Here is a 109,101-nt window from a genome sequence, read left to right as displayed (position 1 = left end):
GATATCGCGGTGCGCACCACGATCGTGGCGCTCGCTGCTGCGCCGTCCGTTGCTCGCGTGGTGTTCTGCTGCTTCGCCGAACCTGGCGCCGAACTCCATGCCGAGGCGCTTGCGCGACACGGCGGCCCCGGCAAGATCGCCGGCGCCATTGCGTGATCGCGCCGAAGCAGGACATGTTCTTCGTCCTCCTGGAGCAGACCCCGACCGAGCGCCAGCGCGTGCAGCGAACATCGAAGCAGTTGGCTTATGAAGCCGTGGAGAAATGACATGCGTGGGCGCCGTGCGTTCATCGCGGGGCTCGTTCTTCTCGTCGGGGTCGTCGGTGCGAAGGCCGGCTCCGAGGGACGCGCTGCCCGCACGCTCTCCACGGAAGGGCTGGCGAAGGTTTCCGACTACATCCGGAACGAGGTCGCTACCGGCAAGATTCCCGGCGCCATCCTGCTGCTCCAGCAACACGGCAAGCCCGTCTACTACGAGAATTTCGGCGTTCGCGATGTCGGCACCCAGATATCGATGAGCGCGGATACGATCTTCCGCCTCTATTCGATGTCGAAGCCGATCACATCAGTCGTGGTGATGATGCTGGTCGAGGAAGGCAGGCTTTCGCTCGATGATCCCGTGTCCAAATACATTCCGGTCTTTGCCGGCATGAAGGTGGGCATTGAGAGGAAAGCAGCGGACAGCAAGGTTTCGCTGATGCTGGAGCCGCAGGAACGTCCGATCACGATCAAGGACCTCTTGCGCCACACAGCGGGGCTGCCTTACGGCTTTCGTGGCGGTGGACTGGTGCGAGAGCTCCATGCCGCGGCGGACCTCTTCAACAGCGATCTTTCCAATGCCGAGTTCGTCGCGAAGCTCGCCACGCTGCCGCTCGCCGAGCAGCCTGGCACGGTGTGGACCTACGGTTTTGCCACCGACGTGCTCGGCCGCGTCGTCGAGGTGGTCTCGGGCAAGACGCTGCTCCAGTTCGAGAAGGAGCGGCTGCTCGATCCGCTCGGCATGACCGACACTGCATTCTACGTTGCCGATCCCGCCAAGTTTGCACGTATCGCCGAGCCGATGCCGGAGGACCGCAGCATCAGCCCGACGACTGAGGTCCGCGACATCAGGCGGCCCGTGAGATGGGAATCGGGCGGCGCCGGCATGGTCGGCACGATCGGCGACTACGCCCGTTTCGCGCAGATGCTGCTGAATGGCGGCACTTATGCGGGCCGTCGCTATCTGAAGCCCGAGACCATTGCGCTGATGGCTTCGGACCACATCGGACCCGAGACGAAGATCGCACGCGACCGGATGTACTACCCAGGGGAAAGCTCAGGCTTCGGCCTCGGCTTCGCGGTGCGCACCTCGGTGCCGCTGGGCACCTCATGGCCGCTCGGCGAATATCGCTGGGACGGTGTTGCCGGCACGTTCTTCTTCATCGATCCCGAAGACGATCTGTTCGGGATCTTCATGGCGCAGACGCCGTCGCAGCGCGGCCGGATTCAACTCGAGCTGAAGACGCTGATCTATCAGGCGATGGGGCGGTGATCAGGCGCCGCGCACGATCTCGCGCACGTATCCGATCGTTTCCTCGATCTGGCTCGCATTGACGTCGAGATGGGTGCAGGCGCGGATGCGGCCGTCCATCATCGCAAGCGTCACCCCGCGCTGACGGAGCGCGGTGACCATCTTGTCGCCGGGAACGCCGGCGCCATCGGGCTTGAAGAACACCAGATTGGTCTCGGGCTCCTGCACCTCGATGCCTGAGATCTGCGACAGCCCGCGTGCGAGCGCCCGTGCATTGGCGTGGTCGTCGGCCAGGCGCTCGACGTGATGGTCGAGCGCGTAGATGCAGGCTGCCGCGCAGATCCCGGCCTGCCGCATCGAGCCGCCAAGGCGCTGCTTCCATTGCCAGACCGCGTCGATGAAGGCGCGCGAGCCCGCGAGCACGCCGCCGATCGGCGCACCGAGGCCCTTGGAGAAGTCGATCCAGGCCGAATCCCAGCCCGCGGTCATGTCGCGCGGGGAGATGCCGCTTGCCACGGTGGCGTTGAGCAGGCGTGCGCCGTCCATGTGGGTGACGAGGCCGTGTTGCCTGGCGATCGCGACGATCTCGTCGAGCGCGGTCTTCTTCCAGATCGTGCCGCCGCCGATATTGGCGGTCTGCTCGACGCTGACGACGGTCTGCGGCGGCTGGTAGCGCGTGCGCGGGTGCAGCGCCTTGCGAAGAGTTTCCGGCGTGAACTGGCCGCCCTCGCCCTTGAGCTGCGTGACCTGGAAACCGCCGATCGCCGCATGCGCGCCGCCCTCGCGCGCGATGATGTGCGCGGTCTCATGGGCGAGGATCTCGTCGCCGGGACGGCAATGCACCAGCGTCGCGGTGACGTTGCACATCGTGCCGGAGGGCATGTAGACCGCCGCTTCCTTGCCGAGCAGATCGGCCACGCGCGCGCACAGCGTATTGACGGTCGGATCGTCGCCGACCTGCTCGTCGCCGACCTCCGCCCGCGCCATCGCCTCGCGCATCGCGGCCGTCGGCCTGGTCTGCGTGTCCGAGAGCAGGTTGATTCGGACGGGTGGCGCCTTGGGATCGATCGGGGGAGGGGTGTAGAGCATGGCTGGTCTCGTCTAGTCGAACAGTTGCGGCCTGATGTCTTGCGCACCGTGGAGAATGGCGCGGATTTCGACATGGTCGGATTGCACCGTGTAGAAAATCAGATGTGATTGGAAGCGGAAACGCCGATAGCCAGCCGCGAGTTCATCCACCTGTTGGCCAATGAGAGGGAAATCGGCGAGAAGCCCGAAGGAGCGGATCAGACCTGCATAGTAAGCCGGCCTGATATTTGCCGAACCGGCTCTCGGTGAAGTCGTAGATGTCGATCAAATCGGCTCGGGTACGCTCCGATAACCGGTACTCAGCCATGGCGGCGTTGAGCAACGCGTTGGCGTGCGGCAGCCAGAATGTCGTCCGGCGTGTCCGAGGTGAACTCGTTGCAATCGGGCTGCGCGAACAGCGCCTGGTATCGGCGGACCTGTTCGTCGCGGGGCAGATTGGCCCATGCCTCAAGCTCCGCCTCGGAAGGCGCTGCCGATGGGGTCAGGTTGGCGAGCTGGTTGGTCGTTTGGGACATCGAGAGCACGATACCACAACAGAAAGGCCCCGGAAACCGGAGCATTAAGGGGGTGGACGCCGGGCGGCGTGACGAAACCGCATAATAACGATTTCCGTCTCGGTCACACGATAGTCGATCAGATAGGGATAAGGGTTGACCGGCAAGCGACGGACATATGCGCGCGTAGTCGTTCGTCCTGCGTAGGGGGAGGTCTCTAGCAATGCTATGAGAGCGACAATGCGGTCGCGCACGTGGCCTGCGCCTTGGGGCGAGCGCGCCTCGATGTAGGTCAGAACTTGGTCGATTTGGGCGAGCGCCCGCTTCGTATAACGGACGTTCACAGCCCGTGCTTGGCCCACATCGCGCGGACTTCGTCGGTGTTGGCCAACTCGCCGCGCGCAATTTCGGCTTCGGCCTCGGCAAGATCCGCCTCTTCCGCAGTTGTCAGCTGGATCGGTGGCTGATCGACCCCGGCAAGCTCAAGCAGGGTCCGCGCGAGTTCATCCTGCTCTGAATCGGGCAGGCCGGAAACCTTGCTGAAGGCCTCTTCCAGAAGACGAGTCATGCTCAACTCCGCGATGAGAGATCATAGCACAGATGGCCTGAGACATGGGAATGGCTGGCTCAAACAAAAAGGCCCCGGAAACCGGGGCCTTTGTACGTCGATCTGCCGAAACTATCAGCGCGAATAGAATTCGACGACCAGATGCGGCTCCATCTGCACCGGGAACGGCACGTCGGAGAGGTTGGGGATGCGGATGTACTTCGCCGTCATCTTGCCGTGATCGACTTCGAGATAGTCGGGCGTGTCGCGCTCGGGCAGCTGGCTGGCTTCGAGCACGTGGGCGAGCTGCTTCGAGGCTTCCTTGACCTCGACCACGTCGCCGACCTTGAGCTGATAGCTCGAGATGTTGACCTTGCGGCCGTTCACCTTGACGTGGCCGTGGTTGATGAACTGGCGGGCAGCGAAGATCGTGGAGACGAACTTGGCGCGGTACACGACCGCGTCGAGACGACGCTCGAGCAGGCCGATCAGGTTCTCGCCGGTGTCACCCTTGAGGCGGCTCGCCTCGACATAGATGCCGTGGAACTGACGCTCGGAGATGTTGGCGTAGTAGCCCTTCAGTTTCTGCTTGGCGCGCAGCTGCACGCCGAAGTCGGAGAGCTTGCCCTTGCGGCGCTGGCCGTGCTGGCCGGGGCCATATTCGCGGCGGTTCACGGGGCTCTTCGGGCGGCCCCAGATGTTCTGGCCCATACGGCGATCGATCTTGTACTTCGCCTCACTGCGCTTAGTCATCGCGTCCTCTTCGGTTGCATGGTTTGAGGAAACGCGCCCTCCTGTGTGACGGGCTTGGCCCGGCACCGACAGGTCCGATCCCCAAAGCTTAAGGGATTTGACCACGGGTCGCGAAACGCTTCGCGGGCCGAAATCGGCCCGCGAGCAGGCGGCTTTTAGGGGAGTTTAGGGCCGGCTGTCAATTCATTAGCCGTCATTCCGGGGCGCCCGCAGGTCGAGCCCGCAATCTCGAGATGCCGGGTTCGGTGCTGCGCACGCCCCCCGGGGATGACCGCCGCGCGTTCAGGTCCCGACCGCCCGGATCGGCTTGGGGCCGGCCGCCCGCAATTCGGCAGCGATTTCAGTGTTCAGGACCTGCTCCAGCCGGGTCAGGACCCGGGCGATCGGGGCGGCGTCGGTAACCCGGTGGTCCCAGCGGATCACGACATGGATGGTCTGGTCGGGCTCGACGCGCCCATAGCTGATGATATAGGGGCCCGGCGTGATGGGGTGGAGCTCGCCGCCGCCATAGGCGGCCACCGAACTCACCCCGAAGCTGCCGAACCAATTGCCCCGCTGGCGGCCGAAATTCAGCCCGATGGCCCACGACAGCCGGCGGAGCGGTAGCGGCAGGCGGGTCGCCCGCATGATTTTGCGGAACATGGGGACGTCAGCGATCGGTGCCGTCTTGCCGCGTCGGATCTCGGCATCGATTGCCGCCAGCGACAGGGCCTCTGGGGCTGCGATTCGCTGCGGCATCACGCATTCCTCGCCGGCATCGACCCGAGCGATCGCCACCAGCGCCACGCTCTTCGGCAGCTCATAGAGGGTCGGCCAAGGCCATTTGGCGTAGACGGTGCGCAGCACCGGTTCGTCTCGGGCAACCAGGGCAAAGGCCTTGACGAATGTCGCGGCCCAGCCGGCGGGCGCCGTTGTGCCTGCGCGGGCCTCCAGCAGGGGGCGGATATTGAGCGAACGGGAGAGCGAAACGAAGGGCACGCCCATCGAGGCGTGCATGAGATCGCAGATCAGGCGGCGCCGTAGCGAAATGGTCTTGGGCGTCCCGCGCATCGCTCTATGGTTCCTGCGGATAAGATTAAAATATGTGCAACGAGCGGATCGTCCGCTCGCCGCGTGCTCTTAGCATGAACCAACCGGCTTGGGACCGATCGGTTCGTCGTTTCAGGGCTCCGGCGCAGCCAGCGGCTTGGTTGGCGACGAAAATTCCTAATATTTTCAATTATTTGTCGCCGAAGGCAGGGCCTTTTGAGGCAAGGCGAGCAGAGGACAGCGCGAGCAAGGTCTCCTCGAGCATGTTCTCCCTCCTGAACCCCGGACCCTGGCAACGCCGCGGTTCCCGGCAAGGCCGGCCACAGGCGGTGCGGCGATTCAGCGTTTGATGCCCTCGAACGCTGCCATGATGCCGCGCTGGAACAGCGACCAGTCGAAGCCGAGCGCGATCGCGCGGTAGCCGCGGTCGATCAGCCGGTTGGCCTGGTCGGCGGTGCGCGCCACGCCCCCGATCGGCACGCCGCTTTTGAGGATGCCGGCCTCGGCGCGCGCGATCAATTCGAGCAACTCCGGATCGTCCATCTGGCCGCGCTTGTTGATGGAGGTGGCGAGATCGCCGGGGCCGATCACGGCGACGTCGATGCCCGGCGTCGCCATGATCTCGTCGATGCGATTGACCGCGTCGACATGCTCGATGGTGATCATGCAGATCATCTCGTCATCGGCGCTCGCCATGTAGTCCGGCATCGACTGGCCCCAGCGGAACGGGGCGTGGAACGGACCCCAGAGCCGGTCCCCGCGCGGCGGATAGCGCACGCTACGGACCGCCTTCTCGGCTTCCGCGGGCGTGGTGATCATCGGAAAGTTGATGCCGAAGGCGCCGATGTCCATCGGGGCCTTCGCGAGCCACGGTTCGTTTGCGGCGATCCGCACCAAGGGGGTGCAGGGCGTGCCGGTTGTGGCGGCGATCATCGCATGCGCTTCAGTCAAGCCGATCGGCCCGTGCTCGAGATCGACGATGATCCAGTCGAGTGAGCGCGCCATGATCTGCACGGTCTGCACGCTCGGGATCGTCGCAATGGCGCCGAAGGCGGGGCGGCCCTCGCGCCACAATTGGCGGAGGCGGTTGAGCGGCGTGGTCGGGATCGACATAGAGAGGCCTGCGGGCAGGTGACGACGGCGAAGCCTAGCAGCGCGCGCTTGTGGCGCAAAGTCAGGCCGGTGCGCGCCCGCCGAAGAACGGCGTCAGCATGGCTGAAAGGCCGTGAGCGCGATTCGAGGTGAAGATCATCTCGGCACCGGACTGTGCGATGCCGCTCGTGCGCGCACCCAGCAGATCCGAGACGCGACGGGCGATCGCCGGCGCCGGATCGATCCAGGCGACCGGCCAGGGTGCCAGCCGCTTCAGCCGATCGAGCAGCAGCGGATAATGGGTGCAGGCGAGCACCACGGTGTCGGTGCGCGCGCTGGCATCCGTGGCATCGCCGACGAAGCAGGGGGCGAGCTCGGCGAGGATGGCCTCGTCGCTGATCGGGCTGCCGCCAAGCGCGGCCTCGGCGAGCGATGCGAGCTCGGGCGAGCCGACCAGCGTCACCTCGCATCCTTGCGCGAAATCGCGGATCAGCGCCTTGGTGTATTCGCGTTTCACCGTGCCTTTGGTGCCCAGCACCGAGACGCGGCGGGTCTTGGACTGCGCGCAGGCCGGCTTGATCGCCGGCACCGTCCCGACGAAGGGCAGGGAATAGGCTGCGCGCAAGTGAGACATGACCAGGGTGGATGCCGTGTTGCAGGCGATGACGACGAGGTCGGGATCATGCGTGCCGATCAGCTCCCCCATCAGCGGCACGACGCGGGCGATGATCTCGTCCTCGCGGTGGTGGCCATAGGGAAAGAAGGCATCGTCGGCGACGTAGACGTAATGCGCCTCCGGGCGCGCGGCCACGACCTCGCGGAGCACCGTGAGCCCCCCAAGGCCGGAATCGAACAACAGGATCGTCGGAGAATTGGTCACGTCAATACCCTAGCCCGCCATGGTTACCATTCGGTTTTTAGGGCGATTTTGCGGCGGGGCCCCGCAAAGACCCGGAGGGTTGACGTCCCGTGTCCCGGACGCGCTGCGACGCCCCTGAGCGTTGCTGCGCAGAGCCGGGACCCATGCCGCACGGCTGCTCTTGGAGGCATGGGCGCCGGCCCTGCAGCGCAGCGCGAAAAGCGCTGCCCTGCGTCCGGGGCACGAGAGCAAGAGATATGGGCGCCTTCTTCACATCACGCCGTCACGTGGTCCGCGGCGGTCACGCGATCCTGTTCGTGCTGGCCGCGCGCTCCGTTGCCAGCTGCTTCTGCAGGCGATCGATGTTTTGCAGGAGGCGCTGGCTGGTCAGCACCAGGAAGTAATAGCCGAACTGCGGATCCTGGAAATAGATCTCGAGCAGGCGGTCGTAGGTGATCGTCAGCACCTGTCCGTCTTCGATGCATTCGACCGTTCCTGTGCGCCGGTTGTCCGGCGTGAGGAAGCCGAGCTCGCCCATGAGCGCTCCGGGCAGAATCTCGACGTTGATCTCCTTGACCAGGAACTTGCCGGTGACCGTGAGGAACATTTCCTTCGCGGGATCGCGCAGCTTGAAGAGGATGTCGCCGCGGCGGTACTTGCGTTCCGTCATGAACGGCTTGAGCCACTCGATCGACATGTCGCCTTCGGCCGCATGACGCGCTTTCTTCACCAGCCTGAGCATCTGCCTCAGGCGTAGCGCGTTGATCGGAAGCAGGAGAAGATAGAGGAGGAATGTCGCAACGTTGGCGGAGAGCGCACCGAAAACGGTGAAGAACGCGCAGCCGATCATATTGGCGACGCGCAGCGGCACCATCGTCCGCATCAAGAGGGTGGCGACGAAGAAGCCGGCGCCAACCGCGGCGAACAGATTGGCCAGCGTGATGTTCTGGACGAAGATCTCCAGCAGCCGATTGAAGATCGCGTCGTAAGTGACGTTGTTCGGGTCGAGGCCCATCTGGACCAGGATCTTGGCGATCCTGAGATTGTCGGTTGCCGCATCAAGAATGCGGTCGAGGATCGACGAAATGTCTGCGCTGCCGGACGGCATGATCTGGTCCCCGCGTAAGGCCTTCAATCCTGGTCGGCACCCGTATAGCCGAAATCGAATGACGACCGCTTGAATGATGCTTCCGGCCGTCATGCCGCAAGAGGCAAATTCTAGCGTGATCGGGCGTTTCGGCAATTGCCCCTTGGTTGTGCGTCTGGCCGCGGCGCGGCCGTGATTCGGGGCAGCCCTGCGGCCTTCGCCGTCGCGGGACGGGCCCGGATGCCGACGCGGCCTGGGGGTGGGCGACTTTCGCTTACGGCCTGGTGACGGGGTGCACGACCTGCTGCTCGACGAGGCCAAGGCGTCCCGGCAGCGAGCCGGCGCGCAGCAGCATCGCAACGCTGTTGGCCTCTTCCAGGGTGAAGTTGCCGGCGATCTGGCCCGAGCCGCCGGTGATGGGCTCGCGGATCACGGGTGCGGAGATCACCTTGTCGTCGAGCACGATGGCAAAGGGCCTGCCGACGTTCTCTGCGGTGACATGGGCGAAGCGCCGCGTGCCGCGGCCGTTGAAACGGAACGAGGCGATCGGCTCTTTCGTGTCGCTCGCAAATCCCGGGCCCGCATAGCTGATGTCGTCGCCCTCGAGCGCGCTATCCCTGGCGACGAGATAAGGAAGCTTGTCCTTGAAGCCGAGCAGGACTTCTGTGCCTGCCGGCGGCGTGCCCGTCTGTGCCCGCTCCGCCGGCATCGAAAGATCGATCAGTCGGAAGCCGACCCGCACCTTCCTGGCGAAGATCGCGGTGATGCGTTCGGGCTCCATCGCGCCCGGCAGGAAGATGCGGATGCGGTCCGCTCCCTCCGGCTGGACGCTGGCGAGCGCGATGCCGGCGTCCTTCAGGCGCTGCTCGATCATGGCAATGGAATCTTCCACGAGGTCGCGCAGCCGCGCGGCGGATGCGGCATCGGTCGGCGCGAGCCTGAGCAGACCATCTCCGCCATCGGTTACGGCGAGCGCATAGGCGGGCAGCCCCTCCGACGCCGACGCGAGTTTGCGCGTGAGCTGGTCGCGACCCTTCGCGTCCGCGATCTTCACGTCGACGCCGCCATCGCGGATCGCAAGGCCGGAGAAGGCGATCCGGCCCTCGCGCAGGATCTTGTAGACGTCGTCGCGCAGATCCGTGACGACCGCCTCCCGCAAGCCGTCGGTGTCTACCTTGTAGATGATGCGGGACCCGCCCAGCTTCTCCATCTTGTCGGCGACGAAGGCTGCGATTTTCGCGCGCATCTTGTCGAACTGGGTGTCCGCGCCGAGAGTGGCAGAGGGCAGAGCGATTGCGAATGCCGTCGCGAACGCGGCGATCAGCCGTGCAATGCGATTCCGCGGGGGCGTCGTCATGATGACCTCAAGTCTTGCGGCAGGACGCTGGCGGACGAATTCAGTGCCAGTTCTTGGTCCCCCGATCAGCCGCAGAGGTTCAAGCGTCACAGCCGGTAGGCAATGGACGAACGTCCAATCATCCATCATTCTGTCCGCGCTCGGCCGGCCATCGGCCGAGGCCTCGCCGAACCAAGATGTCAGAAGATACGCGGCGGGGACATGCATCTGAGGGAGGACGGAATTTCATGGCGGGCATCCACGCGCTCGATCGGTTCATCGGCAACGACTATCCGGATCTTTTGACGGACGAGGAGGTCCGGGCGTTCGAGCAGGTCCCTTACGCCGACCGCGTCGCGGCCGAGAGCACCTATGATGCGATCAGGTTAGGTGCGGCACGCAACCCCGACGGGGCCGCGATCCAGTTCCTGCAAAATGCCGATCCCGCCGACACGCCGCTGGTCGTCACCTATCGCGATTTCATCGCGCGTGTCACGCAGGCCGCCAACATGTTTCACGCCCTCGGCGCCGAGAAGGGCGACGTCATCAGCTTCATGTTACCGCTGGTGCCGGATGCCTTCGTCACGCTGTTCGGCGCGGAGGCCGCCGGCATCGCCAATCCGGTCAATCCGTTGCTCGAGCCGCACCAGATCGCCGAGATCCTGGAGGCCGCGAACACCAAGATCCTGGTGGCGCTCGGGCCGATGCCGGGCACCGACATCTGGCAGAAGGTCGAGCAGATCCGCCCGCAGCTCAAGCACCTGAAGGCAGTCGTGCAGGTATTCGGCGGCGGCGATCCGGCGAAAGGCATCTTTGCCTTCAGCGACCTGATCAAGCAGCAGCCGTCGGACCGGCTCGTCAGCGGACGCAAGATCTCGGGTGCTGATATCGCCGCTTATTTCCACACCGGCGGCACCACGGGTACGCCGAAGCTGGTGCGCCACACTCATACCAACCAAGTCTATCAGGCCTGGGCCCTCAATCTGTTGCTGAAGGCGAAACCAGGCGCCAATCTGCTGTTCGGCATGCCGCTGTTTCACGTCGGTGGATCGCTGACGCAGGTGCTGCTGACGCTGTCCAGCGGCGGCTCGCTGGTCGTGCTGTCGCCGAGCGGCTGGCGCAATCCGAATGCAGTGAAGAACATCTGGCAGCTGGTCGAGCGCTTCAAGCCCGATGCGCTGTCGAGCGTGCCGACGGTGCTCGCCGCGACCCTCGCGGTGCCGCCGGGCAACGCGGATATATCGAGCCTGAAATATGCAGCAGGTGGCGGCTCGGCGATTCCGGTCGCGGTCGGCTCGGCGATCCAGGACAAGCTCAAGCTGCCGGTGGTCGAGGTCTACGGCATGACCGAGACCTCGAGCGTGCACACGCTGGCCTATCCGTCGCGGCCGATCCGGCTCGGCTCGGTCGGCCTTCCCATGCCTTATGCGCGCGTGCGCATCGTGCAGCTCGATTCCGAGGGACGCCTGATCCGCGACTGCGCGACCGACGAGATCGGCGTCGTCATCATGGCCGGGCCGGGCGTGTTCGGCGGCTATCTCAATGACGAGCACAACAAGGGTTCTTTCGTCGACGAGGTCTGGGTCAACTCCGGCGATCTCGGCCGGCTCGATGCCGACGGCTATCTCTGGATCACCGGCCGCGCCAAGGATCTCGTGATCCGCGGCGGCCACAACATCGATCCGGCGCCGATCGAGGAGATCATGTTCCGTCACCCCGCGGTCGGCTTCGCCGCGGTGGTCGGCCAGCCCGACGCCTATGCCGGCGAGCTCCCGGTGGGATATGTGCAGTTGAAGCCGGGTGCAAAGGTCGAGCCGGGCGAGCTGGAAGCGTGGGTGCGCGAGCGTACGCCGGAGCGCGCCGCCGTCCCGGTGCAGGTCATTCCGATCGATCCGATGCCGGTGACAGGTGTCGGAAAAGTGTTCAAGCCGCAGCTGCGCTGGGACGCGGCGCAGCGCGTGTTTACCAAGGTGCTGACGCCGCTGGTCGAGCGCGGCATTGATTGCAAGGTGAAGGTCGGTCCGCACGGCAGCCACGGCTCGATCGCGACCGTGACGCTCGCCGGTGTTGCGGAGGATCAGCGCGAGGCCGTTGCGAACGAGGTGCACAAGCTGCTTGCACCGTTCGTGATGCGTCACGAGGTGGTGCAGGCGTAGCTGCTTGCGTTGAACTGTAGCCCGGATGAGCGAAGCGATATCCGGGAGGTGTGGCTTCCCGGGTGTCGCTTCGCTCATCCGGGCACGCGCAGCGATTGCGGTCTTAACCCGCCGGCATCCGCGTCTCGACCAGGCGCGCCCAGAACGACGCGCCATGGCCGAGGATGTTGTCGTTGAAGATGTAACCCGGGTGGTGGCACTCGTTGCCGTCGCCCATGCCGACAAGCACCATTGCGCCGGGGCGTGCTTCCAGCATGAACGAGAAGTCCTCGGCACCCATCATCGGGATGAACTTGTCGTTGACGCGATCGGCGCCGACGATGTCGCGAGCGACGTCGGCGGCAAGGCCGGCCTCGCGGGCATGGTTCATCGTCACCGGATACATCCGCGTGTACTTCGTCTCGGCCGAGCCGCCATAGGCGCGGGCGACGCTGTCGGCGACTTCGCCGATGCGGCGTTCGACGAGATCGCGCACCTCGGGGTCGAGCGTGCGCACGGTGCCGCCGAGCTCGGCGACCTCCGGGATGATGTTGAAGGCGGTGCCGGAATGGAATTGCGTGATCGAGATGACCGCCGACTTCAGCGGGTCGACGTTGCGCGCGACGATCGATTGCAGCGCGCCCACGATCTGCGAGCCGATCAGCACGCTGTCGACGGATTTGTGCGGGCCTGCGCCGGCATGTCCGCCCTTGCCGCGGACGGTGATCTGGATGTTGTCGGAGGACGCGAGCATCGCGCCGGGCGTGGTCGCGAAATGGCCTTCGGGCAGGCCCGGCATGTTGTGCATGCCGTAGACCTCCTGGATGTTCCAGCGCGTCATCAGCCCGTCCTCGACCATCGCCTTGCCGCCGCCGCCGCCTTCTTCGGCAGGCTGGAAGATCATGATCGCGGTTCCGTCGAAATTGCGCGTCTCGGCGAGATATTTGGCGGCGCCCAGCAGCATGGCGGTGTGGCCGTCATGCCCGCATGCGTGCATCTTGCCGGGGACCTTGGAGGCATAAGGCACGCCCGACGTCTCCATGATCGGCAGCGCGTCCATGTCGGCGCGCAGGCCAATGGCCTTGCCGGAGGCCGCCTTGCGGCCGCGGATCACGCCAACAACGCCGGTGCGGCCGATGCCCGTCACCACCTCGTCACAGCCGAACTCGCGAAGCTTGTCCGCGACGATGCCGGCGGTGCGGTGGACTTCGTAGAGCAGTTCGGGGTTCTCGTGGAAGTCATGGCGCCAGGCGGCCATTTCGTCGGAGAGGGCGGCAACGCGGTTGACGATGGGCATGAGGTGGGGATCCGTTTCTGATTGGTTGTAAACCGGATGAGCGAAGCGACATCCGGGATCTTTCGCGTGAGATTTTCCGGGTATCGCTGCGCTCACCCCGGGCTACGGACGCGCGCTCAGCTCTCCCCGAACACGCGCTTGAAGATCGTGTCGACGTGCTTGAGGTGATAGCCGAGGTCGAACTGCTCCTCGATCTCGGCGTCGGTGAGATACTTCTTCACCTCGGTGTCCTTCTTCAGGAGCTGGAGGAAATCGCCTTCGCCGCGCCAGACCGGCATGGCGTTGCGCTGCACGAGCTTGTAGGCGTCCTCGCGGCTCGCGCCCTTCTGCGTCAGCGCCAGCAGCACGCGCTGCGAATGCACGAGGCCGCCGAGGCGATCGAGGTTCTTCTGCATGTTGGCGGGGTACACCAGCAGCTTGTCGATCAGCCCGGCGAGGCGCACCAGCGCGAAGTCGAGCGTCACGGTGGCGTCGGGGCCCATCATGCGCTCGGCGGAGGAGTGCGAGATGTCGCGCTCGTGCCAGAGCACGACGTTTTCCAGCGCCGGCGTCACATAGGCGCGCACCATGCGGGAGAGGCCCGTGAGGTTTTCGGACAGCACCGGGTTGCGCTTGTGCGGCATCGCGGAGGAGCCCTTCTGCCCTTCGGAGAAGAACTCTTCGGCCTCCAGCACCTCGGTGCGCTGCATGTGGCGGATTTCCACGGCAATGCGCTCGATCGAGGAAGCGATCACGCCAAGGGTCGAGAAATACATGGCGTGACGGTCGCGCGGGATCACCTGCGTCGAGATCGGCTCCGGCACGAGGCCCATGGCTTTCGCGACATGCTCTTCGACGCGCGGATCGATCTGCGCGAAGGTGCCAACCGCGCCGGAGATGGCGCAGGTCGCAACCTCCTTGCGCGCCGCGATCAGACGTTCCTTGGCGCGGGTGAATTCGGCATAGGCATAAGCGAGCTTGAGGCCGAAGGTGACGGGCTCGGCGTGGATGCCGTGGCTGCGGCCGATGGTCGGCGTCATCTTGTGCTCGAACGCGCGCTTCTTGAGCGCTGCCAGCACCTTGTCGAGGTCGGCGAGCAGCAGGTCCGCGGCGCGGGTGAGCTGGACGTTGAGGCAGGTGTCGAGCACGTCGGAGGAGGTCATGCCCTGGTGCACGAAGCGCGCCTCGGGACCGACGATCTCGGCGAGGTGGGTGAGGAAGGCGATGACGTCGTGCTTGGTCTCGCGCTCGATCTCGTCGATGCGGGCGACGTCGAAGATGGCGTCCTTGGCCTTGGCCCAGACGGTCCTGGCGGCCTCCTTGGGGATGGTCCCGAGCTCCGCGAGCGCGTCCGCCGCATGCGCCTCGATCTCGAACCAGATCTTGAACCGGGTCTGCGGCTCCCAGATCGAGGCCATTTCCGGGCGGGTGTAGCGGGGGATCATCTGACGGCTCCAACAAGGTAGGCGGGCGGCCCGAGGGGGCTGTACCGGCCAAAATGTTTTTTACGCCGTGATTTAGCAGAGCGGGGAGGGCTAAACAAACGGCGGAGGCAAGGTAGCGGGGGATGATTGGACCGAGCAGGCCGCCAGCCGCCCAGGCTCGGCTGGCAGCGGTCTCCGAGAGGGGGACGTACCGGCCCCAGAAATCAGCGGTCAATCACGGATCATTGACTGACAGATATTGAAATCTGTCAGCGAGACGTGTATATCCGTTCCCGGACGCTCCGATTGGGTGTCCCGCGACAACCCCCGGGGAGCCCGCCATCCGAAACAAGCTCGGATCGGTGGGCGGATTGAAGAACGGGGATCGCGGACGAATGGAGACTTACGACAATGACGACCGAAATCCTCAATTTCACCGGCGTGATTGGGCACTGGCTCAATTTGCTGGTGGCGCGCCAGATCGCGGCGCAGGCTGCAAAACTGCCTCATTAAGGCATAGGCTTTCCGAACGACCGGCAAGGGCGCTTCGGAAGCAGCCCTACTGCCGGGTAACTGAGCCCCAAACGGGAACATGGTGCTGGCATGAATGAAGCCGTTGTCTTGACGCCGGAGCGGATCCTCGAAGTCACCGAGGACGTGCTCAGGCGCTACGGACTTGCCAAGGCCACTGTGGTCGACGTTGCCCGTGCGCTCGATGTGAGCCACGGCAGCGTCTATCGCCATTTTCCCAGCAAGGCCTCGCTGCGCGAGGCCGTTGCCAAACGCTGGCTGGACCGCATCGACGCGCCCTTGCTGGCGATCGCCAAGGAGCAGGGGCCGGCGCCCGACAGGCTGGACCGCTGGCTGCGCACGCTGTTCGCAGCCAAGCGTTCGCGTGTGCTCGACGATCCCGAGATGTTCGAGACTTACCTGACGCTGGCGCGCGAGGCCTGCGCGGCCGTCAAATGTCACAAGGACACCATGATCGACCAGATCGAGGCGATCCTGACCGATGGCGTGAAGCAGGGCGAATTCGCCGTGGGCGACGTCAAGGCAACCGCGCGCGCGATCTTCGATGCGACCGTCCGCTTCCACCATCCGGCCCATGCCGACGATTGGAAGGATGCCGATCTCTCCGCGCGCGTCGACGCGATGCTGGCGCTGCTGCTGCGTGGGTTGAAGGCGGCCTGAGGCAGCAGGACCCATTCATCCCGGGGGTGCTGCCGATCAACCTCTCGTCTTCTGGAGAGCGGCGCCATCGCGACGCGAGGGCGATGAAGCCGGATGTTTTCGCGTGTGCAAGGCAGGATCGGACGATGGCACGACCGGCGGACTATCCGGGTAGGCATTGACCGCGATTTCGACGGCGTCCTTTGACCGCTTTCGAAGGCGGTAGAACGTAAGCTCCTGGTCGAACATGGGGCAGCGAAAGTGGACGACGGCCGTGTCCGGCAGGCGGCAAAGTTCGTCAATGAGCTCGCCTACGGTGATAATCGGGGGATGGTCGACTGCTTTGTGGTGACCCTTACTCATGACCCTTTGCTCCTTCTCTGTTCGTACTAACAGGAGCCGGATCGGCTCCGTTCCAATTTCGTTCAGCAGATTGAGAAGCTTCAAGCGACAAGGCAGTGCGGCAGCTTTGCTGTTAGATCCTCGTCAGCCCACAGGTCGCGGCCAGCCGCACGAGCTGCGCATCCGTACGCGCGCCGGTCTTGGTCTTGATCAGATAGTGATAATTCTGCACCGTCTTGACGCTGAGATTGAGATGCGTCGCGATCTGCTCGGTGGTGGCGCCACCGGCGAATTGGCGCAGGATCTCGATCTCCCGCTCGCCCAGCTGGTCCAGCGCCGAACCCGTCGGCGACAGGCTGTCCTCGGCCAGAATATGCGCGATGTCGTCGCTCATCGCGCGCTCGCCGCGGGCGACGCTGCGAATCGCGGTCACGACGGCAGAGGGCTCGCTGCTCTTGGTGACGAACCCGCTGGCGCCCGCGCCAAAGGCGGCCTTCACCAGCACGGCTTCGTTGTGCATGGTGAAGACGAGGATCCGCGCCCGTGGGCTGCGCGCGCGGATGTTGCGGATCGCCTCCAGCCCGCTCGCGCCGGGCATCGAGATATCGAGCACGACGACGTCGGGGTCATGTGCCTTGAACGCGCCGTAGGCGTCCGCGGCGTTGTCGGCTTCCGCCACGACATGCAGATCGCCCTGGCTTTCCAGCACGCGCCGGTAGCCTTGCCGGACGATCGGGTGGTCGTCGACCAGCAGCACGGAGATGCCTGTTGCTGCAACCTCGCTCATCCCGGCCTCACGCAGCGAGCGGGATGGTGGCGGCAACGCTGAGGCCGCCGCGGGCAGGCAGGATCGACAGCGATCCGCCGGCTGCCGTGACGCGCTCGCGGATGCCGGTAAGGCCGAAACCGGCCGACTGCGCGACACGGGCCGCGTCGCCGCCGCCGTCGTCCTCGACGCGGATCAGCAGCGCATCGTGCTCGCCGGCACGGCGTTCGACGCGCAAGCTGATCTCGCGCGCCACGCCGTGACGCAGCGCGTTGGTCAGGCATTCCTGTGCCACGCGATAGGCCGTGGTGGCGGCCGGACCGCTGATGTCGGTGAGGTCACCCCTGAGATCGAGCTGGATCGTCGGCCGCGCCGCGCTCTGCGAGCGCCAGCTGTCGACGAGATTGACGAGGCTTACCTCGAGCCCGAGTTCCTCGGGCAGCGGATTGCGCAACCGCTTCAGCGCATCGCGGAGCGAGGCCATCAGATGATGGGTGGCCTGCGAGATCATGCGCGCATCCTGAGCGATTCCCGTGCTGTTGTCCTTGGTGCTCGCTGTTTCGATTGTGTTGGCGAAGGCGAGAATGGCGGAGAGATTCTGCCCGAACTCGTCGTGCAGCTCGCGGGCGAGGGCGCGGCGCTCGTCGTCGCGGATTTCGATCAGGCGCCGCGTCAGGGCGGCGCGCTGCTCGGTAGCTTCCTCCAGCCGGTCGCCGAGCTCGCCGACGGCGCTGCCGATCATCGCCAGCTCCATCGAGCGGAAGCGCGGCAGTTTCGTGCGATATTGACCGCGCGCCATGCGCTGCAGGGCGGTCACGATCGCGCGCGCCGGCGCCAGCGCATGTGCGATCGCGAGCGACGCCAGCAGCGCGATTGCCGCCGCCATGAGCAGCGCGACATCGATCACGTTGAGGATGTACTCCCAGGCCAGCGAGACGGCCGCCGCGCCGTCCGGCGTCGCGACCACCGTGCCGGCGGAAGCGGCGCGGGGGCTGACAGGCCGGATGACCTCGGCGTGGCTGCCGAGGAAGGTGGGCACGATGGCAGCGAACCAGCGCGGCGGCGCCTTGCCCAGCCCCTCGCTCTGGCCGCAGAGCGGCTTCTCGAACGCCACCGCCGGCTGGAACTCGACGCAGACCCCGGGCGAGATCAGCTTCACCGTCTCCAGCGTGCGCCAGTCTGGAACCGGCAGCAGATGCTCGCGCGCTCTGCTGCTGCGCAACAAAAGCTCGCGCCAATACAGCGCCTGTAGCGCCTGCGCGACCCGCTGCGCCGAGGCAGCAGTCGCGCGGTCGACGCTGCGATAGGCATCGAACGTGGCCCACAAGGTCGCGGCTCCGAGGCAGAGCAGGACGATGAGCAGCAGACGGGCGACAAGCTGGAGCACGAGGCGCATGCGATCACCCCCGACGTTTGGTAAGGTCAGCCTAACAACGCCGCCGCGCCTTGCCAATCGCGGTGGTTGAGGTGGATTGCAGCTTGGGCAAATTTCCCAAGCCGGATTGGGCATGCGTCTTTGGACCGGAAACGGCGGCTTTGATCTAATCGGTGGGGACACGTTGCAAGCCGGTGCTTGCGAGCCAGGAGCGGTGCAGCATGAGTTCGATCACGATTGGACCGATCGCGGGGACTGCGACCGACCCGTCCGAGCGCAGTGCGCTGCTGTTCTGGATGATCTTCACCGGGCTCTCGGTCTTCGCCGTCGTGCTGCTGTGGCGCTTCGGCCTGATCCACCTGATGCTGACCTCGGACCGGACCTACATTTCCAGCGTGATCGCGCTGCTTTATTTCCTCACCTGCGGCCATTGCTTCCTGCGCACGCGCGCGATTGCGCGTGAAGGCGCAGCGGCGCGGCGCTGCCGGGCGGTGCTGGCGGCGCCGGACGGCAGCAAGGTGCTGGACGCGAGCGCGGCGGTGCTGCCGCGCGGCCTCGTGCGCGACCACATCCAGAGCCTGGTGACGAAAGCCGCGGCGCAGGACTACCGGCCGGTCGACCAGACGTTGCTGTTGCGAAACCTCGCCGATCGCTTGCGCGGCTCCAACGGCTTCGGTGCTTTCGTCTCCGATACGCTGATGAAGCTCGGCCTGCTCGGCACCATCATCGGCTTCATCATCATGCTGGCGCCGATCGCGGGGCTGGATGCCGCCGACAAGGTCGCGATGCGCTCCTCGATGGGCTTGATGAGCGACGGCATGGCGGTCGCGATGTACACGACGCTCGCCGGCCTCGTCGGCTCGATCCTGGTCCGCATCCAGTACTACATGCTGGATACCGCGACCCAGCGGGTGTTCTCGGACGCGGTGGTGCTGACCGAGACCTATGTGACGCCGGTGCTGGAGCGCAAGGGTTCTGGTGCGCCGTCATGATGGATGATTTCGGTCTCTATCCACGCGAGGAGCCGTTCGATCCGCTGGGCGTGATGCTGTTCAAGGCGCTCCAGGTGATCGCGTTCCTGTTCTTCCTGGCGCTGCTCGCTGTCTCGCCGGACGCCAAGGAAGGCAAGATCGACTCCAAGGCGGAGTTCATCATCACGATGGACTGGCCGGACAATCACCCCGACGATCTCGACCTGTTCGTGCAGGATCCGGCCGGCAACATCGCCTGGTATCGCCACCGCGAGGCCGGCTTCCTCACGCTCGACCGCGACGATCGCGGCGGAGCCAATGATTTCATCATCGTCAACGGCAAGAAGATCGCTTCGCCGATCCGCGAGGAGATCGTCACCGTGCGCGGCATCGTCGCCGGCGAATACACCGTCAACATCTCGCATTTCCATGCAACGACCGGCGAACCCGTTACGGCGAGCGTGAAGGTGCAGAAGCTCAACCCGACCGCACAGGTGATCTTCGACAACAAGCTGGCGCTCGGCCATACCGGCGACGAGAAGACCGCGGTGCGTTTCCGGCTCGATGCCGAAGGCAAGGTCGTCAATGTCGACCAGCGGCCGAAATCCCTGCTGGAGACGTTCCGCAACGTGCGCGCCAACGGTGCCGACCTCGATCCGAAGACCGGTGTGAGGATGCGCCGTGAGTAATCTGCAAACGGTCATCCTGACGCTGTCGGTCGCCTACGCCGTCATCGGCGCTCTGCTGCTGGTCGTGCTGGTCTATGCGCGGTTGCACTGGTCATTGAAGGCGGTCGCCGTGGTCGTGACCAGCACCTTCTATGTCGTGAGCTTCACCGAGATGCGCGGGCTGCTCGGCTGGGCCAGCTCCGACCGGATGCCCACCGCCTTCAAGCTGCTCCAGGCCCGCATCGTCGAGCCGCATTCGCTGGAAGGCGATCCCGGCTCGATCTATCTGTGGATCGAGGCGCTGGATGAGGACAATCGCCCGAGCGGCATCCCCCGGGCCTTCCGGGTGCCGTACGACGACAGGCTGGCCGACAAGACCCATGCCGCGCAGAACGAGATCGCGGCCGGTCATCCCCAAGGCGGGCGTGCCGCGGATTTCGGCGGCGGCGACGGCAGCCTGATCGACATGGTCCGGGAATATGTGACGCCCAAGACCATTTTGGAGACCAGCGGCGGCGATTCCTCGACCGGCGAATTCAATGCGCCGCCGGCGGGCGCGCAAGGCGCCGTGTTCACGCCGCTGCCGCCGCCCCGGATGCCGCCCAAGGACGAGCAATAGACCCTTCATCATCACCGTAGGCCGGCGCTGGTAAACAGCGTGTCGCTGGCGCATGGTCTTGATCTCCCTCAATTTGGCCTTATCGGCTTTCAATATGAGTTCGAGGGGTGGAGGGTGCGTGCTCCTAGCTGTCTTCTCGGATATCCACGGCAACCGGCAGGCGTTCGAGGCCTGCCTGAAAATCGCCCGTGCGAAGGGCGCGGAGCAGTTCGTCCTGCTCGGCGATTTCGTTGGTTACGGCGCCGATCCGGAATGGGTGGTGGATAACGCAATGGAGCTCGTGGCCCAGGGTGCCGTTGCCGTGCGCGGCAACCACGACCAGGCGGTCAATTCCTCGGCGGAGACCATGAACGCCGAAGCGCAGATCGCGATCGAATGGACCCGCGGCCGGCTCGACATCGAGCAGCGGCGGTTCCTGGCCGAGTTGCCGATGCTGGTGGAGGACAGCGATCGCCTGTTCGTGCATTCGGAGGCCTCCAGCCCCCAGCGCTGGCACTATGTCCGCTCGACGGTGGACGCCGCCAAGAGCCTGATCGCGACGCCTGCCCATGTCACGTTCTGCGGCCACATCCACCGCCCCGCGCTCTATTCGATGTCGGTGACGGCGAAGATGACGAGCTTCGTGCCGAAGACCGACGTTCCCGTGCAGCTCCTGCGCGGGCGGCAATGGCTCGCCGTGCTCGGCTCGGTCGGCCAGCCCCGCGACGGCGATCCGTCCGCATCCTTCGCGCTGTTCGACACGGTCTCATGCCAGATCACCTATTGCCGCGCACCCTATGACATCGCAACCGCAGCAAGCAGGATCCGCGACAACGGACTGCCGCCCTGGCTGGCCGACAGGCTGTCGCAGGGGCGCTGACTGCGATGCCGAAACCCCTGGTCAAGTCAGGCGCGGAGATCGACGGCTACACCATCGGTGAATGCGTGCATGCCGGCGGCATGGCGACGCTATGGACCGTCACCCATCCCGGCATCGACGTGCCCTTGCTGATGAAGATCCCGCGAGTGTCGGAGGGCGAGGACCCCGCCGCGATCGTCTCCTTCGAGATGGAGATGATGATCCTGCCGCGGCTTGCAGGTCCGCACGTGCCGGCCTGCTTCGGCACCGGGGATTTCGCGCATCAGGCCTATGTCGTGATCGAGCGCATCCCCGGCGCCACGCTCTACAAGCGGCTCCCCGACCTGCCGCTGCCTTATGACGAGGCGCGGCAGCTCGTCGCAAAGATCGCGCTCGCGCTCGCCGATTTGCACCGGCAGAACGTGATCCATCACGACATCAAGCCGAGCAGCATCATGTTTCGTGATTCAGGCGAGGCGGTTCTGATCGACTACGGCCTGTCGCACCACAACCATCTGCCCGATCTGTTGCAGGAAGAGTTCCGCCTGCCTTACGGCACGGCGCCCTACATGGCGCCCGAGCGGCTCCTGGGCGTTCGCGACGATCCGCGCAGCGATCTGTTTTCGCTCGGCGTGCTGCTCTATTTCTTCACGACGGGCGAGCGGCCGTTCGGCGAGGGCGAGACGCTGCGCGCCATGCGGCGTCGGCTCTGGCGTGATCCGCATCCGCCGCGCTGCTTGCGCGCCGACTATCCGCCCTGGCTCCAGGAGGTGGTGTTGCGGTGCCTCGAGATCGAGCCGGTGTGGCGCTATCCGACGGCGTCCCAGCTTGCCTTCGATCTCGCCCATCCGGATCAGGTCAAGCTCACCGCGCGATCGGAGCGGGTGAAGCGCGATTCCCTCAGCGTCGCCTGGCGGCGCCGCTTCAACCTGGGTGTCATGGCGCCGCGCGCGAAATCGGACGTCGCCGCCCAGATCGCATCGAGCCCGATCCTCGCTGTCGCGCTGGACACGGTGGAAGGCGCATCGGAGCTGAACGAGGCGCTGCGCGTGACGACCGAACGCATCCTCGCCACCTTGCCGTCAGCGCGGCTTGCCTGCGTCAACGTGCTCAAGCTGAACCGGATCGCGATCGACCGGACACTGGACGAGCAGGGCTCCAACAAGCATATCGACCGCCTGGTCGCGCTCAGGCATTGGGCGACGCCGCTCAAGCTGGATGAGAGCCGGCTGTCGGCTCATGTGCTGGAGGCGGTCGATCCTGCCGCCGCGATCCTGGAATTCGCCGAGGCCAACCAGGTCGATCACGTCATCATCGGCGCACGGCAGAGCTCGTTCAGGCGCACGCTGCTCGGCAGCGTCTCGGCCAAGGTGGCCGCGGAAGCGACCTGCACCGTTACTGTGGTGCGGCCGCAGCGGCTGGCTGGCAATGGCGGCGGCTCAGATGCCGGCGACATGGCGGGATAGCCCGCCTGGCGTCTTGCGGGTTTGGATCAGGCCGCGCGGACGGAGTGGGCGGCGCGCTTGCGGCGGATGGGCCAGCAGAATTGCGGGCCGGGCTCGCCGTGATCCGCGCCGCCGCCAAAATACTGGATGATCTCGCGGCAAGGTTCGCAACTGAACAGGTTACGCGACGCGGACGCCCTGGTCATTTCCTTCAGGCAGGTCGGGCAATGCGGTTTCATTGGGTCGGGTCCGGAAAAGGAAATCTCAGTGTCGGCGCTGCGAGGAGAACGAATGGTCGAGGTCGGTGTCGGGCCCGGCATCGTCGTCCAGCATGCTGTCGGCGCGTTCGAAGCGGCCGAAGAAGTCCTCGAGGTTTGGATGCGGGCGACGCGGAATCCGGCATCTGCGCTTCGGCTGGCGCTTCACCAGGGCGATCTGCATGGCGCTCAGCCGCGGTGACGATGAAGGGGAATGATGCGGGCAGAAGTCGCGGCCTTCACCGGCCGTGCCGCGTAGAGGCTGCGAGCCGCCTCGATCGCCGCGTTGAGTCCGAACCACAACGCTACGCCAGTCCAGATCAGGGTCGTCGTCATGATGTGCTCCCGTCAAAAGCAGACAGGAGTCACTTGCGGTGATTTGCGCGAATCAGTGAAGTCCGGATGAGTACGGATCAGGATTGCAATCTAAGCGATGCGCTGCAGCACCCGGAGACGCCACGGGGACTTCCCCTCGTCAGCCTGCGCGGCTTGATCCAGCTCAAATCGCTTCGCCGCGGGCCCCCAGCGCCGCGTTGCGGATCGCGGCGATGTTGGTCTTGTAGGCGTCCTGCGTGCCGCCCCTGAACACGGAGGTGCCGGCGACGAAGGCGTTGGCGCCAGCCGCCGCGAGCGCGCCGGCAACGTCGGGGCCGACGCCGCCGTCGACCTCGATGTCGATCGGACGGCCCGCCGTCATCGCGCGGATGTCGCGGATCTTGCTGATCGCGGAGGGGATGAAAGCCTGGCCGCCGAAGCCGGGATTGACCGACATCACCAGCACGAGGTCGACGAGGTCGAGGACGTATTCGAGCGCGCTGATCGGCGTCGCCGGATTGAGCGAGACGCCCGCCTTCTTGCCGAGCGCGCGGATCGCCTGGAGCGAGCGGTGCAGGTGCGGGCCGGCCTCCGCATGAACGGTGATGTGGTCGCAGCCGGCTTTCGCGAAGGCCTCGAGATAGGGATCGCAGGGCGAGATCATCAGATGCGCGTCGAAGATCTTCTTCGTGTGCGGGCGCATCGCCTTGATGACATCAGGGCCGTAGGAGATGTTCGGAACGAAGTGCCCGTCCATCACGTCGAGATGGATCCAGTCGGCGCCGGCGGCATCCACCGCGCGCACCTCCTCGCCGAGCTTGGAGAAGTCCGAGGCCAGGATCGAGGGCGCGATGGCCAGGGGGCGAGGGGCGAAGGCTTGGGTCATTGGCGCGTTTTCCCGTGGCGGCCGTGAAAGATGGCCTCGCCTAACATGGGCCTCCGTGGCGGGCAATGCAGGGGAGCCGTGCTTCCTGTGGGCGGAAATTTCTGCCGCGACCGGCACGAATTGCCGGTGTTCCCCGGCGGCGCCAAGCGCGGCAGAGGCGGATTTCATTGAGCTTTTCGCGCTGGCACGACGCTTGCTGACGTCATTCCTGAACATTGGCCGCGGCATGCGGCATCGGTTGGAGTTGTGCAATGTTGTTTGCCCTTGGTGCGGTATCGAGTGCGCTCGGCGCGATCCAGTCGCTGACCAACTCGAAATCGTCCTCATCGACGCAGAAGACGGGATCGACGCAAGGCGCGACCAACCCGTTCGCGATCGACAGCGGCAGCAGCACGACCAGCGGCGCGGCCTCGTCGGTCAACTCGGGCAATCGCGCGCAGATCTCGCCGGAGACGATGAACGCGCTGATCGCCGCGCAGAGCCAGTCGGCGGACGGCGCGACGTCCTCGAGCGCGACCTCCTCGACGTCGGTGAGCCGGGAGGATGCGCTGAAGGACCTGTTCGCGCAGATCGATACGGACGGCGACGGCAAGATCACCAAATCCGAGTTTGAGGACACACTCGGCGCCGGCGGCACCAATCTCGCGCAGGCCGACGACGTGTTCTCGAAGATGGATGCGAATGCAGATGGCAGCATCAACCTCGGCGAAATGACGAAGGCGCTGAGGGGCGGCCATCAAGCGCAAGGTGCCGATGGCGCGGGCGAGGGATCGGATTCCTCGTCGCAATCCGGCGGTGGATCGACCTCGACCACGACGACGAATGCCGACGGCTCGACCACCACCACCGTCGCCTATGCCGACGGCTTCAAGATGTCGACCACGGTGCCGGGTGCCTCCAGCAGCTCGAATGGATCAGGCGCCAACAACTCGCCTTATGACTGGTTCGGACAGATGATGCAGCGTCAGGCGCAGGCCTCGGCGGCGTCCGCCGCTTCATCGCTGTCGATGAGCGTGTGAATGAGGTCCGAGGTCAGCCTGCATACTCGTGCGTGATGTCACGGTAGACATACCGGTCGCGGATTTCGTGGTTGAAGAAGGTGCCCTTTGAGCGCGCGTCCCTGAACGCGTCGGCGACCTCGGGCGGAACGTCCTCGTAGACATAGAGTCGTCCGCTGACGAAAGTCACCTTCAGCTCGCGCGTGTCGGGCGCATAGCGGAAGAAACGGATCACGGAAGACGGCATGACGGTGCACCTCTGCCCCCGTCTGGTAACGCCGTCTCCGCCGTTTCGTTTCTAACCGAACTTGTCTTTCCACGCCGGCTGCGCACCGGGGAACGGCAGCGCGGTCGCACCGTACACGCCGCTTGCGATCGCGCGCGCGACCACGTTGGCGGCGACCATGCCGAGCTCGGTGAGCTCCACCAGCGCCTCGATCGGCTTCTCGCAAGTGGCTGCGGCGAACAGCACGTCGCCGTCGAGCGGAGCGTGCACCGGATAAATCGCGCGGGCAAATCCGGTCTGCGCGATCATCGCGAGCCGCTTGGCCTGCGCCTTGCTCAGAATCGCGTCGGTGACGACGAGGCCGATCGTGGTGTTCTCGCGCTCGCTCGCGGCCGGCCCGCCCTTGATGCGCATCGCCAGCATGTCGGGCGTGAACGCAGGCGGCAGGCCGCGTCCGCCGAACTCGCCGTTTTCCTCGAACGGCGCGGCCCAGAACCAGGGTCCGTTGCCGACCGTGACGCTGCCGACCGCGTTCACCACCATGATCGCGGCGACCTTGACGCCATTCGACGTGACGGCCGATGCCGAGCCGATACCGCCCTTGAAGGTGGCGGTGGTCGCACCCAGGCCCGCACCGACGCTGCCGAGCGCGAAGTCGGTGCCGGCGGAGGCAGCGGCGGCATAGCCGAGATCGCGATAGGGCGAGAAGCGGCCCCAGGCCTTGTCGCCGCCGTTGAGCAGGTCGAACACGATCGCGCCCGGAACGAGGGGGACCACGGCCTCCCGGACCCTGAAGCCGCGGCCCTGTTCGGCGAGCCAGGCCTGCACGCCGCCGCCGGCATCGAGGCCGAACGCGGAGCCGCCCGAGAGCGCGATCGCGTCGACCCGCTCGACCGTGTTGGCGACCTCGAGCAGCGAGACCTCGCGCGTGCCGGGTCCGCCGCCGCGGACGTCGATCGCCGCGACGGCGGGCTGGTCGAAAATGATGGCGGTCGTGCCGGAGGCCACTTTCATATTCTCGGCATGGCCGACCCGGACGCCGGCGATATCGGTCAGAAGGTTTTTCAAGATGGCCTCGTTGTTGAGAGCACTTCGCGATCTGCGATAGCGCAGCGATGCCGCAGGCTCAACTGGCGAGCGCGGTCCTGAGCATCTTGGCGAGCTCGGACTTGCGGTAGGGCTTGGCCAGCAGCAGCACGCCGGAATCGAGCCGGCCGTGATGGACGATGGCATTTTCGGTGTAGCCCGAGGTGAACAACGTCTTCAGGTCGGGGCGGCGCCGGGCCGCTTCGTCAGCAAGCTGGCGGCCGTTCATGTTCCCGGGCATGATGATGTCGGTGAAGAGCAGGTCGATGGTCTCGTCGCTGTCGATGATATCGAGGGCCTCGGCGCCGTTGGCAGCCTCGAGCGCGGTATAGCCGAGGCTCTTGACCTGCGTCACGACATACTGCCGCACCAGCGCATCGTCCTCGACGATCAGGATCTTCTCGTTGCCGCCGGCGATGGGCGCGTTCTGGAGCGCCTCGAACTCGGTCTCCTGCACTCCTGTCGAGCGCGGCAGGTAGATCTTCACGCTCGTGCCGTGGCCTTCCTCGCTGTAGATCTTGATGTGGCCGCCCGACTGCTTGACGAAGCCGAACACCATGCTCAAGCCGAGGCCCGTGCCCTTGCCGACCTCCTTGGTGGTGAAGAAGGGATCGAACACCCGGTCGATCAGCTCGGCGGGAATTCCGCTGCCGGTGTCGCTGACCGCGATCATCACGTAATTGCCGGCAGCGACGTCGGGGTTCATGCTGGCATAGCCGTCGTCGAGGAAGACGTTGCGGGTCTCCAGCACCAGGGTGCCGCCGTCGGGCATGGCGTCGCGCGCGTTCAGCGCGAGATTGAGGATCGCGGTGGACAGCTGGCCCGGGTCGACCAGCGTCGGCCAGGCATCCTCGGTGAGCTGCGGCATGATGGTGATCTGCTCGCCGAGCGTCGGATGCAGCAGCTTGGCGGCTTCGAGCGCCAGCGCATTGACGTCGATCTCGCGCGGCTGGAGCGGCTGCTTGCGCGCGAAGGCGAGCAGATGCTTGGTCAGCTGCGCGCCGCGCTCGGCGGCGTCGTCGATCAGCCTGGTGATGGCGGCAAGCTCGGGCCGGTCGGCGACCGCATCGCTGAGAATGCCGATCGTGCCCGTGATGACGGTCAGCACGTTGTTGAAGTCGTGGGCGACGCCGCCGGTCAACTGGCCGATCGAGTCCATCTTCTGGATCTGCCGGAGCTGGGCTTCGGCGGCCTGCTTGTCGGTGAGGTCGCGGCCGATGAAGTAATGGCGCTTCACGGGCTCGGACCAGGTGCCCATCCAGTTCAGCGTGACCTCGTGACCGTCGTAATGGTAGTAGCGCGCCTCGAAGCCGCGCTTGACCGCGCCACGACGGGCTGCGCGCATCTCGTTTCGCGTCCTCTCGAGATCGTCGGGATGGATGAACTCGGTCGCGCTGTGCCCGACCATGTCCTCGGGGCTGTAGCCGAGAATGCTCTTCACGCTCGGGCTGACCTGGACGAAATTGCCATAGCCGTCGGTGACCAGGATCAGGTCCTGCGATGTCTCGAAGATGCGCTGGCGTTCTTCGGTCTCGCGGCGCAGCTTCTCTCTCGCCTGCTTCTCTTCGGTAATGTCGTGGGCGATCTTGGAGGCGCCGATGATCTCTCCCTCATCGGTCCGCAGCGGTGAAATGTTGAGGACGACGTCGAGCGGGCGGCCGTCTTTCCGGATCCGGATCGTCTCGTGCTGGGCGATCGACTCATTGCTGGCGATCCGGTTGAGGATGCTCCTGACCTCGCCCTTGAGATCAGGCGGCACGATGATGTCGATCGGCTTGCCGATGGCCTCGGCCGCAGAATAGCCGAAAAGATGTTCGGCGGCCTTGTTCCAGCCGGTGATGATGCCATCGAGCGATTTCGTGATGATGGCATCGTTGGACGACTCGACGACTGCGCCGTACAGCGCGAGGCGCTTGCCGTAATAGTCGCGTTCCGAGGCCGATTGCTGGCGCAGCCTTCCGACGAGGCCCACCGTATGCGCCTGGAGGCGGACATTCTCGATGAGTAGCACTGCGAGCACGAAGGTCGCCGCAGCGAGGCCGTAGAGCCGGCCGGCATAGAAGCCGAGATCGAAGCGCGCGACGTTGACGATCGCCGACAGCGCGATGTCGAACAGCCAGGCGCACATGACCACCATGAGCCAGACGTCGATCACCGTGTGCGGCTTGCGGAACCAGAGCGAGACCAGCGCGGCAAAGCTCAGCGACCACACGAAGGACACGACTCCGATCATGGTTGGCGTGTACCGACCGTCGCGCAACAGGACCGGCAGCAGATCGTGCTGCGCGGTCACGATCCAGGCGAAGACGCCCATTGCGGCGATGACGCCGAGCACGCTGGCATAAATCGCCCGGCTTGCCGTGCCGCGGATCCGGGGACCACCGTCATTTTCTTTCAGCCACGCATAACCCATCACGCACAGCGGAAAGCCGGCGTGCCAGATCATGTAGAGCCAGACCGTGGTCTGCCTGCCCGCGCCAAAGAGTCCGGCCGGTGCGAACAGTCCGGGGAAGGTGAGGGCATGAACCAGCGCCGCCGCGGCGGTGAAGAGATAGCCGGTCGCGAGCCACAGCAGCGCGCGGGTCCGCAAGATCGCAAATTGCGACAGCAGCAGCACGGCCGTGACGGTGTCGCTCACGGCGAGCGCAGATTGATAACTCGCGACGAAGGCCGGGACCGGCAGGAGCGGGGTACCCGCGAAGGGCACGGCCGCTGCAAACAGGAGGGAGGACACGCCGACGATCGTCAATGCTGCGGTGCGGTCTGCCGAAGTGGCGGGCAGGGTCGAAAGAAACGTGCTTCGGTCGACCGCCGCAGGCACATCCACCTCTCGCGGGTCGGTCTTGAGCTGGTCGGGTTTGAGCATCTCCGCTGGTCTCATTCGGCCGGCAGTCCGTTCATGGTAGCGGTTCTGGGCGCGGATCGTGAACAGGACCGGCCACGACTCAACCGAAGGTTACAGCTTTCTTAACCGCGGTGGGAACACGGAACAGGGATTGGGTAAGGTGCCCTTTACCGGGTGATGCCACAATGCACCTCCGCCGTGGCGGGTTCCAGGGTCGAACCTGGCGATTCTGATTCGGATATCGGGAGTTGTCCCCCCATGCCCCGCGTTCTCATCATCGACGACCAGAAGGACGTCCGTGCGATGGTCGCGATCGTGCTTCGGGTCAATCATTTCGAGGTCGTGGAGGCCGAAAGCGGCGCGGCTGGGCTGAAGGCCTTCGCGGAAAGCCCCTTTGACGCGGCGATCGTCGACATTTTTCTCGGCGACGCCAGCGGCGCCGACGTCATCGCGACCCTGCGCGAGCGCGCACCGGCGCTCCCCGTCATTGCGGTATCCGGCATGACGGCGCTCGACTTCGTGGATCAATCGCCCCACCTCGCCAACGTGGTCTGCCTGCAAAAGCCGTTTCGGCCGAACGATCTGCTGCAGGCCTTGCGGAAGGCCCAGGCCGCGGCCGGCGGCAAGCTGGCCGCAGCTGTCTGATCCTGCCGCAAGAAGAAACGCCCCGGGCTAAGCCGGGGCGCGGTGATGATTGGATGGCGGCTTAAAGGCCCGGCAAGCGCGCTTTAGGTGCCGTTGCCGCTGATCTCGGCGTAGCCGCCCTTGGCGTCCCATTTGTAGACGACGTAGTCGATCTGCTTGATGTCGCCCTTGGAGTCATATTCGACCGGGCCGATCACGGTGTCCCACTTGCCGGCCTTCATCGCCGCCATGACCTTCTTGGCGTCGGTCGTGCCCGCCTTCTTGGCCGCCTGCGACCAAACCTGCATCGCCGCATAGGTGTAGAGGGTGTAGCCCTCAGGGTCGATGTTCTTGGCCTTGAATGCCTCGACGATCTTCTTCGCGGTCGGCTTGTTGCGCGGGTCGGGGCCGAAGGTGAACAGCGTGCCTTCGCCGGCAGGGCCGGTGATGGAGGCGTACTCCTTGTCGGCGAGCGCGTCGCCGGCCATCAGCACGGTCTTGAGGCCCTGGTCCCGCATCTGGCGCAGGATCAGGCCACTCTCCTGATGATAGCCGCCGACATAGACGAGGTCGATGTTGTCGCGCTTCAGGCGGGAGACGATCGCGTTGAAGTCCTTGTCACCCTTGTTGTAGGACTCGTACATCTTCTCGGTGACGCCGGCCTTGTTGAGCGCCTTCTTGGTCTCGTCGGCAAGACCTTTGCCGTAGGTGGTCTTGTCGTTGAGAATCGCGATGTTCTTGCCCTTGAAGTTCTTGGCGATGTACTGCGCGGCGATCAGGCCCTGCTGATCGTCGCGGCCGCAGACGCGAGCCACGTTCCAGAGCTTGCGCTCGGTGAACAGCGGGTTGGTCGAGGCCGGCGTGATCTGGAGCACGTTGCCGTCGGCATAGGCTTCCGAAGCCGGGATCGACGATGACGAGCAATAGTGTCCGGCCACGAACGGGATTTTCGCGCCGGCGATCTTCTCGGCGATCGAGCGCGCCTGTTTCGGGTCGCAAGCGTCGTCTTCGACGGAGAGCGCGAGCTTCTTGCCGTTGACGCCGCCAGCGGCATTGATATCGGCCACGGCCATCTCGGCGCCGTTCTTCATCTGGCGGCCGAAGGCGGACTCGCCGCCGGTCATCGGGCCTGCGACTGCGACGGTGACATCCTGCGCGAATGCCGCGCTCGACAGCGCGATCGATGCGCCGAATGCCAGACCGATGAGCTTCAGTGATTTCATGAGATACCTCGCGGGTGGTCGCCTGTGGAAGTTGCCGGGATGCCCGGTTCAAACCGGCGCCATTCTTGAATGAATTCGAGGAGAAGTCACCGGCAAAATACGGGCATTTGCGGAGATATCTCGCCACATTCGGCCGCACTCGTCGGCCTCAGCGCTGGCTCAGCCGTGGCGGCCGCCTTCCAGATAGGCGGCACGAATCTCCGGGCGTTGCAACAATTCGGTGCCGGTGCCGGCCAAGGTGATCAGGCCATTGACCATGACGTAACCGCGATGGGCGAGCTTGAGCGCATGGTTGGCGTTCTGCTCGACGATCAGGACAGTCAGGCCGTCCTGCCGGTTCAGGGTGCGGATCGCACCGAAGATCTGGCGTGCGATCAGCGGTGCGAGGCCAAGCGAGGGCTCGTCGAGCAGAAGCAGGCGGGGACGGCTCATCAGCGCGCGGCCGATGGCCAGCATCTGCTGCTCGCCGCCGGACAGGGTTCCACCGCGCTGGGCATAGCGTTCCTTCAGCCGCGGAAACAGCGTGAATACGCGTTGCAGTGTCGCCTCGCGTTCGGCGTCGGTGCATGCGGTGGAGTCCGCCCCCATCTGAAGATTTTCCGCAACGCTCATGCGCGGGAAGATGCGGCGGCCTTCCGGCGATTGCGCGATGCGCAAATGCGCGATCTCGTGGGTGGGAACGTCGGTGATGTCGCGGCCTTCATAGAGGATCTGGCCGGCGCGGGCGCGCGGCTTGCCGAAGATCGTCATCATCAGTGTCGACTTGCCGGCGCCGTTGGCGCCGATCAGGGCGACGATCTCGCCGGCATTGATCTCGATGTCGACGCCCTTCAGCGCCTCGATCTTGCCGTAGGCGGCGCGAAGACCCCGGATCGCGAGCAGGGAAGTGGGCGCCGATGTCACGTCCCGCTCTCCATCACGGCCACGGCCTCGTCCTCGTCGGCGCCGAGATAGGCGGCGATCACCTTGGGATCGTCGCGGACCTCGCGCGGCGTGCCTTCGGCGATCTTCACGCCATGGTCCATCACCACGATGTGGTCGGATATCTCCATCACCACCGACATGTCGTGCTCGATCAGCAGGATCGAGGTGCCGAGCTCGTCCCGGATCGAGAGCAGGAGCTCGCTCAGGGCCGCGCTCTCGCGCGCATTGAGGCCGGCCGCGGGTTCGTCCAGGCACAACAGGGCCGGCTCGGTGCACATTGCGCGCGCGATCTCCAGCCGGCGCTGGTCGCCATAGGCGAAATTGCCGGCGGCGTCGTCGGCGCGGTCGAGCAAATTGACCCGCTTCAACCAGTCGGTGGCGAGATCGATCGCGCGCTTCTCGGCGTCGCGGTAGGCAGGAACACCAAGGAGACCGAGAAGGGTGAATCCGGAAGCGCGCATCAGCGCGTTGTGCTGCGCCACCATCAGGTTTTCCAGCGCGGTCATGCCGGGAAACAGGCGGATGTTCTGGAAGGTGCGCGCGACCTTGGCCTGCTTGGCGATGCGGAAATCGTTGAGCCGCTCCAGTGCGAACACCCCGCCGTCGTCGTGGGCAAGACGGATGCTGCCGCCGCTCGGCTTGTAGAAGCCGGTGATGCAGTTGAAGACCGTGGTCTTGCCGGCGCCGTTCGGCCCGATCAGCGCGGTGATCTTCTTGCGCTCCGCCGAAAATGACAGGTCCTGCACGGCGACGATGCCGCCGAAGCGCATGGCGAGCCGGTCGACGCTGAGAATCTGGTCGGCGCTCATCCGTGCCCTTCCTTGACGAGATCGGAGGAGATCGTCTTCGCCTTGGTCAGATATACGGTGGGTGCGCGATGGCCGATCAGGCCGCGCGGCCGCCAGATCATGATCAGCACCATCGACATGCCGAACACGAGCATTCGGTAGGACTCGAGGCCGCGGAACAGCTCGAAGCCGCCGATCATGGCGAGAGCTGCGAGCGCGACGCCGAGCTGCGAGCCCATGCCGCCGAGCACGACGATCGCGAGCACCAGCGCCGATTCCTGGAAGGTGAAGGATTCCGGGCTGATGAAGCCCTGGCGCGTTGCGAAGAACGCGCCGGCGAAGCCGCCGAACATGGCGCCCGTCGCGAACGCCGTGAGCTTGGTGGTCGTGGTGTTGATGCCGAGCGCGCGGCAGGCGACCTCGTCCTCGCGCAAGGCCTCCCAGGCCCGGCCGATCGGCAGGCGGCGCAGCCGGATCGTCACCCAGTTGGTGAGGAGCGCCAGCGCCAGGATCAGGTAGAACAGGAAGATGATGCGGTGGGTCGGCGAGTACTCGATGCCGAGCCTGGCGGCGAGCCCGTCATCGCTGTTGTCGAGCGGGATGCCGAAGAAGGAGGGGCGGGGAATACCCGAGACGCCGTTTGGACCGCCGGTCAGCTCCTGCCAGTTGATGATGACGAGGCGGATGATCTCGCCGAAGGCGAGCGTCACGATGGCGAGGTAGTCGCCGCGCAGGCGGAGCACGGGGAAGCCGAGCAGCACGCCCCAAAACGCGGCGAGGATGCCGGCGAGCGGCAGGCAGATCCAGAACGACCAGCCGAAATTGGTGGCGAGCAGTCCGTAGGAATAGGCGCCGACCGCATAAAAGGCGACGTAGCCGAGATCGAGCAGGCCGGCGAGCCCGACCACGACGTTCAAGCCCCAGCCCAGCATGACATAGGTGAGCACGAGAATCGCGAGGTCGAGGATGTAGCGCTGGTTATAGAAGATGACGGGTACCAGCACCGTGAAGATCAGAAGCGCCGGCGCGAGGTAGCGGCCGATGAAGGACATGCCGCTCTGCACGGCCGGCGGCACCAGCTTCTCGGTGCCGGTCGGGCCGATCCATTGCCGCAACAGCTCGATCACGATCGAGCCGCCGAACACCGCAGCGACGAGGGAGGCGAGGTCGCCGAAGCGCGTCCAATAAGTCAGCTGGCCGGAGGAGCCCGCCTCGGTGCGGATGCCGACCATCAGCGAGAACAGCACCAGCGCGATCAGCGCGTTGATAAAAGCCGTCTTGAGGAGGGAGGTGGCGCCCGTTGTACGTTTGGTCGTCATGGTCGGGGGAGCTGTCACGCGTGACCGTCAGACTTTTTCGACTTCGGGACGACCGAGCAGGCCGGTCGGCATGAAGATCAGCACGACGATCAGGATCGAGAACGCCGCGACGTCCTTGTATTCGACCGAGAAATAGGCCGACCAGAACGTCTCGATCAGGCCGATCGCAAGCCCTCCGAGCATGGCGCCGGGCAATGAGCCGATGCCTCCGAGCACGGCAGCGGTGAACGCCTTGATGCCGGCGACGAAGCCCATGAAGAAATCGACGAGGCCGTAATAGAGCAGGTACATCAGGCCGGCCACCGCAGCGAGCGCGGCGCCGATCACGAAGGTCATGGAGATGGTGCGGTCGACATCGACGCCGAGCAGCGCCGCCATGGTCTGGTCCTGCTCGCAGGCGCGCATGTCGCGCCCGAGCCGGGTGCGCGACACCAGCCAGGTGAAGATCGCCAGCAGCACGATGGTCGTGACGACCACCATGATCTGGATGTTGGAAAGCTGTATCACGAAGCCGTCCGCGCTCTCATGCAGTGTGTAGCCGCCGGTGATGAAGGGCGGGATCGGCTTGACGCGCGCGCCTTGCGCGACCTGGGAATAATTGGTCAGCACGAAGGACATGCCGATCGCCGACAGCATCGGGGCGAGGCGGAAGGAGTGGCGCAGCGGCCGGTAGGCGATGCGCTCGATGGTCCAGCCATACAGCGCGGTGATCGCCATCGAGACCAGCAGCACCACGAGCAGGATCACGGGGATGGCGGTCAGCCCGAGCGAGATCAGGATCACGAAGGTGATCAGGGCAATGAAGCCGCCGATCATGAAGACGTCGCCATGGGCGAAGTTGATCATGCCGACGATGCCGTAGACCATCGTGTAGCCGATCGCGATCAGGCCGTAGATCGAGCCCAGGACGAGACCGTTGATGAGCTGCTGGGCGAAATAATCCATGGGCTGCCGTTTACCAAACCTGACGCCGCTCAAAGGGAGCTATTCGAGAGAGAGGTCTTGAGTTTCTTCTCGGGCCCCGGCAGCCCTTGAGCAATCTTCCGGTTTTGTAACAGGAGGGAACTGGCGGCTGCAACTAGCGAAGGCGCGGCAGACGCGCTTGTACAATGGTCATTTCGTTACGACTGTCGTCTTTCCGGTTCCGCAACTGCGAGGAACCGGGTTCCCTCAGGCAACCAAAGTGGATGCCCGCCGTTGTCTCAGCTCTGACGTCCAACAAGGGAGTTTCCCGAAATGACGAAGCAGCAGAACCAGAATCCGGGCCAGCAGAGTCAAAACCCCGGCCAGCAGCGCCCAGGTCAACAGCCCGGGCAGCAGCAGGGCGGCGGCCAGAAACCCGGACAGCAGCAGCAGAACGACCCGATGCGCCAAGGCGATCGCCCAGGCCAGCAACAGGGCGGCCAGCGCGGTCAGGAATAGCGAGTTTGGGAGCCCAGGAGTGAGGAGGCCCTGCCGAGAGGCGGGGCCTTTCTTTTTGGCGCCCAGTCCTTGGGACAGTTCCCGGTCCCTGGGACAGTTAAGGTAAACAAAGAGTTTAAATTGCCGCCATAGTCTGATGCGAGTTAGCTCGGCGAAGCCGCGGCCTTTCGTCGAAGGCCGGCAAACCAGGCGGGAAGCGGCATGCTCAGGAATTGGCGGATCGGTTCGGTCAACGGCGCGCTGCTGGCGGCCTATTTCATTCCGGCCTGGGCCCTGGTCGCCTTCAACATCATTGTCGCGCCTGTGCACGGCCTCTACGAGCGGCCGAGCGTCGCCGTCGCGCTGTTCCTGAGCGACCATCTCCAGATGGCAGGGATGGACACGGTGCGCGCCGCCTGGCTGCTGGCGCTGGGCCGGCTGACCGTGGTGGCGTTCTTTGCGATCTACCTCGTGCTGCTCTGCATTCCCCGAATCCGCAAGAGCGGCGGCAGCGACGAGGCGCTCGGCATTGCGCTGGCGATCGGCAGCCTGATCTCGTTTGCCAGCATGGTGATGGCCTCGAAGGTCGGCGAGATGGCCGCGCTCCGGCTGCATGCCACCGAGCTCCTGCTCTTGCTCGGTGCCGCGATCGTGGTGGTGATCGAGAAGCCGGCGGCAGCACCGAAGACGTCGGAGATCGCCGCGCCGCTAGGTCTTGAGCAGGCCGAGCTCCTGCACAATAGCTGAGGCTTCCTTGACGGCGTGGTTCACCGCCGGCACGCCGCAATAGATCGCCTGCTGAAGCAGGATTTCCTTGATGTCGTCCGGCGTGAAGCCACCCTCGGCGAGCGCGGCTCGCACGTGCAGGCGAAACTCGTCCCATTGCCCGAGCGCCACCATGGTGCCGATCACCAGCACGCGCCGCGTGCGCTCGTCGAAATGCGGCCGCGTCCAGATCTCGCCCCAGGCGTAGCGCGTGATCATATCCTGGAAGTCGGTGTTGAACGCGTTGCGGTTCGCGATCGACTTGTCGACCCAGGCATTGCCCAGCACCTTGCGGCGCACGGTCATGCCGGCATCGCGGCGCTTCTGGTCGTCCATGTGTTTCCTCCGAATGAGTCATTCCGGGGCGCCTCGAAGAGGCGAACCCGGAATCTCGAGGTTGCGAATGCCGATCGAGATTCCGGGTTCGATGCTGCGCATCGCCCCGGAATGACGAAGGTCGTTGCTAACGCTGCGTCAAAAAGCCGACCACCGCATCGGTGAATGCGTGCGGCTGCTCGACGTTGGAAATGTGCGCGGCATCGATGATGGTCATGCTCGCGCCGGGAATGCTCGAGCGGATCAACTCGCCCGCCGAGATCGGCGTCGCCACGTCGTGGCGGCCGGCGATCACCAGCGTCGGGCTCTTGATTCTGGGCAGCAGCTCACGCTGGTCGAGCGTCGACAGCGCCTCGCAGCAGGCAAGATAACCCTCGACCGGCGAGGCGAGCAGCATCGATTTCATCTTCGCGGTGATCTCAGGCTCGCGCTCGCGGAAATCCTGGGTCAGCCAGCCCGCGATCACGGCATCGGCGACGGCGGCGATGCCGCCATCCTTCACCGCCTTGATGCGGTTATGCCAGTTTGTTGGATCGGGATAGTAGCAGGACGTATTGGCAAGGATGAGCTTGCCGAACCTCTCCGGCGCGTTGGCGCCGAGCCATTGCCCGACCATGCCGCCCATCGACAGGCCGCACCAATGCACCTTCTCGATGTTGAGATCGTCGAGGATCGCCAGCACGTCGCGGCCGAACCGCTCCATCGAGTAAGGACCCGGGGGAACGTTGGACTTGCCGTGGCCGCGGCGGTCGTAGCGGATGACGCGGAACACCTGTGTCAGTGCCTTCATCTGCGGCTCCCACATCTGAAGCGTGCAGCCCAGCGAGTTGGACAGCATCAAGGTGGGCCCGCCGTCGCGGCCCTCGACGGAGACGTTGAGCAGGCAACCGTCGGCATCGATCATGGGCATGCGGTGTCTCCGTCGTATTATCGGTTCTCATTCGCGGTCGAGGCTGTCGAGCAGGCGGTCGATCAAGGCCTGAGAAGCCCCTTGATAGGCCATCGGCTCGAACAATGCCGCAATTTTTTCCGGCGTAAGGTGCGCGGTCACCTGCGAATCGGCCGACAGCACCTCACGCAGATGCTTCCTCTCGGCGACCGCGCGCTTGCTCGCGGCCTCGATCAGATGATGCGCATTGCTCTTGCCGATCGTCTCGGCCAGCGCGAAGGTGACGGCCTCGGCCATGATCAGCCCCTGCGTCGCATCGAGATTGCTGCGCATGCGCACCGCATCGACCTCGAGACCCTCGGCGATGTCGACGATCGCCGCAAGCGCGCCGGAGGTGACCAGCATCAGTTGCGGCAGCGTCGGCCATTCCGCGTGCCAGGGGCCTGCGCTGCGCTCGTGGTCCTGCACCTGCGCGGCAAAAATCGTGGCGGCGAGCTGCGGCGCCATGGTGGCGGCGCCCAGCGCGCTCGCGGCGGCGACCGGGTTGCGCTTGTGCGGCATGGTCGAGGAGCCGCCGCGGCCTTCGCCGGCGGGCTCGAAGGCTTCGGCGACGTCGGTCTGCATCAGCAGCGAGACGTCGCGCGCGATCTTGCCGCAGCTACCGGCGAGAATGGCGAGGCAGGATGCAGCCTCGGCGATGCGGTCGCGATGGGTGTGCCAGGGCGCCTCGGGCAGCGGCAGACCGAGCTCCTGCGCCAGCCGTTCGGCAACCGCGAGCCCCTTGTCGCCGAGCGCGGCGAGCGTGCCGGCGGCACCGCCGAATTGCAGCGCGAGGCCCTCGCGAGAGAGCCGCCGCAGGCGGCAGCGGGCGCGGGCAAGGCTTGCGGCATATTCAGCCGCCTTCAGCCCGAACGGCATCGGCAGCGCATGCTGGAGCCAGGTCCGCGCCACCATCGCGGTGTTGCGATGGCTGCGCGCCAGTGCGGCAAAGCCCCTGATGGCGCGACTGAGGTCGACATCCAATGCATCGATGCCGGCGCGAAGCATCAGCATCGTCGCGGTGTCGATGACGTCCTGGCTGGTCGCGCCCCAATGCACGTAGCGCGCGGCCTCTGCGTCGGCCTTGCCGACATTGGCGGTCAGCGTCTTGACCAGGGGAATCGCGAGATTGCCCGATCGCGTCGCGGCCTCGGCCAGTGCGGCCATGTCGAAGGAATCTGCCTTGCACGCGGCCTCGATCGGGCCGACGGCGGATGCCGGAATCACGGCCGTGGCGGCCTCGGCGCGCGCCAAGGCTGCCTCGAAATCGAGCATGTTCTGCAGGGTAGACCGATCGTCGCAGACCGCGCGCATGGCGGCGCTCGACAGCATCGGCGCGAGCAGGGGGGAGAGGGAGGTGCTCATGTTGCGCGCGACCTAATCATCATGCCCCGGCCGTGCCAATCCCCAACCGGCCCCACACGTCTTTTTGCAGTTGCGAATATGCATTGCACGTGACCCGGCCCCGCCCTTTCCTTTGCCGCGCCGCTGCGTTACTTGAATCAGCACTATAGTTGCGCGATCCAGGAGGCATCTCATGGCCATGACGATGAACGGCGAAGTCCAGCTTGCGGCGCCGCGCGAGGCCGTGTGGGCCAAGCTCAACGATCCCGAGGTACTGAAGTCCTGCATCCCCGGCTGCGAGGAGCTGGAGAAGACCGACGACGGCGGCTTCCGCGCAACGGCTAAAATGAAGGTCGGCCCGGTGTCGGCGCGCTTCAAGGGCAAGGTCACGCTGTCCGATCTCGACCCGCCGAACGGCTACAAGATTTCAGGCGAAGGCGAGGGCGGGGTCGCCGGGTTCGCCAAGGGCGGCGCGGTGGTCAAGCTCGCGGAGAAGGACGGCGGCACGCTGCTCTCCTACGACGTCGAGGCGCAGATCGGCGGCAAGTTGGCGCAGCTCGGCCAGCGCCTGATCAACGGCGCCGCCAAGAAACTCGCCGACGAGTTTTTCTCGAACTTCGCCAAGGCGGTACAAGGCTGAAACCTATCGCCTTTCGGCATGGCGGCTTGCGTCCGGGGTGATGTTGCCCCAGGGGACAATGGCCCATATGATGGGTTGGAATAATTATAAGAACCGCTTCGACGGGACCCGTCGGGGCGCTGATAGAGAGTGCTTATGGCAAAAATCTCCCTCATCGTGAACGGCAATCCTGTGACGGCCAATGTCGATCCCCGCACGCTTCTGGTGCAGTTTCTGCGCGAGAATCTGCGGCTTACCGGCACCCATGTCGGCTGCGACACCTCGCAGTGCGGCGCCTGCGTCGTGCATCTCGACGGCAAGGCCGTGAAGTCCTGCACCACGCTTGCGGTGATGGCCGATGGCCACGAGGTCAGGACGATCGAGGGGTTGGCCGCCGACGGCGCGCCGCTGCATCCGATGCAGGAGGCCTTTCGCGAACACCACGGCCTGCAGTGCGGCTTTTGCACGCCGGGCATGATCATGACCGCGATCGACATCGTGCATCGCAAGGGCCACGAACTCGACGACCACACGATTCGCGAGGAGCTCGAAGGCAATCTCTGCCGCTGCACGGGCTATCAGAACATCGTCGCCTCGATTTCCGCCGGCGCGAAGGCGATGGCGAAATCCGACCTCGCGTAACGCGCATCCCGCGATCAGGACATTCAGATGTACGAATTCAAATATCATCGCCCCGGGACCGTTCGCCAGGCAGCCAACCTCCTGGTGAAGAACGAAGACGCCAAGGTGATCGCCGGCGGCCACACGCTGATTCCCGTCATGAAGCAGCGCCTCGCAAGCCCCCCGCATCTGGTCGACCTCTCCCATGTCGAGGGGCTCAACGCGATCGAGATGAAGGGCCGCTCGCTCGTGATCGGCGCCACCGCCAAGCACGCCGAGGTCGCGACCTCCGCCATCGTCGGTGAGGCGATCCCGGCGCTGGCGAACCTCGCGAGCCAGATCGGCGATCCGGCCGTGCGTCACAAGGGTACGATCGGTGGCTCGCTCGCCAACAACGATCCGACCGCCGACTATCCGGCCGCGGTGCTTGCGCTCGGCGCCACCATCGTCACCAACAAGCGCCGCCTCAAGGCGGAAGAGTTCTTCCAGGGCCTGTTCACGACGGCGCTCGAAGCCGACGAGATCATCACCAAGGTGATGTTTCCGTTGCCGAAAAAGGCAGCCTACATCAAGTTCCGCAACCAGGCCTCTCGCTATGCGCTGGTCGGCGTGTTCGTGGCGCGTCGTCCTTCGGACGTGCGCGTTGCCGTCACCGGTGCCGGCTCCGAAGGCGTGTTCCGCGTCGCCGCATTCGAGGAGGCTCTGAAGAAGCGCTTCGCCTCGAAGGCGCTGGAAGGCATCGCGGTGCCGGCGGAAGGTCTCAACAGCGATATCCATGGCAGCGCCGAATACCGCGCGCACCTCATCGGGGTGCTCACGCGGCGTGCCGTCGACGCCGCCAACGCCAAGGCGTGAGGTGACCTCACGCCCTGGCCAAACTTGTCCCGATGAGGGCGTAGTAAGACTGGCTTTCTCATGACTTCAACGCCCAACTCGTCCGGTGCTTTGCCGGCATCGGTCGATGCGATGCTCGACCTTCTGACGTCGCGGGGCTACCTCGCCGAACGGTCGCTTGCGACGGTGACCTACCTCTCCTTGCGCATGGGCCGGCCGCTGTTCCTCGAGGGCGAGGCCGGCGTCGGCAAGACCGAGATCGCCAAGGTGCTCTCGGCGGCGCTGGGGCGGAAGCTGATCCGCCTCCAGTGCTATGAAGGCCTCGATGTCTCCTCCGCGGTCTACGAGTGGAACAGCGCCGCGCAGATGATCGCGATCCGGATGGCGGAAGCCGCCGGCGATACCGATCGCGACCAGCTCTCGAGCGATATCTTCGCCGACCGCTACATGATCAAGCGGCCGCTGCTTCAGGCACTGGAGCCCGACGTCGCCGGTCCGCCGGTGCTGCTGATCGACGAACTCGACCGCGCCGACGAGGCGTTCGAGGCCTACCTGCTCGAAATCCTCAGTGACTTCCAGGTGACCATCCCCGAATTCGGCACCGTGAAGGCACCGCATCCGCCGATCGTCATCATCACCTCCAACCGTACCCGCGAGATCCACGACGCGCTGAAGCGGCGCTGCCTCTATCACTGGGTGGATTATCCTGCCGCCGAGCGTGAGCTTGCGATCGTCAAGACGCGCGTGCCCGGCATCTCCGCCAAGCTCTCGCAGCAGGTCGTGCGCTTCGTGCAGGCGCTGCGCAACCAGGACTTCTACAAGTCGCCGGGTGTCGCCGAGACCATCGACTGGGCGACCGCCCTGTCCGAGCTCGATGCTCGTTCGCTGACCCCGCAAGTGGTCGGCGACACGCTGGGTGCGTTGCTCAAATATCAGGACGACATCACCCGGATGCAGGGCGATGCCTTGCAGAAGGTGCTGAAGGAAGCGACGAGCGAGAATTGACGCGCGTCTCGTAACTACCCCGTCATTCCGGGGCGCGCGTAGCGCGAACCCGGAATCCATTGTGCAGCGACGACGGTGGTTGAATGGATTCCGGGCTCGCGCCAAGTGGCGCGCCCCGGAATGACGACCGAGAGTGTGGACCCATGGCCATCAACCACCTTGCCCCGGAGCAAACCGAGCAGTTCGCCGACAACATCGTCGGCTTCGCCCGCGCGCTGCGTGCTGCCGGCATTCCCGTCGGGCCGGGTGCGGTGATCGATGCCATGAATGCGCTTGAGGTGATTGACATCGGCAACCGCGCCGACGTCTTCACGACGCTGGAGGCGATCTTCGTCAAGCGCCGCGAGCATGCGCTGATCTTCAAGCAGGCCTTCAACCTGTTCTTCCGCGCCTCGGAAGAATGGAAGCACATGCTGGATTCGGTGCCGCTGCCGGAGCAGGCCAGGAAGAAGCCGCAGGCGGGCGCGCGCCGCGTGCAGGAGGCGATGTCGCAGCCGCGGATGACGGAGACGCCGCAGCACCAGGAGCAGGATCTGCGCTTGTCCGTCTCCGACAAGGAGATCCTTCAGAAAAAGGATTTTGCGCAGATGAGCGCGGCCGAAATCGCCGAGGCCTTGCGCGCCGTCGAGCGGATGCGGCTGCCGCAGGCGGAGCTTCTGACGCGCCGGCACCAGCCCAACGCCCGGGGCCTGCGGCTCGACCTGCGCCGCACGCTCCGCGCATCGCTCCGCACCGGCGGCGACATCATCGACATCCATCGCCTCGGGCGAATCCAGAAGCCGGCGCCGATCGTCGCGCTGCTCGATATCTCGGGCTCGATGAACGAGTATACCCGCCTGTTCCTGCACTTCCTCCACGCCATCACCGACGCGCGCAAGCGTGTCTCGGTGTTCCTGTTCGGTACCCGTTTGACCAACGTCAGCCGCGCGCTGCGCCAGCGCGACCCCGACGAGGCGCTGGCGAGCTGCTCGGCCTCGGTGGAGGACTGGGCCGGCGGCACCCGGATCTCGGCCTCGCTGCACAACTTCAACAAATTGTGGGCGCGGCGTGTGCTGAGCCAGGGCGCCATCGTGCTGCTGATCTCCGATGGGCTGGAACGGGAGGCCGATTCCAAGCTGGCCTTCGAGATGGACCGGCTGCACCGGTCCTGCCGGCGGCTGATCTGGCTCAACCCGCTCTTGCGGTTCGGCGGTTTCGAGGCCAAGGCGCAGGGCATCAAAATGATGCTTCCCCACGTTGACGAATTCCGCCCGGTGCATAATTTGAGTTCGATCCAGGAGCTGATCATGACGCTCTCCCAGCCGCTGCCGCCGCATCACCGCAGCCTGATCCGCTCCGCAGCTTGAGAGGCACCCCATGCTCGATCGCGACGAGGATATCCTGAAGGCGGCGGAGGACTGGCAGAAGGCCGGTCGTGGCGTCGCGCTCGCCACCGTTGTGGAGACCTGGGGGTCGGCGCCGCGCCCGGCGGGCTCGAGCCTCGTCATCAATGACGAGGGCACCTTCCTCGGCTCGGTCTCCGGCGGCTGCGTCGAGGGCGCCGTGGTGACCGAGGCCATGGATGTGATCCAGAGCGGCAAACCGAGGATGCTGGAGTTCGGCGTGGCCGACGAGACCGCCTGGAATGTCGGGCTGTCCTGCGGCGGCACCATCCGCGTCTTCGTCGAGAAGGTCGGTTAGCCGTGAAGCTCGCAATTCTTCACGAACTCAATGCCGAGCGCGCCGCGCGCCGGCCGGTGATCCTGGTGACCGACACCGAGAGCGGCGAGCAGCGGCTGGTGAAGGCGAAGGATTTCGCCAGGGATCCGCTGCGCACCGAACTGGAGAAGCAGCTCCGCATGGGCAAGAGCGCCAGTGTCGAGGTCGGCGGCAAGAAGCTGTTCCTCAACGTCTACGCACCGACGGCAAAGCTCGTCATCGTCGGCGCGGTCCATATCAGCCAGGCGCTGGCGCCGCTGGCGCGCTCGCTCGGCTACGACGTGACCGTGGTCGACCCGCGCACGGCTTTCGCAAGCCCCGAGCGCTTCCCGGACATTCCGCTGATCGCCGAATGGCCCGACACGGCGCTGCCGCCGCTCAACGTCGATGCCTACACCGCCTTCGTCGCGGTCACGCACGATCCCAAGATTGACGATCCCGCGCTGCTGCACGCCTTCGAGCGCAACTGCTTTTATATTGGCGCGCTCGGCTCGCGAAAGACCCATGCCAAGCGTGCCGACCGGTTGCGGGCGCAGGGCGCCAAGGAAAGCGACATCGCGCGCATCCACGCGCCCATTGGCCTTCCGATCGGCGCGGTCTCTCCATCCGAGATCGCGGTGGCGATCATGGCCGAGATCACGGCCGTGCTTCGACTGCCTCCAAAAGAAAAAGAAGAAGCGGCATGAAGTTCGGACCGGCGAGCCCTAGGGATGCGATCGGCGGGGTGACCGTCCACACCCTGCGTCAGGGACCGCTGGTGCTGAAGAAAGGCACGACGATCGGCGCCGCCGAGGTCGAGGCGCTGGAGCGCGCCGGTATCAAGGACATCGTCGTGGTGCGGATGGAGGCGGGTGACGTCTCCGAGGACGTCGCGGCCGCCAGCATCGCGCTCGCCATCGGCGGCGAGGGTATTCATGTCGAGCGCGCCTTCACCGGCCGTGCCAATCTGTTTGCCGCGCAGCCCGGCGTGCTGGTGATCGACCGCGCCGCGGTCGACCGTATCAACAATGTCGACGAGGCCATCACTTTCGCGACGCTCACCGCCTACAAGCCGGTGGTCGAGGGCGAGATGGTTGGCACCGTCAAGATCATCCCGTTCGGCGTCGAGGGCGTTTTGCGCGATGCCGCAGTCAAGGCCGCCGGCAAGGACGTCCTTAAGATCGCCCCTTACGTGATCAAGCGCGTCGGCGTCGTCTCGACGCTGCTGCCGGGCCTGTCCTCCAAGGTGATCGACAAGACCCTGCGCGTCACCGCCGAGCGGCTCGCGCCGGCCGGCGCCAGCGTCATTGCCGAGCGGCGTGTCCCGCATGAGGAGCAGGCGCTGTCGGCCGCGATCAAGGACTTGCTCGGCCTTGGTGCCGAGCTCGTCATTGTGTTCGGCGCCTCTGCGATTGCCGATCGCCGCGACGTGATTCCGGCGGCCGTTACCGGCATCGGCGGCGAGATCGAGCATTTCGGCATGCCGGTCGATCCCGGCAATCTGTTGCTGATCGCCCGTGCCGGCGGCGTGCCGGTGCTGGGTGCGCCTGGCTGTGCGCGCTCGCCGGTCGAAAACGGGTTCGACTGGGTGCTGATGCGGCTGCTCGCGGGCATCAAGGTGACGCGGTCCGAGCTGATGGGCATGGGCGTCGGCGGTCTCCTGATGGAAATCGTGACGCGGCCGCAGCCGCGCGCAAAGCCGGAGACGGAGGGCAACAGCCAGGTCGCGGCCATCGTGCTCGCGGCGGGCCGTTCGACCCGCATGGGCGGCCCGAACAAGCTGCTCGCCGAGCTCGACGGCAAAAAGCTGGTGCGCCTTGCGACCGAGCAGGCGCTGGCCTCGAAAGCATCGGAGGTGATCGTCGTGACCGGCCATCAGGCCGAGCTCGTCGAGCAGGCGCTGCAAGGCCTGAAAGTCAGGTTCGTCCGCAATCCGGACTTCGCCGGCGGCATCGCCAGCTCGGTCAAGGCGGGCGTCGCGGCCGTGCCGGAGACCTGCGGCGGCGCCGTGGTGTGCCTCGGCGACATGCCGCTGATCGACGCCGGCCTGATCGACCGCCTCATCGACAGCTTTGCACCCGACCGCGGCAATCTCATCGTCGTGCCCGTCAGCGAAGGCCGCCGCGGCAATCCCGTGCTGTGGTCGCGCCGCTTCTTCGGGGAGTTGATGACGCTCGACGGCGACGTCGGCGCGCGCCACCTGATCGCCAGGCATGCCGAGGCGGTGGCCGAAGTGCCCGTCGACGGCGAGAGCGCCTTCCTCGACATCGACACGCCGCAGGCGCTGGAAGCGGCGCGGCGGGGATGAGGGCGCCGTAGGGTGGCGAAGCGAAGCGTGGCCCACCAATTTTCGATAGCCGGTGGATGAATGGCCACGGCGCTTCGCGCCTTTGCCCACCCCAAGGCATCTCCCCAAGCCTCCGATTTCAACCACCCGTTCACCATCTGGAAACGACCGCCGCTTAGAGTACCTCCACCTGCCTTGGGGGGAGGGGTTTTCCATGGCTTCGAACATCGTCGCGCGCCGTTGCGCGATGTTTTTCTTTGCGCTGTCCGTCTGTGTCGCCGGTGCCCGTTACATCACCGAAGCCCATGCCGCCGGCGCCTTTGCGGTCGGCAAGTGTGGCGCCTATGGCCAGGCGTATGATTACGGCGCCGAACACGAGGCGCGCGCTGCCGCCCAGAAGCAGTGCAAGGGCGATTGCACGACCGTGACGATGAAGCGCGCCTGCGCTGCGATGTCGGTCGATCTCACCAATCCCTGCGGTGCCTACGGCTATGCCGTCAAGCCGAAGATATCGGCCTCGCTCAATGCCGCCACGCGCGAATGCTACAAGTATGGTGGCAAGGAATGCGTGATCCGCGCCTGGGCCTGCGACGCCAAGGGTTGATTCCATCCATCTCTCTTGCTGTCATTCCGGGGCGATGCGTAGCATCGAACCCGGAATCCATTCGTCCACTTGCTCGGTAGCGCGATGGATTCTCAGGTGCGCAATTGAGCACCGTAGCTCGCGCCAAAATGGCGCGCCCCGGAATGACACTGAGGAGCCCCATGCACTTCGACACCAAGATCGCGGTCGTGATCCGCGCCGATCTTCAGACCTGGCAGAAGCTCAACGTCGCCTCCTTCCTCACCGGCGGCATCGCCGCCGCTTTTCCCGAATGCATCGGCGAAGCCTACGAAGACGCCTCAGGCACGAAATATCATGCGCTGATCGGCCAGCCGATCCTGATCTATGGCGCCGACGGTCCGGCGTTGTCGCGCGCGCTGGACCGCGCGCTCGCTCGGAACGTTACGCCAGCCGTCTATACCGAGGACATGTTCAAGACCACGCATGATGCGGCCAACCGCGAGGCGGTGAGGGCGGTCGCGCGCACCGAGCTCAATCTCGTCGGCATCGCCATGCGCGCCGAGCGCAAGGTAATCGACAAGATCGTCGACGGCCTGAAGTTCCATAGCTGACATTCACCTGCGGAAGTCCTGTCATCGCGCTGTCATGACGGCAGCACGCTGCGCAACGCTTGGGCGGTTTGACTCGGATCAAGTGCCAGTCGCGCCCGGCCGCTACTCTGCCATTCGCAATGCGAGGGAGCAGAGATATGCCCACCATGAAAGCCGCAATCGTCAGACAGTTCGGCAAGCCGCTGGTGATCGAGGACGTGCCGGTGCCGCAGCCCGGTCCCGGCGAGGTCCTGGTCAAGGTCAAGGCCTGCGGCGTCTGCCATACCGATCTGCACGCAGCCTCCGGCGACTGGCCGGTAAAGCCGGTGCCGCCCTTCATCCCCGGCCATGAGGTCGCCGGCATCGTCGCCGCGCTGGGGCCCGGCGTCAAGAATCTGAAGGTCGGCGATGCCGTCGGCGTTGCCTGGCTGCATGATGCCTGCATGGCTTGTGAATATTGCGAGACCGGCTGGGAAACGTTGTGCGAGCACCAGCACAACACCGGCTACAGCGTGAACGGCGGCTTCGCCGAATATGTCATCGCCTCGGCCGCCTTCGCCGCGAAGCTGCCGGCGACGGTCGATTTCGCCGCGATCGCGCCGATCCTGTGCGCCGGCGTCACCACCTACAAGGGGTTGAAGGAGACGGAAGCAAGGCCCGGCGAGTGGGTGGTGATCTCAGGCGTTGGCGGGCTCGGCCATGTCGCGATCCAGTACGCCAAGGCGATGGGGCTCAAGGTCGTCGCGGTTGACATTGCCGAGGACAAGCTCGCGCTTGCACGTGAGGCTGGCGCCGATCTCGCGGTCGATGCGCTCGCAGCCGGCGCTGTGGACAAGGTGCTGGCGGCGACCGGGGGCGGAGCCCACGGCGTGCTGGTGACGGCTGTCTCGACGGCCGCGTTCGCGCTGGCGCTGAAGATGGTGCGCCGCAAGGGCACCGTCAGCCTCGTCGGCCTGCCGCCGGGTGAATTCCCGACGCCGATCTTCGACGTCGTGCTCAAGCGCATCACGGTGCGCGGCTCCATCGTCGGCACGAGGCGCGACCTCGACGAAGCCATCGCGTTTGCCGCCGACGGAAAGGTGAAGGCCGAGGTGACCAAGGCGCCGCTCGCGGAGATCAACCACATCTTCGATCGGATGAAGGCCGGCAAGATCGAGGGCCGCATGGTGCTCGACTTCAGCTAGTCTCTGCAAGGAGCAGGGCATGGTCCGGCCAACGAAGATCGTCTTTCTCGGTGCCAGCAGCGCATCCTTTGGGATGAGCATGTTCCGGGACCTGTTCTCGACCCGCGATCTGGCCGGTTCAACACTGGTCCTGGTCGGACGAAACGTCGACCGGCTCGGCCGGTCGAGGCGGCTCGCGAGACTGCTCAACGAGAGATCCGGCGCCGGCTATGCCATCGAGGCCACGACGGATTGGCGCGCGGCGCTCGACGGGGCAGAGTTCGTCGTGCATTCCACCGCCATCGATCGCAATCGGCTGTGGCGGCTCGATTTCGAGATTCCGCGCAAGTTTGGCATCCATCATACGCTGGGTGAGAACGGTGGGCCCGGCGGCTTGTTCTTCACGCTGCGCACCTTGCCGGTGGTCTTCGACTTCGTGCGCGAGATGGAGCTCCGCTGCCCGCGCGCGACCTTCATCAACTTCTCCAATCCGGAAAGCCGCATCATCCTGGCGCTCGGGCGGTATAGCAGGATTCGCAGCGTCGGCCTCTGCCACGGAATATTCCTTGCGCGCGGCGATGTCGCCCGAATCCTGGGGATGCCGGAAAGCCGAGTGGATGTGTGGGGTGCAGGCCTCAATCACTTCCAATGCCTGACCGAGATCCGGGATCGCGAGACGGGCGAGGACCTCTATCCGCTGTTGCGTGAGAAGGAGCGGGATTTCGATCCCACCTTCTCACCCCTGACGCGCAAGCTGTTGCATGCCTTCGGCTACTGGCTCGGCTGCGGCGACGGTCACGTCGGCGAGTATCTCTCGTTCGGCTGGGAGGCCGGCGAGGGTGGCTACAACTTTGACTGGGACGAGAGCGAACGCGCGAAACTGACGCGGATAATTGATGACGTGCTCGCCGGTCGTGCCGATGTGCCGGACTGGTGGTCGGTGCCGTCGGGGGAACGCGCGATCGGCATCATCGCCGCCATCGTTCATAACCGCAAGCAACTCATCGAATCCGCCGTCGTCCACAATCGACAGGTGATCCCGAACCTGCCGGCCGATGCCGCGGTCGAGGTGCCGGTGGTGGTAGATGCCGCGGGCATCCATCCTGTCTCGCTCGGGCCGCTGCCCGATGGCGTGGCCAAGCTGATGACGACCCAGGTTCAGGTTCAGCAGATGGCGGTGGAGGCGGCGATGCATGCCTCGAAGGAAATGGCGCTGCAAGCGCTGCTGCTCGACCCCGTCATCCATTCCGAGCAGGCCGCGCGCGGCCTGCTCGAGGAGTTGTGGGAGATCAACCGACCTTACATCCGGCCATGCATCTGAGCGACCGACCACCACCCCCAGCGCGCCGTACCTTACACCGGCGGCATGCCTGCAAATTTCGTCAGGTCGGGGTCAAGACGGTCCCAGCCGTGACCGCGCGCGGCGAAGGTGACCGCCTGCGGCCTGTAGCGGGCGGGCTCGTCGAGGCTTGTCGCCCGGATCGTGAAGACGTCGGGCTGTGCTGCGAAGGTCATGTAAACAGGCACGCCGCATCGTGTGCAGAAGCCGCGCGTCTTCACGTTGCCGCTGTCGGCGACCATGTTCCAATGCTTCGCTTCGCCGGTCAGCGTGACGCCGGCGCGCGCGAAGGTCGCGTACGAGCCGTGGCCGCTGCCGCTTTCCCGCTGGCAGTCCCGGCACTGGCAGTGATTGCTGAACAGGGGCTCGCCGGAAATCGAATAGCGGATCGCGCCGCAGGCGCAGCCGCCGGTATAGGGCTTGTCCATCGCGATATCTCCCACTCACTCTTCGCCGCTGATCTCGTCGAGCTTGCGGACGACCTTCTTCCAGCCGCCGCTCATGACCGTGTAGGCCGACTCGTTCTTCGGCAGGACGAAGCCCGCATGGATCAGGCGGATCCGCGTGCCGGCTTCGACCGGGGTGAGGGACCACGTCACGACGGTGTCGAGCGGTGCGCCATAGCCGGTGTTGCGCTCATCGCCGCCCTTCCAGGCGTAGACGAGGCGGCGGTTCGGGACGACCTCCAGAACCCGGCAGTGAATCACGCCGTCCCAGTTGCCGCCCGGGGTGGTCTGGAACGTGAATCTCTTGCCTTCGACGGCCTCGAAGCCGGTCGGTTGCATCAGCCAGCGCGCGATCAATTGGGCGCTGGTCAGCGCCTTCCAGATGGTCTCGGGCGTGTGAGGGAAGACCTCGTCGATGACGATGTCCCTCGTTTCGGCTTTCAACGCGGCAGCGCTCACGGATCGATCTCCTTCAAGAGGTCACGCAGGTTCTGGAAACGCTCGCGCCAGAAGACGCCGTAATGATCCATCCAGGTCACCAGCGGCTCGAGTCCTTGCGGTGCGGCGCGGTAATAGACGTTGCGGCCCTCTGCGCGCTCGGCGACGAGGCCGGCCTGCTTGAGGGACTTCAGGTGTTGCGAGATCGCGCCCTGAGTGACCCCGCTGCCGCGCGTCAGCTCGGCGACGCTGATCTCCTTGCTCTCGAACACGCGCTCGAACACGGCGCGCCGTGTCGGGTCGGCGAGGGCACGCATCACGGTGGTGACGGGGTTTTGGGCGGCTTCGATCATGCAGATCGATTAGCGTCCGCTAATGCATTAGTCAATACTAATCTAATCCCAGGGGTGCGGTTGCTCGCCCAGCTTGACAATGACTGACCAGTCAGTCATATATTCCGAATGACCATGAAGCCGACCAAAGCCGCCTTGCCGCCAGCAACTCGCGCCAGTGCCAAGGGCCCTCTGCCTGCTCGCAGCGAAGAGGCGCCTGCCTCGAACCGTGCGACGCGCGCGGCGGAGCGGCGTGCGGCGATCGTGGAAGCGGCGATGGAGGAATTCATCGCGCGCGGGTTTGCGGCGACGCGACTCGACGACATCGCCAAGCGCGCCGGCGTGGCAAAGGGGACGATCTACCTGCACTTCAAGGACAAGGAATCGATGTTCGAGGAGCTGGTGCGTATCGTCATCGTTCCTGTGGTCGCACAGCTGACTACGCTGCCGCCGCCGGCGGGCTCGGTGCGCGACCTGATCGAGGCTTTCGCAAGCAACTTCCTGAACGAGGTGATCGGCACGAGGCGTGGCGATCTGGTGCGCCTGATCGTGGCGGAGGGCCCGCGCTTTCCGTCCGTGGCCGACTTCTACTACCGGGAGGTCGTCTCACGCGGGATCGCCGCCATGCGCGCGCTGATCGAGCTCGGCATCGCCCGCGGCGAGATCCGGCAGAAGGACCTCGCGCGCTTTCCGCAGATCCTGGTCGCGCCCGCGATGATCGCCGTGATCTGGCAGGGCCTGTTTGCGCGGCATGCGCCGCTGGATGCGCAGGAGATGCTGCGCGTCCATCTCGATCTGATTTTTGGCGAACGGAGGACGACATGATGTCGTCGCACACCATCTCTCACCTCATCCTGAGGAGCGCGGAACGCGCGTCTCGAAGGATGCAGGCCCGGCTGTGGCTCCTCGCCCTTCGAGACGCTGCTTCGCAGCTCCTCAGGGTGAGGGATCGACAGCACAATCTGCCGCGCCTCGGTACGATCGTGGCGCTGGTCCTCGCAATCTCGCTTGCCGGGTGCACGGAGAAGCGCGATCCCGGCTTCCAGGGCTGGGTCGAGGCCGACATGATCTTCGTCAGCCCGGATGAAGCGGGGCGGGTCACCAAGCTCGACGTCCGCGAAGGCGAAGAAGTCAAGGTCGGTGATGCCCTCTATTCCGTCGACGACGATCTCCAGCGCGCCGATCTCAATCAGAACAAGGCGACATTGGCGAACGCGCAGCAGACCTATGATCGGGCGGCCTCGCTGAGCAAGACCGGCTCGGGCACGCAGGCCAATCTCGATGCCGCCGTGTCGGCCCTGCGCGTCGCGGAAGCGCGGGTGGCGACGTCGGAGACGCGGATGGCGCGGCGCAAGGGCTTTGCGCCCGTCGCCGGCACCATCCAGCAGATCTATTTTCGCGAGGGCGAGATGGTGGCGGCGCAGCGCCCGGTGCTGTCGATCATGCCGCCCGGCAACATGAAGCTGCGTTTCTTCGTGCCGGAGACCGAATTGCCCAAGCTCGCGATCGGCGACACGGTGCGCGTCACGTGCGACAATTGCGCGGCCGATCTCACCGCAAAGATCTACTTCATCGCGACGTCGGCCGAATACACCCCACCCGTCATCTACAGCCTCGATGAGCGCAACAAGCTCGTCTATCTGATCCAGGCGCGGCCCTCTCGTCCCGATGCCTTGCGTGTGGGACAGCCGATCGACGTCTATCTCAACCCGAAGACACCCGTGGCGGACAAGCGATGAACAGCGGCAACGACATCGCGATCGACGTCAAGGGCCTGACCAAGTCGTTCGGCGGCCGCGAGGTCGTGCACGATCTGTCGATGCAGGTGAAGCGCGGCTCGATCTACGGCTTCCTCGGGCCCAACGGCTCGGGCAAGACCACGACCATCCGCATCCTCTGCGGGCTGCTCACGCCTGATAGCGGCGAGGGCACCTGCCTCGGCTACGACATCCGTCGCGATGCCGAGAAGATCAAGCGCCAGGTCGGCTACATGACTCAACGCTTCAGCCTGTACCAGGACCTCTCGGTGCGCGAGAACCTCGAATTCGTCGCGCGGCTCTATGGCGTCACCGACGCGCGCGGCGCCGCGCGCGACATGATCAGGCGGCTCGGGCTCTCAGGGCGCGAGGAACAGCTTGCGGGCGAGCTCTCCGGCGGCTGGAAGCAGCGGCTGGCGCTGGGGGCCTGCACGCTGCCCAATCCACAATTATTGCTGCTCGACGAGCCCACCGCCGGCGTCGACCCCAAGGCGCGGCGTGATTTCTGGAACGAGATCCACGCACTCGCCGCCGAAGGCCTCACCGTGCTGGTCTCGACCCATTACATGGACGAGGCCGAGCGCTGCCACGAGATCGCCTACATCGCCTACGGCTATCTGCTGGCGCACGGCACGGTGGAGGAGGTGATCGCGAAATCGGCGCTGACGACCTACACCGTCACGGGCGAAGGACTGAACGAGCTTGGGGCCGCGCTCTCGGGTAAGCCTGGGATCGACATGGTGGCGCCGTTCGGCACCTCACTGCATGTTTCCGGCCGCGACGTCGCGGCGCTCGAAGACAGCATCGCGCCCTGGCGCGAGAAGGGCGGACTGCGCTGGCAGATGTCGCACCCGTCGCTCGAAGACGTGTTCATCGAGCTGATGGGGCGCTCCAGGGACAATTTCCAATGAGCGCAGTCGACCATCCTGCACCACGACGCGAGATCCGCGAGCGTTTCGGCTTTCTGCGACGCTCCTATGCGATGCTGGTCAAGGAGTTCATCCAGCTCAAGCGCGATCGCGTCTCGTTCGCGATGATCGTGATGTTGCCCGTGATGCAGCTGATGCTGTTCGGCTATGCCATCAACACCACGCCGCGCCATCTGCCGAGCGCCGTGCTGCTCCAGGAGGACTCCGATCTCGCCCGCTCGATCCTGAAGGCGCTGGAGAACACCGCCTATTTTCGCTTCCTTTATGAAGTGCACGACATCGACGAATTCGACAATCTGCTGAAATCCGGCAAGGTGCTGTTCGGTGTCGAGATCCCGCGCGGCTTCGAGCGGGCGGTGCGGCGCGGCGACAAGCCGGCGCTGCTGGTCGCCGCCGACGCCACCGACCCGGTCGCGGCGAGTGCGGCGATCGGTTCGCTCGGCATGGTCGTGCAGACCGCGCTCAAGCACGATCTCTACATCGGCGATCCCCCGGAGATGCCGTTCGAGATCCGCGCGCACGCGCGCTACAATCCGGCCGCGGCCTCCAGCCTCAACATCGTGCCGGGGCTGGTCGGCACCATCCTGACTATGACCATGCTGATCTTCACCGCGCTGTCGGTCACGCGCGAGGTCGAGCGCGGTACAATGGAGAGCCTGCTGTCGATGCCGATCAAGCCGGTCGAGGTGATGGTCGGCAAGATCGTCCCCTACGTGCTGGTCGGCTTCGTCCAGGCCTTCCTGATCATCAGCATCGGCGTCGGCCTGTTCGGCGTGCCCGTGCTCGGCAACCTCGTCCTGCTGGCGCTGCTCTCGACGCTGTTCATCACCACCAATCTGTCGATCGGCTACACCATATCGACACTGGTGCAGAACCAGCTCCAGGCGATGCAGATGTCGATGATGTTCTTCCTGCCGAGCATCTTGCTCTCCGGCTTCATGTTCCCGTTCGCGGGCATGCCGGCGTGGGCGCAATATCTCGGCGAGGGTCTGCCGCTGACCCACTATCTGCGCATCGTCCGCGCCATCATGCTGAAGGGCGCGACCATGCAGAACCTGCACTTCGACACCCTGGCGCTGGCGGCCCTGATGCTGCTCGCCATGACCATCGCCGTGACGCGCTTCCGCCGCACGCTGGATTGAGGCAAACTGCCCTGTGACGTCAGTCCGGGGCGCACGAAGTGCGAACCCGGAATCTCGAGATTCCGGGTTCACGCTGCGCGTGCCCCGGAATGACAAGGGGGGATGATGGTTCGTTTTGCGAGCAGGAAGACACGGCAGCATGCCGTGCTCTCGAAGGATTTCGAGCGCGAGCTGACGCGGGAAGTGCTGCGCACCGAGCTGTTGCGGGTGCGGGCGCTGATCCTGACGGGGTGCGTCATGATGTTGTTCCTCACCGCGATCTATTTGCTCGATCCCGCTGTCGTCGACCGGGTCTGGCGCGGGACGGAAGGGATCATTCAGGTCTACGGCCTTCTCCTCGGCTTCATCCTGTTCGAGGTCTGGATCCACACCCAGATCAGGAAGAATCTCCGCCTCGATCGCGACCTGCCGGTGATCAGGCGCTATATCGGCACGCTGATCGAGACCTCGCTGCCGACCGTCATCCTTATCCTGCAGATCCGGTCCATGGGCCCGAGCCAGGCTCTCGGCTTCGCAGTACCGCTCATGTACTTCATCTTCATCATCCTCTCGACCCTGCGGCTTGATTTCTGGCTTTCCACATTCACGGGTTTCGTGGCTGCCGCCGGGCTTCTGGCGGCCGCGCTGTACTACAACTTGACGAGCGAGACCGGCGAGCCCCTGATCTACTTCCACGCCGTGCGCAGCATGGTCATCCTGATCTGCGGCGTGCTGGCGGGTGCCGTCGGCGCGCAATTGCGGCGGCAGTTCGCCGCGAGTATTGCCGCAGCGACCGCGCGCGACCGCGTGACGAACCTGTTCGGGCAGCACGTCTCCCCCCAGGTGGTGGAGCGGCTGATGGCCGCCGGAGCCAGCGCGGGCGGCGATCTCCGCCGTGTCGCGGTGATGTTCGTCGATTTCCGCGGCTTCACCGCCGGCGCGCAGTCGCGCACCCCGCAGGAGGTGGTCGACCGGCTCGACGGCGCCTTTGCGGTCCTGGTCGACATCCTCGACCGTCACGGCGGCATCGTGAACAAGTTCTTGGGCGACGGCTTTCTGGCGTTGTTCGGCGCGCCGCTGGAGGCCTCCGACGCTGCACAGCGGGCGGTCGCCGCCGGCCGCGAGATGCTGACCGCGATGGACCGCATCAACGCACAGACGAGTTGGCCGCTTCGCATCGGCATCGGCATCCATTTCGGCGAGGTCGTTGCCGGCAATATCGGCTCGCCCCGGCGCAAGGAATACACCGTCATCGGCGATACCGTGAACTTCGCCTCGCGCCTGGAGGCGCTGAACAAGGAGTTCGGTTCGCAGCTCCTGATCTCCGCATCCGTGCGCGAGGCGCTGGGCGACGACGGCAGCGACGCCGTCGCGCTCGGTGAAGTCGAAGTGCGCGGCTACGTGCAGAAAATGCAGGTGTTTCAGCTGGGGTAGCGCGCATCATGCGTCGCCGCACGCAGGTCTCTTCCATCGTCGGCGATTGCTCCGATTGCTCCGAATTTTGGGACATGACGAGCGATGCGGCCGGCTTGTAGAGTGCCGGCGACGCGGCCGGTCGCGGCCGTCACTTGCATGAGGAAGAGACGATGCAGCGCCGCTACGTCACCGTCGACGTGTTCACCGACCGCGCCTTCGGCGGCAACCAGCTCGCCGTGGTGCTCGATGCCGGCGGGCTCACGACCGCGCAGATGCAGTCGATCGCCACCGAGTTCAACTATTCCGAGACGACCTTCGTGCTGCCGCCGCGCGACAAGGCCAACGACGCCGAGGTGCGCATCTTCACCCCGGTTCGGGAGCTGCCGTTTGCGGGCCATCCCAATGTCGGCACGGCCTTCGTGCTGGCAACGATCGCGAAGGAGTCGAAGCCGCGGCTGCTGTTCGAGGAAAAGGCCGGTCTGGTCCCGGTCGATATCGTGCGGGAGCAGGGCAGGGTGATCAGCGCCGAGCTCACCGCCCCACAGAAACTGGCGAGGCTTGCGCAGCTGTCCGCAGCCGACGTCGCCGCCTGCATTTCCCTGGCGGCGGATGACATCACGACCGATCATCACGCGCCGCAGGTCGTCGGCGTCGGAACGCCGTTCGTGGTGGCGGAGGTGGGATCGCGCGAAGCCGTGCGCAGGGCCAAGCCCGACGCGGCAGCGTTTGGCCGGATGCTCCCGCGCGACGGCGCTTTCTCGGTCTACTTCTACACGCGCGATGTGCCGGCAGCGGAGGCGCCCTGCGAGCGTCAGGCGCGGATGTTCTTTCCGGGGGCAAGCGGCCTGATCGAAGATCCCGCCACCGGCAGTGCGACGGTCGCCGCCGCCGCGCTGTTCGCCGATCTCGATCCCATGCGCGACGGCGAATTGAAGCTCACCATCGGCCAGGGTTTTGACATGGGCCGTCCGAGCATGCTTCTCACCCGCGTGCGCAAGCAGGACGGCAAGATCGTCTCCGCCCATGTCGGCGGGAGCTGCGTTCAGATGATGGAAGGGACGTTCACGCTGGCAGGAGAGGCTTAGCCCGTCATTCCGGGGCGCGCGTAGCGCGAACCCGGAATCCATCGGGCCGCAGTGTCGGTGGGTGCATGGATTCCGGGTTCGCGCCAAGAGGCGCGCCCCGGCATGACGGCGACGGCTACACCTGCCGTCCCGCCAAATTCCTCACCGTCACCCCGTCGCGCTCCTCGATGATCTCCGCGATCATCTGGCGGTGGCAGTGGGTGTGGTCGCGCTCGAAGCAGAGCAGGCAGACAGGCCCGGCCTTTCTTCACCAGTGCCGAGAGTTCGTCCATCGCTTCCCTGGCTTCTGGCGCTTTCAGGTGCTTTGAGAAGATCTTCTCCAGCACGTCGTATTGGCCGCTGCGGGCGGCGAGGCGGCCTTCCTTCGGTGTGCCGAGCGCGGCGAGATGGACATAGGCGATCCCACGCTCGTCGAGGCCTGCCGCAAGCTGCTTCTTGGAAAAGCCCGGGCGGCGGGACGACGTCACGGCGCGCACGTCGACCACGAGCTTGACGCCGGCCTCTTCCAGTTCGTCCAGCACGGCCTTGGGCGGCGTCTGCTCATAGCCGATGGTGAAGAGCTTCCTCGCCTTTGCCATGCGGACTCCTCAGGTCACGACACGGGAGGTCGTCATGCCCGGGCTTGTCCCGGGCATCCACGTTCTTCGTGCCGCGAGGCAAGTCGTGGATGGCCGGGACAAGCCGGCCATGACGTGAGGAAGCCTTGGTGCTCCCAATTGGCCATCGCCCGCTCAGCTCACCCGCGCGATCAGTTCCATGGCGCCGGCCGGGGCGCGCACCTTGCCCTCGTGGATGACATAGGTGAACACGTCCCGCGGCTCCTTCTTCGGCTTGCCCGTGTCAACCTTCGGAAGATCGTCCGGTTCACCGCCCGAAGCCCAGTCCTGGAGGCGCTTGGCCCAGGCATCGAGCTGCTTCGGCGGATAGCAGGTCTTGATCTCGTCATTGCCCTTCTGGAGCCTTGCATAGACGAAGTCGCCGGCGACATCAGCGATGGCCGGATATTTGCCGTGCTCGGCGAACACCACGGGCGTCTCGAACTCGCGGATCAGCGCGACGAAGTCCGGCGTGCAGAAGCTGTCATGGCGCACTTCCACAACATGGCGCAGCGCGCGCCCGTCGAGCTTGCGCGGCAACAGCTCCAAGAACTTGCCGAAATCGGCGCCGTCGAACTTCTTGGTCGGGGCGAACTGCCACAGCACCGGCCCGAGATGGTCGCCGAGTTCCAGCACGCCGGAATCATAGAACCGCTTGATGGAATCGCCGGCCTCGGCGAGCACGCGGCGGTTGGTGGCGAAGCGCGGGCCCTTCACCGAGAATACGAAGCCATCGGGAACTTCGCTCGCCCATTTGCGAAAGCTCTCCGGCTTCTGCGAGCCGTAATAGGTGCCGTTGATTTCGATCGAGGTCAGCTTCGAGGCGGCATAGGACAGCTCCTTCGCCTGCGCCAGCTTCTCCGGATAGAACACGCCGCGCCAGGGCTCGAAGGTCCAGCCGCCGATGCCGATGAAGATGTTGCCGGATTTTTTTGACGCGGTTTTTGCTTTGGCCACGGAATTTCTCGCATCGACGGGGAGGGACCCCATCCTAGTCAAACCAGTTGTGATTGGCCAGTTGGCTCGCCCCGTCTAAGCTTGCGCCCGGACCCGCGAAAAAAGGAGAACAAGATGCGGATGCTGTCGGTGGGAGCCGCGCTCGTCATGATGACATCTGCTGCCATGGCGGATGATGACGACGCGAGAAGCGCACAGAAGCTCGCCCAGCAGGGCCGCGACGATTACTGGCATTGCCTGGCGCGGGAATATTCGCGCGACTCCAATCAAGGCCTGTCGGAGCAGGATTTCGGCCGCTCGGTTGCCGGCGCCTGTCCATCGGAGCGGCAATATTACCGGGTCGCACTGCTCGACTATCTCACCACGCAGTATCCGAACATCGATGCCGGCGCCCATCTCGCCACCGCGAACAGGGCTGTGGAGGCGGCGCAGAAGGACATTGTGATGGCCTTCGTCAAGCACCGGCCGCCCGCGAGATAGCGAGTAGGGAGTGGCGAATGGCGAATAGGGGCAGGAGGCCGGTTTCCCGATTCGCTACTCCCCATTTGCTACTCGCCCTTTCCGGCAGCTCTTCCGGCCGCGCGCTCATCCATGGTATCACTCGCCGCATCTGGAGCAGGGATGGGCATGCATGTCGTCTGAGTCGATGGGGGGCGTTCTAGGGGCGATCGTCGCAGCGATCGTGCTTGCGGTTGCCGTCATGTTTGGGCCGATCGGCCAGTACGGCAAGCCGCCCAAGCCGGCGAAGGTCGAGCCGGCCCCGGCGGCGGCACCGGCCGCCCCCGCTGCGCCCGCGCCACGCGGGCCGATAATCCGGGAAGTGCCCAACCAATAGGGCGCGAGAATGGGGTTTTCGCCCCCTTGCGAAGTGCTTCTGCCGTCCCCATCTAGCTTGTAACGGCGACGTTGAGCGAAAACTCCGTCGCTGGGACGACCTTGGAATAGCTCAGGCCTGCGCCGGATGTACGCGCGGTCCGCCGTTCCGGGGTCGTTGGCATTTTAGGGCCCCTTTTCGACCGTTCCCCAGAGACCCCGGCTTGGCAGCGCAGGACGCGGCGGATATACGCTGCCGTCATGAACGAAGCGATCAGACCCGGCGCCGACATCCCGCCGCAGGCTCAAGAGGGGCCGGAACTGTCGGTCATCGTCCCGACCTTCAACGAGCGCGACAACGTCACGGTGCTGTACCGGCGGCTGGAGGCGACGCTCGCCAATATCGCGTGGGAAGTCGTGTTCGTCGACGACAACTCGCCCGATGGCACCTGGGACGTCGTGCGCGCGCTGGCGCAGCGCGACAGCCGCGTGCGCTGTGTCCGCCGCATCGGCCGTCGCGGCCTGTCGGGCGCCTGCATCGAGGGCATCCTCGCCTCGAGCGCTCCCTATGTGGCCGTGATCGATGCCGACCTCCAGCATGACGAGACGCAACTGCCGAAGATGCTGTTGCTGCTCGCCAGCGATCAGGCCGACCTCGTGGTCGGCAGCCGCTACATCGAGGGCTACAAGAGCGAAGGCTTCAACAAGCAGCGCGCCGGAGCCAGTGCGCTCGCGACCGAGGTCGCCAAGAAGATGCTGCGGGTCGAGATCGCCGACCCCATGAGCGGCTTCTTCATGATCCGCCGCGATCGTTTCGAGCAGCTCGCGCCAAAGCTCTCCGTGCACGGCTTCAAGATCCTGCTCGACGTCGTTGCGAGCGCGCACGGCAGCTTGCGGGCGGTCGAGATCCCCTACACTTTCGGCGCCCGCCAACACGGCGAGAGCAAGCTCGATTCGATGGTCGCACTCGACTTTCTCGGTCTCGTGCTGGCCAAGCTGACCAACGACATCGTCTCGCTGCGCTTCATCCTGTTCGCGATGGTCGGCGGCATCGGCCTCGTGGTGCACTTGATCACGCTGTTCATCGCGCTTGAGCTGTTCAAGGCGCCGTTCCCGGAGGCGCAGGCCGCAGGCGCCATCGTCGCCATGACCAGCAATTTCATCCTCAACAACTTCCTCACCTATCGCGACCAGCGGCTGAAGGGTTTTGCGCTGCTGCGCGGCCTCATCGCCTTCTACATCGTATGCAGCGTCGGCCTGCTCGCCAATGTCGGCGTCGCCTTCTCGGTGTACGACCAGGAGCCGATCTGGTGGCTGGCCGGCATGGCCGGCGCGCTGATGGGCGTGGTGTGGAACTACGCGATGTCCGGACTGTTCGTCTGGCGCAAGAAATAGCAGGCGATGGGCGGGGCTGACGCGCGGATCGTCCGCAACACCGCGCTGCTGATTCTCGCGCTGGTCGGATTGCGGCTCGTTGCGGCCGCGTTCACGCCGATCACGTTCGACGAAGCGTATTACTGGATGTGGTCGAGGAATCTGGCGGGCGGTTATTACGACCACCCGCCGATGGTCGCCTATGTGATCCGCGCCGGCACCATGATTGCCGGCGATACCGAGCTCGGCGTCCGCCTCGTCTCGATCCTCCTGGCGCTGCCGATGAGCTATGCGGTCTATCGTTCTGCCGCGATCCTGTTCGGCGGCGCGCGCGTGGCCGCGACCAGCGCCATCCTGCTCAACGTGACGCTGCTGGCCTCCGTCGGCACGCTGATCGTCACGCCCGATGCGCCGCTGCTGGTCGCCTCCAGCTTCGTGCTGTTCTTCCTCGCCAAGGTCCTGGAGACCGGCCGGGGCGCCTGGTGGCTCGCGGTCGGTGCAGCCGTCGGCGCGGCGCTGCTGTCGAAATACACCGCGATGTTCTTTGGGCCGGCGATCCTGATCTGGCTCGCGGCCGTGCCGAAGCTCAGGCGCTGGTTTCTCTCGCCCTGGCCCTATCTCGGCGGCCTCGTTGCTCTGGCGCTGTTCTCACCGGTGATCGTCTGGAACGCAGACCATCAATGGGTCTCGTTCGCAAAGCAGCTCGGCCGCGCCAGGATCGAGGACTTCCGCCCCGCCTTCATCGCCGAGCTGATCCCGACCCAGGTCGCGTTCGCGACGCCGCTGGTGTTCATTCTCGGCGCGATGGGCCTGCACGCGCTGACCTGGCGGCGCGCCGGCGCGCTGGCCTCGCGCGTGCTGATCGAGACGATGTTCTGGACCATCGTCGCCTACTTCGTCTGGCATTCGCTGCATGCCCGCGTCGAGGCCAACTGGTTCGCGCCGGTCTATCCGCCTTTCGTCATCGCCGCGGCCGCCGCCGCCAACCTCGTGCAGTGGAAGCCGCGACAGCGGCGCCTGGCCGATTTCTGCCTGCGCTGGGCCGCGCCAACGGGCATCGTGATGTTTGCGGCCCTGATCGTGCAGGCCAATACCGGCTGGCTGTCCGGATATCGCCGCGATGCCACGGTACGCAGCGTCGGTGTCGGCTGGCGCGAGCTTGCCGCCGAAATCGAAACGGTGCGCGCACGCAGTGGTGCGACCTGTGTGCTCGCGCAGGACTACGGCACCACGGGTTGGCTCGCCTTCTATCTGCCGCGTGGCACTTGCGTAGCGCAGCAAACCCAGCGCATCCGCTGGGTCAACATGCCCGAGCCCGATCCCGGGCTGCTCGCCGGCAAGCTGCTCTATGTCGACGAGCTGCGCGCAGGAGGCCATCCCGCCCTCAACGCTCTCTTTGCGCAGGTGACGCAGATTGCGCAATTGCAGCGCAAGCGCGGGCCGCTCGTGGTCGAAACCTACGGCATCGATTTGCTCGAGGGCGCCAAGGGCGACGTGCTGGATCGCTCGCCGCCGCCGGAGGCGCGGTAGCGGACCTCAGCCGATCATCTCGGCCTTGGTCGAAGCCTGATCCGGCCCATCCCGGTCGCGCCAGAACCAGACTGCCACGACTCCGGAGCGGCCGCGGACCTGGGCGAGCAGGGGGCCGGACAGGACGCCGTCGGGAGCACCGCTGAAATCGGCATTGTCCAGCAGCGTATCGCTCAGCGCGAGCCGCGCATCGTTCTGGGCGGCGATCTCCATCAGCCTGCTTGCGACGTTGACGGTGTCGCCGGTCGCCGTGATGTGCTGATGGCTTTCGCCGAGCCGGGATGCGACGATCGGGCCGCAATGCGCGCCGATCTTGAAACCGAGCTGACCTGCGATTGCCGGCGGCAGCGAGGCGATCCAGCGTTCGATGCCGCGATGCAGATCGATCGCGCATTTCAGCGCGCGCGCCGCGTCGTCGGGCATCGCGCGCGGCAGCCCGAACAGGATCATGGCGCCATCGCCGAGAAAGCCGGTGATCATGCCGCCGCAATCGATCGCGGCCTTGTCGACCAGTGCATGAAGCGCCTTCAGAAGATTCCTGAGTTCGTCGGGGTCAATCCGCTCGCTCAGTCCGGTGAAGCCGGAGAGATCGACGAAGACCACGGCTGCATCCTGCCGGACGGGCTTCGACAGGAAGTTCGGATCTCGCGCCAGCCACTCCTGCACCGCCGGAGCCTGGAATTGCGCAAGCGACCTGCTCTTGGCGGCGAAATATTGCGTGCGGCGGCCTCCGGCCCACAGCTGCACGCCGGCAAAGACCGCAACCGGCGGCATTGCCGCGGCGAGCGTGGTTGCGGCATTCAGCCAGACACCGTGCGTGAACGCGAACAGGTTGACCCCGGCCCAGGCGATCATCACCGCGGCCGCCGTCATGATGCCCGGCGCGCTACGCCGCCAGGCGAGCAGCCCGACCAGCAGCATCGGCAGCAGGATCGCAGTGAGCGCGTCGGCAATACGGACCCTGCGGTCGCGCACCATGGCGTCGCCGGCGACGAGGTGCGTGATCGCGGTCGAGACCACCTCGACGCCGGGCATCAGCGAATCGAAGGGCGTCGGATAGAAGTCGCCGCCGCCGGCGACCGAGGCGCCGATCACGACGATCCGGTTCTCGATCGCCGCGCGATCGAGCGTGCCGTCGAAGATACTCTGTGCGCTGACGGTGCGGATCGTGCGGCGCGGGCCGTAATAGGTGATCGGCAATGCCAGATCGCCGTCGGTCGGCACCGCGCGATCGCCCAGCATGAGATGGTCAGGCGCGACCGTCAGCGGCTTGTCGAGCGCGCGGGCCGCGACGCGCAAGGGGAACGACAGCTCGACCTTGTCGCGCGTCCGGAACAGCATCGGCACCGATAGCGGTGAGCCCGATTGTCCTGTCGCGACGTTGACGACGCCGACCTCGGCGTGATCGGCGAATGCGGGCAACGGCTGCAGGAAGCGCTCGGCCTGCGGGAGGACGGCGAGGGGACCTTCGCTGCTCGGATCCACGGTTTCGCTGGCGGAGGGGAAGATCGCCGCGGCGGCGAGCACCATGGGACCGGTGGCGAGCGTGTTGGCGAGCGTGGCGTCGCCGATCGCAGCGCTGCGGTCGACGAGCAGGAGATCGATCCCGACGACCTTCGGCTTGAACTGCACGATGGTGTCGACGACACGGGCGAGATCGGCGCGCGGCAGCGGATAGCTGCCGCCGCGCTTCACCACGGTGTCGTCGATCGCGACGATGGTGACGAGATCGGGTGGACGCCGCACGCCGCGGGCTTGCGTCCGCCAGTCGGTCAGCGTGGCTTCGAGGCGGTCGAGAAAGCGCAGATGGCCGTTGGCATGCGCGGCAAAGATGCTCGCGCCCCACAGCGCGGTGAGGACGAGTGCCACCAGGATCTGAAGGCGTCGGCTGCGCATGCGCTCGTTCTGCAATCTTCTATCGAATCTCATGGGCGAGCCTTGCGACCCGGTCTTATTGTCCGAGTCTTGCCATGAGCGCGTCGACGCGCGGCTGGCCCCATGTCTTGACGGTCAACGGGCCGGTCGCCTCGACGTCGACGCCTTCGCCGGGTCCAAGCACGACGCCGCGTCCACGAGCCCTTCGGGTCACGCCGACTCGGCCGTCGGCGACGAACACGGAGGTCTTGGCGTCAGCGACATCGACCGCCCATTTGGTGCCGCGCACCGCGGCGATCGCTTGCGGCGTCAGCACCTTGAACGGATTGCCCCGCGGCTTCCGGGGCACCTCGACCAGCAAGGCTTTGCTGCTCAACTCCACGGAGTCTATATGTCCGTCGCGGTTGGCGTCCTTAAGTTCAAATTTGGCGCCGTTTTCCGCAACGATGGTGATGCCGTTGTCACAGCGCCAGGTCTGCGTCCCGGCAGCCGACGGCGATGCCGTGCAGCCCAAATCGGCACCCGGCTGTGCAGTCGCAGATCCAATCAACAGAAACGACCCCGCCAGGGCGAAAAACCCTGCGCGCGCGATCCCTCTCATGCCAGCCTCCGTTTGCGTGCACGGCACAGTTCAGGGCAAGTCGATACGGTACCGTATCACGCGCAGAGGCTGCTGAAAAGTGCCGAGACAGGAGCTACTTTCTCGCGGCGGCGATTACCAGAACCGACGTGATCAACTTTCGGTCACGGCGCCGTGCCGCGTGAGGGGCGCAGGGCCGACGGACGCGGAGCCCGCCAGCCTCGCGCAATGCTTCCGCGCTACGGTCAGCGCCAGTTTGGCGACCACGAAAATGACGTTGTTGAATGTCTCGTGGGTGCAGCCGCAAGCGTCGAAGAACCGACATGAACCGGTCGAGAAACATGGTTAACAGATGCGTCTAAGTCCGTAATTCTGCGGGGTTTTTCTCAAAACGGGACAGCATTGACCAGCTGCCCAATATCCGCCCGAACTTAATCTGCATTTAACTAAAAGTCGCCTTAATGACGCTCCGACCCTCTGCGAGATGCTGTTCCCGGATCGTGACCAGCGGCACTTTGAAGGGGGACTGGGTGACACCGTCCTGGACGCAAGGCGAATGAGTACGAGTATCGCTGCGCAGAGTATCGCGGCACGGAAGTCCAAAAATCCTGGCAAGAATTCTCTTCGGAAGCCTTCCCGGAAAATGACCACGGCCAATTGGCTGGGCGCCGCGGCGATCGGCTGCGTCGTGATGGGCGCCGGCTGGATCATTTACAGCAACATTCTCGGCGCGAGCGTCTACCCGACCGTCGGCAGCGTCGGCTATGACGAGCCGGTGGTCAGGCGCGCACCCAAGGTCGTGCTGCGCGAGGCCGGCGAGGCCATCAAGGAAACCTTCGCGCTGCTGCCCGACCGGCTCCAGGTCGCAGCTCCGATCTCGCGCGAGATGTTCAACGAGCGATTTGCCGCGGCCGCGACGCAAGGCGTGCCATCGAATGCGGCGAGCGCAGCGCCCCCGACCCAGGTTGCGCTGGCCAGGGAAACGTCGAAGGACGCCCCGAAGCAGAGCGTGATCGCGAAGGTCGCGGACGCGCTGAAGCCGGCAGCCAAGGTCACTGACAAGGCCGCGGACAAGGCCAAGCGCGCGCCGGATGCCCAGATGCAGCTGGCCTCGGCCGATCCGCCCCAGATCGTGCCGGCGCCCGAGAAGCCCAAGTCGTTCGCCGACCGCGCCAAGGCCGCAGTGATGTCGATCACCGGGCCGCGCCAGTCGATGGTGGAAAAGCTCTGGGGCAAGCGCGAGCCGTCCGGCGGGCTGCTCGCCTACGCCTCGGCCGATGCCAGCGTGACCGCGTCCATCGCGCCGAAGGAGCAGAATCCGATGTTCGGCGGCGCGCCGCCCTATGAGCGCGACACCGCGGTCTACGACATCACCGCCAGGACCGTGTATCTGCCCGACGGTACCAAGCTCGAGGCGCATTCGGGCCTCGGCTCCAATCTCGACGATCCGCGCTCCTCGAAAATCCGCATGCGGGGCGTAACGCCGCCGCACATCTACACGCTGAAGCCGCGCGAGGCGCTGTTCCACGGCGTGCCGGCGCTGCGCCTGACGCCGATCGGCGGCGAGAGCGCGATCCACGGCCGCGACGGCCTGCTCGCGCACACCTTCATGCTCGGGCCGAACGGCGATTCCAACGGCTGCGTGTCGTTCAAGGACTATTACGCGTTCCTCGACGCCTACCGCAACAAGGGCATCCGCAAGCTCGCGGTGCTGGCGCGGGTGGAGTGAGGCGCGCGATCTCGGCGCGCGGTCGGCGTCACCAGGCGCGGACGCCGAGCATGATTCCGGTCTTGAACTGGCGCAGCATCCCATTGCTGGTGCCGCCATAGCCGCAATTGTAGCGGATGCGAACCGAACCTGCCTCGCATCGAGCGGCCGGCCAGGCCGCCATAGACCGGCTCGGCCAGTTGCTTTGCCATCGACCGCCTTCATTCGCCGCAAGCGATCGTCGGTCCATGCGAGTTCTCCCCTTGGAGCCGCGGTTCCCTTACCTAGTTAAATGCGCCCGTCGTCGAACGTTGATATCAGGCGGCATGACATCGCGCGGCACGACGGCAAGCGGCGCTGACGAGTGATCAGCATAAAGGACGCGCTTCTGGAAATGCGGGGGAGTACCGACTGCGGACGGAGTTTCAGGAGCGGCAGGTGTCCGCGCGATCGTGAAGGAAAGCTACAACTTTGGCGAGATTATTCGAGTCTTTGCAATGCATTGGGTTGATAGATTGACGTGCGCTGGCCGACACGCCTAGGCTCGATCGATGCCCGGAACCATCCAAGAGGAGATCAAGCGAATCGAGAGACAGATTGAAACCTACGAAGCTTTCGATCTGGCCGAGAAGGCGCGGTTCAATCGCGAGTCCTACCTTTGGACCGCGGAAGATCGCATCGAGTGGCAGGAGCTTCAAGCCGACAACGCGCTCATGCTTCGCAAGCTGCGCGAAGAGCGAGATGCACTGCTCGAACAGCTAAAACCGCCATGACCGCAATTTCACCGGCCTTGATGCGAGTCGGCTCGACTCAACTTGGCCGCGCAACCGATTTGCCTGAAGGTTGTGCTTGGACCGAAGCAACAACTGCGTTTCGATCTCGAGCCTTGTTCATTGCCTCTGCCGGATTTCGTCGCATTATTTCTACGAATTTTCTTTGATTGCTCAACCTGCTCAGCGCGATGCGGCTCGAGAGCGAGCAGGGCATCGGGAAGAAATGGAGCTGCAGCATTGCATGCTCCATCAAGTCAGTGCTTCGGCTTGCGCGATGATGGCGAAGCGGTCCGACAATTCGGCCAGCGCGACCTGATGGATCATCCGGGCGTCCAGCGTGCCGCCGCGGCCGTCGGGCAGGTCGCGGGTGGCGCAGGCGTCGGCCGCGATCGTCGTGCGCAGGCCGAGGTCGAGCGCGGCGCGGGCAGTCGAACTGACGCACATGTGAGTCATGAAGCCGGCCAGCACGATATTCTTGAGTCCGGTCGCCGCCAGCCGGGCCTGCAGGTCGGTGCCGGCGAAGGCATTCGGCAGCGCCTTCTCGATCACCGGCTCGCTGGCGAGCGGCGCCAGGCGCTCGACGATCGCGCCGCGCGCGGCCTCGCGGTCGAACAGGCCGCCGGCGCGGCCCTTGTGCGCGACATGGATGATCGCAGCTCCGCTGTCCCGTGCGCGCGCGAGCAGGCGCGCCGCCGCGGCGATCGCGGGCTGTGCATCGGGCAGGGCCAGCGGACCGGCGCAGTATTCATTCTGGATGTCGATCAGCACGAGGCAGGCCTCGTTGAGCTTCGGCGGATTGAGATCGGCACCGGCGAGTTCGAGCAGGGTCTTTGGAGCGGTCATGCTGGTCAGGCCTTCCAGGGGATGTCGGATGACGCGACACTAGCGCAGCCGATGCCTGCCATTGTGCAGGAATATTGCGGCATATGGCTGCGAATTTGCAGGAGGCGCCGCCGCCTGCTAGGCTCGCGGAATGAACTGGGACGACCTGCGCATCATCGCCGCGGTCAGGGACGAGGGCACTTACGCCGGCGCCAGCGCGCGGCTGCGCATCGACGAGACTACCGTCGGCCGAAGGCTCGCGCGCATCCAGCGCGATCTCGGCGTGCCGCTGTTCGACGCGGTGGACGGGCTGCGCCGGCCGACGCGCCACTGCGAGGCGGTGCTCGAGCATGTCGGTGCGATGGCGGCCCATGCCGCAGCGATCGACCGCATCAAGGAGAGCCAGCCCGGCCCGGTCGGACGGCTGCGCATCGCCTCGACCAATGCGGTCGCCGAAGAGCTGCTGGCGCCGCATGTGAGCAGCTTCCTGCGCGATCATCCGGGGCTGACGTTGCAATTCCTCACCTCGAGCGGCAACGTCAAGTTCTCGCGCTGGCAGGCCGATCTCGCTATCCGCCTGCGCAAGCCGGAGAAGGGCGACTTCACCATCTCCAAGCTCGGCGAGGTCAGGCTGTATTTCTTCGAGCCTACGGACCGCGGCGGTGCCGAGCCGGTCGCGTGCGTCTATCCTGACGAACTCGACGCCATCCCCGAGCAGCAGTTCCTGCGCGCCAAGCGTCTGACAAACGTGCGCTGCGTCACGGACAATGTCCGCATCATCCGCACCATGATCCAGTCGCATCAGGCCATCGGCGTGCTGCCCGAGCACAGCTGCGGGCCGCTGCTCGCCGACCGCAGCCTGCGCGCCACGCTGCTGCCGAGGCGTCGCGACGTCTGGCTCCTGGTGCAGAACCACCTCAAGCGCGATCCTGCGACCCGCGTGACGATCGACTGGGTACGTCACTGCTTCAGGGATTTGTCGCACGGCTGACCGCTGGCGACGTTCATGGCCTCGCATTGAACGCGGGCCGCGCGGCGTGCGACCAAATTCGCAAGTTCGCCGGGGATTGCACGCGCGCGCAGGTTGCGTAGTCTCGCGACGACGACGGTCTTGATCAGGGGAGGCGCATGACGGTTCTTCAGCAAACGATCCGTCCCTCGGCACAATCGCGGGAATGGAAAGCGATCGTCATCCTGATCCTGCTGATCCCGGTGCTGTGGTCGCCGCCGTTCCTGTTTCGCTACTTCCTGTACCAGCCGTTCAACATCCCCTCGAACTCGATGGCGCCGACGCTGGCGGTCGGCGATTACGTCTTTGCGGCGAAATATGCCTATGGCTACGGCCGCTATTCCTTCCCCTTCGCGCGGTCCTGGATCTCGGGCCGCGTCCTCGCCGCCGCGCCGGAGTATGGGGATATCGTCGTATTCAGGACCCCGAAGGACACCTCGGCCGATTACGTCAAGCGCGTGGTCGGACTGCCCGGCGACCGCATCCAGATGCGGCAGGGTCGTCTCATCCTCAACGATCGTCCGGTGACGCGCGTCGCGCTGAAGGAGGCACAAGCCGGTGCCGCCTGCGGTGGCGATGACGGGGCGAAGGTCAAGCGCTGGCGCGAGACGCTGCCGAACGGCGCGAGCTATGTGACCTACGACTGCCTCGACAGTGGCTTCCTCGACAACACCAGCGTCTATGCCGTGCCGCCAGGTCATTTCTTCGTCCTCGGCGACAACCGCGACAATTCCACCGACAGCCGCATGATGGGTACGATGGGCTTCATCCCGATGGACAATCTGATCGGCAAGGTGACGCGGATCTTCTGGTCGCTCGACGAAGAGGGCGAACCGCGCTTCGAGCGGTTGGGGAAAGTGGAGTGAGGCCTGCTCTGTCATTCCGGGGCGCGCCCTCTTGGGCGCGAGCCCGGAATCCATTGATCCGCGGCTTCAGCCTGCAATTTGCGGATACAAATCGATCCACTGAGGATTCCTCTCCTCAATAAGCCGCACCTTCCATTCCCTCCGCCACTTCTTCAATTCCTTTTCGCGCGTGATGGCGGTGATGGGATCGTCGTAAATCTCGAACCAAACAAGCCTGTCGACGGAATATCGCTTACTGAAACCGGGGACGACTTTGTTCTTGTGTTCATGGACGCGGCGGACGATGTCGTTCGTCACGCCGATGTAGAGCGTCCCGTACTTCTTGCTGGCGAGGAGATAGACGTAATAGGCCATGAGCAAGCGGTGAGATGGATTCCGGGCTCGCGACTTCGTCGCGCCCCGGAATGACCGAAACTACCACTTCCACGTGTATTGTGTGATAACAAAAACCCCGGCGTCGCTGCCGGGGTTTCGCATTTCTCGACTGTGCCTGAACGGCCGGATCAGAAGTCCATGCCGCCCATGCCGCCGCCCGGAGGCATCGCCGGACCGGCGCCGCCCTTCTTGGGCAGCTCGGCGACCATGGCTTCCGTGGTGATCAGGAGCGCGGCAACCGAGGCTGCGTTCTGGATCGCGGTACGGACCACCTTGGTCGGGTCGATGATGCCCTTCTTGACGAGGCATATTCGCCGGTCTGGGAGCCGAAGCCGTAATTGTAGGCCTTGTTCTCCAAGATCTTGCCGACGATCACCGAGCCGTCTTCACCGGCGTTGATCGCGATCTGGCGGGCGGGCGCCGACAGCGCCTTGCGCACGATCTCGACGCCGGTCTTCTGGTCGTCGTTCTTGGTGCGCAGGCCCTTCAGCTGCTCGGAGGCACGGAGCAGGGCGACGCCGCCGCCTGGGATAGGGGGCTGATATTGCAGTTGGATTGCCATCTATTAGGATAACATAGTAGAACTACTTGATATAACTGATATTTTTTACAGAAAAGCTTTTTGCAATCAATCTTCGTATTCAGGTCATTTTAGCTGTTCGAATTTTCCACAGGCTCTTACCCGTTAAAGTAGGTCTTGTGCCTAGTCTAGGTTGCAAAGCGAGCCGAGAATTCCTAGTATGTTCACGGACAGCCACGTCTTTTAATAGGGCCTCTTCGCATGAGTATAGATCAAGAATTGTCGGCTATGGGGAAGGTATTGGAGTTGATGGAGCCGCTCGATGCGGAGGCCAGAAAACGAATTCTTCAATGGTTGACTCAAAAATTGGGGATCACGGTCTCCGTTCCTCACCAAGAACGTCAGCCGCCCATCGCACGCGAGAGTCTGGCTGCTAAGGACTTCGATCTTTCAACGGATACCATAGCCAACATCTTAGGAGCCGAGTCTGGAGCAGACCTAATTATAGCTGCGGCGGCGCAGATTCACTTCGTCCAAAACAAGCAACGCTTTACTAGGAAAGAGATAACCGCTGAAATGAGGACTGCCCCAGCTCACTTCAAGGAAGCGTTCCTGAACAATCTATCGAAATATCTAGCGGGGCTCACAAAAGCTGACCGCCTAAGATTGGTGGCTGCCGACACATTTGCTCTGTCGAGTAAGGAGCGCCAGGATCTTCAGGCAAAGCTAGCTAGCGCGGCGTAACGGTTTCACTGATCGGTTGGTTGTTGAGGAGGTATTATTTAATGGAGTTGGATCGAGAACTAAACGCAATGGGAGCAGTGCTCGCAGCTCTGGAGCCGCTGGACGCCGAGGAAAGAGCGCGAGTGGTTGCTTGGGCTATGCAAAAGCTTTCTATTCAAGGACACCAGACTCTAAAGCCAAATTCTCCCGAGACGAAGAGCCTTGAACCGAATGATACTGTTCAAGAGACGCCTGTTTCGTCCAAGGGTGCGTTGTGGATGCGGCAGAATGGCTTGACGGCTCTCCACCTCTCAGAAGTCTTTCACTTTGAGGATAGCGGAGCAGAAATCATCGCAAGTGAGGTGCCGGGGAGCTCCACTAGGGACAAGGTCAAGAACGCATACGTGTTGCTGGGGCTTTCCAATTTTTTAGTAAATGGCACGCCGACGGTCGGTGACAAGGCGGGGCGTTCTGTGTGTGAGCGCTTCGGTATCTATGACAAGACCAATCATTCGAAGGCATTTAAGGGAGGTAATGAGTTGACCGGATCTGCCAATGCAGGTTGGACCGTTACTGCTCCCGGCCTGCGACATGCCGCAACTCTGGTAAAGCAAATAAGCAAATCAGATGATTGATGCGTCAAACTTATTGAAGTCAATTCCTGACGGTCTTAGGGATCCGTTGATCAAATGCTACCAGGAAATTGGCGCAAACTATGTTGAGCGCCGATGGGAGCCCGCCGAACTCAATGGCGGAAAATTCTGCGAGGTGGCGTACACTATTGTCCAGGGAGGATTGTTAGGTACTTTTCCGACGATTCCATCCAAGCCAGCGCGGATGATTGATGCCTGTAGAGCGCTTGAGCAGGTGCCGCGCGATCCCAACCGCGCCGGCGACCAAAGTCTGCGAGTGCTAATTCCCCGGACGCTACCAGTACTCTATGAGATTCGAAATAATCGAGGAGTTGGTCACGTAGGTGGTGACGTCAATCCCAATTTTCTTGACGCTACAGCTGTATACGGAATGGCTAGCTGGATTCTCGCGGAGTTAGTGAGGATATTCCACCACGTCTCTACCAAAGAGGCCCAATACGCGGTTGATGCATTGATCGAACGCAAGCATCCCATAATTTGGGAGGTGGGCGACGTGAGGCGCGTTCTCGACCCAAATATGGAGAAGAAAGATCAGGCCCTGCTACTGTTGCACCAGAGGCCCGGCTGGGTATCAGATTCCGAACTATGTAAGTGGGTCGAATACAGCACGCTGGCTAATTTCAAACGTTTGATCCTCCAGCCATTTCACGATCAGCGATTGTTGGAATATGACAAGAAATCTCAGCGGGCTCAAATTTCTCCTCTTGGGGTTCAGAAAGTTGAACGAGAGATTCTGAAGTCTCGCATATGAGATGCCGATATTCACCGAATTTGGCAGGGGCACATTGAGACGGCGCGATTTCAGCATCATCATAACGTGTGACGGCTCTGCACCAATCACTCCTTGCTGAATCGTCACGCTCTGACTCGATGTAAACTTACCCTCCAAAATCGAAACAAGATTGGAAAGAACAAAAACCCCGGCATCGCTGCCGGGGTTTCGCATTTCTCGACTTTGCCTGAGAGGCTGGATCAGAAGTCCATGCCGCCCATGCCGCCGCCCGGAGGCATCGCCGGACCGGCGCCGCCCTTCTTGGGCAGCTCGGCGACCATGGCTTCCGTGGTGATCAGGAGCGCGGCAACCGAGGCTGCGTTCTGGATCGCGGTGCGGACCACCTTGGTCGGGTCGATGATGCCCTTCTTGACGAGGTCGCCGTATTCACCGGTCTGGGAGTCGAAGCCGAAAGCGTACGACTTGTTCTCCAGGACCTTGCCGACGATCACCGAGCCGTCTTCACCGGCGTTGATCGCGATCTGGCGAGCGGGCGCGGAGAGCGCCTTGCGCACGATCTCGACGCCGGTCTTCTGGTCGTCGTTCTTGGTGCGCAGGCCCTTGAGCTGCTCGGAGGCACGGAGCAGGGCGACGCCGCCGCCCGGGACGATGCCTTCCTCGACAGCCGCGCGGGTCGCATGCATCGCGTCATCAACGCGATCCTTGCGCTCCTTCACCTCGACCTCGGTCGCGCCGCCGACGCGGATCACCGCGACGCCGCCTGCGAGCTTGGCGAGACGCTCCTGGAGCTTCTCGCGGTCGTAGTCCGAGGTGGTCTCCTCGATCTGGGCCTTGATCTGGGCCACGCGCGCCTCGATGTCGGCCTTCTTGCCGGCGCCGTTGACGATCGTGGTGTTCTCCTTGTCGATCATCACCTTCTTGGCGCGACCGAGCATGTTGAGCGTGACGTTCTCGAGCTTGATGCCGAGATCTTCCGAGATCGCCTGGCCGCCGGTCAGGATCGCGATGTCCTGCAGCATGGCCTTGCGGCGATCGCCGAAGCCCGGAGCCTTGACGGCCGCGACCTTCAGGCCGCCACGCAGGCGGTTCACGACGAGGGTCGCGAGGGCTTCGCCTTCGACGTCCTCGGCGACGATGACCAGCGGCTTGCCGGTCTGCACCACGGCCTCGAGCAGCGGCAGCAGCTCGTTCAGCGAGGAGAGCTTCTTCTCGTTGATGAGGATGTAGGCGTCGTCCATCTCAACGCGCATCTTGTCGGCGTTGGTGACGAAGTAGGGAGAGATGTAGCCGCGGTCGAACTGCATGCCCTCGACGACGTCGAGCTCGGTCTCGAGCGACTTGGCTTCCTCGACGGTGATGACACCCTCGTTGCCGACCTTCTTCATGGCGTCGGAGAGGAACTTGCCGATCTCCTGGTCGCCGTTGGCCGAGATGGTGCCGACCTGGGCGATCTCGTCGTTCGAGGTGACCTTCTTGGAGTTCTTCTGCAGATCCGCCACGACGGCTTCGACCGCGAGGTCGATACCGCGCTTGAGGTCCATCGGGTTCATGCCGGCGGCGACCGACTTGGCGCCTTCGCGCACGATCGCCTGGGCGAGCACGGTTGCGGTGGTGGTGCCGTCGCCGGCCGCGTCAGCGGACTTGGAGGCGACTTCGCGCACCATCTGCGCGCCCATGTTCTCGAACTTGTCCTCGAGCTCGATCTCCTTGGCGACGGTGACGCCGTCCTTGGTGATGCGGGGAGCGCCGAACGACTTGTCGAGCACGACGTTGCGGCCCTTCGGGCCGAGCGTGACCTTCACCGCGTTGGCGAGAATGTCGACGCCGCGCAGCATCTTGTCGCGCGCTTCAACCGAGAATTTGACTTCTTTGGCTGCCATCTGGATCTTTCCTTGGAATGATGTGACTGGAGGGAGAGGGGGCTCTTAGGCCGCCTTCTTCTTGGACTCGCTGACCTCGAGAACGCCCATGACGTCGCTCTCCTTCATGATCAGCAGGTCCTGGCCGTCGATCTTGACCTCGGTGCCGGACCACTTGCCGAACAGCACGCGGTCGCCGACCTTCAGGTCGATCGGGATCAGCTTGCCGGACTCGTCGCGGCCACCCGGGCCGACGGCGACGACTTCGCCCTGAGAGGGCTTTTCCTTGGCAGTGTCGGGAATGATGATGCCGCCAGCGGTCTTCTCTTCTGCGTCGATGCGCTTGACCACGACGCGGTCGTGAAGCGGACGGAATTTCATGCAGTCCTCCTAAGCAATTGCACGTGTTGAGGATTTTGAGATTGTTAGCAGTCGTTGCCCGCGAGTGCTAGCACGAGCCAAGCTGAAATAGGACAGGAATTTTGCGGGGGCAAGGGCTTCTAGCAGAAAAATCAGCACCCGGAAGCGTGGACTGCCAGAATCTCATTTCCATCGTTAACCAGCGCCCGAGGCCGTATTAGCACGGAGTTATGTCTGCTGCTAACGCATTGAATTTCAACAGCTTGTTAAACTTTTGGGCTTGAGATGGGTTGTCAGTTTGCGTCACATTTCTCTCATGTGAGCGCATCGTTTCCGGGTGGCTCCCGGGGCACGGATCAAGCCACCCCCTGAATGCGCTCCTGCAAAGGAGGTTTGGCATGGGACTGCGGAGTGGGGGCGTTTCCGAGGATTTCCGGAAACAGATGCTGGGCTACGGACTGACGACGGCGCAAATCCTCTATCGGATGCCGGATCATCCGTCGCTGCTCCAGACCTACGTCTGGCAGAACTACGACATGTTTCCGAAATTTCCGGCGCTGAAGGATTTCCTGGCGTTCTGGCAGGAGAAGCTCGATGGTCCCCTCCATTCGGTCACGGTGGCGCATTCCAAGCTGATCAAGCCGGCCGAGCTGCGCGCCGTGGACGGCGTGTTCCGGCTGCATTGAGCCAGAGATCAGGCGCCGCCGCTGCAATAGCGTATCCACATCGCGCGATAGGCGTCGTCTACGGCGCGCGCATATGAGATGGGGTTGCCGGCGGCCGCAGCGTTGATCTGTCCGGGCAGTTCGCGGCGCAATCGATCAAGATCGTCGATCCGCGCCGCGCAGCCGGCTGCGATCTCGACATATGCCTCATCGCAGTCCGCGACCCAGTCCGGCATGCCAAGCGCGGTGAGGATGGCGCCGGCGGCACGGCTGGGCAGACTGCTCCCGAGCTTCGCCACCACGGGCACGCCCATTTGCAGGGCTTCCAACGTGCTGACGCCGCCGTTCTGTGGGAACGGGTCGAGCGCAATATCGACGCGATTGAACGATGCCAGATGTTCGCTCCGCAAGGTGGCTCCGAGCAGGTCGACGCGTTCGGCCGGCACTAGGTGAGCCGCAAACCGCGCCAGCAGCTTGTCGCGGACCAGTTGATCGTCCAGCGCAACATCCTTGATCAGCAGTCGCGAGCCCGGGACCCGCTCGAGAATCCTGGACCAGACGTCCGCAGCCTCGTCCGAAATCTTGCTGATGCGGTTGAAGACACCGAACGTGACGAAGCCGTTCGAGAGAGCCGGCGCCTCCGCCCGCACAATCCCGGCCGGCAGTGGCGCCAGCGTCACGAAGCACGGCAGGTCGACAACGGTCTCCGCAAACAAATGCCGAACCGCGGAAGGAATCGCGACGGGGTCCGAGAACAGATAATCGATCGTTGGCAGCCCGGTGCCGGTGCCGTGGCCCCAGCCGTGCACCTGGATCGGTGCCGGCTTGCGCGCAAACACGCCGAGGCGGTTTCCTCTGGTGTGGCCGGACAGATCGACCAGGATATCGACGCGATCGGCGCGAATCTGAGCGGCGAGGCGATCGTCGGTCCATTGCGAGGCGTCACGCCAGCGATCGGCGATCCCCTGAAATTCGCTTGTCGTCGTACACACTTTTGACGAGCAGGAGTAGCACACGATCTCGAACTGCGCGCGGTCATGGTGTTGCAGGACGGGCTTGAAAATGAACGCGGCCGAATGCGCGTTGAAATCCGACGAGACATAGCCAAGCACCAGACGGCGATCCGGATCGCGGCTGTTGTCATGCGGTGCCGCCGCTTCTGAAGCGATTTTCGTGCCGACCCGCTCCCACCACACTTGCCGCGCCTGCTGGTGCTGTTCAACGCTGGCGTCCGCCACAAAATCGAGCGTGAATATCTTGCTGGAAATTGCGCTCTGAAGGTCGGGCTGGATGTCGAGGGCTCTGTCGAAACTGACGAGGGCTTCGTCGACCCGGCCAAGTCCGGCGAGACAAAGGCCCAGCACGAGGTGAGCTTGAGCGGAATCGGGAGCGATCGCGAGAGCCCTCTCGCAATCGGCCATCGCCTGCGCCATTTGCTGGGTCTGGAGCAAGACATTGGCGCGCCAGAGCCATCCGTTCACGTCGTCGGGTGCCAGGGCGATTGCCCGATTGCAATCCGCCATGGCTTCGTCAAACCGCTGAAGCTCCCGTAGTGCAACGGCGCGGTTCGCCAGGGCCGCGGCGTAGTCAGGCCTGATCGAGAGCGCGCGGTTCAGGCTTGCGAGAGCCTCGTCATAGTTGCGCAGTCGGCAGAGCGCGCCACCCCGGCCGTTGTGGGCTTCGGCAAGGTTTCCGTCGATTGCGAGTGCCCTGTCGTAACTCTCGATCGCTTCCTGGTGCAGATCAAGGGCCGCGCTCGCGTTGCCGAGATTGGACAGGGCCAGGGCGTAGTCAGGCCGCAAGGCGAGGGCCTTTCGATAGCATTCCCGGGCCTCATCGTGGCGTTTCAGCCCGTTCAGCGCGACGCCCAAGCTCATATGAGCTTCGGCAGATCGCGGATCCACGGCAACCGCTCGGCTCAGTAGAATTTCGGCCTGCTGATAGTTTTTGGCATCAGACTCCAGAACGCCGAACATATGCAGCGCGATGAATTGGTTGGGCGCGATCTGCAGGAGTTGGCGATAGGCACCCCGGGCCTCGGAGAGAAGCCCCTTCTTGTGCAACTCGAGTGCGCGCCCGAGCAATGGCAGCACTTCGGCCTTTTGCCGTTTCTGAAGCCGGGCATTTTGAAATGCACGCTGACCGACGCTGCCGCCCATGAATCAATTCCCCCAGATCTCCTGGCGAGATTAATTCAGCGGGAGAATGAATACGAGACGATGGCCGCGAGCCACGACAGCCTGGGACAAGCTACGATCGAGTGATCGGGTGACTGGCCCAAGCTTCGCAATTGCTGCCTCGCCCAGGACTGGATAATCTGCCCTCGGGTCATACCCGTGCGACGGGCGCGGCTCAGATCAGGGAGGCAGACAATGGCCAGGCAAAAGGCATCAAGGCCCGCAACGAAGACCGCCGTGAAGAAGCGGAGCGGCGCCAAGGCAGCGGCGCGATCCTCGGCGCGCAAGGCGGTGAAGGCGAAGGTGCGCACCGTCGCTCCGAAGAAGCCCGTGCGGCCGAAGCAGCGCATCGCCATCAGCCATCACCGCGAGGAGGATTTCAAGGCCGACGGCCTGCGTGCCTACGCCAAGTACCGCGATCTCGGCATCGCCGGGGCGACCCATGGCCTCGCGCAGGCGCACGTGATCCGGCTGCAGGGCCCCTGCAATCCGGCGGAGGTTTCCAAGCTCCACTATCACGACGTCGAATTCCAGATGGTCTACGTACTCAAGGGCTGGGTGAAGACCTATATGGACGGGCAGGGCGAGACCCTGATGAAGGAAGGCAGCGCCTGGACCCAGCCGCCGAAGATCAAGCACATGATTCTGGACTATTCGGACGACGTGGAGCTGCTGGAAGTGATCTTGCCGGCGGAGTTCAAGACGGTGGAGTTGAAGGCGTAGGTCTTAGCGCAATTGCGCGCCGTAGCTCTCCGCCGTCATTCCGGGGCGATGCGCGGCATCGAGCCCGGAATCCATCAGGCGGCGGTGCGTGCAGTGAAATGGATTCCGGGTTCGCCGCTTCGCGGCGCCCCGGAATGACGAGTGGTGAGAATCATGCCAGCACCCCCACCATCGCTCCTATCAGACACGTGGTCAGTGTCCCCGACACGATCGACTTCAGCCCGAGCGCGTTGATCTCCTCGCGCCGCTCCGGCGCCATCACGCCCAGGCCGCCGATCATGATGCCGAGGCTGGCGAAATTGGCGAAGCCGCACATCGCATAGAGCATGATCAGGCGCGAGCGCGGATCGAGCGCGTCGGGTGGCAGCTTCGAAAAGTCGACATAGGCGATCAATTCGTTGAGCACGGTCTTGGTGCCCATCAGGCTGCCGGCGGTGATCGCCTGATCCCACGGCAATCCCATCAGCCAGCACACCGGCGCCATGACGAGGCCGAGCAGGCGCTGCAGCGAGATCGCGGCGCCGCCGATGTTTGGCAGGAGGCCGAGTATGGCGTTGACGAGATAGACCAGCGCCACCAGCACCAGCAGCATGGCGACGATGTTGAGCAGCAGCTCGAGCCCTGCGCTCGTGCCTTTCACGATCGCATCCATCGTGCTGGAGACTTCGATCTCCGGATCCTCCAGCGTGCCGCCGGTGCGCTTGTCGGAGGTCTCGGGCACCATGATCAGGCTGACCAGGATCGCGGCCGGTGCGCCCAGCACCGAGGCGATGACGAAATGTGCGGCGGCGTCGGGGATGAGCGGCGCAAGCAGCGTCGCATAGAGCACCAGCACCGTGCCGGCGATGCCCGCCATCCCGCCGGTCATCACCAGGAACAACTCGCTGCGGGTCATCTGTGCCAGATACGGCCGCACGAACAGCGGTGCCTCGACCATGCCGAGGAAGACATTGGCGGCGGTCGATAGCCCGACCGCGCCGCCGACGCCGAGCGTGCGTTCGAGCAGCCAGGCCATGCCGCGCACGATCGGCGGCAGCACCCGCCAATAGAACAGCAGCGTCGTCAGCACGCTCATGACCAGCACGATCGGCAGTGCCTGGAACGCCAGGATGAAGTCGGCGCCGGGCACCTTGAGGTCGAACGGCAGGGCGCCGCCGCCGATATAACCGAACACGAAGGCGGAGCCGGCGCGCGAGGCCGCGGAGATCGCGCCAACGGCGTCGTTGATGCCGCCGAACGCATGCGCGACGACCGGAAGCTTCAGGAGGATGAGCGCGGTAAGGAAGGCGACGGCGAGGCCGATCGCCGCCTGGCGCAGCGAGACCGCGCGGCGATTTTCACTGAGCGCCCAGGCGATCAGCAGCAACGCGAAAATGCCCAGTGCCGATTGCAGCCGCAGCATGATGCTCCCAAACCCTCGATGATTATGGCCGGGCAGGCGCTGCAAAGGCAATGCCGGGACGTCAGCAAAACCTGCTGCTTTTTGACGAACACGTCCGGCTCGGTCATCCGGGCAGCGCTCGGCGGCATTGTTACTGTTGCGGTGTCGCTGCTCTGGATGAAGCCGTTTCCCAGCCTGCGCCACGTGGAGCATCGGGAGTAGGGCGGCGGTCTCTCCCCGCCGTTGCGAGGAGCGAAGCGACGAAGCAATCCAGAATCTTGCCGTAGTGGCAGTCTGGATTGCTTCGCTTCGCTCGTAATGACGATTGTCGAGGCAGGGCTTGGACCTACGTCACCCCAGCCCGATCGTCGAAAATTACCACAATCCCCTTGACGGTACTTTGCATGGGGTTGTTTTCGCGTTTTTGTTCAGCCCCGTCCGACGAACGGCATCTTGGTCGCCATCACCGTCATGGTCAGTACGTTGGCGTCGAGCGGCAGGCCCGCCATGTAGGCGACGGCGTCGCCGACTGCCTTGGCGTCCATGCGCGGCTCGTGCTTGGTGGTGCCATCGGGCTGCAGCACGCCGGGACCGTTGACCATGCGGTCCGTCATCGGCGTCGCCGCATTGCCGATGTCGACCTGGCCGACCGCGATGTCGTACATGCGGCCGTCGAGATTGCTGGCCTTGGTCAGGCCCGTGATGGCGTGCTTGGTCGAGGTGTAGGCGGCCGAGAACGGCCGCGGCGCATGCGCCGAGATCGACCCGTTGTTGATGATGCGGCCGCCGCGCGGGGTCTGGTCCTTCATGATGCGGAAGGCGTGCTGGGTGCACAGGAACGGGCCGGTGAGGTTGGTGTTCACCACCGCCTGCCACTGCTCGAGGCTGAGATCCTCGAAGTTCACGGCCGGCGCGCCCATGCCGGCATTGTTGAAGAGCACGTCGAGGCGGCCATAGGTCGTCTTCACCTTGTCGAACAGCGCGGCGATGGAGTCCGGCTTGGTCATGTCGGCGGTGACGCAGAGGCTCTTTCCGGCGGGGCCGAGTTTCGCCGTCTCCTCGAGCATGTCGAGCCGGCGCCCTGCGAGCACCACGGTGAAGCCGGTGTTCATCAGCGCCAGCGACGCTGCGCGCCCGACGCCGGTGCCGGCGCCCGTCACCAGGGCGATCTTTTTCGCTTCACTCATCGTTTCCTGCCTTTTCTCTCAAGCTGTCAGGTTTTGGGTTCTTTTTCGTTCTTGTAGGGCGGGCGTGGAATGTTCTGGTGCGCAGCGCGCAACGCCGCCGACCAGCGCGAGCGCAAATCGTGGAAATAAGGTTCGCCCGCCTCGATGCGGTGGTTGAGATCGGCTTCGCAGGCGTCCGTGCGCACCACCAGCACGTCGATCGGCAGGCCGACGCCGAGGTTCGAGCGCATGGTCGAGTCCATCGAGATCAGGCCGGTCTTCAGCGCCTCGTAGAGCTCGACGTCGTAATGCATGGCGCGGTCGAGCACCGGCTTGCCGTATTTGTGCTCGCCGATCTGCAGGTAGGGCGTGTCGGTGGTGCACTCGATGAAATTGCCGGCGGTGTAGACCATGAACAGACGCATGCGCGCGCCCTTGATCTGGCCGCCGAACAGGAAGGAGACGTCGAAGGACACGTCCTCGGATTTCAGCGCCGGTCCTTCGGTGGCATGCACCGACCGGATCGCCCGGCCGATGCGCTGGGCGGCCTGGAACATGGTCGGTGCGTTCATCAGCGTCTCGATCTCGCCCGTGTTGGGATCCTCGAGGCCTTCGGTCAAGGTGGAGAGCACCGATTGGCTGATCGCGAGGTTGCCGGCGCTGGCGATCGCCATGATGCGCTCGCCGGGCTTGGAGAAGATGTGCAGCTTGCGGAAGGTCGAGACGTTGTCGAGGCCGGCATTGGTGCGGGTGTCGGCGATCATCACCAGACCGTCCCGAACCAGGATTCCGCAACAATAGGTCATTTCCAGTCCCCGAACGCGTTTGCGCGGAATTACTAGCCAATTTCAGGGAGCCATGAAACCCCCGATTCCCGCGGGGGAATGCTGTCATTCCGGGGCGCGCGCCAGCGCGAACCCGGAATCCATTCATCCGCTAACCGTGCCGCCTGATGGATTCCGGGCCCGCAATGACAGCTAACTTGTCGCTCAATCCGCCGCATCGACCAGAAACGCCTCGTCGACGGGAACGCCGAGCGCCGTGACCAGCCGGTTTGTCTCCGCGGCCATGCCGACGATGGCGAGCAGCTCGCCATATTCGGCCTCGGTCATCCCCTTGGCCCGTGCGGCGGCCGTGTGTGAATGGATGCAGTAGCTGCAGCCATGGGCGATCGAAACCGCGACGTAGAGCATTTCCTTGGTCTTGGGATCGAGCGCACCCGGAGCCATCACTTCCTTGATGCTTTCCCAGGTCCGCCGCAGCGTCTTCGGATCATGCGCCAGCGCGCGCCAGAAATTGTTGACGAAATCCGACTTCCGCACCTTTCGGATGTCGTCGAAAACGGCGCGCGCGTCGGCGGAGAGTTCCTCATCCGAAAGCAGTTTTACAGTCGCCATGGGCTACCTCGCTGGTCTGATCTGATCCTGCGATTGTAGCACGGCGCATGCGCTCGTCCGGCAGCATCTAGCTCTGCCGCTGGGACTGCGATTGCGACTGCCCGCTGCGGCCGGTCTGCTCGACCTTCACAGTCACCGCCAGCGTTTCCGTGCCGCCGCCATAGCGCGTGCCACGCACCGGGGCTGCGCCGAGATAGTCGAGCCCGATCGCAACGCGGACATGGGCGTCGGTGGCGCAGATGCTGTTGGCGGGATCGAAGCCGACCCAGCCGAGATCCGGCACGTAAGCCTCCGCCCAGGCATGGCCGGCCTCCTGATGCACCGTGTCGTCCGATCGCAGAAAGTGCCCGGAGACGAAGCGCGCCGGCACGCCGCCGGCGCGGGCGCAGGCGATGAAGATGTGCGCGTAATCCTGGCAGACCCCGCGCTTGAGCCCGAACGCCTCCGCCGCCGACGTGCCGCTGTTGGTAGGGTCCTCGTCGAACGTCATGTGATCGGCAATCTGCGTCATCAACGCGTGCAGGAAGCCCAGCGTGTCGCTCTCGGCCTCGCTGCGCAACTGGCGCGCAACCGCCGTCATCGCCGGATTGACGGAAGTGAGGTCGGTGGAGCGCAGGAACATCCCGGCCGGGAAACGCTCGTCCGTGCCGCGCAGCACGCCGCCGGTGTCGTGGGTCTCGATCAGCCCTTCGGCGGTGATCTGGATGTCGCCGACAGGCCCGCAGGACAGCACGTGGATGACGTTGCCGAACGCATCCTCATGCATGTCGAGCTTGGTGTCGGTGGAGACGTCGATCTGCCATTCCGCGACGTACTGCCCATCATGACTGCCGGGCGTCATGCGCAGGATCTGGATCACGCTGGTGGCCGGCGGCTCGTAGCGATAGGTCGTGGTGTGCTGGATTCGCAGGCGCATGGTGGACCGCTGTTCTTGCGTCGTCATTCCGGGGCGATGCGCCAGCATCGAACCCGGAATCTCGAGATTCCGGGTCTGGTCCTTCGGACCATCCCGGAATGACGGCGTGTATCAGATCAAATACTGCCTCGTGATGATTTCGCCCAGCCTGGAATTGTCCGTGATGAATTCCTGAATGAATTCATGCACGCCATGCTGGAAAATGTCGTTCATATTGCTGTGTTCCAGCCGGTTGCGGATGCCGCGGGCGTGGCGCTGGGCCGGGCCCTGGCGGCCATAGGCGACGCCGATCTGGTCGAGGTTGCGCACGAGATTGCCGTAGCAGCTGGCGAGCGAGCGCGGCAGCGTGTCGTTGAGGATGAGGAGATCCGCGATCAGCCACGGTTTCAGCGTCTCGCGGTAGACCCAGTGATAGGCGGTCAGCGCCGAGACCGAGCGCAGGATCGAGCTCCATTGATAGAAGTCGAGCGGGCCGCCGACATGCTCCTCCTCGGGCAGCAGCACGTGGTATTTCACGTCGAGAATGCGCGCGGTGTTGTCGGCGCGCTCCAGGTGCACACCCATCCGCGAGAACCAGTAGGCGTCGTTGCGCAGCATGGTCCGGTAGGCCGAACCGTCGAAGCGCAGCGAGGTCTCCTGCACGAAGCGGAGGAATTTGGCGAGATCCTCGCGCGTCGAGGCGCCCTTGCTCCAGACCGCCTGAAGCTCGATCCAGGCCGAGTTGATGGTGTCCCACATCTCGCTGGTGAGCGCGGTGCGCACCGAGCGCGAGTTCAGCCGCGCCGCCTCGATGCAGTTCCTGATCGAGGACGGGTTGTCCATCGAGAACGAGAGATACTCGACGACGTTGTGCTCGTTGGCTTCCTCATAGGCCTGATAGAAGCTGGCGGCGACCCCGGCGGTGAGCAGCGCCGAATCCCATTCATTGGTCTTGCCGATATAGGCGGCGGGAAGCGCGGTGACGCGCAGCGTCGCATCGATGGTGCGCGCGAGATATTCGGCCCGTTCGACGTAGCGGGCGAGCCAGTAGAGGTTTTCGGCGGTACGCGACAGCATCTCTCTACTCGTCCAGGATCCAGGTGTCTTTGGTGCCGCCGCCCTGGCTTGAATTCACCACCAGGGAGCCTTCCTTGAGCGCGACCCGTGTGAGCCCGCCGGGCACGATGGTGGTGCTCTTGCTGCCCGTGAGCACGAAGGGCCGCAAGTCGACGTGGCGCGGGGCGAGGCCGGATGCGGTGCAGGTCGGGCAAGTCGACAGCGCCAGCGTCGGCTGCGCGATGAAACCTTCCGGCTCGCGCTTGAGCTTGTCGCGGAAAGCTTCGATCGTCGCCTTGGTCGCTGCGGGGCCGATCAGCATGCCGTAGCCGCCGGAGCCGTGCACTTCCTTGACGACGAGCTCGCTCAGATTGTCCAGCACATAGGCGAGGTCCTTCGGCTCGCGGCAGCGCCAGGTCGGCACGTTCTTCAGGATCGGCTCCTCGCCGAGATAGAATTTCACGATGTCCGGCATGTAGGAGTAGATCGCCTTGTCGTCGGCGATGCCGGTGCCGACGGCGTTGGCAAGCGTGATGTTGCCGGCCGCGTAGGCCGACATCAGCCCGGGTACGCCGAGCACGGAGTCGGGACGGAAGGTGAGGGGATCGAGGAAATCGTCGTCGACACGGCGGTAGATCACGTCGACCCGCTTCAGCCCTTCCGTCGTCCGCATGAACACTTCGTTGTTCTTGACGATGAGGTCGCGGCCTTCGACCAACTCGATGCCGAGCTTGTCGGCGAGGAACGAGTGCTCGTAATAGGCCGAGTTGTAGACGCCGGGCGTGAGCAGGGCGACGGTCGGCTCGCTGGACGCGCTCAGCGGCGCGACCGAGCGCAGGGCTGCGAGCAACTCGTCCGGATAGCGCTCGACCGGCGCCACCCTGTGGCGGGCGAACAGATCCGGAAACAGCCGCATCATGATCTCGCGGTTCTCCAGCATGTAGGACACGCCCGAGGGGGTGCGGGCGTTGTCCTCCAGCACGATGAAGTCGTCGGCGTCGACCCGGACGATGTCGATGCCGGCGATGTGCACGTAGACGTCGTGCGGCACCTGCTGGCCGTTCATCTCGGGGCGGAACACCGGGTTCTGGAAGATCAGATCGTCGGGCACGATTTCGGCGCGGAGGATGTCGCGGCCGTGATAGATATCGCGCAGGAACATGTTGAGCGCGCGCACGCGCTGCTTCAGGCCCTTCTCCAGTCGCGCCCATTCCTTGCCGGACATGATCCGCGGGATCACGTCGAAGGGAATCAGGCGCTCGGTCGACTCGGAATCGCCGTAGACCGCGAAGGTAATGCCGATGCGGCGGAACAGGAGCTCGGCCTCCTGGCGCCGATATTCGAGGGCTTCGGGCGGCGTTTCCTCGAGCCAGCGCGCCAGCTCCTGATAGGCGGGGCGAAGGTCTCCGCCGGGAATATTCATTTCGTCAAACGCGACTGCCATAGAATCCGACTGTTCTCCCCCAGGGCGTTGCGCCATTGATCAGGTCATTTCGGCCTTGCTGAGGACCGCAACGTCCTGTGGCCATGCCGTGAGAGTGCATGACTTCCGTAGGAGGTAGCAAGGGCCGGGCCAGCGCGATAAGCATGGAGGAGGGGCATTTGCCGGGGACGGCCGGCGGCTTGCCTGAAAAAATGGCTGAGGACTGCTTATTTCAGAAGCAAAACCGCGTGACTTCAACGTGTTACCTCGGCAAAGTCGGCGTCACAGGTGAGGGACTTAAGGCATGAGCGACATCGTCACGGCGGGCATCCTGGTCATTGGGGACGAAATCCTGTCCGGCCGGACCAAGGACAAGAATATCGGCTTCATCGCCGAATACCTGACCAATATCGGCATCGACCTGAAGGAGGTCCGGATCGTCTCGGACGACGAGGCCGACATTATCGCCGCCCTGGACGCACTGCGGCATCGCTACACCTACGTCTTCACCACGGGCGGCATCGGACCGACTCATGACGACATCACCGCTGATGCCGTGGCCAAGGCGTTCGGCGTCGGTATCGACCATCACCCGGAGGTCGTCGCCCGCTTTCGCGAACGCTGGAGCGAGCAGGACCTCAACGAGGCCCGCCTGCGCATGGCCCGCATCCCCGACGGTGCCGAGCTGATCCAGAGTGCTACCATCCTCGCTCCCGGCTTCAAGATCGGCAACGTCATCGTCATGGCCGGCGTGCCGTCGATCATGCAGGCGATGATGGATATCGTCTCGCCCAAGCTGAAATCGGGCGTGCGCATGCTCTCCGAATCGGTCCGCGCCAATGCGCGCGAGGGCGACATCGGCGGCCCGCTGCGAGCGATCGCCGCGGCCCATCCCGACACCATCATCGGCAGCTATCCCTTCATGGACGAGGAGCAGAAGCCCAACACCCATCTGGTGGTGCGCTCGCGCGATCCGGAGAAGCTGGCGGCGGCGATGGCTGCGGTGAAGGAAATGCTGGCGGGATTGAACATCAACCGCTAGAGCCCCGGCGCGCCGGGCGCTATAGCGGCTATTTGAGGATGATCTTGTCGGAAAACCGCTGCACACTTTTCCGGATCATGCTGTGGCACGTGGCTGCTGGCAGACGAAGCAGGAGACGATGATGGCTGGTGAAGCACCGGAGCTGAGTGCGCAGGAGCGGGCAGGCAAGGCCTTTCCGGTCTCGTGGGACCAGTTCCACCGGGATTGCCGGGCGCTGACCTGGCGGCTCAACGAGGTTGGCCCGTTCCACGCGGTGATCGCGATCACCCGCGGCGGCCTGGTGCCGGCCGCGATCGTCGCGCGTGAACTCGGCGTGCGCGTCATCGATACGGTCTGCATCGCGAGCTACGACCATGACAAGCAGGGCGAGCTCCAGGTCCTCAAGGGAATTTCCGAAGCGGCGATGAAGCTCGGCGGCGGCACCGGCAAGGGGCTCCTGATCGTCGACGACCTCGTCGACACCGGCAAGACCGGCAAGCTGGTGCGTGAGATGCTGCCTGACGCTCATTTCGCCACCGTCTACGCCAAGCCGAAGGGCCGCCCGCTGGTCGACACCTTCATCACAGAGGTCTCTCAGGATACCTGGATCTTCTTCCCCTGGGATACCGCGCTATCCTACCACCCGCCGCTGCGCGACGGCGCGGCGTGATCGACAGGTCATTCCGGGGCGGTGCGCAGGACCGAACTATGGTGCGCAATTGCGCACCTGAGAATCTCGAGATTCCGGGTTCGACGCTTCGCATCGCCCCGGAATGACGGAAACTGAAATTGGCGCGCTTCAATGCCCCTTCAAAACCGCGTCACGCCCACCGGCGACATCATTGTCACCCCACATCGCGGGCTCTTCACCGGCAATCGCGGCATCATCCACGATCCCGCCACGAAGACGCTTCTGAAGAGGCGCTGGTCGTCGCCGGCGTGGATCACCTGCCTGTGCGAATTTCGCGGCTGGCGGCGGCCGGTGATGGCACGGCGGAGCTGGACCGAGCTGTTCTTCCTCGATGAGGCCACCGCGCTCGCCGCCGGCCATCGTCCCTGCTTCTTCTGCCGCCGCGACGACGCCAAACGGTTTCGCGCCGCCTGGGAGAAAGGCAATCGCCTCCACGATGTCCGCATGCACGATATCGATGAGGTCCTGCATCGCGAGCGACTAGATCACGGCAGGAAGCGACTTCATGAGCTCGTGATGCCGATCGAGCAGCTTCCGGATGGGGCGATGGTGCTGCAGAGCGAAGCCAGTTTTCTAGTGACAAGGGGCAGGGTGCTGCGGTGGTCGCCGGCGGGCTATGCCGGTGCTCAGGGGCGGCTCGACAACGCCAAGCTCTTGACGCCGCCCTCGACGGTGCGTGCGCTGAGCGCGGGTTATCAACCCAGGCTGCATCCGACGGCACTCGGCTAGACGTGCACTATGACTTCCCATCGTGCTGCGGCGCCCGTATTCCTCATATTGCGAATTATCGAGGCGCGGACGACATCTTATTGCTCTTGCGGGCAAGTCGTTCCGGCGACGGCTATATCGCCTTTATGACATTGTCCTGACAGTCCCATCGATCGGCTATACCCGGCAGCTTACCTTCTCGTGCAACATCGAGGAGAGTCAAATGCTGAACTTTCTGACCCGCATTGACAGATACATGACGAGCAACATGCACGAGCACGGCCAATATCTGCTCGGGCTGAAGTCGCTAGACGGCCATGCTTGCAAGAGCGATCACCAGCAAAGCGCCGTCAGAACGCTCGAGTCCGCGCCCGGAACCGGAACGTCGCTGCCGCGCAATTAGGTGTCTCACCCCAGCTTCTCGCGCGCCAGCGCGGCGCCAGCGCCGAGCGCCATCAGCTTGGCCTCGGCGATCTCGCGCCGCATCGGCGCCATGCCGCAATTGGTGGTGGCGATGATGTTGCTCTTGGGCACGAATTTCGACACCGCGTCGATCACCTGGACGACGTCCTCGGCGGTCTCCACCGTGTCGCTGGCGACGTCGATCACGCCGGCCTGCACGATCTTGGTCTTGAGCAGCGCCAGCAGGTCGAGCGGCACCTTGGAATTGCGGCACTCGATCGCGACCTGCTGGATCGGGCTCGCGTCGATTGCCGGGAAGATCTGCTCGTACTGCCGCCATTGCGCACCGAGTGTTTCCTTCCAATCGGTGTTCGCCTTGATGCCGTAGCCGTAGCAGATGTGAACGGCGGTGGCGCAGGTGAGGCCCTGCGCGGCGCGCTCCAGCGCCTTGATGCCCCAGTCGTTGACCTCGTCCATGTAGACGTTGAAGGCCGGCTCGTCGAACTGCACGAGATCGACGCCGTCGGCTTGCAACGCCTTGGCCTCCTCGTTGAGCAGCTCGGCGAAGGCAAAGGCCATCTTCACGCGGTCGCCATAGTAGCGATCCGCAATGGTGTCGATGATGGTCATCGGGCCGGGCAGGGTGAACTTCAACTTCTTCCTGGTATGTGTGCGCGCCACGCGCGCCTCGAAAGCATGGACGCGTCCCCTCAGCCGGAGCGGGGCGACCACCTGCGGCACCATTGCCTTATAGCGGTCCTTGCGGATGCCCATCTCGACCTTGTGGGCGAAATCGATGCCCTCGATCTTCTCCAGGAAGCCGTGGACGAAATGCTGACGTGCCTGCTCGCCCTCGGTGACGATGTCGATGCCGGCGTCCTCCTGGATTTTCAGCCAGATCAGGGTCGCATCGCGCTTGGCCCGGAGAAGCTCGTCGGCCTGTGACTTCCAGGGCGCCCAGAGCATGTTGGGTTCGGCCAGCCATTCCGGCTTCGGCAAGGAGCCGGCGATCGTGGTTGGAAACAGCATGGCGGCCCTCCCGGCAGTTGTGTTGCGCCTCTTCCTGCCATGACTTAACGTCAAGGTACAGAACAACAAAAGTCGCTCTCTATTCCGACGGCGATGACAGGAAGGCCCAAAGAAGGCCAGGGGAAAGGTCGTGATCGATCTCTATTACGCGCCGACGCCGAACGGCTGGAAAATCTCGATCATGCTGGAGGAACTCGGGCTTCCCTACAGCGTGAAGTCCGTGAACATCCGTGCCGGCGAGCAGTTCAACCCCGAGTTTCTCGCGATCTCGCCGAACAACCGTATCCCGGCCATCGTCGATCACGATCCTGCCGACGGCGGGCCGCCGTTCTCGGCCTTCGAGACCGGCGCCATCCTGATCTATCTCGCGGAAAAGACCGGCCGGTTCTTGCCGACGGACTTGCGCGGGCGCTCGACCACGATCCAATGGGTGATGTGGCAGATGGCCGGGCTGGGACCGATGCTCGGCCAGCATGGACATTTTGCGCTCTACGCCGCCGAGAAGATCCCTTACGCGATCACGCGCTATCGCGACGAGGCGGCCCGGCTGTATGGGGTGCTTGACCGGCAGATCGGCAAAACCGGTACTTATGTGGCCGGTGACTATTCCATCGCCGACATCGCCTGCTTCCCCTGGACCATGACCCACAAGGCGCAAGGCTTTACGCTCGACGACTATCCGAACGTGAAACGCTGGTATGCCGAGGTTCGTGCGAGGCCGCAGGTGCAGGCCGGGCTCGCGATCGGCAAGTTCGTGAAAGAGCCGTTCGACGATGAATCACGCAAGATCATGTTCGGCCGGCGTGCGAAGGAATTGTTAGGAAAGACGTAGTGCCCGTTCCTCATGGTGAGGAGCGCCGCAGGCGCGTCTCGAACCATGAAGGCCCGACTATCGCGGGTGGCCATCCTTCGAGACGGCCGCTCCGCGGCCTCCTCAGGATGAGGTCCGTCAGCAAAGGAAACGCCATGATCGAATTCTTCTTCGACTGTTCCAGCCCCTGGACCTATCTCGCCTTCCACAACATCCAGCCGCTGGCCAAGGAGCTGGGCGCCGAGATCACCTGGCGGCCGATCCTGGTCGGCGGCATCTTCAACACGGTCAATCCGAGCGTCTACGCCCAGCGCGAAAAGCCGGTGCCGCTGAAGGCGCGCTACATGAAGAAGGACCTTCAGGACTGGGCGCGCTCGGCGGACCTTGCGATCAAGATGCCGCCGACCGTGTTCCCCGTGAACAGCGTCAAGGCCATGCGCGGCTGCCTCTGGCTGGGCAAAGACATGGTGCCGTTTGCCACGGCCGTGTTCGAGACCTATTGGGGCGAGGACAAGGATATTTCGCAGGACGCGGTGCTCGCCGAAATCTGCAAGAAAATCGGCATCGACGAGCAGAAATTCTTTGCCGGCATTTCGGAGCAGGGAATCAAGGACCAGCTCAAGGCCAATACCGAAGAGGTCGTCGCCCGCGGGGGCTTCGGCTCGCCGACCATCTTCGTAAACAAGACCGACATGTACTTCGGTAACGACCGCCTGCCGTTGATCCGCGAGGCGCTGCTGCGCAACAAGGCGAGCGCGGCCTGATGGTGCGCGCTGTCGTTTGCCGCGCGCTCGGTGCGCCCGAGACGTTGCGGCTGGAGGAGCTTGCCTCGCGCGCCCTGAAGCCGGGCGAGGTGCGCGTCGCGATCCGCGCCGCCGGCCTGAATTTCCCTGACGTGCTGATGGCGGCCGGCGACTATCAGCTGAAGCCTGAGCTGCCGTTCACGCCCGGGATGGAAGCTGCCGGAGATGTCACCGAGGTGGGATCGGAGGCAAGGGGCGTTGCGGTTGGCGACAAGGTCATCGTCAAGATGCGCCATGGTGCCTTCGCTGATGAAGTGGCGGTAACGCCGGCCCAACTCACGCCGATGCCATCGACGTTCGACTACGCCGAGGCCGCGACCTATCTCGCCGGCCATGGCACCGCGTATCACGCGCTGATCGATCGCGGCCGGGTCGAGCCGGGCGAGGTGCTGCTGGTGCATGGCGCTGGCGGCGGCGTCGGGCTGGCCGCGGTCGAGATCGGCAAGATGCTGGGCGCGATCGTGATTGCAACGGCTTCAAGCGACGAGAAGCTTGCGATTGCGAAATCGCGCGGCGCCGATCATCTCGTGCGCTACGACCGCGAGCCGTTTCGGGATGCGGTCAAGCGCATCACCGAGGGTCGCGGGGCGGACGTCGTGTTCGATCCGGTCGGCGGCCAGGTTTTTGAAGACTCGATGCGTTGCATCGCCTGGGGCGCGCGGCTCCTCGTGATCGGCTTCACCGGCGGCATCGGCTCGGCCAGGACCAATCTGCTGCTGATCAAGGGCGCCAGCGTGCTCGGTGTGCGCGCCGGGGAAGCGGTGCGGAGAAATCCTGCGCTTGGCGAAGCGCGCCTGAAGATGCTGCTGCAATGGGCGGAGGAGGGCAAGCTGCGCCCCAACGTCTCGCACCGCCTGCCGCTGGAGGACTATGCGAAGGCGATGCGGCTGTTGATCGACCGCAAGGCGATCGGGCGCGTGGCGCTGGTGATGGAGTGATATTCCTCGCCGTCATTCCGGGGCGCCCGAAGGGCGAACTCTGGTGCGCAATTGCGCACCAGAGAATCTCGAGATTTCCGGTTCTCGCTTCGCGCGCCCCGGAATGATCGTAAGTTATTTATACTCCCGCTCCGTCCACCAGGGGAAGTAATCCGGCATGTCGGTCGATACCTTGTCCTTGAACTGCGCGGGACGCTTTTCCAGGAACGACACCACGCCTTCCTTGACGTCGTCGGAGCGGCCGCGGGCGTAGATGCCGCGGCTGTCGACCTTGTGGGCCTCCATCGGATCGTCCGCGCCCATCATGCGCCACATCATCTGGCGGATCAGCGCGACCGAGACCGGCGCGGTCTTCGCGGCAAATTCCTTGGCGAGCGCGCGGGCGGTTGGCAGCAGATCATCCGGCGCGACGACCTTGCTGACGAGACGTCCGGCGAGCGCCTCCTGCGCCGGGAAGACGCGGCCCGAATAGCACCATTCCAGCGCCTGCGAGATGCCGACGATGCGCGGCAGGAACCAGCTCGAGGCGGCCTCCGGCACGATGCCGCGCTGGGAGAACACGAAGCCGAAGCGTGCGGCCTCCGAAGCAATGCGGATATCCATCGCGAGTTGCATGGTGACGCCGATTCCGACCGCGGGACCGTTCACCGCGGCGATGACCGGCTTGAGGCACTTGAAGATGCGCAAGGTGACCTGGCCGCCGCCGTCGCGAACCTGCGGATCGCTGTAATCGACCTTGCCGTCGGCCGAACGCCTTACAGGTCCCCGCCGCGCGTCGCGGTCGAACGTGTCGGCACCGGACGAAAGATCCGCGCCCGCGCAAAAACCGCGGCCGGCGCCGGTGACGATAATGGCGCGGACGTTGTCGTCCTTGTCGGCGGCATCGAACGCGTCGATCAGCTCTGCTTGCATCTGCGCGTTGAAGGCGTTGAGCTTGTCGGGCCGGTTCAGCGTGATGGTGAGGATCTGCTCGGCGACCTCGTATTTGATCGTCTCATACGCCATGGGTGGTCTCCTTCCTTTGTTTCTTTTCGTTGCGTGAGCGGCAGAGGGCTTGAGTTTTCCTTACCCTCCCCTGGAGGGGGAGGGTCGATCGCGCGTAGCGCGGGCGGGGTGGGGTGATCTCTCCTCTCGGGCACTGTCGGACGCGGAGAGACCGTCACCCCACCCCGTCTCACATGTCGCTGCGCTCCACGTGAGCCGACCTTCCCCCTCCAGGGGAGGGTAAGCAAGAGGCTCCGCAGGTTGCCTGTCCCAGGTCATCCGGGCTTGCGCCTAAAGGGCGCGCTTCCCGGGATGACTGCGCGTCTTACGTCGCCGGCGGCTTGGGCCAGGGCCGCTGCGGACCACGCAGGCCCTCGAACGCCTTGGCCATGCCGAGCACGCCGATGTCGTCGAAGCGTCGGCCGACGATCTGCACGCCGATCGGAAAGCCCTTGGCGTCGAAGCCGCCATTGACGGAGATCGCGGGGTTCTCCGACATATTCCACGGCACGGTATAGGCGATGTGCTCGAACGGCTTCATGGGATCGTTGGTCGGCGAGGCCCACTCCGCCGGATAATTCACGTTCGGCGCGGTCGGCGAGATCACATAGTCGAGCTCGCAGAACAGCTTTGACGCCGCCGCGCGGATCGCCATGGTCTGGTTGAAGCCGCGGATCACGTCGACGCCGGAGAGCCTGGCGCCGGACTCGCCCCACTTGAAGATATAGGGCAACACCTTTGCCTGCTCGGCCGGCGCCAGCTTGGACAGGTCGTCCCACATCCGCGCGCGCCAGAAATTGTCGAGGCCGTCGAGCATCTCGCGCGTGAGGATGCCGTCGACTTCGGTCACGACCGCGCCCGCGGATTCGAACGTCTTCGCCGCTTTTACCGCGACCTCGCGCACCGGCTTCTCCAGGGGCAGGCCGCAGCCGGGATCGAGCATCAGGCCGATGCGCAGTTTTCTCGGCGACTTCTCCGGCCCCTTCCAGTTGAGCGGTTCGGCCGGCAGGCTCATACCGTCGCGCCGGTCGGGCTTTGCGATCACGCTCATCATCAGCGCGCAGTCGTCGACGGTGCGGGTCATGGGACCGGCGACACGGCCGACATAGGTGGGATCGATCGGCACGCGGCCGAAGCTCGGTTTCAGGCCGACGAGGCCGCACCAGCCGGCGGGCAGGCGCACCGAGCCGCCGATATCGGTGCCGAGATGCAAGGGACCGTAGCCGGCCGCTGCGGCAGCGCCTGCGCCTGCGCTTGAGCCGCCTGGATTCCTGGAGAGGTCCCAGGGATTGCGGGCCAGCGCATGGAAGCTGGAGAGACCGGAGGACAGCATGCCGTAATCGGGCATGGTGGTCTTGGCGAAGATGATCGCGCCGGCCTCGCGCAGCCGCGCAGCCGGCGGGGCGTCCTTCTCGGCCGGCACGAGCTTGACACTGGCCGCGCCCAGCGGCACCGGCACGCCCTTGGTCGCGATGTTGTCCTTCACCGTGACAGGCACGCCGTCGAGCGCGCCGGACGGCTCGCCGCCGGTCCAGCGCGCGGTCGAGGCCTTTGCGGCCTCGCGCGCACCGTCGGGATCGAACGCATAGAGTGCCTTGAGGTACGGCTCCCACGCAGCGACGTGCGTGAGCAGGTCTTCCAGCACCTCGCTCGGCGAGAACTGCTTTGCGCGATAGCCCGCGATCAGATCGACCGCGGACAGATCGTGCAGCGAGGTGACCGCCTCTTCGACGCTCTTTTTATGCATGGGCTCCCACCGGCATGCGCGTCTCGATGATGCGGGCGAACATGCTGGCGCCGATCGGCAGGATCTTGTCGTCGAGCACGAAGCCGGGATTGTGCACGGGCACCGAGCCGTCATGGCCGACCCAGAAATACGCGCCGGGGACGGTCTGCAGCATGTCGGCGAAATCCTCGCTGCCCATCTTCGGCTGGGTGCGGGTGATCACGTTGGCGGGATCGACGATGGTGCGCGCGACCTCCTCGACCACCTTGGACTGCTCGACCTGGTTGACCAGCACGTCGAAGGTGTCGCGGATGTCGACGTCGATCACGCAACTATAGGCGCTGGCGATGCCGGCGCAGATCGTGCGGATGCGTTCGGCGATCAGGGTGCGGACTTCTTTCGAGAAGGTGCGGATGGTGCCGCAAAGATGCGCGTCGCCGGGAATGACGTTGTAGGCGGAACCCGCATGGATCTGCGTGATCGAGATCACCGCGGCCTGCAGCGGCTCGACGTTGCGGCTGACGATGGTCTGGATCGCCTGCGCCAGCGTGGTGGCGATGATCACCGCGTCCTTGGAGCGTTCGGGCATCGCGCCATGCGCGCCGTAGCCGGTGATGCGGAGGTCGAAGAAGTCGGCGCTGGCCATTGCGGGGCCGGGCAGGATCGCGATCTCGCCATGGTTGAGATCGGGCGCGTTGTGCAGGCCGTAGAGCTCGTCGCAGGGAAACTTCTCGAACAGGCCGTCCTTGATCATGGCGCGGGCGCCGCCGAGGCCTTCCTCGGCCGGCTGGAAGATCAGGTGCACGGTGCCGTCGAAATTCCTGGTTTCGGCGAGATAGCGCGCGGTGCCGAGCAGCATGGTGGTGTGGCCGTCATGGCCGCAGCCGTGGAAGCGGCCGGGGATCTTCGAGCTCCATTTCAGGTTGGTGTTCTCCTCCATCGGCAGCGCGTCCATGTCGGCGCGCAGGCCGATGCGCTTGCCGCTCGAACCCTTGCCCTTGATGACGCCGATCACGCCGGTGCCACCGAGGCCGCGATGCACCTCGATGCCCCAGCTTTTCAGCTTGTCGGCGACGATGCCGGAGGTGCGCACTTCCTCGAAGCCGATCTCGGGGTGAGCGTGGAGGTCGCGCCTGATAGCGGTGAGTTCGTCGGCGTAGCCGTCGATGCGGTCGATCGTGGGCATGTGTCCTGTCCAGTTAGCGTGAGGGAGGATCGAAAACAGGGCCGTTCGGCTTGATGCGGATGCCCGGCCGCAGCCGCGTCCAGGGCAGGGAAGCCGTGTCGGCCGGCATTGCGCCGGGGGCGGCGCAGATCATCAGCTTCTCCGCGATCGGCTCGAAATCGGCGCGGAAATGGACCGAACTCTTGTTGACCAGGATCTTCTGCGCGGTCGGCTCGATGCCGACATAGCGGTACATCGCCTGGTCGGCGAGTTGCGCCTTGTGCGAGGAAACGACCACGCGGACGTCGCCGATGCGCAGGCACGCGGACGGTCCCATCTCCATCTCGCGGCCGCCATAATAGGGACCGGGTGCAGTGAAGCGGCCGTCGGAGAGCTTTTCCACCAGAAAGGTCTCGCGATAGGGCTCGTCGCCGGGAATGCCGGACTTGCCGCCGAGCGAGAGCGTTACGGTGGCGCCGACGCCGGCCGCATGCGCGGCCTTGGCCGATGCCGGATCGTAAATCGCGCCGGTCGCGGCGCTCGCCTTGTTGCGCACCAGCGCACGCAGCATGCCTGTCGTGTCGGAGTCGCCGCCGGCGCCGGGATTGTCCTGGGTGTCCGCGATGATGATCGGCTTGCTCGCGTGCTTCGAAAGTTCCATGGCATGGCGCACGCCATCGTCTGGCGACCAGATCTTGCCGTCGAAATCGTCTTCGTGGCTTTCGATCAGCTTCACGATCGCATCGGCTGCGCGGTCGGCGTCCGCCTGCGTCTTGCCATAGGCGAATACGCTCGGCCCGCAGTCGCGGAAATCCGCTGCCGGGAAGCCGGGCGCGAAAGAAAGTGTCGGAACCGCATCGCCCTCCAGCGCGGCGAGCTTTTCGTAGATGCCTTTGGTCGGCTCATCGTTGGTGCATTGCCAGCTGATCGGGATCAGGAACGGCAATTGCCGGAACGCCTTTGCGAAGCGTTGCTTCGTCTGCAGCAGCAGCGCCAGATGTCTTGCGCAGGCGCGGCCGGTCTCGGCCATGTCGACATGCGGATAGGTGCGGTAGGCGATCAGCGCGTCGGCATGCTCGATCATCTCGGGCGTGACGTTGGCATGAAGGTCGAGGCTGGTGACGAGCGGAACATCCTTGCCGATGACACGGCGCACGCGCGCCAGGATCTCGCCTTCGCCATCATCGAGATGCTCCGTCACCATGGCGCCGTGCAGGTCGAGATAGACCGCATCGATCGGCCCGGCGGCTGCGATGCCGTCGACCATCACCTTCACGATGCGTTCGAATGCGTCCTTGGTGACATGGGCAGAGGGGCTCGCCCCGCAGGCAATCGTCGGAACGAGTTCCCAGCCGCTGGCTGCAGCGCTGTCGACGAAGCCGGCGAGGCCGACATTGATGCGCCGCATCACCTTCAGCACGTCGGCGCCTTCCGTCATCGCCGGCCAGCCGCCGCCATGCTGGAAGTCCGCAAATGTCGCCTTGGTCGGAGCGAAGGTGTTGGTCTCGTGCAGGAAGCCGCCGATGGCGATACGTGTCATTCAGTTCAGTCCCAATTGAAAGTGCGCGCGACGTTAGCCCCGGCCTTGCCGCAAGAGCAAGCCGGGAAGCAATCGCGCCATGCATAGGGTCAAGACGTTTTGGGAATGCTGCTGCGCTGTCATTCCGGGGCGCGCCCACTTGGGCGCAAACTATGGTGCGCAATTGCGCACCTGAGAACCCATTTTGCTGCAGAGTCTGCCGTCCGATGGATTCCGGGCTCATCGCTTCGCGATGCCCCGGAATGACGGAGGAGAGATTTTACGCGCTTGCCGCCACGCCCTCGGCCACCGGCCGGAAGTTCGCGAAGTCCCAGCCTCGGCCCGGCGCGGCCTCCAGCAAAGCCCTGGTGTAGGCCTCCTTCGGATGCGTCAGCACTTCGGCGGCGGGACCCTGTTCGACCACGCGGCCATGCTGCATCACCACGACCTCGTCGCAGATTTGCGCAGCGACGCGCAAATCGTGGGTGATGAACAGGATGGCGATGCCGAGTCGCTTCTGGATCTCGTCGAGCAGTTCCAGCACCTGTGCCTGCACGGAAACGTCGAGCGCGGAGACCGCTTCGTCCGCGACCAGCACGTCCGGATCGAGCGCGAGTGCACGGGCAATGGCGATGCGCTGGCGCTGGCCGCCGGAGAACTGGTGCGGATAGCGCGACACGGCATCTGCCGGCAGGCCGACGAGCTCGAGCAGCTCGCGCGCCCGCTTCATCGCATCGGCCTGGGAGACGCCGTAGTTGATCGGGCCTTCCGCGATGCTGTCGCCGACGGTCACGCGCGGGTTCAGCGAGCGGTAGGGATCCTGGAACACGATCTGGATCTTCTTCCGGTGCGGCTGGAGCAGGCGGCGCGAGATGTCGGCGATCTCGCGGCCGGCGAGGCGCACGCCCCCGGAGGTCGGATCGATCAGGCGGACGATGCAGCGCGCCACCGTCGACTTGCCCGAGCCGCTTTCGCCGACGATGCCGAGGGTGCGGCCCTTGCGCAGCGTCAGCGTGACCTTGTCGGCGGCGACGACCTCACGGCCTTTGCCGAAGAAGGCGCGCTCCTTATAGACCTTGCTGAGTTCGTTGGCCTCCAGCACGACCGGCTCGCGGCTCTCTTCGCGCGGCTGCCGCGGCACCAGGCTCGGCACCGAGGCGAGCAGGTTGCGGGTGTATTCCATGGTCGGATTGCGCAGCACGGTCTCGAGCGCGCCGGTCTCGACCAGGCGGCCCTGCCGCATCACTGCGACGCGGTCGGCGATCTCGGCGACCACGCCCATGTCATGCGTGATGAACAGCACGGCAGTGCCGTGATCGCGCTGAAGGTCGCGGATCAGGGTCAGGATCTGCTTCTGCGTGGTGACGTCGAGCGCGGTCGTCGGCTCGTCGGCAATGAGAAGCTTCGGCTCCAGAACCAGCGCCATCGCGATCATGATGCGCTGACGCTGGCCGCCGGAGAGACCGTGCGGATAGGAGGCGAAGATGCGCTCGACCTGGGGCAGGCGCACCTGCTCCATCATGTCGATGATACGCTTCTTCCGCGCTTTCGCGTCGAGATCGGTATGCGCGCGAAGCACTTCGTCGATCTGGCGGCCGACCGGGACCACCGGATTGAGCGCGGTCATCGGCTCCTGGAAGATCATGGCCATCTGCGTGGCGCGAAGCTGGCGCAGGCGGCGGTCGGTGGCGGTGAGCAGCTCCTCGCCGACCAGCTTGATGCTGCCGCCGGTGGGAACCAGCGTGCCCTTCGGCAAGAGGCCCATCGTGGTGAGGGACGTCACCGACTTGCCCGAGCCGCTTTCGCCGACGAGGCACAGCGTCTCGCGCTCGCGCACCTGGATCGAGATGCCGTCGATGATGTTCGCGCCCTTCGGTTTCTTGCCGATGGAAACGACGAGGTTGTTGATGTCGAGGATGGTGTTGGTCATCACTTGCCTTCCCGCTGCTTCATGCGCGGATCGAGTGCATCGCGGGCGGCGTCGCCGATCAGGTTGATGCTGAGGATGGCGATCGAGAGCAAGAGGCCCGGCCAGAAGATCAGCGACGGCTTGATCTGGAAATACTGGCGGCCCTCGGCCATGATGTTGCCCCAGGTCGGCGTCTCCGGCGAGATGCCGGCGCCGAGGAAGGAGAGGATGGCCTCCGTCAGAATGGCGCTCGCGCAGACATAGGTGCCCTGGACGATCAGCGGCGCGACCGTGTTCGGCATCAGGTGGCGCCACATGATCTTCGGCAGGCTGGAGCCGACCGAGATCGCGGCCTCGACGTAAGGCTCCTCGCGCGCCGACAGAACGACCGAGCGGACCAGGCGCGCCACCCGCGGAATCTCGGGAATGGTGATCGCGATCAGCACGGTCCAGAGGCTGGCGCCGGACAGCGAGACCACGGCGATCGCGAGCAGGATGCTCGGCATCGCCATCAGGCCGTCCATGACGCGCATCAGGATGGAATCGACCAGCTTGAAGAAGCCGGAGACGAGGCCGATCGCGAGCCCGATGGCGATCGACATGATCGCCGCGCCGATGCCGATCAGAAGCGAGATACGGCCGCCATAGATCACGCGCGACAACAGGTCGCGGCCGTAGGCGTCGGTGCCAAGCAGGAATTGTGCGGAGGAGGGCTTGAGCCGCTGCGACGGCGCGAGCTGGATCGGATCATGCGGCGCGATCAGCGGCGCGAGGATCGAGATCGCCACGACCAGCGTGAGCAGGACCGTCGCAGTCGCAATGATGGGCGTCGAGGTGAGGAATCCGAATCGCGGCCGCAGCGGCGACGTGATCGGAATGGACGACTGGGGAAGGGTATCGACCGACATTTGTATCTTATCCTTGCCTCAGTACCGGATCCGGGGATCGAGCAGGGTGTAGGCGACGTCGATGAGAAGATTGACGACGACATAGATCAGCGACGTCAGGAGGATCATCGCCTGGATCACCGGATAGTCGCGCGCCAGCACCGCATCCACGGTGAGGCGGCCGATGCCGGGGATGTTGAACACGCTCTCGGTGACGACGACGCCGGAGATCAACAGCGCAAAGCCGGTGCCGATCACGGTGATCACGGGTACCGCGGCGTTCCGCAGCGCGTGGCGCATCATCACCGCGACCTCGTTGATACCTTTGGCGCGCGCGGTACGGACATAATCCTCGCCGAGCACATCGAGCATCGCTGCGCGCGTCATGCGCGCGATCAGGGCGACGTAGATGAAGGACAGTGCGCAGGTCGGCAGGATGATGCGCTCGAAGAACGGCCCGAAGCCGCTCGAGATGCTGCGGAAGCCCTGCACCGGCACCCAGCGCAGGTCGATGGCGAAGATCTGGATCAGGACATAGCCGATCACGAACACCGGCACCGAGAAGCCGAGCACCGACAGGCCCATCACGAAGCGATCGATCCAGGTGCCGTGCTTCCAGGCCGCGATCACTCCCAAGGGAACGGCGATGATGACTGCGAGGATGATGGTCGACAGCGCGACCGAGATCGACGGCTCGACGCGCTGGCCGATCATCTTCATCACCGGCAGGTTGGAGATCAGTGATGTCCCGAGGTCGCCGTGCAGAAGCTTGTTCACCCAGGTGATGAACTGCACGATCAGGGGCTCGTTCAGGCCGAGCGAGGTGCGGATGCGCTCGAGCCGTTCCGGCGTCGCGTTGTCGCCGGCGAGAATCGCGGCGGGATCGCCCGGAGTCAGCCGCAGAAGCAGGAACACGAACAGCGCGACGACGCCCATCACGGGCACCGCGGCCAGAACGCGTCGAATAAGATAACCCAGCATGCACTTATCTCCGGCTACGGAACGTGTGGAACATCGAGGCTCCCGTGAACTCTGTCGTGTCTATCATGCCTAACACTTGGGCTGGAAAGGCCGCCCGGAGACGCCGTCCTCTTAGGGCAAATTGTGTGCCAAGGGCTGCGCCGTAGCAAGAGGCCGGCATGTCCCCAATATCGACCACTCAGGATGCATGTCGCAGTTCATGCTCAACCCCAAGTGAAGGTGCCGTCGGTGGAGCGTTGAGGCCGCGCCAGCCGTCGATGGTCTGAGAGATCATCTGCGCCGTCGCTGCCGATAGAGTCCACCCGAGATGGCCGTGGCCGGTGTTGAAGAACACGCCCGGTATCCGCCCTGCGCGCACGACCGGCATCATGTTCGGCATCATCGGGCGCAGCCCGGCCCACGGCACGACGCGCGACGTTTCGACGGCGGGGAAGTTGCTGCGCACCCAGTCGATCAGCGGCTGCACGCGGTCAGCGCGGATGTCGCGATTGAAGTCGTTGAATTCAGCGGTGCCGGCGACGCGAAAGCGATCGGCTCCGAGCCGGCTGGTGACGATCTTTGCGGCCTCGTCGAGCAGGCTCACCGTCGGGGTGGCATTGCGGCTTTCGGCGGTGTCGAGCTGCACGGTGATCGAGTAGCCCTTCACCGGATAGACGTTGACGCGCTCGTCGAGCAGGGCGGCGAAGTGACGGCTCGCAACGCCCGCGCAGACCACGACGCCGTCCACGTTGAGCGCGCCGCGCCCGGCCCCCACGCCATCGCTCGCGGCCAGATCGGCCCAGCCGATGACGAAGCCGCTGCCGGCACGCGCGATCGAATCGATATTGGCCTCGTGGATGAAGGTCGCGCCACGCCGCTTGCAGGCTTCCGCCAGCCCGCGGGTGAACTTGTGGATATCGCCGGTCGCATCCGACGGCGTGTAGAAGCCGCCATAGTAGTCCTTGCGCAGTGTCGGCTCGATTGCGCGGATTTCCTCTGACGTCACCGGGCGGCGGTCGAGGCCGCCTTCCTGCAGCAGTGCGTTGACGCGCAGACCGGATTCGAAGCCGGCTTTGTCACGATAGATGTGGAGGATGCCGCGGCGTTCGAGATCGAAGTCGATCCCTTCGCGTGCCGCGATGTCGAACAGATATCTGCGCGCTTCGATCGCGAGCCGCGTGGTCTCGATGGTGTTGGCGCGGTAGTTGCCGATGTTGGCGACGAATTCGCTCATCCACGAATACTTATGCCAGTTCGGCCGCGGGTTCATCAGCAGCGGCGCGTCGCGCCGGAACATCCAGCGCAAACCCTTCAGGATCGTCGCCGTGCTGTTCCACACTTCGGCGTTCGATGCGGAGAGCTGCCCGCCGTTGGCGAAGGACGTCTCCATCGCGGCGTAGCGGTGCTTGTCGAGCACCGTCACCTTGTAGCCGCGTTCGAGCAGGGCATAGGCGGTCGTCACGCCGGTGATGCCGGCGCCGATGATGGCGATATGGGTCATGACTAGGTTCGGGGCTCCCGTGTTTAGAGTCGGCTAACCGCCGGCCAAAAGCCGTTGGCGGCGCCCCATCTGTCACGGTTACCTGAGAGCTTGATCCGCTGCGGATCTCGCAACGAACTATCCCCTTCGGTGGACGTCACGATTGCCTGAAATCGCGCCGCCTCTCTCCAGATCGTCCTGACGAAACGGTCCTTTTGCCTGAGAGTTTCCGGGGCGGTTGCTCCGTCGGCGCCGCAACGAAAGCTGAAAGCCTTCGCCGCGATCTCTCCCGCATCGTCGCGTGGACGGCCGAGCAGTACGATACGCCTCATTTTTAGACAAGGCTAAATTTCGACCGCAACTGCCGACGTATTGTGCAGTGCGAAGTTGATAGCCGAGGCAGTCCGGGCGCGCGCAGCGCGCCCCGGAATCTCGATATCCTCAGGTGCGCAACTGCGCACCATAGCTCGATGCTTTGCATCGCCCCGGGATGACGGCAGCGCCATCACTCCAGCGTCGCCAGCAATCCGGCCATCAGCCGGCCGCGCTCGACCAGGCTATCGACCTCGATGAACTCCTCCAGCGTGTGGCCGTTGCCGCCGCGCACGCCCAGGCCGTCGAGCGTCGGGATTCCCATCGCGCCGGTGAAGTTGCCGTCGGAGCCGCCGCCGGAGCTTGCATGCGGTAATTCCGCGCCGAGCGATTTGGCGATGCCCCGCGCCTTCTCATAGAGCGCCATGGTGCCGGCATCCGGCTCCCAAACCGGACGCGTCACGCCGCGCGTGACCTTGAACGCGACGTCGTTGCTGGTGCCCGACAGCGCCAGCATCCTCTCGACACCGCGGTCGAGATCGGCCTGACGCTTGGCCATGGAGAGCGCTTCGCCGGTCGCGGTCGTAGCAACGCAATTGACCCATTGGCCGCCGTGGACGACGCCGACCGAGAAGGTGCAGTCCTCCGTCGTCATCGCGTCGATGGCGAGGATCTGCCGCGCCATCTCGCGGATCGCCGAGCGTCCCGCCGATAGCGTGGCGCCGGCGTGGCTCGGCCGGCCCGTCGCCTCGAGATTGAACCGGGCGATGGCGTAACGTCCGGTGGTGACGCCGTTGTCGGCGCGGCCGGGCTCGGGTACCAGCACGTATTTGTTGCGCGCCGCTTCCGCCTCGATGATGTCCCGCGTCGAAGGCGTGCCGACTTCCTCATCCGGCGTGAACAGCACGGTGATCGGCAGCGGTGTGGTGAAGGACGCGCGCGCCAGTTGCCGGATCGCTTCCAGCGAGAGGTAATTGCCGCCCTTCATATCGTAAATGCCGGGGCCATAGCACTTGTTGCCCTCGCGCCGCCATTTCAGCTTCTCGATGGTGCCGACCGGATGAACGGTATCCATGTGTCCGGCGATCAGGATGCCCGGCTCGCCCTGCTTGGGATGAGGAAAGCGCGCGCGAATGACGCCGCCAAAGCCCTGGCGGCCGGCGATGCGCTCGATCGTCGCACCCATGATCGCCATATCCCGCGCTGCGATGTCGAGCATGCGGTCCACGGCGCTTGCGTCCCAGGTCGGGCTTTCGCATTCGACCCAGCCGCGCAGGCCCTCGAGCATCGCCTCGGAATCAAAGGGAAGATTGGCAGGATTCATCTCAATGTCTCTCAAGCTTCGAAAGATGGAACGCGCATTGCATCTGCGCGGGGTAGGACAAGCGGAGGGTGTTGTAGAGCCAAACCGATCTTTGTGGAGCCCGTACGCGCGCCGTAAGGGCCTGCAACGAAACCGGATTGACGCGCTGGGCACTGTCTGCAAGTCTCAAAAAGACAAAGGCATTGCATGAGGTTAGTTCGCCCAACGAATGAACCGCATGCTTAACCGATAACCTGCCTTTGAACAGTTTCACGTCAGGAGAACTTTCTATGTTCCACTTTATGCGCCGGGGGCGTCGCGCGTTCGCCTCCAAACTTGCGCTGTCGGTCGTCGCGCTTTCGACCGCGCTGGCCTCGCCAGTGCTTGCGGCCGGCAAGACCATTACGGCGGTGATGCATTCGGATCTGCGCATCATCGACCCGATCTTCACCACGGCCTACATCACGCGTGACCATGGCTACATGGTCTACGACACGCTGCTTGCGACCGACTCGAATTTCAAGATTCAGCCGCAGATGGCGGATTGGAAGGTATCCGACGACAAGCTGACCTACACCTTCACGCTGCGCGACGGACTGAAGTGGCATGACGGCGCACCGGTGACTGCCGAGGATTGCGTCGCCTCACTGAAGCGCTGGGGCAAGAACGACGGCATGGGCCAGAAGCTCATGGACTTCACCGCCAGCATCGAGGCGCCAGATGCCAAGACGATCGTGCTGAAGCTCAAGCAGCCCTACGGCCTGGTGCTTGAATCGATCGGCAAACCGTCCTCGCTGGTGCCGTTCATGATGCCGAAGCGGCTCGCAGAAACGCCGGCGGGCAAGCAAATTGCCGAGCAGATCGGCTCGGGTCCCTTCAAGTTCGTGCAGGGTGAATTCCAGCCCGGCGTGAAGGCGGTCTATGTCAAGAACACCGATTATGTGCCTCGCAAGGAGCCGGCCAGCTGGACCGCCGGCGGCAAGGTGGTGAAGGTTGATCGCGTCGAGTGGATTACCATGCCGGACTCCCAGACAGCGGTAAACGCGCTGCAGTCGGGCGATATCGATTTCATGGAGAACGTGCCCTGGGACATGCTCCCGGTCGTCGAGGGCAATAAAGACCTCAAGATTGAAGTCCTGAACAAGTTCGGCTTCCAGACGCTCGGCCGCATGAACTTCCTGCTGCCTCCCTTCGACAATCCCAAGGTGCGCCGCGCTGCGCTTCTGGCAATGAACCAGAAGGACGTGTTGGACGCGCTTGTTGGCAATCCGAAATACTACAAGATTTGCGGCGCATTCTTTATCTGTGACACGCCGCTCGCCACGGAGATCGGTTCGGAGACTTTGGTGAAGGGCGGCGGCATGGCGGAGGCCAAGAAGCTGCTTGCCGAATCCGGCTATGATGGGACGCCGATCGCGATCATGGCCCCGGGCGACGTCACAACTTTGAAGGCTCAGCCGATCGTCGCCGCGCAGCTGCTCCGTGAGGCTGGCTTCAAGGTCGATCTCCAAGCAACGGATTGGCAGACGGTGGTTGCCCGCCGCGCCGGCCAGAAGCCGGTGAAGGAGGGCGGATGGAACATGTTCTTCACCAACTGGGTCGCCGCGGACGTGATGAATCCGATCGCCAACGTCTCGATCGGGGGACGCGGCAAGAACGGCGGCTGGTTCGGCTGGGCGGAAGACGCCAAGATCGAAGAGCTCAAGGACGCCTTCGTTCGCGCGTCCTCGCCCGATGCGCAGAAGAAGATCGCAGCCGACATCCAAAAGGAAGCTTTTGAGCAGGTGATCTACATTCCGCTCGGCCAGTATCAGGCCCCGAGCGCCTGGCAGAAGTCGCTCACGGGTGTACTCGACGGCCCGGCGACGCCGCTGTTCTGGAACGTCAGTAAGTCGGAGTAGGCGGGGCATCCTTGCCGCGACTTTCGTCCGGATCAACATGCGGCGCCGCTGATATCAGCGGCGCCGCTGCCAGGAGGGCCTCGATGTTCCAACTCATGAGCCTGGGGCGTCGCGCGTTCGCCTCCAAACTTGCGCTGTCGGTCGTGGCGCTTTCGGCTCTGGCCTCGCCAGTTCTTGCCGCAGGCAAGACCATTACCGCCGTGATGCACTCGGATCTGCGCGTCCTCGATCCGATCTACACCAGCGCCTACATCTCGCGTGATCATGGCTACATGATCTTCGACACGCTGATCGCGACGGATTCGAACTTCAAGATCCAGCCGCAGATGGCGGACTGGAAGATTTCCGACGACAAGCTGATCTACACCTTCACGCTGCGCGAGGGGCTGAAGTGGCATGACGGCACGCCGGTCACCGCGGAAGATTGCGTTGCCTCCCTGAAGCGCTGGGCCGCTGTCGACGGCATGGGGCAGCAGATGATGCTGTTTACCGCGAGCATCGAGGCGACCGACCCCAAGACCATCACGCTGAAGCTGAAGGAGCCGTACGCGCTCGTGCTGGAATCGATCGGCAAGCCGTCCTCGCGGGTGGCTTTCATGATGCCGAAGCGTCTCGCCGAGACGCCGTCCGACAAGCCGATCCCCGAGCAGATCGGCTCCGGTCCCTTCAAGTTCGTGCAGGGTGAGTTCCAGCCCGGCGTGAAATCGATCTACGTCAAGAACACCGACTACGTGCCGCGCAAGGAGCCGGCGAGTTGGACTGCCGGCGGCAAGGTGGTGAAGGTGGACCGCGTCGAGTGGATCACCATGCCGGACGCCCAGACCGCGTTGAACGCGCTGCAGTCGGGCGACATCGATTTCATGGAAAATCCTGCCATTGAAATGTTGCCCACCATCGAAGCCGACAAGGGGCTCAAAACCGAGATCCTGAACAAGTTCGGATTCCAGACGGGTGCGCGGATGAACTTCCTCCATCCGCCATTCGACAACGTCAAGGTTCGCCGTGCAGCACTCCTGGCGGTCAAGCAGAAGGACGTGCTCGATGCGCTGATCGGCGATCCCAAGTACTACAAGACCTGCGCCGCGATCTTCATCTGCGACACGCCTTTCGCGACCGACATTGGCGGTGAGACCCTCGCGAAGGGCGGTGACATTGCCGCGGCCAAGAAGGCGCTCGCCGAGTCCGGTTACGACGGGACGCCCGTCGTGCTCATGGCGCCGGGCGACGTGTTGACGCTGAAGGCTCAGCCGATCGTGGTGGCCCAGCAACTGCGGGAAGCCGGCTTCAAGGTCGACCTGCAGGCCACCGACTGGCAGACGGTGGTGAGCCGGCGCGCCAGCCAGAAGTCCCCGAAGGAGGGCGGCTGGAACATGTTCATCACGAACTGGGTCAGCGCCGACGTGGTCAACCCGATCTCCAACGTCGCCGTCGGCGGGCAGGGCAAGAAGGGGGGCTGGTTCGGCTGGGCGGAGGACGCCAAGGTCGAGCAGCTCAAGGACGCCTTCGTTCGCGCGACCACGGCGGAGGATCAGAAGAAGATCGCGGTCGAGATCCAGAAGGAAGTCTACGATCAGGTGCTCTACGTGCCGCTCGGCCAGTATCAGGGTCCGAGCGCATGGCGGAAGTCGATCAGCGGGGTGATCGACGGTCCGGCGACGCCGGTGTTCTGGAATATGGACAAGTTGGAGTAGGATAGGACCGAGCATGCACAGGGTGCATCTCGCACCCTTTCGTGCCAACGAACGCGGCGCCGCTGTCATCAGCGGCGCCGTTTTCGTTTGTCAGTTTTGCGTCAGCGCTGCGGATGATTTCGGCGCCAGCCTGCGAGCGACCGAGTAGGCATCGTGCTCAGCAGTGGCTGTCGCGAACCCCTTCGAGCCCCTCGCTCGCAAGCGGCGTGGTGAAGGCGGCCTGCTCAGCGCGCGGCTCGGATCGTTCCGTATTCTGCCGCTTTACCTCGGCGTGGTCTTCGCGGTGTTCCGGTTCCATTGCAGCGCCTTTCGAATTGCTGCAGGACAACATCGAGGCCGCCGCGTGGTTCCCTAAAGCATGATCCGGAAAAGTGCGCAGCGGTTTTCCGAAAAGATCATGCTTGAACAACGATCTAAAGCGCGATGACGATTCATCCTCATCGCATCGCGCTTTAGGCGGGGCGATGATGCGGCTTGAACAGCCGCCCCTTCTCCACCACCAGCACGATCGCGAGCGCGGCGAGGGTCGACAGGAAGAA

Annotated in this window: 114 protein-coding genes, 2 pseudogenes and 2 riboswitches (2 of these 118 cut by a window edge); of the genes and pseudogenes, 54 read left to right on the top strand and 62 right to left on the bottom strand. The window is 64.6% G+C overall.

Features of this window, described 5'->3' with window-relative positions:
- Together ACSHT2_RS09060 and ACSHT2_RS09055 are read left to right on the top strand one after the other, a co-directional pair.
- Nucleotides 1–156: the 3' portion of an O-acetyl-ADP-ribose deacetylase gene (locus ACSHT2_RS09060; RefSeq protein ID WP_440641262.1), read on the top strand. Its footprint begins 414 nt before the window's first position; 156 of the gene's 570 nt are visible here — the last part of the coding sequence; its start codon lies off the left edge, out of view; it ends in the stop codon at nt 154–156.
- A gap of 111 nt (nt 157–267) precedes the next feature.
- Entirely contained in the window at nt 268–1,530 is a 1,263-nt protein-coding gene (locus tag ACSHT2_RS09055) for a serine hydrolase domain-containing protein (RefSeq protein WP_440641261.1), read from the top strand.
- Here ACSHT2_RS09055 and ACSHT2_RS09050 read toward each other — a convergent pair whose 3' ends face one another.
- The 11 genes from ACSHT2_RS09050 to ACSHT2_RS09000 form a co-directional block, all read right to left on the bottom strand.
- The gene (locus tag ACSHT2_RS09050) at nt 1,531–2,598 is read right to left on the bottom strand and encodes a threonine aldolase family protein (RefSeq protein ID WP_440641260.1); all 1,068 of its coding nucleotides are present in this window, start codon (nt 2,596–2,598) and stop codon (nt 1,531–1,533) included.
- 12 nt (nt 2,599–2,610) lie between these two features.
- Complete coding sequence (locus tag ACSHT2_RS09045; protein WP_440642803.1) at nt 2,611–2,760, bottom strand: type II toxin-antitoxin system RelE/ParE family toxin; 150 nt, start codon at nt 2,758–2,760, stop codon at nt 2,611–2,613.
- Between the two features lie 137 nt (nt 2,761–2,897).
- Nucleotides 2,898–3,113: a hypothetical protein gene (locus ACSHT2_RS09040; RefSeq protein ID WP_440641259.1), complete on the bottom strand. Its 216-nt coding sequence runs from the start codon at nt 3,111–3,113 to the stop codon at nt 2,898–2,900.
- Between the two features lie 44 nt (nt 3,114–3,157).
- Nucleotides 3,158–3,436, bottom strand: coding sequence for a type II toxin-antitoxin system RelE/ParE family toxin (locus tag ACSHT2_RS09035; RefSeq protein WP_440641258.1), 279 nt, complete (start codon nt 3,434–3,436; stop codon nt 3,158–3,160).
- Nucleotides 3,433–3,660 carry a hypothetical protein gene (locus ACSHT2_RS09030; RefSeq protein WP_440641257.1) on the bottom strand — a complete coding sequence of 76 codons (228 nt, stop codon included), beginning with the start codon at nt 3,658–3,660 and terminating at the stop codon, nt 3,433–3,435. Before ACSHT2_RS09030 ends, ACSHT2_RS09035 begins: the two co-directional genes overlap by 4 nt.
- Before the next feature lie 114 nt (nt 3,661–3,774).
- On the bottom strand, nt 3,775–4,392 hold the full coding sequence (gene rpsD / locus ACSHT2_RS09025) for a 30S ribosomal protein S4 (RefSeq protein ID WP_028181912.1): 618 nt from the start codon (nt 4,390–4,392) through the stop codon (nt 3,775–3,777).
- Nucleotides 4,393–4,674: 282 nt separating this feature from the next.
- Nucleotides 4,675–5,442 carry an acyltransferase gene (locus ACSHT2_RS09020; protein ID WP_440641256.1) on the bottom strand — a complete coding sequence of 256 codons (768 nt, stop codon included), beginning with the start codon at nt 5,440–5,442 and terminating at the stop codon, nt 4,675–4,677.
- 318 nt (nt 5,443–5,760) lie between these two features.
- Nucleotides 5,761–6,534: an HpcH/HpaI aldolase family protein gene (locus ACSHT2_RS09015; RefSeq protein ID WP_440641255.1), complete on the bottom strand. Its 774-nt coding sequence runs from the start codon at nt 6,532–6,534 to the stop codon at nt 5,761–5,763.
- 61 nt (nt 6,535–6,595) lie between these two features.
- On the bottom strand, nt 6,596–7,393 hold the full coding sequence (gene murI / locus ACSHT2_RS09010; RefSeq protein ID WP_440641254.1) for a glutamate racemase: 798 nt from the start codon (nt 7,391–7,393) through the stop codon (nt 6,596–6,598).
- A 280-nt stretch (nt 7,394–7,673) separates the two neighbouring features.
- Nucleotides 7,674–8,480 carry a Crp/Fnr family transcriptional regulator gene (locus tag ACSHT2_RS09005; RefSeq protein ID WP_319330329.1) on the bottom strand — a complete coding sequence of 269 codons (807 nt, stop codon included), beginning with the start codon at nt 8,478–8,480 and terminating at the stop codon, nt 7,674–7,676.
- Between the two features lie 253 nt (nt 8,481–8,733).
- Entirely contained in the window at nt 8,734–9,816 is a 1,083-nt protein-coding gene (locus tag ACSHT2_RS09000; RefSeq protein WP_440641253.1) for a SecDF P1 head subdomain-containing protein, read from the bottom strand.
- A 227-nt stretch (nt 9,817–10,043) separates the two neighbouring features.
- Between ACSHT2_RS09000 and ACSHT2_RS08995 the strand changes: the two genes are divergently transcribed.
- Nucleotides 10,044–11,951, top strand: a complete 1,908-nt coding sequence (locus tag ACSHT2_RS08995; protein WP_440641252.1) for an acyl-CoA synthetase — start codon at nt 10,044–10,046, stop codon at nt 11,949–11,951.
- A gap of 103 nt (nt 11,952–12,054) precedes the next feature.
- Here the strand turns inward: ACSHT2_RS08995 and ACSHT2_RS08990 are convergent, their stop codons facing one another.
- Nucleotides 12,055–13,227 carry a M20 aminoacylase family protein gene (locus ACSHT2_RS08990; protein WP_440641251.1) on the bottom strand — a complete coding sequence of 391 codons (1,173 nt, stop codon included), beginning with the start codon at nt 13,225–13,227 and terminating at the stop codon, nt 12,055–12,057.
- 116 nt (nt 13,228–13,343) lie between these two features.
- Nucleotides 13,344–14,651 carry an adenylosuccinate lyase gene (gene purB, locus ACSHT2_RS08985; RefSeq protein ID WP_197963137.1) on the bottom strand — a complete coding sequence of 436 codons (1,308 nt, stop codon included), beginning with the start codon at nt 14,649–14,651 and terminating at the stop codon, nt 13,344–13,346.
- 582 nt (nt 14,652–15,233) lie between these two features.
- Here purB and ACSHT2_RS08980 point away from each other — a divergent pair.
- Nucleotides 15,234–15,821, top strand: coding sequence for a TetR family transcriptional regulator (locus tag ACSHT2_RS08980; RefSeq protein ID WP_440641250.1), 588 nt, complete (start codon nt 15,234–15,236; stop codon nt 15,819–15,821).
- Nucleotides 15,822–16,275: 454 nt separating this feature from the next.
- On the opposite strand, the gene ACSHT2_RS08975 is transcribed toward ACSHT2_RS08980, so the two are convergent.
- Together ACSHT2_RS08975 and ACSHT2_RS08970 are read right to left on the bottom strand one after the other, a co-directional pair.
- The gene (locus tag ACSHT2_RS08975) at nt 16,276–16,929 is read right to left on the bottom strand and encodes a response regulator (RefSeq protein WP_440641249.1); all 654 of its coding nucleotides are present in this window, start codon (nt 16,927–16,929) and stop codon (nt 16,276–16,278) included.
- 7 nt (nt 16,930–16,936) lie between these two features.
- Nucleotides 16,937–18,304, bottom strand: a complete 1,368-nt coding sequence (locus ACSHT2_RS08970; RefSeq protein WP_440641248.1) for a sensor histidine kinase — start codon at nt 18,302–18,304, stop codon at nt 16,937–16,939.
- 200 nt (nt 18,305–18,504) lie between these two features.
- Between ACSHT2_RS08970 and ACSHT2_RS08965 the strand changes: the two genes are divergently transcribed.
- The 5 genes from ACSHT2_RS08965 (at nt 18,505) to ACSHT2_RS08945 (ending at nt 22,845) form a co-directional block, all read left to right on the top strand.
- The gene (locus tag ACSHT2_RS08965) at nt 18,505–19,275 is read left to right on the top strand and encodes a MotA/TolQ/ExbB proton channel family protein (protein ID WP_440641247.1); all 771 of its coding nucleotides are present in this window, start codon (nt 18,505–18,507) and stop codon (nt 19,273–19,275) included.
- Nucleotides 19,272–19,943, top strand: coding sequence for a hypothetical protein (locus ACSHT2_RS08960; RefSeq protein ID WP_440641246.1), 672 nt, complete (start codon nt 19,272–19,274; stop codon nt 19,941–19,943). Before ACSHT2_RS08965 ends, ACSHT2_RS08960 begins: the two co-directional genes overlap by 4 nt.
- Complete coding sequence (locus tag ACSHT2_RS08955) at nt 19,936–20,541, top strand: hypothetical protein (RefSeq protein WP_440641245.1); 606 nt, start codon at nt 19,936–19,938, stop codon at nt 20,539–20,541. Before ACSHT2_RS08960 ends, ACSHT2_RS08955 begins: the two co-directional genes overlap by 8 nt.
- A 118-nt stretch (nt 20,542–20,659) precedes the next feature.
- Nucleotides 20,660–21,400: a metallophosphoesterase family protein gene (locus ACSHT2_RS08950; protein ID WP_440641244.1), complete on the top strand. Its 741-nt coding sequence runs from the start codon at nt 20,660–20,662 to the stop codon at nt 21,398–21,400.
- A gap of 5 nt (nt 21,401–21,405) precedes the next feature.
- The gene (locus ACSHT2_RS08945; protein WP_440641243.1) at nt 21,406–22,845 is read left to right on the top strand and encodes a serine/threonine protein kinase; all 1,440 of its coding nucleotides are present in this window, start codon (nt 21,406–21,408) and stop codon (nt 22,843–22,845) included.
- A 243-nt stretch (nt 22,846–23,088) separates the two neighbouring features.
- Here the strand turns inward: ACSHT2_RS08945 and ACSHT2_RS08940 are convergent, their stop codons facing one another.
- The 3 genes from ACSHT2_RS08940 to rpe form a co-directional block, all read right to left on the bottom strand.
- The gene (locus ACSHT2_RS08940) at nt 23,089–23,265 is read right to left on the bottom strand and encodes a hypothetical protein (RefSeq protein WP_440641242.1); all 177 of its coding nucleotides are present in this window, start codon (nt 23,263–23,265) and stop codon (nt 23,089–23,091) included.
- A gap of 5 nt (nt 23,266–23,270) precedes the next feature.
- A complete protein-coding gene (locus ACSHT2_RS08935) occupies nt 23,271–23,417 on the bottom strand; it encodes a hypothetical protein (RefSeq protein WP_319330347.1) in 147 nt (48 codons plus the stop codon).
- Nucleotides 23,418–23,580: 163 nt separating this feature from the next.
- On the bottom strand, nt 23,581–24,282 hold the full coding sequence (rpe, locus tag ACSHT2_RS08930) for a ribulose-phosphate 3-epimerase (protein WP_440641241.1): 702 nt from the start codon (nt 24,280–24,282) through the stop codon (nt 23,581–23,583).
- 251 nt (nt 24,283–24,533) lie between these two features.
- On the opposite strand from rpe, the gene ACSHT2_RS08925 reads away from it, so the two are divergent.
- Nucleotides 24,534–25,301 (top strand): EF-hand domain-containing protein, encoded by a 768-nt coding sequence (locus ACSHT2_RS08925; protein ID WP_440641240.1) that lies wholly within the window; start codon nt 24,534–24,536, stop codon nt 25,299–25,301.
- A gap of 13 nt (nt 25,302–25,314) precedes the next feature.
- Here the strand turns inward: ACSHT2_RS08925 and ACSHT2_RS08920 are convergent, their stop codons facing one another.
- From ACSHT2_RS08920 to ACSHT2_RS08910, 3 genes are read right to left on the bottom strand one after another with little or no spacing between them, the layout of a single operon-like run.
- On the bottom strand, nt 25,315–25,527 hold the full coding sequence (locus ACSHT2_RS08920; RefSeq protein WP_440641239.1) for a KTSC domain-containing protein: 213 nt from the start codon (nt 25,525–25,527) through the stop codon (nt 25,315–25,317).
- Nucleotides 25,528–25,578: 51 nt separating this feature from the next.
- Nucleotides 25,579–26,574: a P1 family peptidase gene (locus tag ACSHT2_RS08915; RefSeq protein ID WP_440641238.1), complete on the bottom strand. Its 996-nt coding sequence runs from the start codon at nt 26,572–26,574 to the stop codon at nt 25,579–25,581.
- A gap of 58 nt (nt 26,575–26,632) precedes the next feature.
- Nucleotides 26,633–29,458, bottom strand: a complete 2,826-nt coding sequence (locus ACSHT2_RS08910) for a PAS domain S-box protein (RefSeq protein WP_440641237.1) — start codon at nt 29,456–29,458, stop codon at nt 26,633–26,635.
- A 237-nt stretch (nt 29,459–29,695) separates the two neighbouring features.
- On the opposite strand from ACSHT2_RS08910, the gene ACSHT2_RS08905 reads away from it, so the two are divergent.
- A complete protein-coding gene (locus ACSHT2_RS08905; protein ID WP_440641236.1) occupies nt 29,696–30,082 on the top strand; it encodes a response regulator in 387 nt (128 codons plus the stop codon).
- An 83-nt stretch (nt 30,083–30,165) separates the two neighbouring features.
- On the opposite strand, the gene ACSHT2_RS08900 is transcribed toward ACSHT2_RS08905, so the two are convergent.
- From ACSHT2_RS08900 to ACSHT2_RS08880, 5 genes are all read right to left on the bottom strand, one after another.
- Nucleotides 30,166–31,284, bottom strand: a complete 1,119-nt coding sequence (locus ACSHT2_RS08900; RefSeq protein ID WP_440641235.1) for a branched-chain amino acid ABC transporter substrate-binding protein — start codon at nt 31,282–31,284, stop codon at nt 30,166–30,168.
- Between the two features lie 159 nt (nt 31,285–31,443).
- On the bottom strand, nt 31,444–32,187 hold the full coding sequence (locus ACSHT2_RS08895) for an ABC transporter ATP-binding protein (RefSeq protein WP_440641234.1): 744 nt from the start codon (nt 32,185–32,187) through the stop codon (nt 31,444–31,446).
- Nucleotides 32,184–33,017 (bottom strand): ABC transporter ATP-binding protein, encoded by an 834-nt coding sequence (locus tag ACSHT2_RS08890; RefSeq protein ID WP_440641233.1) that lies wholly within the window; start codon nt 33,015–33,017, stop codon nt 32,184–32,186. The genes ACSHT2_RS08895 and ACSHT2_RS08890 overlap by 4 nt, the downstream gene beginning before the upstream one ends.
- Nucleotides 33,014–34,315: a high-affinity branched-chain amino acid ABC transporter permease LivM gene (livM, locus tag ACSHT2_RS08885; protein ID WP_440641232.1), complete on the bottom strand. Its 1,302-nt coding sequence runs from the start codon at nt 34,313–34,315 to the stop codon at nt 33,014–33,016. The genes ACSHT2_RS08890 and livM overlap by 4 nt, the downstream gene beginning before the upstream one ends.
- Nucleotides 34,316–34,342: 27 nt before the next feature.
- Complete coding sequence (locus ACSHT2_RS08880; protein WP_194393152.1) at nt 34,343–35,260, bottom strand: ABC transporter permease subunit; 918 nt, start codon at nt 35,258–35,260, stop codon at nt 34,343–34,345.
- A 291-nt stretch (nt 35,261–35,551) separates the two neighbouring features.
- On the opposite strand from ACSHT2_RS08880, the gene ACSHT2_RS08875 reads away from it, so the two are divergent.
- Complete coding sequence (locus ACSHT2_RS08875) at nt 35,552–35,737, top strand: hypothetical protein (protein WP_063195310.1); 186 nt, start codon at nt 35,552–35,554, stop codon at nt 35,735–35,737.
- Between the two features lie 201 nt (nt 35,738–35,938).
- On the top strand, nt 35,939–36,463 hold the full coding sequence (locus tag ACSHT2_RS08870; RefSeq protein WP_440641231.1) for a hypothetical protein: 525 nt from the start codon (nt 35,939–35,941) through the stop codon (nt 36,461–36,463).
- On the opposite strand, the gene ACSHT2_RS08865 is transcribed toward ACSHT2_RS08870, so the two are convergent.
- The 3 genes from ACSHT2_RS08865 to ACSHT2_RS08855 form a co-directional block, all read right to left on the bottom strand.
- Entirely contained in the window at nt 36,425–36,817 is a 393-nt protein-coding gene (locus ACSHT2_RS08865; RefSeq protein ID WP_271532893.1) for a carboxymuconolactone decarboxylase family protein, read from the bottom strand. The two genes, ACSHT2_RS08870 and ACSHT2_RS08865, sit on opposite strands and share 39 nt — an antisense overlap.
- 127 nt (nt 36,818–36,944) lie before the next feature.
- Nucleotides 36,945–37,727 carry a 3-oxoadipate enol-lactonase gene (pcaD, locus tag ACSHT2_RS08860; protein ID WP_440641230.1) on the bottom strand — a complete coding sequence of 261 codons (783 nt, stop codon included), beginning with the start codon at nt 37,725–37,727 and terminating at the stop codon, nt 36,945–36,947.
- Nucleotides 37,728–37,754: 27 nt separating this feature from the next.
- The gene (locus ACSHT2_RS08855; RefSeq protein WP_440641229.1) at nt 37,755–39,110 is read right to left on the bottom strand and encodes a 3-carboxy-cis,cis-muconate cycloisomerase; all 1,356 of its coding nucleotides are present in this window, start codon (nt 39,108–39,110) and stop codon (nt 37,755–37,757) included.
- Between the two features lie 172 nt (nt 39,111–39,282).
- Here ACSHT2_RS08855 and ACSHT2_RS08850 point away from each other — a divergent pair, with 172 nt between their 5' ends.
- The 12 genes from ACSHT2_RS08850 to ACSHT2_RS08795 all read left to right on the top strand — a co-directional run bounded on the left by ACSHT2_RS08850 (nt 39,283) and on the right by ACSHT2_RS08795 (nt 49,771).
- Nucleotides 39,283–39,729: an SRPBCC family protein gene (locus ACSHT2_RS08850; protein ID WP_440641228.1), complete on the top strand. Its 447-nt coding sequence runs from the start codon at nt 39,283–39,285 to the stop codon at nt 39,727–39,729.
- 135 nt (nt 39,730–39,864) lie between these two features.
- Nucleotides 39,865–40,350: a (2Fe-2S)-binding protein gene (locus ACSHT2_RS08845; RefSeq protein ID WP_212288800.1), complete on the top strand. Its 486-nt coding sequence runs from the start codon at nt 39,865–39,867 to the stop codon at nt 40,348–40,350.
- A 27-nt stretch (nt 40,351–40,377) separates the two neighbouring features.
- The gene (locus ACSHT2_RS08840; RefSeq protein ID WP_440641227.1) at nt 40,378–41,184 is read left to right on the top strand and encodes an FAD binding domain-containing protein; all 807 of its coding nucleotides are present in this window, start codon (nt 40,378–40,380) and stop codon (nt 41,182–41,184) included.
- Nucleotides 41,185–41,244: 60 nt separating this feature from the next.
- On the top strand, nt 41,245–42,168 hold the full coding sequence (locus tag ACSHT2_RS08835; protein WP_440641226.1) for an AAA family ATPase: 924 nt from the start codon (nt 41,245–41,247) through the stop codon (nt 42,166–42,168).
- A 143-nt stretch (nt 42,169–42,311) separates the two neighbouring features.
- Nucleotides 42,312–43,514, top strand: a complete 1,203-nt coding sequence (locus ACSHT2_RS08830; RefSeq protein WP_440641225.1) for a vWA domain-containing protein — start codon at nt 42,312–42,314, stop codon at nt 43,512–43,514.
- A 10-nt stretch (nt 43,515–43,524) separates the two neighbouring features.
- Nucleotides 43,525–43,848 (top strand): XdhC family protein, encoded by a 324-nt coding sequence (locus ACSHT2_RS08825; RefSeq protein ID WP_007602422.1) that lies wholly within the window; start codon nt 43,525–43,527, stop codon nt 43,846–43,848.
- Nucleotides 43,849–43,850: 2 nt separating this feature from the next.
- A complete protein-coding gene (locus tag ACSHT2_RS08820; RefSeq protein WP_440641224.1) occupies nt 43,851–44,552 on the top strand; it encodes an XdhC family protein in 702 nt (233 codons plus the stop codon).
- Nucleotides 44,549–46,153, top strand: a complete 1,605-nt coding sequence (locus tag ACSHT2_RS08815) for an NTP transferase domain-containing protein (protein ID WP_440641223.1) — start codon at nt 44,549–44,551, stop codon at nt 46,151–46,153. The genes ACSHT2_RS08820 and ACSHT2_RS08815 overlap by 4 nt, the downstream gene beginning before the upstream one ends.
- Before the next feature lie 193 nt (nt 46,154–46,346).
- Nucleotides 46,347–46,736, top strand: coding sequence for a DUF4189 domain-containing protein (locus tag ACSHT2_RS08810; RefSeq protein ID WP_440641222.1), 390 nt, complete (start codon nt 46,347–46,349; stop codon nt 46,734–46,736).
- Nucleotides 46,737–46,897: 161 nt separating this feature from the next.
- Complete coding sequence (locus ACSHT2_RS08805; RefSeq protein ID WP_440641221.1) at nt 46,898–47,308, top strand: DUF2000 family protein; 411 nt, start codon at nt 46,898–46,900, stop codon at nt 47,306–47,308.
- Between the two features lie 137 nt (nt 47,309–47,445).
- Nucleotides 47,446–48,471 (top strand): alcohol dehydrogenase AdhP, encoded by a 1,026-nt coding sequence (gene adhP, locus ACSHT2_RS08800; protein ID WP_440641220.1) that lies wholly within the window; start codon nt 47,446–47,448, stop codon nt 48,469–48,471.
- A 19-nt stretch (nt 48,472–48,490) separates the two neighbouring features.
- Complete coding sequence (locus tag ACSHT2_RS08795) at nt 48,491–49,771, top strand: family 4 glycosyl hydrolase (protein WP_440641219.1); 1,281 nt, start codon at nt 48,491–48,493, stop codon at nt 49,769–49,771.
- A gap of 32 nt (nt 49,772–49,803) precedes the next feature.
- Here the strand turns inward: ACSHT2_RS08795 and ACSHT2_RS08790 are convergent, their stop codons facing one another.
- From ACSHT2_RS08790 to ACSHT2_RS08780, 3 genes are read right to left on the bottom strand one after another with little or no spacing between them, the layout of a single operon-like run.
- A complete protein-coding gene (locus tag ACSHT2_RS08790; protein WP_440641218.1) occupies nt 49,804–50,217 on the bottom strand; it encodes a GFA family protein in 414 nt (137 codons plus the stop codon).
- A 15-nt stretch (nt 50,218–50,232) separates the two neighbouring features.
- The gene (locus ACSHT2_RS08785; RefSeq protein WP_440641217.1) at nt 50,233–50,694 is read right to left on the bottom strand and encodes an SRPBCC family protein; all 462 of its coding nucleotides are present in this window, start codon (nt 50,692–50,694) and stop codon (nt 50,233–50,235) included.
- A complete protein-coding gene (locus tag ACSHT2_RS08780; protein WP_370140488.1) occupies nt 50,691–51,026 on the bottom strand; it encodes an ArsR/SmtB family transcription factor in 336 nt (111 codons plus the stop codon). The genes ACSHT2_RS08785 and ACSHT2_RS08780 overlap by 4 nt, the downstream gene beginning before the upstream one ends.
- 108 nt (nt 51,027–51,134) lie before the next feature.
- Between ACSHT2_RS08780 and ACSHT2_RS08775 the strand changes: the two genes are divergently transcribed.
- The 6 genes from ACSHT2_RS08775 to ACSHT2_RS08750 all read left to right on the top strand — a co-directional run bounded on the left by ACSHT2_RS08775 (nt 51,135) and on the right by ACSHT2_RS08750 (nt 57,313).
- On the top strand, nt 51,135–51,830 hold the full coding sequence (locus ACSHT2_RS08775; RefSeq protein ID WP_440641216.1) for a TetR/AcrR family transcriptional regulator: 696 nt from the start codon (nt 51,135–51,137) through the stop codon (nt 51,828–51,830).
- Nucleotides 51,827–52,744 carry an HlyD family secretion protein gene (locus ACSHT2_RS08770; RefSeq protein WP_440641215.1) on the top strand — a complete coding sequence of 306 codons (918 nt, stop codon included), beginning with the start codon at nt 51,827–51,829 and terminating at the stop codon, nt 52,742–52,744. Before ACSHT2_RS08775 ends, ACSHT2_RS08770 begins: the two co-directional genes overlap by 4 nt.
- The gene (locus ACSHT2_RS08765) at nt 52,741–53,673 is read left to right on the top strand and encodes an ABC transporter ATP-binding protein (RefSeq protein WP_440641214.1); all 933 of its coding nucleotides are present in this window, start codon (nt 52,741–52,743) and stop codon (nt 53,671–53,673) included. The genes ACSHT2_RS08770 and ACSHT2_RS08765 overlap by 4 nt, the downstream gene beginning before the upstream one ends.
- Nucleotides 53,670–54,833 carry an ABC transporter permease gene (locus tag ACSHT2_RS08760; RefSeq protein WP_440641213.1) on the top strand — a complete coding sequence of 388 codons (1,164 nt, stop codon included), beginning with the start codon at nt 53,670–53,672 and terminating at the stop codon, nt 54,831–54,833. The genes ACSHT2_RS08765 and ACSHT2_RS08760 overlap by 4 nt, the downstream gene beginning before the upstream one ends.
- 105 nt (nt 54,834–54,938) lie before the next feature.
- Nucleotides 54,939–56,246: an adenylate/guanylate cyclase domain-containing protein gene (locus tag ACSHT2_RS08755; protein ID WP_440642802.1), complete on the top strand. Its 1,308-nt coding sequence runs from the start codon at nt 54,939–54,941 to the stop codon at nt 56,244–56,246.
- Nucleotides 56,247–56,398: 152 nt separating this feature from the next.
- A complete protein-coding gene (locus tag ACSHT2_RS08750) occupies nt 56,399–57,313 on the top strand; it encodes a PhzF family phenazine biosynthesis protein (protein WP_440641212.1) in 915 nt (304 codons plus the stop codon).
- 115 nt (nt 57,314–57,428) lie between these two features.
- Here the strand turns inward: ACSHT2_RS08750 and ACSHT2_RS08745 are convergent.
- Nucleotides 57,429–57,891, bottom strand: a pseudogene (locus tag ACSHT2_RS08745) (DUF488 domain-containing protein).
- Nucleotides 57,892–58,044: 153 nt separating this feature from the next.
- Nucleotides 58,045–58,866 carry a DUF72 domain-containing protein gene (locus tag ACSHT2_RS08740; RefSeq protein WP_440641211.1) on the bottom strand — a complete coding sequence of 274 codons (822 nt, stop codon included), beginning with the start codon at nt 58,864–58,866 and terminating at the stop codon, nt 58,045–58,047.
- Nucleotides 58,867–58,980: 114 nt separating this feature from the next.
- On the opposite strand from ACSHT2_RS08740, the gene ACSHT2_RS08735 reads away from it, so the two are divergent.
- From ACSHT2_RS08735 to ACSHT2_RS08720, 4 genes are all read left to right on the top strand, one after another.
- Nucleotides 58,981–59,346 (top strand): hypothetical protein, encoded by a 366-nt coding sequence (locus ACSHT2_RS08735; protein WP_440641210.1) that lies wholly within the window; start codon nt 58,981–58,983, stop codon nt 59,344–59,346.
- Between the two features lie 151 nt (nt 59,347–59,497).
- The gene (locus tag ACSHT2_RS08730) at nt 59,498–59,701 is read left to right on the top strand and encodes a hypothetical protein (protein ID WP_440641209.1); all 204 of its coding nucleotides are present in this window, start codon (nt 59,498–59,500) and stop codon (nt 59,699–59,701) included.
- A 239-nt stretch (nt 59,702–59,940) separates the two neighbouring features.
- The gene (locus ACSHT2_RS08725) at nt 59,941–61,074 is read left to right on the top strand and encodes a glycosyltransferase family 2 protein (protein WP_440641208.1); all 1,134 of its coding nucleotides are present in this window, start codon (nt 59,941–59,943) and stop codon (nt 61,072–61,074) included.
- A gap of 6 nt (nt 61,075–61,080) precedes the next feature.
- Complete coding sequence (locus tag ACSHT2_RS08720) at nt 61,081–62,583, top strand: glycosyltransferase family 39 protein (protein WP_440641207.1); 1,503 nt, start codon at nt 61,081–61,083, stop codon at nt 62,581–62,583.
- A 6-nt stretch (nt 62,584–62,589) separates the two neighbouring features.
- On the opposite strand, the gene ACSHT2_RS08715 is transcribed toward ACSHT2_RS08720, so the two are convergent.
- Together ACSHT2_RS08715 and ACSHT2_RS08710 are read right to left on the bottom strand one after the other, a co-directional pair.
- Nucleotides 62,590–64,479 (bottom strand): CHASE2 domain-containing protein, encoded by a 1,890-nt coding sequence (locus ACSHT2_RS08715; protein WP_440641206.1) that lies wholly within the window; start codon nt 64,477–64,479, stop codon nt 62,590–62,592.
- 55 nt (nt 64,480–64,534) lie between these two features.
- Nucleotides 64,535–65,059: a FecR domain-containing protein gene (locus tag ACSHT2_RS08710; protein WP_319330407.1), complete on the bottom strand. Its 525-nt coding sequence runs from the start codon at nt 65,057–65,059 to the stop codon at nt 64,535–64,537.
- A gap of 622 nt (nt 65,060–65,681) precedes the next feature.
- On the opposite strand from ACSHT2_RS08710, the gene ACSHT2_RS08705 reads away from it, so the two are divergent.
- On the top strand, nt 65,682–66,767 hold the full coding sequence (locus tag ACSHT2_RS08705) for a tlde1 domain-containing protein (protein WP_440641205.1): 1,086 nt from the start codon (nt 65,682–65,684) through the stop codon (nt 66,765–66,767).
- A 28-nt stretch (nt 66,768–66,795) separates the two neighbouring features.
- Here ACSHT2_RS08705 and ACSHT2_RS08700 read toward each other — a convergent pair whose 3' ends face one another.
- Complete coding sequence (locus ACSHT2_RS08700) at nt 66,796–66,996, bottom strand: hypothetical protein (RefSeq protein WP_440641204.1); 201 nt, start codon at nt 66,994–66,996, stop codon at nt 66,796–66,798.
- 301 nt (nt 66,997–67,297) lie between these two features.
- Between ACSHT2_RS08700 and ACSHT2_RS08695 the strand changes: the two genes are divergently transcribed.
- Entirely contained in the window at nt 67,298–67,519 is a 222-nt protein-coding gene (locus ACSHT2_RS08695; protein WP_440641203.1) for a hypothetical protein, read from the top strand.
- A 249-nt stretch (nt 67,520–67,768) separates the two neighbouring features.
- Here the strand turns inward: ACSHT2_RS08695 and ACSHT2_RS08690 are convergent, their stop codons facing one another.
- Nucleotides 67,769–68,362 carry a cysteine hydrolase family protein gene (locus ACSHT2_RS08690; protein WP_440641202.1) on the bottom strand — a complete coding sequence of 198 codons (594 nt, stop codon included), beginning with the start codon at nt 68,360–68,362 and terminating at the stop codon, nt 67,769–67,771.
- A gap of 130 nt (nt 68,363–68,492) precedes the next feature.
- Here ACSHT2_RS08690 and ACSHT2_RS08685 point away from each other — a divergent pair, with 130 nt between their 5' ends.
- Nucleotides 68,493–69,332 (top strand): LysR family transcriptional regulator, encoded by an 840-nt coding sequence (locus tag ACSHT2_RS08685; protein ID WP_440641201.1) that lies wholly within the window; start codon nt 68,493–68,495, stop codon nt 69,330–69,332.
- A gap of 137 nt (nt 69,333–69,469) precedes the next feature.
- Nucleotides 69,470–70,216, top strand: a complete 747-nt coding sequence (gene lepB, locus ACSHT2_RS08680; protein ID WP_440641200.1) for a signal peptidase I — start codon at nt 69,470–69,472, stop codon at nt 70,214–70,216.
- Between the two features lie 66 nt (nt 70,217–70,282).
- Here the strand turns inward: lepB and ACSHT2_RS08675 are convergent, their stop codons facing one another.
- Together ACSHT2_RS08675 and ACSHT2_RS08670 are read right to left on the bottom strand one after the other, a co-directional pair.
- Nucleotides 70,283–70,570 (bottom strand): GIY-YIG nuclease family protein, encoded by a 288-nt coding sequence (locus ACSHT2_RS08675; RefSeq protein WP_440641199.1) that lies wholly within the window; start codon nt 70,568–70,570, stop codon nt 70,283–70,285.
- Between the two features lie 149 nt (nt 70,571–70,719).
- A pseudogene (locus ACSHT2_RS08670) lies at nt 70,720–71,123 on the bottom strand (TCP-1/cpn60 chaperonin family protein); the annotation flags it as partial.
- A 276-nt stretch (nt 71,124–71,399) separates the two neighbouring features.
- Between ACSHT2_RS08670 and ACSHT2_RS08665 the strand changes: the two are divergent.
- The 3 genes from ACSHT2_RS08665 to ACSHT2_RS08655 are packed head-to-tail and all read left to right on the top strand — an operon-like array spanning nt 71,400 to nt 73,238.
- A complete protein-coding gene (locus ACSHT2_RS08665; protein WP_440641198.1) occupies nt 71,400–71,855 on the top strand; it encodes a hypothetical protein in 456 nt (151 codons plus the stop codon).
- A 41-nt stretch (nt 71,856–71,896) separates the two neighbouring features.
- The gene (locus tag ACSHT2_RS08660; protein ID WP_440641197.1) at nt 71,897–72,469 is read left to right on the top strand and encodes a hypothetical protein; all 573 of its coding nucleotides are present in this window, start codon (nt 71,897–71,899) and stop codon (nt 72,467–72,469) included.
- The gene (locus tag ACSHT2_RS08655; RefSeq protein ID WP_440641196.1) at nt 72,462–73,238 is read left to right on the top strand and encodes a hypothetical protein; all 777 of its coding nucleotides are present in this window, start codon (nt 72,462–72,464) and stop codon (nt 73,236–73,238) included. The genes ACSHT2_RS08660 and ACSHT2_RS08655 overlap by 8 nt, the downstream gene beginning before the upstream one ends.
- Nucleotides 73,239–73,459: 221 nt before the next feature.
- Here the strand turns inward: ACSHT2_RS08655 and groL are convergent, their stop codons facing one another.
- A complete protein-coding gene (gene groL / locus ACSHT2_RS08650) occupies nt 73,460–75,100 on the bottom strand; it encodes a chaperonin GroEL (protein ID WP_319330422.1) in 1,641 nt (546 codons plus the stop codon).
- Nucleotides 75,101–75,145: 45 nt separating this feature from the next.
- Nucleotides 75,146–75,460, bottom strand: a complete 315-nt coding sequence (gene groES / locus ACSHT2_RS08645) for a co-chaperone GroES (RefSeq protein WP_024340799.1) — start codon at nt 75,458–75,460, stop codon at nt 75,146–75,148.
- A gap of 377 nt (nt 75,461–75,837) precedes the next feature.
- On the opposite strand from groES, the gene ACSHT2_RS08640 reads away from it, so the two are divergent.
- Complete coding sequence (locus ACSHT2_RS08640; protein WP_028177340.1) at nt 75,838–76,125, top strand: usg protein; 288 nt, start codon at nt 75,838–75,840, stop codon at nt 76,123–76,125.
- Between the two features lie 8 nt (nt 76,126–76,133).
- Here ACSHT2_RS08640 and ACSHT2_RS08635 read toward each other — a convergent pair whose 3' ends face one another.
- Nucleotides 76,134–78,263, bottom strand: a complete 2,130-nt coding sequence (locus ACSHT2_RS08635; RefSeq protein WP_440641195.1) for an O-linked N-acetylglucosamine transferase, SPINDLY family protein — start codon at nt 78,261–78,263, stop codon at nt 76,134–76,136.
- 213 nt (nt 78,264–78,476) lie between these two features.
- Between ACSHT2_RS08635 and ACSHT2_RS08630 the strand changes: the two genes are divergently transcribed.
- Nucleotides 78,477–79,004 (top strand): cupin domain-containing protein, encoded by a 528-nt coding sequence (locus ACSHT2_RS08630; RefSeq protein WP_440641194.1) that lies wholly within the window; start codon nt 78,477–78,479, stop codon nt 79,002–79,004.
- Nucleotides 79,005–79,155: 151 nt separating this feature from the next.
- Here the strand turns inward: ACSHT2_RS08630 and ACSHT2_RS08625 are convergent, their stop codons facing one another.
- Complete coding sequence (locus ACSHT2_RS08625; protein WP_440641193.1) at nt 79,156–80,406, bottom strand: NupC/NupG family nucleoside CNT transporter; 1,251 nt, start codon at nt 80,404–80,406, stop codon at nt 79,156–79,158.
- 18 nt (nt 80,407–80,424) lie between these two features.
- Here ACSHT2_RS08625 and ACSHT2_RS08620 point away from each other — a divergent pair, with 18 nt between their 5' ends.
- Nucleotides 80,425–80,607, top strand: coding sequence for a hypothetical protein (locus tag ACSHT2_RS08620; protein WP_440643050.1), 183 nt, complete (start codon nt 80,425–80,427; stop codon nt 80,605–80,607).
- Nucleotides 80,608–80,813: 206 nt separating this feature from the next.
- Here ACSHT2_RS08620 and ACSHT2_RS08615 read toward each other — a convergent pair whose 3' ends face one another.
- The 6 genes from ACSHT2_RS08615 to ACSHT2_RS08590 form a co-directional block, all read right to left on the bottom strand.
- Complete coding sequence (locus ACSHT2_RS08615; RefSeq protein ID WP_440641192.1) at nt 80,814–81,572, bottom strand: SDR family oxidoreductase; 759 nt, start codon at nt 81,570–81,572, stop codon at nt 80,814–80,816.
- A gap of 26 nt (nt 81,573–81,598) precedes the next feature.
- Entirely contained in the window at nt 81,599–82,357 is a 759-nt protein-coding gene (locus ACSHT2_RS08610; protein ID WP_440641191.1) for a peptidase, read from the bottom strand.
- A 183-nt stretch (nt 82,358–82,540) separates the two neighbouring features.
- Nucleotides 82,541–82,948 carry a carboxymuconolactone decarboxylase family protein gene (locus tag ACSHT2_RS08605; RefSeq protein ID WP_440641190.1) on the bottom strand — a complete coding sequence of 136 codons (408 nt, stop codon included), beginning with the start codon at nt 82,946–82,948 and terminating at the stop codon, nt 82,541–82,543.
- A 67-nt stretch (nt 82,949–83,015) separates the two neighbouring features.
- Nucleotides 83,016–83,864 (bottom strand): transglutaminase family protein, encoded by an 849-nt coding sequence (locus ACSHT2_RS08600; protein WP_440642801.1) that lies wholly within the window; start codon nt 83,862–83,864, stop codon nt 83,016–83,018.
- 111 nt (nt 83,865–83,975) lie between these two features.
- Nucleotides 83,976–84,920: an alpha-E domain-containing protein gene (locus tag ACSHT2_RS08595; RefSeq protein WP_440641189.1), complete on the bottom strand. Its 945-nt coding sequence runs from the start codon at nt 84,918–84,920 to the stop codon at nt 83,976–83,978.
- Between the two features lie 4 nt (nt 84,921–84,924).
- On the bottom strand, nt 84,925–86,343 hold the full coding sequence (locus tag ACSHT2_RS08590) for a circularly permuted type 2 ATP-grasp protein (protein WP_440641188.1): 1,419 nt from the start codon (nt 86,341–86,343) through the stop codon (nt 84,925–84,927).
- 283 nt (nt 86,344–86,626) lie between these two features.
- Here ACSHT2_RS08590 and ACSHT2_RS08585 point away from each other — a divergent pair, with 283 nt between their 5' ends.
- The 4 genes from ACSHT2_RS08585 to ACSHT2_RS08570 all read left to right on the top strand — a co-directional run bounded on the left by ACSHT2_RS08585 (nt 86,627) and on the right by ACSHT2_RS08570 (nt 89,145).
- Nucleotides 86,627–87,364 carry a competence/damage-inducible protein A gene (locus ACSHT2_RS08585; protein ID WP_440641187.1) on the top strand — a complete coding sequence of 246 codons (738 nt, stop codon included), beginning with the start codon at nt 86,627–86,629 and terminating at the stop codon, nt 87,362–87,364.
- Nucleotides 87,365–87,485: 121 nt separating this feature from the next.
- The gene (gene gpt, locus ACSHT2_RS08580; RefSeq protein ID WP_440641186.1) at nt 87,486–88,013 is read left to right on the top strand and encodes a xanthine phosphoribosyltransferase; all 528 of its coding nucleotides are present in this window, start codon (nt 87,486–87,488) and stop codon (nt 88,011–88,013) included.
- Nucleotides 88,014–88,145: 132 nt separating this feature from the next.
- Nucleotides 88,146–88,763 (top strand): hypothetical protein, encoded by a 618-nt coding sequence (locus ACSHT2_RS08575; protein ID WP_440641185.1) that lies wholly within the window; start codon nt 88,146–88,148, stop codon nt 88,761–88,763.
- 202 nt (nt 88,764–88,965) lie between these two features.
- Nucleotides 88,966–89,145 (top strand): hypothetical protein, encoded by a 180-nt coding sequence (locus ACSHT2_RS08570; RefSeq protein WP_440641184.1) that lies wholly within the window; start codon nt 88,966–88,968, stop codon nt 89,143–89,145.
- 5 nt (nt 89,146–89,150) lie between these two features.
- On the opposite strand, the gene ACSHT2_RS08565 is transcribed toward ACSHT2_RS08570, so the two are convergent.
- Entirely contained in the window at nt 89,151–90,173 is a 1,023-nt protein-coding gene (locus ACSHT2_RS08565) for a methionine synthase (protein WP_440641183.1), read from the bottom strand.
- A 130-nt stretch (nt 90,174–90,303) separates the two neighbouring features.
- Here ACSHT2_RS08565 and ACSHT2_RS08560 point away from each other — a divergent pair, with 130 nt between their 5' ends.
- From ACSHT2_RS08560 to ACSHT2_RS08550, 3 genes are all read left to right on the top strand, one after another.
- Nucleotides 90,304–91,005 (top strand): glutathione S-transferase N-terminal domain-containing protein, encoded by a 702-nt coding sequence (locus ACSHT2_RS08560; protein WP_440641182.1) that lies wholly within the window; start codon nt 90,304–90,306, stop codon nt 91,003–91,005.
- Nucleotides 91,006–91,139: 134 nt separating this feature from the next.
- Entirely contained in the window at nt 91,140–91,748 is a 609-nt protein-coding gene (locus ACSHT2_RS08555; RefSeq protein ID WP_440641181.1) for a 2-hydroxychromene-2-carboxylate isomerase, read from the top strand.
- Complete coding sequence (locus ACSHT2_RS08550) at nt 91,748–92,725, top strand: NADPH:quinone oxidoreductase family protein (RefSeq protein ID WP_440641180.1); 978 nt, start codon at nt 91,748–91,750, stop codon at nt 92,723–92,725. The genes ACSHT2_RS08555 and ACSHT2_RS08550 overlap by 1 nt, the downstream gene beginning before the upstream one ends.
- A 114-nt stretch (nt 92,726–92,839) precedes the next feature.
- On the opposite strand, the gene ACSHT2_RS08545 is transcribed toward ACSHT2_RS08550, so the two are convergent.
- From ACSHT2_RS08545 to ACSHT2_RS08505, 9 genes are all read right to left on the bottom strand, one after another.
- Nucleotides 92,840–93,730, bottom strand: a complete 891-nt coding sequence (locus ACSHT2_RS08545) for a crotonase/enoyl-CoA hydratase family protein (RefSeq protein WP_440641179.1) — start codon at nt 93,728–93,730, stop codon at nt 92,840–92,842.
- A gap of 304 nt (nt 93,731–94,034) precedes the next feature.
- A complete protein-coding gene (locus ACSHT2_RS08540; RefSeq protein ID WP_440641178.1) occupies nt 94,035–95,456 on the bottom strand; it encodes an amidase in 1,422 nt (473 codons plus the stop codon).
- Nucleotides 95,449–96,621 (bottom strand): M20 aminoacylase family protein, encoded by a 1,173-nt coding sequence (locus tag ACSHT2_RS08535; RefSeq protein WP_197967681.1) that lies wholly within the window; start codon nt 96,619–96,621, stop codon nt 95,449–95,451. Before ACSHT2_RS08535 ends, ACSHT2_RS08540 begins: the two co-directional genes overlap by 8 nt.
- Nucleotides 96,622–96,634: 13 nt before the next feature.
- On the bottom strand, nt 96,635–98,140 hold the full coding sequence (locus ACSHT2_RS08530; protein ID WP_440641177.1) for a M81 family metallopeptidase: 1,506 nt from the start codon (nt 98,138–98,140) through the stop codon (nt 96,635–96,637).
- A gap of 259 nt (nt 98,141–98,399) precedes the next feature.
- Nucleotides 98,400–100,049: an ABC transporter ATP-binding protein gene (locus ACSHT2_RS08525; RefSeq protein WP_440641176.1), complete on the bottom strand. Its 1,650-nt coding sequence runs from the start codon at nt 100,047–100,049 to the stop codon at nt 98,400–98,402.
- Nucleotides 100,049–100,936, bottom strand: coding sequence for an ABC transporter permease (locus tag ACSHT2_RS08520; protein ID WP_440641175.1), 888 nt, complete (start codon nt 100,934–100,936; stop codon nt 100,049–100,051). Before ACSHT2_RS08520 ends, ACSHT2_RS08525 begins: the two co-directional genes overlap by 1 nt.
- A gap of 18 nt (nt 100,937–100,954) precedes the next feature.
- Nucleotides 100,955–101,896 (bottom strand): ABC transporter permease, encoded by a 942-nt coding sequence (locus ACSHT2_RS08515; RefSeq protein WP_440641174.1) that lies wholly within the window; start codon nt 101,894–101,896, stop codon nt 100,955–100,957.
- Nucleotides 101,897–102,074: 178 nt separating this feature from the next.
- Nucleotides 102,075–103,376: a D-amino acid dehydrogenase gene (locus tag ACSHT2_RS08510; RefSeq protein WP_440641173.1), complete on the bottom strand. Its 1,302-nt coding sequence runs from the start codon at nt 103,374–103,376 to the stop codon at nt 102,075–102,077.
- Nucleotides 103,377–103,443: 67 nt separating this feature from the next.
- Nucleotides 103,444–103,549, bottom strand: a riboswitch (glycine riboswitch).
- Nucleotides 103,550–103,552: 3 nt separating this feature from the next.
- Nucleotides 103,553–103,657: riboswitch (glycine riboswitch) on the bottom strand.
- Between the two features lie 203 nt (nt 103,658–103,860).
- Nucleotides 103,861–104,991 (bottom strand): M20/M25/M40 family metallo-hydrolase, encoded by a 1,131-nt coding sequence (locus tag ACSHT2_RS08505; protein WP_440641172.1) that lies wholly within the window; start codon nt 104,989–104,991, stop codon nt 103,861–103,863.
- Between the two features lie 269 nt (nt 104,992–105,260).
- Between ACSHT2_RS08505 and ACSHT2_RS08500 the strand changes: the two genes are divergently transcribed.
- Nucleotides 105,261–106,871, top strand: a complete 1,611-nt coding sequence (locus ACSHT2_RS08500; protein ID WP_440641171.1) for an ABC transporter substrate-binding protein — start codon at nt 105,261–105,263, stop codon at nt 106,869–106,871.
- Nucleotides 106,872–106,954: 83 nt separating this feature from the next.
- A complete protein-coding gene (locus ACSHT2_RS08495) occupies nt 106,955–108,562 on the top strand; it encodes an ABC transporter substrate-binding protein (RefSeq protein WP_440641170.1) in 1,608 nt (535 codons plus the stop codon).
- 157 nt (nt 108,563–108,719) lie between these two features.
- Here the strand turns inward: ACSHT2_RS08495 and ACSHT2_RS08490 are convergent, their stop codons facing one another.
- Complete coding sequence (locus ACSHT2_RS08490) at nt 108,720–108,971, bottom strand: hypothetical protein (RefSeq protein ID WP_440641169.1); 252 nt, start codon at nt 108,969–108,971, stop codon at nt 108,720–108,722.
- Nucleotides 108,972–109,014: 43 nt separating this feature from the next.
- On the bottom strand, nt 109,015–109,101 hold the final stretch of the coding sequence (locus ACSHT2_RS08485; protein WP_440641168.1) for a multidrug effflux MFS transporter. Its footprint extends 1,161 nt past the window's final position; 87 of the gene's 1,248 nt are visible here — the last part of the coding sequence; its start codon lies beyond the right edge, outside the window; its stop codon occupies nt 109,015–109,017.

It is taken from the genome of Bradyrhizobium sp. PUT101 (assembly GCF_052043945.1).
Taxonomy (GTDB): domain Bacteria; phylum Pseudomonadota; class Alphaproteobacteria; order Rhizobiales; family Xanthobacteraceae; genus Bradyrhizobium.
Note: the sequence above shows the minus strand (reverse complement) of the source record. Positions and strands in the feature narration are given on the sequence as shown.

Excerpts from the sequence above, each read along its gene's own strand:
- ACSHT2_RS09055 (WP_440641261.1), top strand. The coding sequence starts at position 268 with ATGCGTGGGCGCCGTGCGTTCATCGCGGGGCTCGTTCTTCTCGTCGGG.
- ACSHT2_RS09050 (WP_440641260.1), bottom strand. The coding sequence starts at position 2,598 with ATGCTCTACACCCCTCCCCCGATCGATCCCAAGGCGCCACCCGTCCGA.
- ACSHT2_RS09040 (WP_440641259.1), bottom strand. The coding sequence starts at position 3,113 with ATGTCCCAAACGACCAACCAGCTCGCCAACCTGACCCCATCGGCAGCG.
- ACSHT2_RS09030 (WP_440641257.1), bottom strand. The coding sequence starts at position 3,660 with ATGACTCGTCTTCTGGAAGAGGCCTTCAGCAAGGTTTCCGGCCTGCCC.
- rpsD (WP_028181912.1), bottom strand. The coding sequence starts at position 4,392 with ATGACTAAGCGCAGTGAGGCGAAGTACAAGATCGATCGCCGTATGGGC.
- ACSHT2_RS09020 (WP_440641256.1), bottom strand. The coding sequence starts at position 5,442 with ATGCGCGGGACGCCCAAGACCATTTCGCTACGGCGCCGCCTGATCTGC.
- ACSHT2_RS09015 (WP_440641255.1), bottom strand. The coding sequence starts at position 6,534 with ATGTCGATCCCGACCACGCCGCTCAACCGCCTCCGCCAATTGTGGCGC.
- ACSHT2_RS09005 (WP_319330329.1), bottom strand. The coding sequence starts at position 8,480 with ATGCCGTCCGGCAGCGCAGACATTTCGTCGATCCTCGACCGCATTCTT.
- ACSHT2_RS09000 (WP_440641253.1), bottom strand. The coding sequence starts at position 9,816 with ATGACGACGCCCCCGCGGAATCGCATTGCACGGCTGATCGCCGCGTTC.
- ACSHT2_RS08995 (WP_440641252.1), top strand. The coding sequence starts at position 10,044 with ATGGCGGGCATCCACGCGCTCGATCGGTTCATCGGCAACGACTATCCG.
- ACSHT2_RS08990 (WP_440641251.1), bottom strand. The coding sequence starts at position 13,227 with ATGCCCATCGTCAACCGCGTTGCCGCCCTCTCCGACGAAATGGCCGCC.
- purB (WP_197963137.1), bottom strand. The coding sequence starts at position 14,651 with ATGATCCCCCGCTACACCCGCCCGGAAATGGCCTCGATCTGGGAGCCG.
- ACSHT2_RS08980 (WP_440641250.1), top strand. The coding sequence starts at position 15,234 with ATGAATGAAGCCGTTGTCTTGACGCCGGAGCGGATCCTCGAAGTCACC.
- ACSHT2_RS08975 (WP_440641249.1), bottom strand. The coding sequence starts at position 16,929 with ATGAGCGAGGTTGCAGCAACAGGCATCTCCGTGCTGCTGGTCGACGAC.
- ACSHT2_RS08970 (WP_440641248.1), bottom strand. The coding sequence starts at position 18,304 with ATGCGCCTCGTGCTCCAGCTTGTCGCCCGTCTGCTGCTCATCGTCCTG.
- ACSHT2_RS08965 (WP_440641247.1), top strand. The coding sequence starts at position 18,505 with ATGAGTTCGATCACGATTGGACCGATCGCGGGGACTGCGACCGACCCG.
- ACSHT2_RS08960 (WP_440641246.1), top strand. The coding sequence starts at position 19,272 with ATGATGGATGATTTCGGTCTCTATCCACGCGAGGAGCCGTTCGATCCG.
- ACSHT2_RS08945 (WP_440641243.1), top strand. The coding sequence starts at position 21,406 with ATGCCGAAACCCCTGGTCAAGTCAGGCGCGGAGATCGACGGCTACACC.
- ACSHT2_RS08940 (WP_440641242.1), bottom strand. The coding sequence starts at position 23,265 with ATGCAGATCGCCCTGGTGAAGCGCCAGCCGAAGCGCAGATGCCGGATT.
- ACSHT2_RS08935 (WP_319330347.1), bottom strand. The coding sequence starts at position 23,417 with ATGACGACGACCCTGATCTGGACTGGCGTAGCGTTGTGGTTCGGACTC.
- rpe (WP_440641241.1), bottom strand. The coding sequence starts at position 24,282 with ATGACCCAAGCCTTCGCCCCTCGCCCCCTGGCCATCGCGCCCTCGATC.
- ACSHT2_RS08925 (WP_440641240.1), top strand. The coding sequence starts at position 24,534 with ATGTTGTTTGCCCTTGGTGCGGTATCGAGTGCGCTCGGCGCGATCCAG.
- ACSHT2_RS08920 (WP_440641239.1), bottom strand. The coding sequence starts at position 25,527 with ATGCCGTCTTCCGTGATCCGTTTCTTCCGCTATGCGCCCGACACGCGC.
- ACSHT2_RS08910 (WP_440641237.1), bottom strand. The coding sequence starts at position 29,458 with ATGCTCAAACCCGACCAGCTCAAGACCGACCCGCGAGAGGTGGATGTG.
- ACSHT2_RS08905 (WP_440641236.1), top strand. The coding sequence starts at position 29,696 with ATGCCCCGCGTTCTCATCATCGACGACCAGAAGGACGTCCGTGCGATG.
- ACSHT2_RS08900 (WP_440641235.1), bottom strand. The coding sequence starts at position 31,284 with ATGAAATCACTGAAGCTCATCGGTCTGGCATTCGGCGCATCGATCGCG.
- ACSHT2_RS08890 (WP_440641233.1), bottom strand. The coding sequence starts at position 33,017 with ATGAGCGCCGACCAGATTCTCAGCGTCGACCGGCTCGCCATGCGCTTC.
- livM (WP_440641232.1), bottom strand. The coding sequence starts at position 34,315 with ATGACGACCAAACGTACAACGGGCGCCACCTCCCTCCTCAAGACGGCT.
- ACSHT2_RS08880 (WP_194393152.1), bottom strand. The coding sequence starts at position 35,260 with ATGGATTATTTCGCCCAGCAGCTCATCAACGGTCTCGTCCTGGGCTCG.
- ACSHT2_RS08875 (WP_063195310.1), top strand. The coding sequence starts at position 35,552 with ATGACGAAGCAGCAGAACCAGAATCCGGGCCAGCAGAGTCAAAACCCC.
- ACSHT2_RS08870 (WP_440641231.1), top strand. The coding sequence starts at position 35,939 with ATGCTCAGGAATTGGCGGATCGGTTCGGTCAACGGCGCGCTGCTGGCG.
- ACSHT2_RS08865 (WP_271532893.1), bottom strand. The coding sequence starts at position 36,817 with ATGGACGACCAGAAGCGCCGCGATGCCGGCATGACCGTGCGCCGCAAG.
- pcaD (WP_440641230.1), bottom strand. The coding sequence starts at position 37,727 with ATGCCCATGATCGATGCCGACGGTTGCCTGCTCAACGTCTCCGTCGAG.
- ACSHT2_RS08855 (WP_440641229.1), bottom strand. The coding sequence starts at position 39,110 with ATGAGCACCTCCCTCTCCCCCCTGCTCGCGCCGATGCTGTCGAGCGCC.
- ACSHT2_RS08850 (WP_440641228.1), top strand. The coding sequence starts at position 39,283 with ATGGCCATGACGATGAACGGCGAAGTCCAGCTTGCGGCGCCGCGCGAG.
- ACSHT2_RS08845 (WP_212288800.1), top strand. The coding sequence starts at position 39,865 with ATGGCAAAAATCTCCCTCATCGTGAACGGCAATCCTGTGACGGCCAAT.
- ACSHT2_RS08840 (WP_440641227.1), top strand. The coding sequence starts at position 40,378 with ATGTACGAATTCAAATATCATCGCCCCGGGACCGTTCGCCAGGCAGCC.
- ACSHT2_RS08835 (WP_440641226.1), top strand. The coding sequence starts at position 41,245 with ATGACTTCAACGCCCAACTCGTCCGGTGCTTTGCCGGCATCGGTCGAT.
- ACSHT2_RS08830 (WP_440641225.1), top strand. The coding sequence starts at position 42,312 with ATGGCCATCAACCACCTTGCCCCGGAGCAAACCGAGCAGTTCGCCGAC.
- ACSHT2_RS08825 (WP_007602422.1), top strand. The coding sequence starts at position 43,525 with ATGCTCGATCGCGACGAGGATATCCTGAAGGCGGCGGAGGACTGGCAG.
- ACSHT2_RS08815 (WP_440641223.1), top strand. The coding sequence starts at position 44,549 with ATGAAGTTCGGACCGGCGAGCCCTAGGGATGCGATCGGCGGGGTGACC.
- ACSHT2_RS08810 (WP_440641222.1), top strand. The coding sequence starts at position 46,347 with ATGGCTTCGAACATCGTCGCGCGCCGTTGCGCGATGTTTTTCTTTGCG.
- ACSHT2_RS08805 (WP_440641221.1), top strand. The coding sequence starts at position 46,898 with ATGCACTTCGACACCAAGATCGCGGTCGTGATCCGCGCCGATCTTCAG.
- adhP (WP_440641220.1), top strand. The coding sequence starts at position 47,446 with ATGCCCACCATGAAAGCCGCAATCGTCAGACAGTTCGGCAAGCCGCTG.
- ACSHT2_RS08795 (WP_440641219.1), top strand. The coding sequence starts at position 48,491 with ATGGTCCGGCCAACGAAGATCGTCTTTCTCGGTGCCAGCAGCGCATCC.
- ACSHT2_RS08790 (WP_440641218.1), bottom strand. The coding sequence starts at position 50,217 with ATGGACAAGCCCTATACCGGCGGCTGCGCCTGCGGCGCGATCCGCTAT.
- ACSHT2_RS08780 (WP_370140488.1), bottom strand. The coding sequence starts at position 51,026 with ATGATCGAAGCCGCCCAAAACCCCGTCACCACCGTGATGCGTGCCCTC.
- ACSHT2_RS08775 (WP_440641216.1), top strand. The coding sequence starts at position 51,135 with ATGACCATGAAGCCGACCAAAGCCGCCTTGCCGCCAGCAACTCGCGCC.
- ACSHT2_RS08770 (WP_440641215.1), top strand. The coding sequence starts at position 51,827 with ATGATGTCGTCGCACACCATCTCTCACCTCATCCTGAGGAGCGCGGAA.
- ACSHT2_RS08765 (WP_440641214.1), top strand. The coding sequence starts at position 52,741 with ATGAACAGCGGCAACGACATCGCGATCGACGTCAAGGGCCTGACCAAG.
- ACSHT2_RS08760 (WP_440641213.1), top strand. The coding sequence starts at position 53,670 with ATGAGCGCAGTCGACCATCCTGCACCACGACGCGAGATCCGCGAGCGT.
- ACSHT2_RS08755 (WP_440642802.1), top strand. The coding sequence starts at position 54,939 with ATGGTTCGTTTTGCGAGCAGGAAGACACGGCAGCATGCCGTGCTCTCG.
- ACSHT2_RS08750 (WP_440641212.1), top strand. The coding sequence starts at position 56,399 with ATGCAGCGCCGCTACGTCACCGTCGACGTGTTCACCGACCGCGCCTTC.
- ACSHT2_RS08735 (WP_440641210.1), top strand. The coding sequence starts at position 58,981 with ATGCGGATGCTGTCGGTGGGAGCCGCGCTCGTCATGATGACATCTGCT.
- ACSHT2_RS08730 (WP_440641209.1), top strand. The coding sequence starts at position 59,498 with ATGTCGTCTGAGTCGATGGGGGGCGTTCTAGGGGCGATCGTCGCAGCG.
- ACSHT2_RS08725 (WP_440641208.1), top strand. The coding sequence starts at position 59,941 with ATGAACGAAGCGATCAGACCCGGCGCCGACATCCCGCCGCAGGCTCAA.
- ACSHT2_RS08720 (WP_440641207.1), top strand. The coding sequence starts at position 61,081 with ATGGGCGGGGCTGACGCGCGGATCGTCCGCAACACCGCGCTGCTGATT.
- ACSHT2_RS08715 (WP_440641206.1), bottom strand. The coding sequence starts at position 64,479 with ATGCGCAGCCGACGCCTTCAGATCCTGGTGGCACTCGTCCTCACCGCG.
- ACSHT2_RS08710 (WP_319330407.1), bottom strand. The coding sequence starts at position 65,059 with ATGAGAGGGATCGCGCGCGCAGGGTTTTTCGCCCTGGCGGGGTCGTTT.
- ACSHT2_RS08705 (WP_440641205.1), top strand. The coding sequence starts at position 65,682 with ATGACCACGGCCAATTGGCTGGGCGCCGCGGCGATCGGCTGCGTCGTG.
- ACSHT2_RS08700 (WP_440641204.1), bottom strand. The coding sequence starts at position 66,996 with ATGGACCGACGATCGCTTGCGGCGAATGAAGGCGGTCGATGGCAAAGC.
- ACSHT2_RS08695 (WP_440641203.1), top strand. The coding sequence starts at position 67,298 with ATGCCCGGAACCATCCAAGAGGAGATCAAGCGAATCGAGAGACAGATT.
- ACSHT2_RS08690 (WP_440641202.1), bottom strand. The coding sequence starts at position 68,362 with ATGACCGCTCCAAAGACCCTGCTCGAACTCGCCGGTGCCGATCTCAAT.
- ACSHT2_RS08685 (WP_440641201.1), top strand. The coding sequence starts at position 68,493 with ATGAACTGGGACGACCTGCGCATCATCGCCGCGGTCAGGGACGAGGGC.
- lepB (WP_440641200.1), top strand. The coding sequence starts at position 69,470 with ATGACGGTTCTTCAGCAAACGATCCGTCCCTCGGCACAATCGCGGGAA.
- ACSHT2_RS08675 (WP_440641199.1), bottom strand. The coding sequence starts at position 70,570 with ATGGCCTATTACGTCTATCTCCTCGCCAGCAAGAAGTACGGGACGCTC.
- ACSHT2_RS08665 (WP_440641198.1), top strand. The coding sequence starts at position 71,400 with ATGGGGAAGGTATTGGAGTTGATGGAGCCGCTCGATGCGGAGGCCAGA.
- ACSHT2_RS08660 (WP_440641197.1), top strand. The coding sequence starts at position 71,897 with ATGGAGTTGGATCGAGAACTAAACGCAATGGGAGCAGTGCTCGCAGCT.
- ACSHT2_RS08655 (WP_440641196.1), top strand. The coding sequence starts at position 72,462 with ATGATTGATGCGTCAAACTTATTGAAGTCAATTCCTGACGGTCTTAGG.
- groL (WP_319330422.1), bottom strand. The coding sequence starts at position 75,100 with ATGGCAGCCAAAGAAGTCAAATTCTCGGTTGAAGCGCGCGACAAGATG.
- groES (WP_024340799.1), bottom strand. The coding sequence starts at position 75,460 with ATGAAATTCCGTCCGCTTCACGACCGCGTCGTGGTCAAGCGCATCGAC.
- ACSHT2_RS08640 (WP_028177340.1), top strand. The coding sequence starts at position 75,838 with ATGGGACTGCGGAGTGGGGGCGTTTCCGAGGATTTCCGGAAACAGATG.
- ACSHT2_RS08635 (WP_440641195.1), bottom strand. The coding sequence starts at position 78,263 with ATGGGCGGCAGCGTCGGTCAGCGTGCATTTCAAAATGCCCGGCTTCAG.
- ACSHT2_RS08630 (WP_440641194.1), top strand. The coding sequence starts at position 78,477 with ATGGCCAGGCAAAAGGCATCAAGGCCCGCAACGAAGACCGCCGTGAAG.
- ACSHT2_RS08625 (WP_440641193.1), bottom strand. The coding sequence starts at position 80,406 with ATGCTGCGGCTGCAATCGGCACTGGGCATTTTCGCGTTGCTGCTGATC.
- ACSHT2_RS08620 (WP_440643050.1), top strand. The coding sequence starts at position 80,425 with ATGATTATGGCCGGGCAGGCGCTGCAAAGGCAATGCCGGGACGTCAGC.
- ACSHT2_RS08615 (WP_440641192.1), bottom strand. The coding sequence starts at position 81,572 with ATGAGTGAAGCGAAAAAGATCGCCCTGGTGACGGGCGCCGGCACCGGC.
- ACSHT2_RS08610 (WP_440641191.1), bottom strand. The coding sequence starts at position 82,357 with ATGACCTATTGTTGCGGAATCCTGGTTCGGGACGGTCTGGTGATGATC.
- ACSHT2_RS08605 (WP_440641190.1), bottom strand. The coding sequence starts at position 82,948 with ATGGCGACTGTAAAACTGCTTTCGGATGAGGAACTCTCCGCCGACGCG.
- ACSHT2_RS08600 (WP_440642801.1), bottom strand. The coding sequence starts at position 83,864 with ATGCGCCTGCGAATCCAGCACACCACGACCTATCGCTACGAGCCGCCG.
- ACSHT2_RS08595 (WP_440641189.1), bottom strand. The coding sequence starts at position 84,920 with ATGCTGTCGCGTACCGCCGAAAACCTCTACTGGCTCGCCCGCTACGTC.
- ACSHT2_RS08590 (WP_440641188.1), bottom strand. The coding sequence starts at position 86,343 with ATGGCAGTCGCGTTTGACGAAATGAATATTCCCGGCGGAGACCTTCGC.
- ACSHT2_RS08585 (WP_440641187.1), top strand. The coding sequence starts at position 86,627 with ATGAGCGACATCGTCACGGCGGGCATCCTGGTCATTGGGGACGAAATC.
- gpt (WP_440641186.1), top strand. The coding sequence starts at position 87,486 with ATGGCTGGTGAAGCACCGGAGCTGAGTGCGCAGGAGCGGGCAGGCAAG.
- ACSHT2_RS08575 (WP_440641185.1), top strand. The coding sequence starts at position 88,146 with ATGCCCCTTCAAAACCGCGTCACGCCCACCGGCGACATCATTGTCACC.
- ACSHT2_RS08570 (WP_440641184.1), top strand. The coding sequence starts at position 88,966 with ATGCTGAACTTTCTGACCCGCATTGACAGATACATGACGAGCAACATG.
- ACSHT2_RS08565 (WP_440641183.1), bottom strand. The coding sequence starts at position 90,173 with ATGCTGTTTCCAACCACGATCGCCGGCTCCTTGCCGAAGCCGGAATGG.
- ACSHT2_RS08555 (WP_440641181.1), top strand. The coding sequence starts at position 91,140 with ATGATCGAATTCTTCTTCGACTGTTCCAGCCCCTGGACCTATCTCGCC.
- ACSHT2_RS08550 (WP_440641180.1), top strand. The coding sequence starts at position 91,748 with ATGGTGCGCGCTGTCGTTTGCCGCGCGCTCGGTGCGCCCGAGACGTTG.
- ACSHT2_RS08545 (WP_440641179.1), bottom strand. The coding sequence starts at position 93,730 with ATGGCGTATGAGACGATCAAATACGAGGTCGCCGAGCAGATCCTCACC.
- ACSHT2_RS08540 (WP_440641178.1), bottom strand. The coding sequence starts at position 95,456 with ATGCATAAAAAGAGCGTCGAAGAGGCGGTCACCTCGCTGCACGATCTG.
- ACSHT2_RS08535 (WP_197967681.1), bottom strand. The coding sequence starts at position 96,621 with ATGCCCACGATCGACCGCATCGACGGCTACGCCGACGAACTCACCGCT.
- ACSHT2_RS08530 (WP_440641177.1), bottom strand. The coding sequence starts at position 98,140 with ATGACACGTATCGCCATCGGCGGCTTCCTGCACGAGACCAACACCTTC.
- ACSHT2_RS08525 (WP_440641176.1), bottom strand. The coding sequence starts at position 100,049 with ATGACCAACACCATCCTCGACATCAACAACCTCGTCGTTTCCATCGGC.
- ACSHT2_RS08520 (WP_440641175.1), bottom strand. The coding sequence starts at position 100,936 with ATGTCGGTCGATACCCTTCCCCAGTCGTCCATTCCGATCACGTCGCCG.
- ACSHT2_RS08515 (WP_440641174.1), bottom strand. The coding sequence starts at position 101,896 with ATGCTGGGTTATCTTATTCGACGCGTTCTGGCCGCGGTGCCCGTGATG.
- ACSHT2_RS08510 (WP_440641173.1), bottom strand. The coding sequence starts at position 103,376 with ATGACCCATATCGCCATCATCGGCGCCGGCATCACCGGCGTGACGACC.
- ACSHT2_RS08505 (WP_440641172.1), bottom strand. The coding sequence starts at position 104,991 with ATGAATCCTGCCAATCTTCCCTTTGATTCCGAGGCGATGCTCGAGGGC.
- ACSHT2_RS08500 (WP_440641171.1), top strand. The coding sequence starts at position 105,261 with ATGTTCCACTTTATGCGCCGGGGGCGTCGCGCGTTCGCCTCCAAACTT.
- ACSHT2_RS08495 (WP_440641170.1), top strand. The coding sequence starts at position 106,955 with ATGTTCCAACTCATGAGCCTGGGGCGTCGCGCGTTCGCCTCCAAACTT.